The sequence below is a fragment of the Ruegeria sp. CDSB136 genome (assembly GCF_059610965.1).
In genome coordinates this window covers 1-113,086 of record NZ_JBXWOP010000011.1, presented here as the reverse complement: position 1 = coordinate 113,086, position 113,086 = coordinate 1, and the positions used below count along the sequence as shown (strand labels likewise).

104 protein-coding genes and 1 tRNA gene (1 of these 105 cut by a window edge) are annotated in these 113,086 nt (G+C 59.6%); 51 read left to right on the top strand and 54 right to left on the bottom strand.

Annotated elements, in window-relative coordinates; translation table 11 throughout:
- Window positions 1-95, top strand: partial view of a hemin uptake protein HemP gene (gene hemP / locus AC2FIR_RS13370; protein ID WP_170615874.1) — the 3' portion only. Its footprint begins 73 nt before the window's first position; 95 of the gene's 168 nt are visible here — the last part of the coding sequence; its start codon lies beyond the left edge, outside the window; it ends in the stop codon at window positions 93-95.
- On the top strand, window positions 92-568 hold the full coding sequence (locus AC2FIR_RS13365) for a hypothetical protein (protein ID WP_170615876.1): 477 nt from the start codon (window positions 92-94) through the stop codon (window positions 566-568). Before hemP ends, AC2FIR_RS13365 begins: the two co-directional genes overlap by 4 nt.
- A 53-nt stretch (window positions 569-621) precedes the next feature.
- Here the strand turns inward: AC2FIR_RS13365 and AC2FIR_RS13360 are convergent, their stop codons facing one another.
- The 8 genes from AC2FIR_RS13360 to AC2FIR_RS13325 form a co-directional block, all read right to left on the bottom strand.
- Complete coding sequence (locus AC2FIR_RS13360) at window positions 622-3,684, bottom strand: aminotransferase class III-fold pyridoxal phosphate-dependent enzyme (RefSeq protein WP_496746615.1); 3,063 nt, start codon at window positions 3,682-3,684, stop codon at window positions 622-624.
- A 98-nt stretch (window positions 3,685-3,782) separates the two neighbouring features.
- The gene (locus AC2FIR_RS13355; protein ID WP_170615879.1) at window positions 3,783-4,655 is read right to left on the bottom strand and encodes an NAD(P)-dependent oxidoreductase; all 873 of its coding nucleotides are present in this window, start codon (window positions 4,653-4,655) and stop codon (window positions 3,783-3,785) included.
- A gap of 100 nt (window positions 4,656-4,755) precedes the next feature.
- On the bottom strand, window positions 4,756-5,145 hold the full coding sequence (gene cueR / locus AC2FIR_RS13350; protein ID WP_170619721.1) for a Cu(I)-responsive transcriptional regulator: 390 nt from the start codon (window positions 5,143-5,145) through the stop codon (window positions 4,756-4,758).
- On the bottom strand, window positions 5,142-7,622 hold the full coding sequence (locus AC2FIR_RS13345) for a heavy metal translocating P-type ATPase (RefSeq protein ID WP_496762494.1): 2,481 nt from the start codon (window positions 7,620-7,622) through the stop codon (window positions 5,142-5,144). The genes cueR and AC2FIR_RS13345 overlap by 4 nt, the downstream gene beginning before the upstream one ends.
- 88 nt (window positions 7,623-7,710) lie before the next feature.
- Window positions 7,711-8,469, bottom strand: a complete 759-nt coding sequence (locus tag AC2FIR_RS13340; RefSeq protein ID WP_496746619.1) for an SDR family NAD(P)-dependent oxidoreductase — start codon at window positions 8,467-8,469, stop codon at window positions 7,711-7,713.
- Window positions 8,466-9,398, bottom strand: coding sequence for an SDR family oxidoreductase (locus tag AC2FIR_RS13335; RefSeq protein WP_496762492.1), 933 nt, complete (start codon window positions 9,396-9,398; stop codon window positions 8,466-8,468). The genes AC2FIR_RS13340 and AC2FIR_RS13335 overlap by 4 nt, the downstream gene beginning before the upstream one ends.
- Window positions 9,395-10,297 carry a bile acid:sodium symporter family protein gene (locus tag AC2FIR_RS13330; RefSeq protein WP_496746623.1) on the bottom strand — a complete coding sequence of 301 codons (903 nt, stop codon included), beginning with the start codon at window positions 10,295-10,297 and terminating at the stop codon, window positions 9,395-9,397. The genes AC2FIR_RS13335 and AC2FIR_RS13330 overlap by 4 nt, the downstream gene beginning before the upstream one ends.
- A complete protein-coding gene (locus AC2FIR_RS13325; protein WP_496746625.1) occupies window positions 10,294-11,610 on the bottom strand; it encodes a flavin-containing monooxygenase in 1,317 nt (438 codons plus the stop codon). Before AC2FIR_RS13325 ends, AC2FIR_RS13330 begins: the two co-directional genes overlap by 4 nt.
- 64 nt (window positions 11,611-11,674) lie before the next feature.
- Between AC2FIR_RS13325 and AC2FIR_RS13320 the strand changes: the two genes are divergently transcribed.
- Window positions 11,675-12,337: a TetR/AcrR family transcriptional regulator gene (locus AC2FIR_RS13320; protein ID WP_496746627.1), complete on the top strand. Its 663-nt coding sequence runs from the start codon at window positions 11,675-11,677 to the stop codon at window positions 12,335-12,337.
- A 226-nt stretch (window positions 12,338-12,563) separates the two neighbouring features.
- Here AC2FIR_RS13320 and AC2FIR_RS13315 read toward each other — a convergent pair whose 3' ends face one another.
- Together AC2FIR_RS13315 and AC2FIR_RS13310 are read right to left on the bottom strand one after the other, a co-directional pair.
- The gene (locus tag AC2FIR_RS13315) at window positions 12,564-13,184 is read right to left on the bottom strand and encodes a pyridoxamine 5'-phosphate oxidase family protein (protein WP_496746629.1); all 621 of its coding nucleotides are present in this window, start codon (window positions 13,182-13,184) and stop codon (window positions 12,564-12,566) included.
- Window positions 13,185-13,195: 11 nt separating this feature from the next.
- Complete coding sequence (locus tag AC2FIR_RS13310) at window positions 13,196-13,660, bottom strand: nuclear transport factor 2 family protein (RefSeq protein WP_496746631.1); 465 nt, start codon at window positions 13,658-13,660, stop codon at window positions 13,196-13,198.
- 300 nt (window positions 13,661-13,960) lie between these two features.
- On the opposite strand from AC2FIR_RS13310, the gene AC2FIR_RS13305 reads away from it, so the two are divergent.
- Window positions 13,961-14,524, top strand: coding sequence for a TetR/AcrR family transcriptional regulator (locus AC2FIR_RS13305; protein WP_170682180.1), 564 nt, complete (start codon window positions 13,961-13,963; stop codon window positions 14,522-14,524).
- A gap of 139 nt (window positions 14,525-14,663) precedes the next feature.
- Complete coding sequence (locus AC2FIR_RS13300) at window positions 14,664-15,821, top strand: acyl-CoA dehydrogenase family protein (protein ID WP_496762520.1); 1,158 nt, start codon at window positions 14,664-14,666, stop codon at window positions 15,819-15,821.
- Window positions 15,822-15,924: 103 nt separating this feature from the next.
- Here AC2FIR_RS13300 and AC2FIR_RS13295 read toward each other — a convergent pair whose 3' ends face one another.
- Together AC2FIR_RS13295 and AC2FIR_RS13290 are read right to left on the bottom strand one after the other, a co-directional pair.
- Window positions 15,925-16,449 carry a GNAT family N-acetyltransferase gene (locus tag AC2FIR_RS13295; RefSeq protein ID WP_170615903.1) on the bottom strand — a complete coding sequence of 175 codons (525 nt, stop codon included), beginning with the start codon at window positions 16,447-16,449 and terminating at the stop codon, window positions 15,925-15,927.
- Between the two features lie 30 nt (window positions 16,450-16,479).
- On the bottom strand, window positions 16,480-17,376 hold the full coding sequence (locus AC2FIR_RS13290) for a LysR substrate-binding domain-containing protein (protein ID WP_496746633.1): 897 nt from the start codon (window positions 17,374-17,376) through the stop codon (window positions 16,480-16,482).
- Window positions 17,377-17,473: 97 nt separating this feature from the next.
- Between AC2FIR_RS13290 and AC2FIR_RS13285 the strand changes: the two genes are divergently transcribed.
- From AC2FIR_RS13285 to AC2FIR_RS13270, 4 genes are read left to right on the top strand one after another with little or no spacing between them, the layout of a single operon-like run.
- A complete protein-coding gene (locus AC2FIR_RS13285) occupies window positions 17,474-18,640 on the top strand; it encodes a pyridoxal phosphate-dependent aminotransferase (RefSeq protein ID WP_496762490.1) in 1,167 nt (388 codons plus the stop codon).
- Between the two features lie 22 nt (window positions 18,641-18,662).
- A complete protein-coding gene (locus tag AC2FIR_RS13280; RefSeq protein WP_496746636.1) occupies window positions 18,663-20,855 on the top strand; it encodes a dehydrogenase E1 component subunit alpha/beta in 2,193 nt (730 codons plus the stop codon).
- Window positions 20,852-21,886 carry an ACP S-malonyltransferase gene (locus tag AC2FIR_RS13275; RefSeq protein WP_496746638.1) on the top strand — a complete coding sequence of 345 codons (1,035 nt, stop codon included), beginning with the start codon at window positions 20,852-20,854 and terminating at the stop codon, window positions 21,884-21,886. Before AC2FIR_RS13280 ends, AC2FIR_RS13275 begins: the two co-directional genes overlap by 4 nt.
- A gap of 39 nt (window positions 21,887-21,925) precedes the next feature.
- Window positions 21,926-23,197, top strand: coding sequence for an NAD(P)/FAD-dependent oxidoreductase (locus AC2FIR_RS13270; RefSeq protein ID WP_496746640.1), 1,272 nt, complete (start codon window positions 21,926-21,928; stop codon window positions 23,195-23,197).
- Window positions 23,198-23,199: 2 nt separating this feature from the next.
- Here AC2FIR_RS13270 and AC2FIR_RS13265 read toward each other — a convergent pair whose 3' ends face one another.
- The gene (locus AC2FIR_RS13265) at window positions 23,200-23,901 is read right to left on the bottom strand and encodes an SDR family oxidoreductase (protein ID WP_496746642.1); all 702 of its coding nucleotides are present in this window, start codon (window positions 23,899-23,901) and stop codon (window positions 23,200-23,202) included.
- A gap of 105 nt (window positions 23,902-24,006) precedes the next feature.
- Between AC2FIR_RS13265 and AC2FIR_RS13260 the strand changes: the two genes are divergently transcribed.
- Window positions 24,007-24,858, top strand: coding sequence for a LysR substrate-binding domain-containing protein (locus AC2FIR_RS13260; protein ID WP_496746644.1), 852 nt, complete (start codon window positions 24,007-24,009; stop codon window positions 24,856-24,858).
- Here the strand turns inward: AC2FIR_RS13260 and AC2FIR_RS13255 are convergent.
- Window positions 24,849-25,751 (bottom strand): LysR family transcriptional regulator, encoded by a 903-nt coding sequence (locus AC2FIR_RS13255; RefSeq protein ID WP_496746646.1) that lies wholly within the window; start codon window positions 25,749-25,751, stop codon window positions 24,849-24,851. The genes AC2FIR_RS13260 and AC2FIR_RS13255 overlap by 10 nt on opposite strands.
- Before the next feature lie 73 nt (window positions 25,752-25,824).
- On the opposite strand from AC2FIR_RS13255, the gene AC2FIR_RS13250 reads away from it, so the two are divergent.
- From AC2FIR_RS13250 to AC2FIR_RS13230, 5 genes are all read left to right on the top strand, one after another.
- On the top strand, window positions 25,825-29,037 hold the full coding sequence (locus AC2FIR_RS13250) for a reductive dehalogenase (protein ID WP_496746648.1): 3,213 nt from the start codon (window positions 25,825-25,827) through the stop codon (window positions 29,035-29,037).
- 128 nt (window positions 29,038-29,165) lie between these two features.
- Window positions 29,166-30,032 (top strand): FAD binding domain-containing protein, encoded by an 867-nt coding sequence (locus tag AC2FIR_RS13245; protein WP_170806909.1) that lies wholly within the window; start codon window positions 29,166-29,168, stop codon window positions 30,030-30,032.
- Entirely contained in the window at window positions 30,029-30,508 is a 480-nt protein-coding gene (locus tag AC2FIR_RS13240; protein WP_170615926.1) for a (2Fe-2S)-binding protein, read from the top strand. The genes AC2FIR_RS13245 and AC2FIR_RS13240 overlap by 4 nt, the downstream gene beginning before the upstream one ends.
- Window positions 30,508-32,763 carry a xanthine dehydrogenase family protein molybdopterin-binding subunit gene (locus AC2FIR_RS13235; RefSeq protein WP_496746651.1) on the top strand — a complete coding sequence of 752 codons (2,256 nt, stop codon included), beginning with the start codon at window positions 30,508-30,510 and terminating at the stop codon, window positions 32,761-32,763. Before AC2FIR_RS13240 ends, AC2FIR_RS13235 begins: the two co-directional genes overlap by 1 nt.
- Complete coding sequence (locus AC2FIR_RS13230) at window positions 32,756-33,001, top strand: MoaD/ThiS family protein (RefSeq protein WP_480523706.1); 246 nt, start codon at window positions 32,756-32,758, stop codon at window positions 32,999-33,001. Before AC2FIR_RS13235 ends, AC2FIR_RS13230 begins: the two co-directional genes overlap by 8 nt.
- A 27-nt stretch (window positions 33,002-33,028) precedes the next feature.
- On the opposite strand, the gene AC2FIR_RS13225 is transcribed toward AC2FIR_RS13230, so the two are convergent.
- The 4 genes from AC2FIR_RS13225 to AC2FIR_RS13210 form a co-directional block, all read right to left on the bottom strand.
- Window positions 33,029-33,826 carry a hypothetical protein gene (locus AC2FIR_RS13225; protein WP_496746652.1) on the bottom strand — a complete coding sequence of 266 codons (798 nt, stop codon included), beginning with the start codon at window positions 33,824-33,826 and terminating at the stop codon, window positions 33,029-33,031.
- Window positions 33,823-34,014, bottom strand: coding sequence for a hypothetical protein (locus AC2FIR_RS13220; RefSeq protein ID WP_496746654.1), 192 nt, complete (start codon window positions 34,012-34,014; stop codon window positions 33,823-33,825). Before AC2FIR_RS13220 ends, AC2FIR_RS13225 begins: the two co-directional genes overlap by 4 nt.
- A gap of 160 nt (window positions 34,015-34,174) precedes the next feature.
- Window positions 34,175-34,939 carry a hypothetical protein gene (locus AC2FIR_RS13215; RefSeq protein ID WP_170817217.1) on the bottom strand — a complete coding sequence of 255 codons (765 nt, stop codon included), beginning with the start codon at window positions 34,937-34,939 and terminating at the stop codon, window positions 34,175-34,177.
- Window positions 34,940-35,257: 318 nt separating this feature from the next.
- Window positions 35,258-35,956 carry a lysophospholipid acyltransferase family protein gene (locus AC2FIR_RS13210; RefSeq protein WP_170615939.1) on the bottom strand — a complete coding sequence of 233 codons (699 nt, stop codon included), beginning with the start codon at window positions 35,954-35,956 and terminating at the stop codon, window positions 35,258-35,260.
- Window positions 35,957-36,099: 143 nt separating this feature from the next.
- On the opposite strand from AC2FIR_RS13210, the gene AC2FIR_RS13205 reads away from it, so the two are divergent.
- Window positions 36,100-36,175 (top strand) — tRNA-Trp (locus AC2FIR_RS13205).
- 514 nt (window positions 36,176-36,689) lie between these two features.
- Here AC2FIR_RS13205 and AC2FIR_RS13200 read toward each other — a convergent pair.
- Together AC2FIR_RS13200 and AC2FIR_RS13195 are read right to left on the bottom strand one after the other, a co-directional pair.
- Window positions 36,690-36,917 carry a hypothetical protein gene (locus AC2FIR_RS13200; RefSeq protein WP_496746656.1) on the bottom strand — a complete coding sequence of 76 codons (228 nt, stop codon included), beginning with the start codon at window positions 36,915-36,917 and terminating at the stop codon, window positions 36,690-36,692.
- The gene (locus tag AC2FIR_RS13195; protein ID WP_496762487.1) at window positions 36,910-37,497 is read right to left on the bottom strand and encodes a hypothetical protein; all 588 of its coding nucleotides are present in this window, start codon (window positions 37,495-37,497) and stop codon (window positions 36,910-36,912) included. Before AC2FIR_RS13195 ends, AC2FIR_RS13200 begins: the two co-directional genes overlap by 8 nt.
- A 391-nt stretch (window positions 37,498-37,888) precedes the next feature.
- Between AC2FIR_RS13195 and lptF the strand changes: the two genes are divergently transcribed.
- Window positions 37,889-39,031, top strand: coding sequence for an LPS export ABC transporter permease LptF (gene lptF, locus AC2FIR_RS13190; protein WP_170615940.1), 1,143 nt, complete (start codon window positions 37,889-37,891; stop codon window positions 39,029-39,031).
- 2 nt (window positions 39,032-39,033) lie between these two features.
- Here lptF and AC2FIR_RS13185 read toward each other — a convergent pair whose 3' ends face one another.
- Window positions 39,034-39,867 (bottom strand): LysR family transcriptional regulator, encoded by an 834-nt coding sequence (locus tag AC2FIR_RS13185; protein WP_496762485.1) that lies wholly within the window; start codon window positions 39,865-39,867, stop codon window positions 39,034-39,036.
- A 99-nt stretch (window positions 39,868-39,966) separates the two neighbouring features.
- On the opposite strand from AC2FIR_RS13185, the gene AC2FIR_RS13180 reads away from it, so the two are divergent.
- A complete protein-coding gene (locus AC2FIR_RS13180) occupies window positions 39,967-40,569 on the top strand; it encodes an HD domain-containing protein (protein WP_170615944.1) in 603 nt (200 codons plus the stop codon).
- Between the two features lie 40 nt (window positions 40,570-40,609).
- Here the strand turns inward: AC2FIR_RS13180 and speB are convergent, their stop codons facing one another.
- The 10 genes from speB to AC2FIR_RS13130 all read right to left on the bottom strand — a co-directional run bounded on the left by speB (window position 40,610) and on the right by AC2FIR_RS13130 (window position 51,697).
- Complete coding sequence (speB, locus tag AC2FIR_RS13175) at window positions 40,610-41,452, bottom strand: agmatinase (protein WP_170615946.1); 843 nt, start codon at window positions 41,450-41,452, stop codon at window positions 40,610-40,612.
- On the bottom strand, window positions 41,449-42,618 hold the full coding sequence (nspC, locus tag AC2FIR_RS13170) for a carboxynorspermidine decarboxylase (protein ID WP_170615948.1): 1,170 nt from the start codon (window positions 42,616-42,618) through the stop codon (window positions 41,449-41,451). The genes speB and nspC overlap by 4 nt, the downstream gene beginning before the upstream one ends.
- A gap of 81 nt (window positions 42,619-42,699) precedes the next feature.
- Complete coding sequence (locus AC2FIR_RS13165; protein ID WP_170619729.1) at window positions 42,700-43,911, bottom strand: saccharopine dehydrogenase family protein; 1,212 nt, start codon at window positions 43,909-43,911, stop codon at window positions 42,700-42,702.
- A 24-nt stretch (window positions 43,912-43,935) separates the two neighbouring features.
- The gene (gene speA / locus AC2FIR_RS13160; protein ID WP_170615953.1) at window positions 43,936-45,825 is read right to left on the bottom strand and encodes a biosynthetic arginine decarboxylase; all 1,890 of its coding nucleotides are present in this window, start codon (window positions 45,823-45,825) and stop codon (window positions 43,936-43,938) included.
- A gap of 103 nt (window positions 45,826-45,928) precedes the next feature.
- Window positions 45,929-47,014, bottom strand: coding sequence for a DUF1513 domain-containing protein (locus AC2FIR_RS13155; protein ID WP_496746662.1), 1,086 nt, complete (start codon window positions 47,012-47,014; stop codon window positions 45,929-45,931).
- A gap of 5 nt (window positions 47,015-47,019) precedes the next feature.
- The gene (locus AC2FIR_RS13150; protein WP_496762483.1) at window positions 47,020-48,030 is read right to left on the bottom strand and encodes an imelysin family protein; all 1,011 of its coding nucleotides are present in this window, start codon (window positions 48,028-48,030) and stop codon (window positions 47,020-47,022) included.
- 3 nt (window positions 48,031-48,033) lie between these two features.
- Window positions 48,034-49,581 (bottom strand): di-heme oxidoreductase family protein, encoded by a 1,548-nt coding sequence (locus tag AC2FIR_RS13145; RefSeq protein ID WP_496746666.1) that lies wholly within the window; start codon window positions 49,579-49,581, stop codon window positions 48,034-48,036.
- Window positions 49,541-50,026 (bottom strand): bacterioferritin, encoded by a 486-nt coding sequence (gene bfr, locus AC2FIR_RS13140; RefSeq protein ID WP_496746668.1) that lies wholly within the window; start codon window positions 50,024-50,026, stop codon window positions 49,541-49,543. Before bfr ends, AC2FIR_RS13145 begins: the two co-directional genes overlap by 41 nt.
- A complete protein-coding gene (locus AC2FIR_RS13135; RefSeq protein ID WP_170615961.1) occupies window positions 49,974-50,267 on the bottom strand; it encodes a (2Fe-2S)-binding protein in 294 nt (97 codons plus the stop codon). Before AC2FIR_RS13135 ends, bfr begins: the two co-directional genes overlap by 53 nt.
- Window positions 50,268-50,425: 158 nt before the next feature.
- Window positions 50,426-51,697: an imelysin family protein gene (locus AC2FIR_RS13130; protein WP_496746670.1), complete on the bottom strand. Its 1,272-nt coding sequence runs from the start codon at window positions 51,695-51,697 to the stop codon at window positions 50,426-50,428.
- A gap of 255 nt (window positions 51,698-51,952) precedes the next feature.
- Between AC2FIR_RS13130 and AC2FIR_RS13125 the strand changes: the two genes are divergently transcribed.
- A complete protein-coding gene (locus AC2FIR_RS13125; RefSeq protein WP_496746672.1) occupies window positions 51,953-52,477 on the top strand; it encodes a ZrgA family zinc uptake protein in 525 nt (174 codons plus the stop codon).
- 30 nt (window positions 52,478-52,507) lie between these two features.
- Here AC2FIR_RS13125 and AC2FIR_RS13120 read toward each other — a convergent pair whose 3' ends face one another.
- Together AC2FIR_RS13120 and AC2FIR_RS13115 are read right to left on the bottom strand one after the other, a co-directional pair.
- Complete coding sequence (locus AC2FIR_RS13120; RefSeq protein ID WP_496746674.1) at window positions 52,508-54,136, bottom strand: N,N-dimethylformamidase beta subunit family domain-containing protein; 1,629 nt, start codon at window positions 54,134-54,136, stop codon at window positions 52,508-52,510.
- A 120-nt stretch (window positions 54,137-54,256) separates the two neighbouring features.
- A complete protein-coding gene (locus AC2FIR_RS13115; protein WP_496746676.1) occupies window positions 54,257-55,132 on the bottom strand; it encodes a LysR family transcriptional regulator in 876 nt (291 codons plus the stop codon).
- 106 nt (window positions 55,133-55,238) lie between these two features.
- Between AC2FIR_RS13115 and leuB the strand changes: the two genes are divergently transcribed.
- The 5 genes from leuB (at window position 55,239) to AC2FIR_RS13090 (ending at window position 62,416) form a co-directional block, all read left to right on the top strand.
- Window positions 55,239-56,324 (top strand): 3-isopropylmalate dehydrogenase, encoded by a 1,086-nt coding sequence (leuB, locus tag AC2FIR_RS13110; RefSeq protein ID WP_496746678.1) that lies wholly within the window; start codon window positions 55,239-55,241, stop codon window positions 56,322-56,324.
- Window positions 56,321-57,985: a GMC family oxidoreductase gene (locus AC2FIR_RS13105; RefSeq protein WP_496746680.1), complete on the top strand. Its 1,665-nt coding sequence runs from the start codon at window positions 56,321-56,323 to the stop codon at window positions 57,983-57,985. The genes leuB and AC2FIR_RS13105 overlap by 4 nt, the downstream gene beginning before the upstream one ends.
- Window positions 57,982-59,466 carry an aldehyde dehydrogenase gene (locus AC2FIR_RS13100; protein WP_496746682.1) on the top strand — a complete coding sequence of 495 codons (1,485 nt, stop codon included), beginning with the start codon at window positions 57,982-57,984 and terminating at the stop codon, window positions 59,464-59,466. Before AC2FIR_RS13105 ends, AC2FIR_RS13100 begins: the two co-directional genes overlap by 4 nt.
- Before the next feature lie 68 nt (window positions 59,467-59,534).
- Window positions 59,535-60,872, top strand: coding sequence for an MmgE/PrpD family protein (locus AC2FIR_RS13095; RefSeq protein ID WP_496746683.1), 1,338 nt, complete (start codon window positions 59,535-59,537; stop codon window positions 60,870-60,872).
- Entirely contained in the window at window positions 60,869-62,416 is a 1,548-nt protein-coding gene (locus AC2FIR_RS13090) for a trimethylamine methyltransferase family protein (RefSeq protein ID WP_496746685.1), read from the top strand. Before AC2FIR_RS13095 ends, AC2FIR_RS13090 begins: the two co-directional genes overlap by 4 nt.
- Here the strand turns inward: AC2FIR_RS13090 and AC2FIR_RS13085 are convergent, their stop codons facing one another.
- The 5 genes from AC2FIR_RS13085 to AC2FIR_RS13065 form a co-directional block, all read right to left on the bottom strand.
- The gene (locus AC2FIR_RS13085; RefSeq protein ID WP_496746686.1) at window positions 62,417-63,736 is read right to left on the bottom strand and encodes a lanthionine synthetase LanC family protein; all 1,320 of its coding nucleotides are present in this window, start codon (window positions 63,734-63,736) and stop codon (window positions 62,417-62,419) included.
- A complete protein-coding gene (locus tag AC2FIR_RS13080) occupies window positions 63,733-64,659 on the bottom strand; it encodes a T3SS effector HopA1 family protein (RefSeq protein ID WP_496746688.1) in 927 nt (308 codons plus the stop codon). Before AC2FIR_RS13080 ends, AC2FIR_RS13085 begins: the two co-directional genes overlap by 4 nt.
- Window positions 64,660-64,661: 2 nt before the next feature.
- Window positions 64,662-65,741 carry a phosphotransferase family protein gene (locus tag AC2FIR_RS13075; RefSeq protein WP_496746690.1) on the bottom strand — a complete coding sequence of 360 codons (1,080 nt, stop codon included), beginning with the start codon at window positions 65,739-65,741 and terminating at the stop codon, window positions 64,662-64,664.
- Between the two features lie 73 nt (window positions 65,742-65,814).
- Window positions 65,815-67,734 carry a S8 family peptidase gene (locus AC2FIR_RS13070; protein WP_480441741.1) on the bottom strand — a complete coding sequence of 640 codons (1,920 nt, stop codon included), beginning with the start codon at window positions 67,732-67,734 and terminating at the stop codon, window positions 65,815-65,817.
- Window positions 67,735-67,878: 144 nt separating this feature from the next.
- A complete protein-coding gene (locus tag AC2FIR_RS13065) occupies window positions 67,879-68,157 on the bottom strand; it encodes a hypothetical protein (protein WP_170615987.1) in 279 nt (92 codons plus the stop codon).
- Window positions 68,158-69,327: 1,170 nt separating this feature from the next.
- Between AC2FIR_RS13065 and betB the strand changes: the two genes are divergently transcribed.
- The 4 genes from betB to AC2FIR_RS13045 all read left to right on the top strand — a co-directional run bounded on the left by betB (window position 69,328) and on the right by AC2FIR_RS13045 (window position 76,334).
- A complete protein-coding gene (gene betB, locus AC2FIR_RS13060; protein ID WP_496762481.1) occupies window positions 69,328-70,779 on the top strand; it encodes a betaine-aldehyde dehydrogenase in 1,452 nt (483 codons plus the stop codon).
- A gap of 550 nt (window positions 70,780-71,329) precedes the next feature.
- Window positions 71,330-72,997, top strand: a complete 1,668-nt coding sequence (locus tag AC2FIR_RS13055) for a sulfatase-like hydrolase/transferase (RefSeq protein WP_496746696.1) — start codon at window positions 71,330-71,332, stop codon at window positions 72,995-72,997.
- Between the two features lie 32 nt (window positions 72,998-73,029).
- Window positions 73,030-74,274, top strand: coding sequence for a DUF3179 domain-containing (seleno)protein (locus tag AC2FIR_RS13050; RefSeq protein WP_480491396.1), 1,245 nt, complete (start codon window positions 73,030-73,032; stop codon window positions 74,272-74,274).
- Between the two features lie 26 nt (window positions 74,275-74,300).
- Window positions 74,301-76,334 (top strand): cytochrome c3 family protein, encoded by a 2,034-nt coding sequence (locus AC2FIR_RS13045; protein ID WP_496746698.1) that lies wholly within the window; start codon window positions 74,301-74,303, stop codon window positions 76,332-76,334.
- An 11-nt stretch (window positions 76,335-76,345) separates the two neighbouring features.
- On the opposite strand, the gene AC2FIR_RS13040 is transcribed toward AC2FIR_RS13045, so the two are convergent.
- Genes AC2FIR_RS13040 through paaG form a run of 4 tightly spaced genes read right to left on the bottom strand, consistent with a single transcriptional unit; the run spans window position 76,346 to window position 79,493 of the window.
- The gene (locus tag AC2FIR_RS13040) at window positions 76,346-76,942 is read right to left on the bottom strand and encodes a TetR/AcrR family transcriptional regulator (RefSeq protein ID WP_496746700.1); all 597 of its coding nucleotides are present in this window, start codon (window positions 76,940-76,942) and stop codon (window positions 76,346-76,348) included.
- A 3-nt stretch (window positions 76,943-76,945) separates the two neighbouring features.
- A complete protein-coding gene (gene paaK, locus AC2FIR_RS13035; RefSeq protein WP_496746702.1) occupies window positions 76,946-78,256 on the bottom strand; it encodes a phenylacetate--CoA ligase PaaK in 1,311 nt (436 codons plus the stop codon).
- A gap of 23 nt (window positions 78,257-78,279) precedes the next feature.
- Window positions 78,280-78,705: a hydroxyphenylacetyl-CoA thioesterase PaaI gene (gene paaI, locus AC2FIR_RS13030; protein WP_496746704.1), complete on the bottom strand. Its 426-nt coding sequence runs from the start codon at window positions 78,703-78,705 to the stop codon at window positions 78,280-78,282.
- 2 nt (window positions 78,706-78,707) lie between these two features.
- Window positions 78,708-79,493 carry a 2-(1,2-epoxy-1,2-dihydrophenyl)acetyl-CoA isomerase PaaG gene (paaG, locus tag AC2FIR_RS13025; protein WP_496746706.1) on the bottom strand — a complete coding sequence of 262 codons (786 nt, stop codon included), beginning with the start codon at window positions 79,491-79,493 and terminating at the stop codon, window positions 78,708-78,710.
- Window positions 79,494-79,595: 102 nt separating this feature from the next.
- Between paaG and AC2FIR_RS13020 the strand changes: the two genes are divergently transcribed.
- From AC2FIR_RS13020 to AC2FIR_RS12955, 14 genes are all read left to right on the top strand, one after another.
- Window positions 79,596-81,659: a 3-hydroxyacyl-CoA dehydrogenase NAD-binding domain-containing protein gene (locus AC2FIR_RS13020; RefSeq protein ID WP_496762480.1), complete on the top strand. Its 2,064-nt coding sequence runs from the start codon at window positions 79,596-79,598 to the stop codon at window positions 81,657-81,659.
- A 40-nt stretch (window positions 81,660-81,699) separates the two neighbouring features.
- On the top strand, window positions 81,700-82,719 hold the full coding sequence (locus tag AC2FIR_RS13015; RefSeq protein WP_170616005.1) for a TRAP transporter substrate-binding protein: 1,020 nt from the start codon (window positions 81,700-81,702) through the stop codon (window positions 82,717-82,719).
- Between the two features lie 58 nt (window positions 82,720-82,777).
- Window positions 82,778-83,284: a TRAP transporter small permease gene (locus AC2FIR_RS13010; RefSeq protein WP_170616007.1), complete on the top strand. Its 507-nt coding sequence runs from the start codon at window positions 82,778-82,780 to the stop codon at window positions 83,282-83,284.
- Window positions 83,281-84,633 (top strand): TRAP transporter large permease, encoded by a 1,353-nt coding sequence (locus AC2FIR_RS13005; RefSeq protein WP_170616009.1) that lies wholly within the window; start codon window positions 83,281-83,283, stop codon window positions 84,631-84,633. The genes AC2FIR_RS13010 and AC2FIR_RS13005 overlap by 4 nt, the downstream gene beginning before the upstream one ends.
- Window positions 84,633-85,823, top strand: coding sequence for a cytochrome P450 (locus AC2FIR_RS13000; RefSeq protein WP_496746709.1), 1,191 nt, complete (start codon window positions 84,633-84,635; stop codon window positions 85,821-85,823). Before AC2FIR_RS13005 ends, AC2FIR_RS13000 begins: the two co-directional genes overlap by 1 nt.
- Window positions 85,824-85,943: 120 nt before the next feature.
- Entirely contained in the window at window positions 85,944-87,974 is a 2,031-nt protein-coding gene (gene paaZ, locus AC2FIR_RS12995; RefSeq protein ID WP_496746711.1) for a phenylacetic acid degradation bifunctional protein PaaZ, read from the top strand.
- Between the two features lie 45 nt (window positions 87,975-88,019).
- Window positions 88,020-88,835: a PaaX family transcriptional regulator C-terminal domain-containing protein gene (locus tag AC2FIR_RS12990; RefSeq protein ID WP_480913781.1), complete on the top strand. Its 816-nt coding sequence runs from the start codon at window positions 88,020-88,022 to the stop codon at window positions 88,833-88,835.
- Between the two features lie 166 nt (window positions 88,836-89,001).
- Window positions 89,002-90,204, top strand: coding sequence for a 3-oxoadipyl-CoA thiolase (gene pcaF / locus AC2FIR_RS12985; protein ID WP_496746713.1), 1,203 nt, complete (start codon window positions 89,002-89,004; stop codon window positions 90,202-90,204).
- Between the two features lie 15 nt (window positions 90,205-90,219).
- Complete coding sequence (gene paaA / locus AC2FIR_RS12980) at window positions 90,220-91,212, top strand: 1,2-phenylacetyl-CoA epoxidase subunit PaaA (protein ID WP_480913777.1); 993 nt, start codon at window positions 90,220-90,222, stop codon at window positions 91,210-91,212.
- Between the two features lie 15 nt (window positions 91,213-91,227).
- Window positions 91,228-91,512, top strand: coding sequence for a 1,2-phenylacetyl-CoA epoxidase subunit PaaB (gene paaB / locus AC2FIR_RS12975; RefSeq protein WP_170616022.1), 285 nt, complete (start codon window positions 91,228-91,230; stop codon window positions 91,510-91,512).
- A complete protein-coding gene (paaC, locus tag AC2FIR_RS12970; RefSeq protein WP_496746715.1) occupies window positions 91,512-92,279 on the top strand; it encodes a 1,2-phenylacetyl-CoA epoxidase subunit PaaC in 768 nt (255 codons plus the stop codon). Before paaB ends, paaC begins: the two co-directional genes overlap by 1 nt.
- Window positions 92,280-92,284: 5 nt before the next feature.
- Window positions 92,285-92,746: a 1,2-phenylacetyl-CoA epoxidase subunit PaaD gene (gene paaD, locus AC2FIR_RS12965; RefSeq protein WP_170616027.1), complete on the top strand. Its 462-nt coding sequence runs from the start codon at window positions 92,285-92,287 to the stop codon at window positions 92,744-92,746.
- 11 nt (window positions 92,747-92,757) lie between these two features.
- Complete coding sequence (locus tag AC2FIR_RS12960; RefSeq protein WP_496746716.1) at window positions 92,758-93,834, top strand: 2Fe-2S iron-sulfur cluster-binding protein; 1,077 nt, start codon at window positions 92,758-92,760, stop codon at window positions 93,832-93,834.
- Between the two features lie 15 nt (window positions 93,835-93,849).
- Entirely contained in the window at window positions 93,850-94,611 is a 762-nt protein-coding gene (locus tag AC2FIR_RS12955) for a Phenylacetic acid catabolic protein (protein WP_170616031.1), read from the top strand.
- Between the two features lie 53 nt (window positions 94,612-94,664).
- Here AC2FIR_RS12955 and AC2FIR_RS12950 read toward each other — a convergent pair whose 3' ends face one another.
- The 4 genes from AC2FIR_RS12950 to AC2FIR_RS12935 all read right to left on the bottom strand — a co-directional run bounded on the left by AC2FIR_RS12950 (window position 94,665) and on the right by AC2FIR_RS12935 (window position 98,108).
- Window positions 94,665-95,204: a VOC family protein gene (locus AC2FIR_RS12950; RefSeq protein ID WP_170616033.1), complete on the bottom strand. Its 540-nt coding sequence runs from the start codon at window positions 95,202-95,204 to the stop codon at window positions 94,665-94,667.
- A complete protein-coding gene (locus AC2FIR_RS12945; protein ID WP_321248914.1) occupies window positions 95,201-95,407 on the bottom strand; it encodes a DUF2783 domain-containing protein in 207 nt (68 codons plus the stop codon). Before AC2FIR_RS12945 ends, AC2FIR_RS12950 begins: the two co-directional genes overlap by 4 nt.
- A gap of 5 nt (window positions 95,408-95,412) precedes the next feature.
- A complete protein-coding gene (locus tag AC2FIR_RS12940; RefSeq protein ID WP_321248912.1) occupies window positions 95,413-97,023 on the bottom strand; it encodes an FAD-dependent oxidoreductase in 1,611 nt (536 codons plus the stop codon).
- Window positions 97,024-97,157: 134 nt separating this feature from the next.
- A complete protein-coding gene (locus tag AC2FIR_RS12935) occupies window positions 97,158-98,108 on the bottom strand; it encodes an MBL fold metallo-hydrolase (RefSeq protein WP_170682123.1) in 951 nt (316 codons plus the stop codon).
- A gap of 307 nt (window positions 98,109-98,415) precedes the next feature.
- On the opposite strand from AC2FIR_RS12935, the gene AC2FIR_RS12930 reads away from it, so the two are divergent.
- Window positions 98,416-99,216, top strand: coding sequence for an IclR family transcriptional regulator (locus tag AC2FIR_RS12930; RefSeq protein WP_170616041.1), 801 nt, complete (start codon window positions 98,416-98,418; stop codon window positions 99,214-99,216).
- A 99-nt stretch (window positions 99,217-99,315) separates the two neighbouring features.
- Here AC2FIR_RS12930 and AC2FIR_RS12925 read toward each other — a convergent pair whose 3' ends face one another.
- Window positions 99,316-100,278: an L-malyl-CoA/beta-methylmalyl-CoA lyase gene (locus AC2FIR_RS12925; protein ID WP_480913768.1), complete on the bottom strand. Its 963-nt coding sequence runs from the start codon at window positions 100,276-100,278 to the stop codon at window positions 99,316-99,318.
- Window positions 100,279-100,573: 295 nt separating this feature from the next.
- On the opposite strand from AC2FIR_RS12925, the gene dgcN reads away from it, so the two are divergent.
- The 3 genes from dgcN (at window position 100,574) to AC2FIR_RS12910 (ending at window position 103,488) form a co-directional block, all read left to right on the top strand.
- Complete coding sequence (dgcN, locus tag AC2FIR_RS12920) at window positions 100,574-101,575, top strand: N-acetyltransferase DgcN (protein WP_496746719.1); 1,002 nt, start codon at window positions 100,574-100,576, stop codon at window positions 101,573-101,575.
- Window positions 101,576-101,651: 76 nt separating this feature from the next.
- Window positions 101,652-102,617 (top strand): N-acetyl-D-Glu racemase DgcA, encoded by a 966-nt coding sequence (gene dgcA / locus AC2FIR_RS12915; RefSeq protein WP_496762479.1) that lies wholly within the window; start codon window positions 101,652-101,654, stop codon window positions 102,615-102,617.
- A gap of 10 nt (window positions 102,618-102,627) precedes the next feature.
- Complete coding sequence (locus tag AC2FIR_RS12910) at window positions 102,628-103,488, top strand: D-amino-acid transaminase (protein ID WP_496746720.1); 861 nt, start codon at window positions 102,628-102,630, stop codon at window positions 103,486-103,488.
- Window positions 103,489-103,527: 39 nt separating this feature from the next.
- Here AC2FIR_RS12910 and AC2FIR_RS12905 read toward each other — a convergent pair whose 3' ends face one another.
- The 3 genes from AC2FIR_RS12905 to AC2FIR_RS12895 form a co-directional block, all read right to left on the bottom strand.
- Window positions 103,528-103,842: a DUF1244 domain-containing protein gene (locus AC2FIR_RS12905; RefSeq protein WP_496746721.1), complete on the bottom strand. Its 315-nt coding sequence runs from the start codon at window positions 103,840-103,842 to the stop codon at window positions 103,528-103,530.
- 113 nt (window positions 103,843-103,955) lie between these two features.
- Window positions 103,956-104,195, bottom strand: coding sequence for a DUF6868 family protein (locus AC2FIR_RS12900; RefSeq protein WP_170682117.1), 240 nt, complete (start codon window positions 104,193-104,195; stop codon window positions 103,956-103,958).
- A gap of 87 nt (window positions 104,196-104,282) precedes the next feature.
- Window positions 104,283-105,020, bottom strand: coding sequence for an N-formylglutamate amidohydrolase (locus AC2FIR_RS12895; protein ID WP_496746723.1), 738 nt, complete (start codon window positions 105,018-105,020; stop codon window positions 104,283-104,285).
- A 118-nt stretch (window positions 105,021-105,138) separates the two neighbouring features.
- Between AC2FIR_RS12895 and pyk the strand changes: the two genes are divergently transcribed.
- The 4 genes from pyk to AC2FIR_RS12875 all read left to right on the top strand — a co-directional run bounded on the left by pyk (window position 105,139) and on the right by AC2FIR_RS12875 (window position 108,016).
- On the top strand, window positions 105,139-106,584 hold the full coding sequence (gene pyk / locus AC2FIR_RS12890) for a pyruvate kinase (protein ID WP_480523602.1): 1,446 nt from the start codon (window positions 105,139-105,141) through the stop codon (window positions 106,582-106,584).
- A gap of 182 nt (window positions 106,585-106,766) precedes the next feature.
- Window positions 106,767-106,967 (top strand): 50S ribosomal protein L35, encoded by a 201-nt coding sequence (gene rpmI, locus AC2FIR_RS12885; RefSeq protein ID WP_088632295.1) that lies wholly within the window; start codon window positions 106,767-106,769, stop codon window positions 106,965-106,967.
- Between the two features lie 14 nt (window positions 106,968-106,981).
- Window positions 106,982-107,347 (top strand): 50S ribosomal protein L20, encoded by a 366-nt coding sequence (rplT, locus tag AC2FIR_RS12880; RefSeq protein ID WP_152457001.1) that lies wholly within the window; start codon window positions 106,982-106,984, stop codon window positions 107,345-107,347.
- Between the two features lie 153 nt (window positions 107,348-107,500).
- Window positions 107,501-108,016: a GNAT family N-acetyltransferase gene (locus AC2FIR_RS12875; RefSeq protein WP_496762477.1), complete on the top strand. Its 516-nt coding sequence runs from the start codon at window positions 107,501-107,503 to the stop codon at window positions 108,014-108,016.
- 100 nt (window positions 108,017-108,116) lie between these two features.
- Here AC2FIR_RS12875 and AC2FIR_RS12870 read toward each other — a convergent pair whose 3' ends face one another.
- Window positions 108,117-109,508 (bottom strand): aminotransferase family protein, encoded by a 1,392-nt coding sequence (locus tag AC2FIR_RS12870; protein WP_170616061.1) that lies wholly within the window; start codon window positions 109,506-109,508, stop codon window positions 108,117-108,119.
- Window positions 109,509-109,723: 215 nt separating this feature from the next.
- On the opposite strand from AC2FIR_RS12870, the gene AC2FIR_RS12865 reads away from it, so the two are divergent.
- Window positions 109,724-111,352, top strand: a complete 1,629-nt coding sequence (locus tag AC2FIR_RS12865) for an acyl-CoA synthetase (RefSeq protein WP_496746725.1) — start codon at window positions 109,724-109,726, stop codon at window positions 111,350-111,352.
- Here the strand turns inward: AC2FIR_RS12865 and AC2FIR_RS12860 are convergent.
- The 3 genes from AC2FIR_RS12860 to AC2FIR_RS12850 all read right to left on the bottom strand — a co-directional run.
- The gene (locus tag AC2FIR_RS12860; RefSeq protein ID WP_496762476.1) at window positions 111,349-111,690 is read right to left on the bottom strand and encodes a DOPA 4,5-dioxygenase family protein; all 342 of its coding nucleotides are present in this window, start codon (window positions 111,688-111,690) and stop codon (window positions 111,349-111,351) included. The two genes, AC2FIR_RS12865 and AC2FIR_RS12860, sit on opposite strands and share 4 nt — an antisense overlap.
- A 92-nt stretch (window positions 111,691-111,782) precedes the next feature.
- Window positions 111,783-112,421: a maleylacetoacetate isomerase gene (maiA, locus tag AC2FIR_RS12855; protein ID WP_496746727.1), complete on the bottom strand. Its 639-nt coding sequence runs from the start codon at window positions 112,419-112,421 to the stop codon at window positions 111,783-111,785.
- 19 nt (window positions 112,422-112,440) lie between these two features.
- Window positions 112,441-113,086, bottom strand: a 646-nt coding sequence (locus tag AC2FIR_RS12850; protein ID WP_496762475.1) for an NAD-dependent epimerase/dehydratase family protein, incomplete at its 5' end; no start/stop codon positions are given.

Genomic DNA, 113,086 nt, shown 5'->3' with positions numbered 1-113,086 from the left:
TGACCAAGGGTGGAAATCTGGCTCATATCGAGTTGGGGGACCAGCTGTACACGCTGCGTATCACCCGCGCCGGCAAACTGATCCTCACGAAATGAGCGCGCAGTCCTCGCGCGGCGGGGCAACGGTTGGACATTTGGCGGATCTGAGTCCGGTCGAAGCAGGAGCCGTCATGTATCTGCGGTTGTGGGGAAACGGTGCCAACGGCCGCGCTGATGCCGCAAGCGATTTTGAAATCGCTCTGGGTAATGATCACGGTCGCGCCGCAATGCTGACCTTGGACAGGTTGTGCTCGCTGTGCGCCAACCATGGGCGCCGACCTCTGATACGCCACGGCTTGAACTGCGCATGCCTGGGTGCGGACGAAAACTGCTTTGCGCAGATGATTGCTGCCGCATCCGAAGGGGCGCGAGAGGATGCGATGATGATGGCCTCGCTTATCATCAGGCCGGATTTTGCACCGGCGCTTGTCTGTCTGTCCGAAGAATTTGGGCTGGCGCTGCGCCGAATGACCATCTCGGCTCCGTTGCCCAACACGGGGCATCATACCCCGGCAGCTACTTTACATTGAAAGAGACCGAATGATGAGAGAACCCCGCGCTGCGCAGCGGGGTTCTTCTGAATTCAGCAGCAACTGCAACCAACATGGTGGTCGTGATCGCAGACTGGGGTGGGTGCATAATCACCCACTTCGCTCAGAACGCTTCTCAAGGCCCAAAGGATCATGTCCACGTCTTCAGCCTCGATCGTCAGCGGCGGGCGAATCTTCAGGATATTGTCCTTTGGACCCTCGCTTCCGATCAGAATGCGATGATCCCGCATCCGGTTTTTGACGAACTTGCAGATCTCGGTTCCTTCCGATCCGTCAGGGTTGATCAGTTCGACGCCCAGAAACAGACCCATCCCGCGTACATCTCCGACGCAGCCAAAATCAGCCTCAATCCCGCGCAGGCCGTCCATCAGGCGTACACCCATATTCCGGGCATTGTCCTGCAATCCCTCGTCGTCGACGATGTCCAGCACCTCTTTGCCAATCCGGCAGGACAGGGTCGAGCCGCCGAAAGTCGAAAAGAACTCGATGCCATTGTCGAAGCTGTTCGCGATTTCCTTGGTCGTGACCAGAACGCCCAACGGATGGCCATTGCCGATGGGTTTGCCCATGACAACGATGTCGGGCAGTGCCCCCTGATGTTCAAAGCCGAAATAATACTCGCCCAGCCGGCCAAAGCCGGTCTGCACTTCGTCCGCAATACAAACGCCACCTGCGGCCCGAATTTTTTCGTAAACGGCCGGAAGATAGCCCTTGGGTGGAATGATCTGGCCGCCGACCGATGGGAAGGTTTCCGCGATGAAGCCCGCTACCCCATGTCTTTTGGCCTTCAATGCGGCAATCGCGGGGTCCACCAAGTCTGCGAACTTCGCGGCACGGTCGGAATCGTCACGTCGGAATGAACCTCGATAGTCGTCGGCCACTTCGACCAGTTCGACCCAATCCGCCTGCCCCACACCGCCAGGCTTGTTGAACTTGTAGGCCGAGATCGCCACAGCCGCATTGGTATTGCCGTGGTAGCCGTGATCCGGCGTTACAATCCCCTTTGCCCCTGTGTGCGCCCGCGCCAGCCGCAAGGCCAGTTCGTTCGCCTCGGTCCCCGAGTTCACGAAGAAGCAGACCTCGAGGTGATCCGGCAGTTTCGACAGAATCTTGTCGGCAAATGCCGTTTGAGCCGGGTGAAGATAGCGCGTGTTCGAGTTCATCCGCTTCAGTTGGTCCGCTGCGACCGCCTGAATGCGGGGATGTGCATGGCCCACGTGGGGGACGTTGTTATAGGCGTCCAGATAGGGGCGGCCCCACTCGTCGAACAGATGATGCCTCCAGCCACGGACCAGCATGACCGGATCGTCATAGGTCAGCGACAGGTTGCCACCGAAATGGTCCTGGCGCCCGCGCAGGATCGCCTGTTTGTCGGTCGGGCGATAAAACACCTTGTCGTCCGGCAGGTTCAGTATTGCCGCAGGGTTCGGGCAGACTGCGTGCCACAGGTACATCTCGTCCGGGTCGCCGACACCGGGCCAGTCCGCCTCCATCCCGGCGGTGGTCAGGGCCAGCTGGAAATGCACATGAGGGGCCCAGCCTCCATTCTGACTGGCATCCCCGAGGCGGGCAAAGGCCGCGCCCTGTGCGACGGGATCGCCCGGCTTCAGCCGGGCGCAGACCTCGGGGTCCAGGTGACCATATAAGGTATAGAACGGATCGCCTTCGGGGGTTTCATGATGCAGGATCACAACGCCGCCGTAATCCAGATGGGCATCGCGGTTCTCGACCACTTCAACACGTCCGCTCATCGGGGCATACAGCACGGCTCCGGTGGGCGCGAAGACATCAACGGCCAGATGAACAGTCCGCCGGTCCGAGGCCTTCCAAGGTCCCTTACGGAAACCCGGCTCAGCATAGATCAGGCGCGGCTCGTTGTAATACCCCAGCCACAGGCCATCGCCGAACTCGGCGCCCACGCGGGCGGCCTCTTCCAGAGGCATATGGAACGGGTTCTGCGGCCATGTCGAATTTTCAACCGAAAGCGATCCCATCGGCACATCCGCCAGATTCTGCCCGAACATTTGCGCAAACTGGCCGCGGTGGTCGGACAGATAGGCGTGGATACGCTCGGCCCCGTCCGTGACCGGCAGCCCGCAGGCCGCGCGCAGGCGGGCGGGCATCAGACCGCCATTGACGGATGTGTTCTCAAGAAACCGCCAGGCCGGAGCCTGAGAGATGGTGACATAGGGATCATCCGGGTTTTCAGCCGCCATCAGAGTCGAATTCACGACAGACACCGCCAGACGCATCCGCAGCAACGGCCAGATCAGGTCGACTTCGTCGGTGCGCAGCGGGTTGGCGGCGTGATAGCCACGCACCAGCGCCGTCAGGGCGCGTTCAGGCCCGGGATGATCCAGAACAATATAGGCCCCGGCAATTGCGAGGTCACAGATACGCGGCGCCGCACACATGTCGCCCAGATCAATCAGGCCCGAGATCTTCAGGCGTTGCCCAAGCTCACCCTCAACAAGAATGTTGTAATCGTTTGCGTCATTGTGGATGGCCTGCCTGGGCATTGCGGCCAACCTGCCGGATACCTCATGGAACCCATCACAGATTTCGGTCAGCAACGCGCGCCGGTTGGGATCCGAAACAACCTCAAGCCTGCCGGAAATCCACCGGGCCTGTGTCAGATCCCATTTGAAATGCTCCCTGCTCAGCCCTGAATGGTCGAACCTTTCCAGAGCACGGTCCGTCGCTCCAAGAACACGGCCCAGCTTCATGATCAGTTCGTCGGTTTTGGGCGCGGCCTTGGCGTAGCACTGGCCCGGCAGACGCTCCAGCAACCAGGCAAGTCTTGGCTGACCCTGATCGTCAGGGATTTCGGGCAGCAATTCACCGGTCAGGTCCGGGATGACCGCCGGGAACGGCAGGCCGGGGGCCTCGGATGAGATATGGCGCAATGCCTGAACCTGCAGGTCCACAAACTCGGCCTCACACCCGGCCCGCATCACCTTGAGAACGTAGTCCCGTCCGTTGGTTGCTTCGGCCAGGAAATTCAGATCGTATTCGCCGTCCAGCCGGGTCAGCCTCGCTTCGATCCCCCAGGTCGCACGCAGCGCGTCCGCCCAGAATTGCGTCAGATCATTCATGCGCTTTGTGTCCTTTCCCAAAGCCGATCTCTTCTTTTGTGCCCATATATCTCGGGGGTGAACTGCCGCTTACGGCAAACGGGGCAGCCGCCTTGCCTTCAGTCCAGCGCGCGCAAGCGTTTGATCAAGGAAGAGGTGTCCCATCGCCCGCCGCCCAGTTTCTGAACGTCCTTGTAGAACTGATCAACCAATGCCGTCAGTGGCAGCGACGCGCCGTTCCTGTTGGCCTCGTCCAGACAAATACCCAAATCTTTCCGCATCCAGTCCACCGCGAACCCGTAGTCGAAATGATCGTCCAGCATCGTTTCGTGCCGGTTTTCCATCTGCCAGCTTCCGGCAGCACCCTGACTGATCACCTCGATCACGGCGCGGCCGTCCAACCCGGCTTTTTCGGCAAAGTGCAGGGCTTCGCTGAGACCCTGCACAACACCGGCGATGGCGATCTGGTTGCTCATCTTCGTCAACTGGCCAGCGCCGCTGTCGCCGATACGGCGGCATATCTTCGAATAGACCTGCATGACCGGTTCGGCCTTTTCATAGGCAGTTTGCGAACCGCCGCACATGATGGACAGAACGCCGTTCTCGGCGCCCGACTGGCCACCCGAAATGGGCGCGTCCACAAAGGCAAATCCCCTATCATCCGCAACCGATGCAAGCTCTTGCGTCACTTTGGCGGATACCGTGGTGTGATCGACAAAGACGGCACCTTGCGACATGCCGTCAAAAGCGCCGTTCTCGCCGGTGCAGATTGCGCGCAGGTCGTCATCATTGCCCACACAGGCAAAGACCAGTTCCGCGCCTTGCGCAGCCTCCGCCGGGGTTCCCGCCATTGCGCCGCCGTGCTGATCAACCCAGGCCTCGGCCCGTTTCGCCGTGCGGTTGTAAACGGTGACGTCATGCCCTGCTGCCTGCAGGTGGCCAGCCATGGGATAACCCATGACACCCAGACCTAGGAACGCGAGTTTTGCCATCAGATGATCCTCCCAGCTGTCCGGCCCTGCATCCGTCTGGTGGCGGGCCGGAATGTTCAGCAGAGACAAAGCAAAGCTGCGGGCAAAGGGCAACCCCGTGTCAGCTTTTGCGACCCAGATCGCTGAGGATTGGACAGTCGGGCCGATTGTCTCCGGCGCAGGCGTCAATCAGGTGGCTTAGCGTGTCACGCATGGCGTTGAGATCCGCAATCTTGATTTCGATCTGCGCCAGGTGATCGCGCGCGACCTTTTTGACATCAGCACTGGCGCGGGTTTCATCTTCGTAAAGGGCCAGCAGTGTCCTGCAATCGCCGATCGTAAAGCCCAATGCACGGGCGCGACCCAGAAAGATCAGCTTGTGCACGTCCTGTTCGCGAAACCGGCGATAGCCGTTGTCGTCACGCATGGGCCTGATCAGTCCGATATCCTCATAATACCGGATGGTTTTGGCGGGCAGACCGGTCTGGCTGGCAACGTCTCCGATATTCATGGTGTCACCGATTGGGTTGTTGGGATTGCAGAGGGTACGGGCGCGCTGACGCTCACCCGCCGCAAACGCAGTGCGTTGGTCACAACAAAGACGCTGGACAAGGCCATCGCCCCCGCAGCGAGCGCCGGGGACAGCAGTGGCCCGCCAAACGGGAACAAGACGCCTGCGGCGACGGGGATCAGCAGCGTGTTGTAGCCAAAGGCCCAGCCGAGGTTCTGGCGGATGTTGCGCATAGTCCGGCGGCTGATTTCCAAGGCGTTCACGACGCCCCGCAGATCGCCGGACATCAAAACGACGTCTGCCGTCTCGATTGCCACATCCGTTCCCGTACCAATGGCAAGGCCGATATCTGCAGCAGCCAGCGCCGGCGCATCGTTGATCCCGTCGCCAACAAAGGCTAACACGCCAAGACTGTCCTGCAGTTCGGTGACCGCGGCAAGTTTTCCATCGGGCAAAACATCGGCCACGACATGGTCAATGCCCAACTCATCGGCCAGCGCCTGCGCGGTGCGGGCGTTGTCGCCAGTGATCATTGCAAGGTTCAGCCCCATATCGCGAAGCTGCGCCAACGCTTCTTTTGTTCCCGGCTTGACCGGATCGGATACGGCAAGCAAGGCCGCTGCCGCGCCGTCAATGGCAACATACAAGGGCGTGGCCCCCGATGCCGCGCGCCTGTCCGCCTCGGCCCTCAGATCGTCAATGTCTATTCCGTTTTGCATCATCAGCTTCGCTGAACCGATCATGACGTCCTGTCCTTCGACCTCGGCGCGTACGCCAAGCCCGGTCATCGATTCAAACCCGGACAGCTCAGGCAAATCCGATGGACCGGCCCTTGTGATCGCGGTGGCAATTGGATGTTCGGACCGGGCCTCAAGCGCGGCGGCAAGGCGCAGCATTTTTTTCGGGTCAAATCCGTTGGCCGGGATAATGCCGTCAAGCTCGGGCCGGCCCAACGTCAAGGTTCCGGTTTTGTCAAAAGCGATGACCTGCGCCTGTTGCAATTGCTGCAGGGCATCACCTTTGCGGAACAGAACACCCAATTCGGCCGCGCGCCCGGTGCCGACCATGATTGAGGTCGGCGTTGCCAGCCCCATCGCGCAGGGGCAGGCTATGATCAGCACCGAAACGCCCGCAACCAGCGCCAGGGGCAGTGCGGGTTCGGGGCCGAAAACAAGCCACAGCGCGATTGTAAGCATTGCCACCGCAATGACCACAGGAACGAAAAAATAGGTTATGCGGTCGACAAGACCCTGAATTGGCAGTTTAGCGCCCTGCGCCTTTTCAACCATCTGTATGACCTGGGCCAGCACGGTGTCCGCCCCCACGCGTATGGCGCGGACGCGCAGCGCACCGGTGCCGTTGACCGTGCCGCCGACCACTGTGTCTCCGGCGGACTTCCCGACCGGCACCGGTTCGCCGGTGATCATGCTTTCGTCCAGATACGACGTGCCGTCCAGCACTTCGGCGTCCACCGGAACGCGCTCGCCCGGGCGGATTTGCAGGATGTCGTCCACCACAATGTCTGCGACGGGCAGGTCTGCGACCATGCCGTCCCTTTCAACCCGCGCCGTTTTGGGTTGCAAACCAATCAGCCTGCGGATAGCGGCACCTGTTCGACCCTTGGCGCGCGCTTCCAGCAGGCGTCCCAAAAGGATCAGCACGATGATGACGGCGGCTGCTTCGAAATAAACATTCGCCGTTCCTTGCGGCAGTATTCCGGGCGCAAAGGTGGCGATGACTGAATAAAGAAAAGCCGCGCCTGTGCCGAGAGCAACCAGCGCATTCATATCGGGCGCGCCACGCAGCAGGGAAGGAACGCCTTTGGCATAGAAAATACGACCAGGGCCAATCAGCAGAACCGCGGTCAGAAGAAACTGAATCATGTGGCTGGTTTGCGCGCCGATATTTGCCTGCACCCAATGATGGAAGGCAGGGACCATGTGCCCGCCCATCTCAAGCACAAAAACCGGTAACGCCAGAACCGCCGCCAGCAGGGTCGAGCGACGGAGGACGTTCAACTCGTCCGATTTATCGGCGGGCGTGGAACCAGGCGCATTCCCCTGGTCGACATGCGCGGTATACCCGATTCCGTCCGACACCTGCGCCAGTGCCTCGGGGGTCGTCGTCCCTAGGAGGTAGGAAACCAGTGCTGTCTGGGTCGCCAGGTTGACCTGCGCATCAATGACACCGGGGCTGGCCAGTAAGGCCCGTTCAATCCGGGACACGCATGAGGCGCAACTCATCCCCTCGATTCTCAGCGTCGCTTGCTGGGTTGCAGCCGGGTATCCAGCGCTGTCCAACGCCTCAACCAACGATGCCAAGGGGCCTTCAATTGCGACCTGTGCCGTTTCCGTTGCGAAATTGACAGAAGCGTCAGTGACGCCGGAAACACCCCGCAGCGCCGCTTCCACACGTCCGACACAGGAAGCGCATCCCATGCCCGTGATCCTGAGTTGCAGTGTTTTCAGTTCAGCCATCCGACTCGTCCCGACATTAGTTCTTCCCTGCACATGGGGGTTCCAGTCACGGGAAGGTCAAGGGGTTCGACTGGTTTTTTGTCCGAATTCAGGATCCGCGTATGTTCCGTTCCATCAGTCGCTGATACAGGCGCGGCGACAAACTGTTGAGCCACCACGCAAGGCGCGCAACACGCCCGACCGGGATCATGGGCTTGGACCTGTCCAACCCCCGCAGGATGACCTCGGCGGCATTTTCGGGGCTCATGGCGTCCATTTCATCGGATGCCGAGCCGGGACGCGCCATTCCATCTGCCTGCGTTTCGGCATTGCCGGGATTGGTGGAAACAAAGGACGGCGCGGCAATATGCACTCTGACGCCGTGCGGCCCCTCTTCGGATCGAAGCGATTTAAAAAACCCTTCAAGCGCATGTTTCGAGGCAGCATAGGCCGTCCGGTGATAAAGCGGCGCGAAGCCTGCGACCGACGAGATCGCCAGATGCGTGCCCTGCGTTTTGCGAAGCTCCGGAAGAAACGCGCGCGCCATTGCGACGGCTGCGAAATAGTTGATCTCGAACAGTTTGCGATGGCTGGCGTCGTCGGAAACGTCAAACCCGCGAATCTGGGTGACACCTGCGTTGTAGATGACCAGATTGATGCCATCGCTGGATTTGATGGTCTCAAGGACCGCTTCCTGCAACTGCTCGGGTTTCGTCAGGTCGCACCCGATCGGAAGCTGTGTTGGGGTCGCCGTAAGATCTGAAACATTCAGATCCAGCAGGACAACACGCCAGCCCCGCTGCTGAAGCCCCGCCGACAAGGCCCGACCCAGCCCACCTGCGCCGCCGGATATCACCGCCGTTTTCATAGCCCCGCCCATCCTTTCCACAGCGCGAATACCTCGGCGCTGGTCTTTTCCGGGGTGTATCCGAAATCGGTTTTCAGCGCAGTGTTGTCCAGCACCGGGCGGTACTGCAGAAATCGCACCTGTTCCGGTCCGTATCGCGACAGGCCAAGGGGGCGGGCAAGGCTCAGGACTGATCGGATCGCCCACGCAGGCAGGCGCAAAACAGGTTTGTTCAGGAGGTGCGCCAGTTCTGTTATTCCCAGCACTCCGTCGCCGGCCACGTTGAAGACACCGGCCGGTCCATCTGTCGCCGCACGTTTCAGTATACGCGCCAGATCGCGGGTCCAGATGAAGACAAAGGGACTGTCACTGCCGGACACCGCCAGCAGGCGTGGTTTGTGAAACAGCGCCGTAATCTGATTGTCCGTGCCTTCCCCCAGTACAGTGCCCACGCGCAGGACCACCTGCTCAAGCTGCGGCGCACGTTGACGGGCCTCGGCCAGCATCTCCTCGACCTGCCGTTTGTGGTCGGCATAGGGAAATTCGGCATTGCCACGCAGCGGATCCTTTTCGCGTAGCGGGACGCGGTTATCCGGGTGATAGCCGTAGGCAGCGCCCGACGACGTGACGACCAGCCGCCGAACGCCATTGGAAATTGCAGCGTTCAACACGTTTTTTGTGCCTGTGACATCCACATCAAACGCTTTCTGGCGGCCCATTCCGGGCGGTGGTGTCACAATCGAGGCCAGATGAACGATGACTTCCGGCTTCACCTTTGCGATCACACGGGCCGCTTCGTCAGTGGTCACGTCCAGATGCAGAAACGCGATGTCTTCAGGCAGGTCGGACGGTCGGTTCAGGTCTGTGGCAAATACAGCAAGGTCTTTGACTTCGGCCAGAAGGGCGCGCCCGACTGTTCCGGCGGCACCGGTAATCAGGATGCGGGTCATCGCGCTGCCTCGGTCCGAGCCATTGCCGTTGCCAGCGCAATCCCCGAGATCGCATGCCAGATGCCCCAGAAGGCTGCCACAACGGCCATGCCGCCCAATCCGTTGAAGAACGCGAATATCAGGACCAGCCCGAGGCCGGAATTCTGAATACCGGTTTCGATCGTTATGGCACGGCGGTCATAGGGGGACAGCCGGGTCAGAGTGGCCACAACCCAACCGCCCCCCAAAGCCAGCGCGTTGTGAATGATCACAAGCCCGGCGACGGCTCCGGCAAAGCTCAGGAAAAAGTCCCAGTTGGCCGCCAGAGCAAGAATGATGAACGCAACGAAGATGCCCATGGACAGGTACTGCAGCGGTGTCCTCAACCGCGCGGTCAGATCCGGCCGGCGCTGATTCAGCGCCATGCCAAGCACCAGAGGCAGGATCAGCATCAGCCCCACGATGATCGCAATCTGCCAGGGGTCGATTGCCGTTCTTTGCAGGATTTCCCGGGTCGGTGGATAAAGCCCGCCCCAAAACGCAATGTTGAACGGGGTCATTGCGATTGCCCCGATCGTGGCGAATGCAGTCATCGATACGGACAGGGCGGCATTGCCGCCAGCACGATGCGTTATGAAGTTAGAAATATTGCCGCCGGGGCAGGCTGCGACAAGGATCAACCCCAGAGCAATCGAAGGACGCGGGGCCGCCAGCCAGACCAGTACAAACGTCAGCGCAGGCAGCACCACGAATTGTGAGGCCAGCCCCACGATCACAGGCTTGGGCGCCCGGCGCAGGCGGTTGAAATCCTGCGGGGTTAGGTCGATTGCAATCGAAAACATCACGATTGCAAGAATGCCATTCAGCAAAGTCAGAGAGGCAGGGCTGAAGTTCAGGGTAATTTCATCGATGCCGGTCATGGGGCGGCTTTCCTGAACTTGTCGATCCAGCCGGTGACCGCTTTGCGGTAGGTCGCCTTGTCCACGTAATACGCCATGCGGGCGAGGTTGAGGTAGTTCATGCCCCCGGTGGCGCGCTCATAGGATTTTTGTTTTGTGGCTTTCAGTTCGGCCGCCGCGGTGCAGCCGCTCTGAATACCTTTTATATAGCGCGCCACCATCTCGGCTTGCTCGTGGCGTCCCTGCCAGCCTAGACCGGTCGCTTCGATCATGCCCAGAACAAACAGGTCGTCGCGGTCCGGATGCATGGCGTTGAGGTAAAGATGCGGCGCATCGCCCTGCCAGTTCAGTAGGTCGGGGTCAATGAACGGGTAATGCAGTTTGTACCCGGTCGCGGCGAGGATCATATCATAGTCTTCGCTGCCGCCATCTGTGAAATGCACAGTTTTGCCGTCGATCTGCTGAATGTCGGGCCGAACACGCAGATCTCCGTGACCCGCGTGGTACAGCACCAGTGAGTTCACGATAGGATGGCTCTCGTACAGTCTGTAGTCCGGTTTGGGAAAGCCGTATTTCTGCGGATCGCCGACGAACCACCCAAGGATCAGGCTGTCGATCTTGCGCTTCAGCCACATGGGCAGGCGGATCATTCCGCCCATCGTATCAGCTGGCTTCCCAAACACGTACTTCGGAACGAAATAGTACCCGCGCCGCATCGACAGATCGCAGCGCACGGCATGGTGAATGGCGTCCACCGCAATGTCGCAACCCGAGTTTCCTGCGCCCACGATCAGCACGCGTTTGCCATCGAACTGTTTGGGATACCGGTATTGCGAGGCGTGGATCAGTTCGCCTTCAAAAGTGCCTGCGAACTGCGGCATGTTAGGTTCGGACAGGGTGCCGTTGGCGATTAGAACACCGGCAAACTCGGCCTCATGTTCCCCGTCCTGATCCCGCCAGCAAACGCGCCAGCCATCGCCGGGTGCGCCCAACGGCCTGGCTTCTGTTACCTCGGCATTGAATGTGAAGAACTTACGCAGATCGAAGTGATCAGCAAAGGCGCGAAAATAATCCCGCATTGCCCGATGCGACGGATATTCGGCGACCCTATCCTCCATTGGGAAGTCGGTGAATTCCGTCATCCGTTTTGACGAGATCAGGTGGGCAGTCTCATACATGGTTGATCTGGGGGCATCAATGTCCCACAGACCACCGACATCCGAATGCAGCTCGAACCCCTGAAATGGAATACCTTGTTCCTTTAGCACCTTGGCCGCAGCCAACCCCATCGGGCCCGCCCCGATCAGGGCGAATGCCTCGCGCTTTTCTGACATGAACTCTCCCCTGTTCGCACGGCTTAAGTTGAACGAACGTACAAAATAAGGCAAGATGATTTTCATGACCGCCAAAGTGACTGAAATAAAACGACAAAGGGCACCATCGAAACGATCGCTGCAGACCCGGGCGCGCATTCTGGACGCGGCCGAGGCGCTGTTTGCCGATCGCGGATTCGAAGGGGCGTCGATCAGGGACATCGCGGCCAAAGCCGGTGTGCAAGTCGGGTTGGTGCATCACCACGGGGGCGGCAAGGAAGAGTTGTTTCACAAGACCGTTGCGCGTCGCGCGGATGAACTGGCCCAAATCCGGCTGGACGCCCTGAACGCGTTGAAAGAAGTTGGTCAGCCAACACTGCGCGGTGTTCTGGACTGCTTCATTCGGCCTTACATTACGTTAGCCGAAACGGGCGGAGCAGGATGGATGGCCTATGGGCGTCTGGTGGCGCATGTGTCTGTGGACCCGCGCTGGCGCGCCATCGCGGCGGAATGCTTCGACCCAACGGCGCGGCGTTTCATTGCGGAAATCGCTGTGCTGTACCCGAAGGTCGATGCCGCTTTGCTGGCCAGCGGGCAGGTGTATTCGGTGTCCGCAGTTCTGGCGCATCTCAACAGTGCATGGCGGGTGGATGCCTTGTCAGAAGGCGGACAACTTGCCGGGACCGACGAACTGATCGATTTTTGCGCGGCAGGGATCGAAGCGCTTGTTCGATCCGCAAACCCCTAGACGGTTCGGCATTATCTGGTTTCAAACTGTATCAGCAGAAGCGAATTATACGCCGCGGGCGGAGACGTTCGAACCGCTTCGGGCGAGGCAAAGAACCCAAATGAAATCACTGCCAGTAAAAAAACTATGCCAGCTAACAGCGCGCTGGCCAAATTCATTGTTGATCGCATCATTCGGGTAGTTCCTTGTTCTAATTCAAGGGTAAGGAGCGTTGTTGACGTCGTGTTCAGGATCGCCCTGCCAATTGCTGCCTGAGCTTTTCGTTTTCGGCCTGAAGCTGCGCCAGTTGCTGGCCCAGAGAATTCAGGTGAGGCCGAAGCTCGGCCTCGGTGAAACGAGGGGTGATGGGGCGGGGGCAGTTCCAGTCGAAGGCCTCGACCTTGATGACCACTGCGCGCTCGGCGGGGGCTTCGGCGTTGTCAGGGTAAAGACTGGCGGCTGCGGCTTCGCCTTCGGTGAATTCGACCCGTCCCAGAATCTTCAGACGGCGCTGATTGGCATAATCCATCAGGATCAGGGCAATCCGATCGTTGCCGTCCAAATTCCCGCGTGAAATGTACTGTTTGTTGCCTGAAAAATCAGCGTACCCAAGGGTTTGCGGCCCCAGCACCTTCAGGAACCCGACCGGACCGCCGCGGAATTGAACATAGGGCCAACCGGTCTCGGATACAGTGGATTGGTAAAAACTATCGCGGGCCTGAATGAATGCCTTTTCAGCCTCTCCGATCAGGTGTCCTTTTTGCGGACCGCTGTCCAGGAACTTGGCATAACTTCGCGCCGAACCCATCCTCTCCTGATGGGCGCGAACGGCGGGGGTGAAGGTCAGTTCGGAAAACGCGCGTGGCATGGGCTGTCCTTTCAGAGACCCAGATCAGACAGGCCGGGATGGTCGCCGGGGCGCTGTCCTGCGGGCCAGTGGAACATGCGTTGTTCTACCGTGATCGGCAGGTCATTCAGCGACGTGTGGCGCGAGGCCATTCGGCCGTCTTCAGCAAATTCCCAGTTTTCGTTGCCATATGACCGGAACCACTGACCGCTGTCGTCGTGCCATTCATAAGCATACCGTACAGCGATGCGATTGTCGCGATGGGCCCATAATTCCTTGATCAAGCGGTACTCAAGCTCCTTGGCCCATTTTCGTCTCAGAAAGGCGTGAATCTCGGTGTGGCCGCTCAGGAACTCGGCGCGGTTTCTCCAGCGGCTGTCTTCCGTGTAGGCGGGCGTTACGACATCCGGGTCGCGGCTGTTCCAGGCGTTTTCCGCCATGCGCACTTTCCGGGTGGCCGTTTCATGCGTAAAGGGCGGCAAAGGGGGGCGGTTCATATTTCAGGCTTTCAGGTTAAGGCGGCCGTGATCAGCGCCAGAGTCAGAAGAAAGGGAACGTACTGCGGTGAAAATAGGCTGGCACGGCGTCGCATCGGTGAAATCCTTTGGTGTACAGATCGGTAAATCTTGATGATAAGATGTACAGATCGGTTCATGTTTTCAAGCCCATTTTTTCAAAATATTCGACTTCACTCTCCTGGCTTTGGTAATAGTGTTACAAAACAATATTTTACTTGTTGTCATTGAAGCCTCTTTAGAAATTGTATATGTACTGATTAGTACAATCAGGAGCTAGGAATGCGCCCCAACAAACGTGATGAGCTTGTCCGCAAGGCCTTGGAGGTTTTCTACAGGGACGGTTTTCATGCCACCGGAATGGACAAGCTGGTGGTTGAAACAGGCGTATCCAAAACATCGATGTACAAGCATTTCCGCACCAAGGAGGAGTTGATCCTTGCGGCATTGCGCCTGCGAGATGAAAACTTCCGAAACTGGTTCGTCCGAAGGATTGAAGACCTTTCCGAAACGCCCGCCGGTCAGCTGATCGCCAGTTTCGATGTGCTGAAGGAATGGTTCGAGGAAGACAAATACCGCGGCTGCATGTTCATCAAGGCCGGGGCGGAGTATCAGGAAAAAGACCACCCGATCCACGTTCAGGCGGCCGAGCACAAGCGGTTGCTTCTGGACTACATGACCGATCTGTGCCGCAAGGCCGGGGTTCGTGATCCCGAAAGTCTGGGGTGCCAGCTGCTGCTTTTGCAAGAAGGCGCGATTGTGACGGCGGTTCTTCTGAAAAAATGCGACCCTGCGCAGGATGCAAAGGAGGCGGCGCAGGTTCTGCTGGACCACGCGCTGACATGATCGGATTTGATGAGCAGGTCAGACGCCAGACCGCGTAATGGAACGTCGCGTAGCAAGGATTAAGGACGCGGCGTCACGCGGATTGGAAGAATTCGGGGCCGGGGATAGCATCGGACTATCAAAGACCGGAGAATACGATATGTCGCTTTTCACTTCGACCGCCGCATGGGTCACCGACGAACACCGGATGTTTGCCGAAATGGCCGGCCGGTTCATGGATGACGAGCTTGTCCCGAGCATTGATCGCTGGGTCGATCAAGGGATCGTTGATCGCGCGTTCTGGACAAAAGCGGGCGAGACCGGCCTGATGGCGGGCTCGATTGGCGAGGCTTACGGCGGCGTCGGTGGCGGCATGGGGTTCGACTCGGTCACGCTGTACGAACAGGCTTCACGAGGCGATGCCGGATGGGGATTTGGGATTCAGTCCATCGTAACCCATTACATCACCACCTATGGCAGCGAAGATCAGAAACAGAAATGGCTGCCAAAACTGGCCAGCGGCGAGATGGTCGGCGCCATTGCCATGACCGAGCCGGGAACCGGGTCAGACCTGCAGGCGGTGCGAACCACGGCTGATAAGGATGGCAATTCGTACCGGATCAACGGATCCAAGATATTCATCACCAATGGCCAGACAGCCGATCTTGTCCTTGTGGTGGCGAAGACCGACAAATCGCAGGGGTCCAAAGGGGTGTCCCTGATTGCGGTTGAAACCGACGGCGCGGAGGGGTTTCGTCGGGGCCGCAACTTGAAGAAACTGGGTATGAAGGCCAACGACACGGCCGAGCTGTTTTTTGAAGACGTCAAGGTTCCGATGACGAACCTGATCGGCCCGGAAAAGGGGCAGGGCTTTTATCAGTTGATGAAGCAGCTGCCCTGGGAGCGTCTGACCATTGGCATCATGGCACTGGGCGCGATCGACTTCGCCATCGCAGAAACGGTGAAATACACGCAGGAACGAAAAGCCTTTGGCCAGCGCGTGATGGATTTTCAGAACACGCGATTCAAGCTGGCCGAATGCAAGACCAAGGCCGAAGTTCTGCGCAGCTTTGTGAATGACTGTATCGGAAAGCTTGAAGCGAGCGAACTGGATGCGGCCACGGCGTCAATGGTGAAGTACTGGGGCTCCGAGGTTCAGAACGAGGTCATGCATGAATGCCTGCAACTGTTTGGTGGATACGGGTTCATGATGGAGTATCCGATTGCCCGCCTTTATGCGGATGCGCGGGTTCAGATGATCTACGGCGGGACAAATGAGGTGATGAAGGAGCTCATCGCCCGTTCCCTGGACGTCTGAGTCCTGAACGCTCCCGCCAGTCGTCAATGTTCCTTGCGGAACACCTCCTCCTGTTGGGCCGCGCAGCGCGCCGGGGCGCGCTGCGTTCGTGACAGCAGATGGATCAGCCCCACAAAGTAGGGTTCATCCACGGATCTGGCAGGTGTAGAACGCCAGACGCCTTTGTCTGGTTCCGGTTGATGTGCAGGGACTGCCACGCCGGGGCCCATTCCGTTGGAATGGGATAGGGCGTGGATACCCGGTCTTCCGCAAGAAACCCAAAACGGCTGTAATACTGCGGATCACCAAGCACATAGACCTGCTGGTTCCCGAGTGTCTCAAGCTTGCTGATGCCTGCGTTGACCAGCCGTGTGCCGATCCCCTGTCGCTGAAGGTCCGATGAAACGGCAAGCGGCCCCAACAGGGCCCCCGGTGCCGGGTCGTTTTCTGTCCGGCAGGTGGTGAAAAGGACATGGGCCACCAGCCGATCACCGATGAACCCACCCAGTGACAGGATATCCTTTTCCAGCGTCAGAAGTTCCGCGACCAGCGGTGTAAGATCTTCGTCCGGGAACGCTTCAGGGTACAATTCCAGAATCTGTGCCCGATCTGATGCGCCCGTTTCGCGAATGGTGATCTTGTCGTCCAATTCGGCCTCCTTTGACAGCGGTCCAGCCGCTTAATCCGGTGGTGTTGCGACCTGCCCCTCAAGCCAGGTGCGGAAAGAAACAAGCGGTGTTGCGGCAGGTCGGTGCTGCGGCCACACCAGGTAATAGTCACCCAGGCTGACCGGCGGACCCTGCCACGCCAGCGACAGTCTGCCTTTCCTGAGATCCTCGGCAACCAGATAGCTGGGAAGCAGTGCGACACCCAGCCTGTGGATTGTGGCCTGAATCATGGTTGAGAACTGATCGAACATCATTCCGGTCAAGCCTTTGACGGGGTGTCCCTGTATCGCGAACCATTGCTCCCACGCGTCCGGGCGGGTTTCGATGTGCAGCAATGGGGCCGATGTCAGCCATTCAATATCGCCTTGATTCATTGGCAGAAGATCCGGGGCGCAGACAGGCAGAATGTCTTCCCGCATGATGGGCAGGTAATTGACGCCGGGCCAGTCCCGTTGTCCGAAATGGATGGCGGCATCGAAATGCTCGGTCTGGAAGTCAAACGGTCTGAGGCGGGTATTCAGGTTCACGGTCACTTCGGGGTGACGGCGTGCAAAATCCTGAAGCCGGGGGGCCAGCCAATGCATGCCAAACGCGGGCAGAATGGACAGGCTCAGCGATCCGCCCGTCGGGTTTGCCTTGAGCTTGAGAGAGGCCTGCGCAAGCTGGTGCAGTGCGGTTCGGGCAATCTGGACATATTCCTTGGCCGCCGGTGTCAGATGCAGGCGCATCTGGGTGCGCCGGATCAGTTCAACCCCCAGCTGCTCCTCCATGGTTTTGAGCTGACGGCTGATCGCACTTTGCGTCAGCGACAGTTCCTCGGCCGCTGCCGAGGCGCTGCCGAGGCGATCAACCGCTTCCAGCGCCAGCAACGACGGGATCGAAGGCAGAAAACGGCGCGGCGCAATCATATAACGAATCCTCATACCATTCGGATGGAATATCACTGGCATTGCGAAGCTGCTAGCCCGATACAGGGCAGGCTGATGGGTAACAGGAATCTGGCAAATGGGCAGTCTAGAAACAGTGGCCGAGTTTAACCGGGCCGAGCGGCTCGACGGGATAGAGCTTTCGGAAATCGTTCAGATCTCCGAACATGCGGCGCGTCTTCGGGCCGAGGGCGTGGATGTGATCGCGCTCAGCACTGGAGAACCCGACTTTCCCACGCCGCCGCACGTGGTCGAGGCCGCGCATCTTGCTGCTGTTCAGGGTCAGACGCGATACCCGGCCACGGGGGGAACACCGGCCCTGCGCGCGGCGATTGCAGGCCAAGCGGGGGTCGGGCCCGCGAATGTCATCGTGTCGACAGGTGCCAAGCAGGTTTTGTCCGGCGCGCTGATGGCAACCCTGAACCCGGGCGATGAAATTATCACCGCGGCGCCGTTCTGGACCAGCTATGCAGACATGGTCAGGCTGGCGGGCGGTGTGCCTGTGGTGTTGGAGTGCCCGAAACAGCAAGGTTTCAAACTCTTGCCCGCACAGTTGGAGGCGGCGATCACGCCGCGCACGCGCTGGCTGCTGCTCAATACGCCGTCAAACCCGACGGGAGCAGTCTATTCCAAGGCGGAATTGCAGGCTTTGGGCGCGGTGTTGCAACGTCATCCGCAGGTCTGGGTCATTGCCGACGAGATTTATCAGCATTTGTCCTATGTGCCGTTTTCCCCGTTTGTCGAGGCCTTGCCCGAGCTTGCGCACCGGACGCTGACTGTAAACGGCGTGTCCAAAGCCTATTCGATGACCGGTTGGAGGATCGGCTGGGGTATTGGGCCTGAACCCTTGATCAAGGCGATGATCGCGGTGCAGGGGCAGATCACTTCGGGTGCGTGTTCGGTCGCGCAGGCTGCGGCTTTGGCTGCGATTACCGGACCGCAGGATTTGTTGGTGGACCGGCGCACCGAAATGCAGGCGCGCCGTGATCTGGTGGTCCGTGGTCTGAATGCGGCGGGGATGAAATGTGCGGTACCGGACGGGGCTTTTTATGTGTTCCCCGAAACCCCACCTAAAATGCCGGTCGATCACGAGTTTTGCCGTTACCTGCTGGAGGAAGCGGGTGTGGCGCTGGTGCCGGGGCGGGCCTTCGGGATGCCGGGGCATCTGCGGCTTTCTTTTGCTTATGCCACCGAAAGCCTGCAACAAGGGCTAAGCCGCATTGCGGCCGCCGTCGAAAAGATTTGAATTCAAAGACCGGGGATTTGCAATGGACCGCGCCCAGATCGTTCACGACAACTTCCTGACCCGCGTCACCCGCCGTGACTTGCCCGAAGGCGCGCCGCCGCGTCCGGGGCTAAGCGGGCCCGAGGCTGTCTCGCTCTACCGATCGCAGGTTCTCAGCCGAGCGCTGGACCGGACAAGCCGGGCGATGCAGAAGGCCGGCCAAGGGTTTTATACCATTGGTTCTTCAGGGCACGAAGGCATGGCGGCCGTGGCTCACGCGCTTCGGCCGACCGACATTGCCTTTCTGCACTACCGCGATGCCGCGTTTCAGATCGCGCGGGCTGAACAGGTCCCTGGTCAGCAGATCGCCTGGGACATGCTTCTCAGCTTTGCCTGCTCGAAAGAGGATCCGACGTCAGGCGGCCGGCACAAGGTGCTGGGATCCCGGGCGCTGATGATACCGCCGCAGACCTCGACCATTGCCAGTCATTTGCCCAAGGCTGTGGGCGCGGCCTATTCGCTGGGTGCCGCCCGGCGTCATGACCCCGAGCATCGGGACCTGCCCGCAGACGGGATCGCCATGTGTTCCTTCGGTGACGCGTCGGCCAATCACTCGACTGCACAGGGTGCAATCAACACGGCCGGCTGGACCAGCGTGCAGTCAACGCCGCTGCCTTTGTTGTTTGTCTGCGAGGACAACGGCATCGGTATTTCAGTGAAGACGCCAAAGGGCTGGATTCAGGCCTCGATGGAGCATCGGCCGGGCATCAAGTACTTTCAGGCCAACGGGCTGGATATATTCGAAACCTATGCCGTGGCACAGGAAGCCGCCGAATATGTCCGGACGCGCCGCAAGCCCGCTTTCCTGCATCTGAAAACGGTTCGTCTTTATGGCCATGCGGGGGCGGATGTGCCGACAACCTATCTCAGCAAATCCGAGGTCGAGGCGGATGAAGCCAACGATCCCTTGCTGCATACCGTTCGCCTGCTGGATCAGGCCGGGGCCATGACGCCGGACGAGGCATTGAAAATCTATAACCAGACCTGCGCCCGTACTGACCGGATCGCCGCCGAGGCCGCGACCCGCCCGCATCTGGCCAGTGCCGAAGACGTTGTGGCCAGCCTGGTCCCACCAAAACGCGTCTGCAAACCCACAAACGGCCCCAGCGCCGGTGCGCGATCCACGGCGTTTGGCGGTGACCTGCGGGCAATGGATGAACCGCAACCGATGAGTCGCCTGATCAACTGGGCGCTGACCGATCTGATGCTGGAACATCGCGAGATCGTCTGCATGGGCGAAGATGTCGGGCGCAAGGGCGGTGTCTATGGCGTGACACAGAAGCTGCAGCAACGGTTCGGGCCGGATCGGGTCATCGACACCCTTCTGGACGAGCAATCCATCCTGGGGCTGGCGATCGGAATGGGGCACAACGGGTTCATTCCGATCCCGGAAATTCAGTTCCTCGCCTATCTGCACAACGCCGAGGATCAGATCCGGGGCGAGGCGGCGACTCTGCCGTTTTTCTCGAACGGGCAGTTCTCGAACCCGATGGTTCTGCGGATTGCGGGCCTTGGATATCAGAAAGGCTTTGGGGGGCATTTCCACAACGACAACTCGCTGGCAGTGTTGCGGGACATACCGGGTGTGATCATTGCCTGCCCGTCGAACGGAGTGGATGCAGCGAAAATGTTGCGCGAGTGTGCCCGTCTGGCCCGGGAAGAGCAACGGGTGGTGGTGTTCCTGGAACCCATCGCGCTGTATCCGATGCGGGATCTGCATGCACCGCAGGATGGCGGTTGGATGACGACCTATCCTTCGCCCGACCAGAGAATTGCGTTGGGGGATGTGGGCGTGCATGGCGCAGGAACCGATCTTGCGATCGTGACCTATGGCAACGGACATTACCTGTCGCGGCAGGCTTTGCCCGAACTGGAGGCCGCAGGGCTGAGCGTGCGTGTCATCGATATGCGCTGGCTGGCCCCCCTGCCGGAAGACGCGTTGCGGCAGGCTACCAAACCGTGCCGGCATGTGTTGATCGTGGACGAATGCCGCAGGACCGGAAGCCAGTCCGAGGCGCTGATGACGTTCTTTTGCGAAGAAAGTGACGGGATACCAACCGCCCGCATCGTGGCCGAAGATTGTTTCATAGCGACGGGCCCCGCCTATGCCGCGCCGCTGCCGTCCAAAGATGGTATCGTCGCCTCTGCACTGAAGCTGACCGGAGTGCAGCCATGACCCGAACCGCCGTTGTGATCTGCCCCGGACGGGGTACCTATAACAAGCCCGAACTGGGTTATCTGCACCGACACCATTCGGATCGGATGAACATGTTCGCCGGGTTTGATGCCATTCGCGCCGAAGCGGGTCAGGAAGGTGTCACGGCGCTGGATGGCGCTCAGCGCTATATGGTCGGCAAGTACTCCAGAGGCGATGTGGCCTCACCCCTGATTTATGCGGCGTCGCTTGCGGATACTCAGTCGCTTTCGGACGATATCGAAATTGTGGCCGTTACCGGCAATTCGATGGGGTGGTATATCGCACTGGCCGCCGCGCGCGCGTTGAGTACGCGAGATGGGTTCCGGGTGGTTAACACGATGGGAACCCTCATGCAGGAACAGCTGATTGGTGGTCAGCTGGTATATCCGTTTGTGGGTGACGATTGGGTGAACGATCCTGCACGGAAGGCTGAGTTGCTGGCAGATGTGGCGAGAATTGATGCGTTAAACGGACACGCTCTGGCACTCTCCATTGATCTGGGTGGGATGCTTGTGCTGGCGGGTAACGAGGACGGGCTGAAAGCGTTTGAGCAGTCGCAGCCGGTGGTGCAGGAACGGTTTCCTATGCGACTGGCAAATCACGCGGCGTTCCATACCGGGCTTCAGGCACCGGTTGCAGCTAGGGGCCGTGCCCTGCTTGGCCAGGAACTGTTCGCTCAGCCGGATCTGCCGCTGATCGACGGACGCGGCAAGATCTGGTGGCCCGGCGCAACCGACACAGAGGCGCTTTGGGACTACACGCTGGGGCATCAGGTCACGGAAACCTATGACTTTTCACGTGCCGTGCAGACCGCCGCGCGCGAGTTTGCCCCCGATCTGTTCATTGTCACCGGGCCGGGCGCAACGCTTGGTGGCGCGGTCGCGCAATCACTGGTTCTGGCAAATTGGCAGGGCATGGCCGACAAGGCTGCGTTTCAGGGCCGACAGGAGGCAGAGCCCCTTTTGATTGCCATGGGTCGCGACGATCAGAGAATGCTGGTAACCGGCTGATACACCGATGAGGACTGGTGCGAATCCGAGGGCGTCGAGTTGAGCGATCATGAAAAGCCATTGTGGCTGAATACCAGCCGCGAGCATGTGGACAGCACCCGGCTGACTGCCGATCTGACCGTGGATTTGGCGATACTCGGCGGGGGGTACACCGGCTGTTCCGCTGCCCTGACGGCCGCCAAAGCAGGCGCATCGGTCTGTCTGCTCGAGGCGCAGGAGATCGGGCACGGCGGATCGGGGCGCAATGTGGGGCTGGCCAATGCGGGCCTATGGCTGCCTCCGGACGACATCCGCGCGCATCTCGGTAAGGCCGAAGGCGACCGACTGATTGACCTGTTGGCCGGGGCTCCGGACGAAGTCTTTCGCCTGATCGGGCAACACGGAATTGACTGTGCGCCGGTCAGGAACGGGACATTGCATTGCGCACATTCCCCGGCAGGCAATCAGGACCTTGCGAAACGCCATGCGCAGCTCCGCGCATCCGGCGCTCCGGTCGAGCTGTTGACTGCCGAGGAAACCAGCAGACGTACCGGCAGTTCCGCGTTTCACGGTGCGCTTTTTGATCCCCGGGCGGGAACCATCCAGCCGCTGTCTTATGTTCAGGGGCTTGCCCGGGCCGCAATCGCGGCCGGGGCGCGGGTGTTCACGAACAGCCCCGTACGATCCGTGACACAGAACGAGGGCGGATGGTCACTGATCACGGAAGGCGGAGTTGTTCGGGCCAAGGCGCTCATTCAGGCGACAAACGCCTATCACTGCGACCTGCAGGAAACCGCGCCTGCCTATGTGCCGGTCTACTATTTCCAATACGCAACGCAGCCTTTGCCGGATGGTGTGCGCGACACCATCCTTGCGGGTGGCGAAGGGTGCTGGGATACCGGCCTGATCATGACATCCTTCAGACTGGATGCCGATGGGCGCTTTATCATCGGCGCGATGGGGGATCTGGGCCACGCTGGGCGGTGGGCCCATTCTGGGTGGGTACGCCGCAAGATGGCCGAGCTTTATCCGCAACTGGCGGACCAGCCGCTGACAGATGGCTGGCATGGGCGAATTGCAATGACATCGGATCACATCCCGAAAATCACTCGGCTTGGACCGCGCGCCTTGTCCGCACACGGCTTTTCCGGGCGCGGCATCGGGCCGGGAACCGTGTTTGGGCGTCTCATGGCCGAAAGCCTTCTGGTGGATGATCCGTCAGTGCTGCCAGTGCCGCCCGTGGATGCGCATCGTGAAGGCTGGACAGGATTGCGCCGCGCCTTTTTTGAAACAGGCGCGGCGTTGACGCATCTGGTGAAGGCACGGTTCTGAGGTCAGACGGATCGTGTGATGCCACCGTCGACGCGAATGTTCTGACCCGTGATGTATCCGCCCCCTTCGGATGCCAGCAGGGCAACGACAGACGCGATCTCATCATAGCTGCGACCGTACCTTCCCATGGGTATGCGCGCCCGGAATTCCTCTTTCTCGGGCAAGCTGTCGATAAAGCCGGGCAGGACGTTGTTCATGCGGATATTGTCTGCTGCGTATTTGTCCGAAAACAGTTTTGTAAAGGCCGCCAGCCCAGCCCGGAACACGCCTGAGGTCGGAAACACCGGATCCGGTTCGAATGCGGCGAAGGTCGAGATGTTGATGATCGATCCACCGCCCTGCGCCTGCATGATTGGTGTGACCAGCCGTGTCGGGCGGACGGCATTCATGAAATAGACGTCCATTCCGGTGTGCCAGTCCTCGTCCGTCAGTTCCAGAACAGGCGCGCGCGGTCCGTGTCCGGCGGAATTGACCAGCACGTCAATGCGGCCCCATTGCGCCATGGATATATCAACCAGCCTTTGCAGATCGTCATTGGACTGGTTCGATCCGGTAACGCCTACGCCGCCCAACTCATCCGCCAGCGCCTCGCCCTTGCCGGATGAGGACAGGATGCCGACCTTGAAGCCATCCGCCGCCAGCCGCCGGGCCGCATCCGCCCCCATGCCGCTGCCGCCTGCCGTGATCAGAGCCACTTTTGCCATTTCTTCTCTCCGATTGAATGTCTGGATTGAATGTGGAGGTTGCGGCCGGGTTTGACCAATCAGTTCTTCTGCCATAAAACAGTAGAAAATCTACTGGTTTATGCGATGGCCGCTCTACCTCCGTTGAATGCATTGCGGGCTTTTGAAGCTTCGGCACGACACCTGAACTTTCGACGCGCCGCTGACGAACTGGGCGTTACACAAGGCGCGGTCGCGCAGCAGGTGCGCGGGTTGGAGGCGCGGTTGGCGGAAAAACTGTTCGACCGCATGCCACGCGGGTTGCGCCTTACCGAAGCGGGGCGGCGGTTTCACGCACCGCTGCAACGGGCCTTCCAGCTTATCGAAGAGGCCGTCGATGACCTGGCCGGCACAAGACAGATCACCATTTCGGTTACACCCAGTTTCGCGTCGAAATGGCTGGTCCCGCGCCTGAACACATTCACGGACCTGCACCCCGACATCTCGGTTCAGGTAGACGCCCGCGAGCGGTTGGCAGACTTCCGGGCCGACAATGTAGATATCGCCGTCAGGCAGGGTCGCGCACCTTTCGGGCCCGGGCTGATCGTAACACCCCTGTTTTCGACCGAGTTCGTTGCCGTTTGCAGTCCGGACCTGGCAGGGAATGTGCGGGCTGCGCGTGATCTTATGGGCCAGGTCCTGCTGAACGATACCCACGGCCTCTGGCCGCTTTTTCTTGAGCGTGTCGGAGTAACCGGCAAACCCCGGATGATGAGTTTCAGCCAGACCAGCCTTGCCATCGATGCGGCGATGTCGGGGCAGGGGATCGCGCTGGCAAACGCGCCGCTGGTAGAGAGGGAACTGGAATCCGGTCGTCTTATGCAAGCACTGCCGGATGTTCTGATCGGGGATCTGGGGTTTCACGTCGTGGCACCTGCCAATCCACGACAGCCAGAACTGGTCGGGTTGGTTCGCGACTGGCTGTTGTCTCAGACCTGAAGCCTTGCCGCGACCGCTTCGATCCGCTTTCGCAGCCACCGATGCGCGGGGTCGTTGGTCGATCGTTGGTGCCAGACCATGTAGATCGAAACCGGGTCGCAGTTGAACGGAAGCGGCGCGCAATCAAGCGAAGACAACGGCCCCTGTTTCATCAGCGCCGTGTCGGTCGAAATCAGATCGCTGCCTTTCACGAAAGATGGAATAGCGTTGAAATGCGGCAGGGCCACGGTGGGTGGTCTGATCTGCGACTGATCAACGCCGCGCATCACCGCGCGCGAACTGCGCCCATCGGCAAACCGCACTTCGACATGTTCCGCCTGACAATAGCTGGGCCAACTGTCCGGAGGCGTTCGCATCGCGCCGTCATAGAAAATCATCAGCGGGCTGGTGATCAACAGCTTCTGAATGATGTCCGGCCCGTCCGGCGGCAGCGGCGTCAGCATCAGTTGGCACCTGTCTCCGCGCAGCAGTTCGGGGTCGGGAACACCTGACGGAATAAAACCAAGTTCAACGCGAATGCCGTCCGCGCGGCTGGCGCGCAGCAGTTCGGGAAAGATCAGCTCACGCGGCATGTCGTTGGTGGCGATACGGAACGCCATTTCTTCGGACAAGGGATCGAATGGGCGCTCGTGGGTCAGGGCCCGCATATCGTCGAGCAGCGTCTGAACCGGCTCTTTCAGGGACAAGGCGCGCTCGGTCGTGGTCAGGCCCTGACCTGAACGAATGAACAGCGGATCGTTCAACACCAGTCTCAGCTTCGCCAGTGTATGACTGATTGCGGATTGCGTAACGCCAAGCCGGTCGGCCGCCTTCGAGACCGAGCTTTCCTCGAGTATTGTCAGGAAGATGCGCAGCACCTTGCCATCCAAATCAATAAAATCAGTTTTGCTCATACAATCTATGATTATTCATGAATGGATTTACTGTCCACGGCAGGATAGGCAGCTTTCAGATCAGGAGGCGCGAATGGGAATACGCTTTTTCTCGGACAAGAACCGACCCGTCCATATGGGGGCTTACCCAATGGAGCGGTTGGCCCGGCAGGACAACCTTCCGGATCTGTCGCTTGTGCCGCCGATGAAAGAGCTCAGCTTTCACCGCCCCGACCAGCCTGAAAGCATCGTGAACGCGATGGGCGAATTTCAGGCCATGATGGATGCTATCCGTGACGGGTTCGTGAACCCCGCGATTGCGGGAATTCCGGACAGCCCGTTGCAGCGGGCCAATCATCTGAAGGCGTTTGGCTATTTCAATGATGCCTCAATGATCGGATGCGGACCGCTGCCGACTGAGGCGCTGTTGCCCGAACCCCGGAGAAATCGCGACATCGACCGGCTGGCCCACGCCCTGAGAACGCGCCAGACCAAGACGCTGGCCTCGGGCATCGATGTGATCATGGCGGATCTGAAGGAAAGCATGGAGGCGGAGACCGGCTCGATAGACGCTCACCGACATGCGATTGTTTTCCTTTACGATCATCATCGCGACCCGGACGCGGATGAGCCGGGGACAGAGTGGATCAGAGATGCACAGGACCATCGTGCCTGCCTTTTGTCGACCGAAAACGCGGTGGTGATTGCCAACTATATCCGATTGCTCGGGTTTGATGCGCGGGCGCACACGGACATGTCGTCCGAGGTGGATCTGAACAGGTTGGCCGTTGCCGCGGGGCTGGTCACGGCCGAGGACGGCGCGCTTGTCGCCCCCTGGCTTGGCAAACGGTTCGGGTTGGCTGCAATCACCACCGAGATGGAGATCGCCCATGACAGGCCCCTGAAGCCCATGGCGCGGCAACCGTGGTTCAAAACTCAGGGTCCCGCGTGGTGGCTGGGTGCAGGTTTCGCCAAAGGTGCGCTGAACCGTGACCCGTATGCCAAGCGCCGCTATGTAGATGGCGCGCATCCGTTCGAAAAGCTGACGCGTGTCGACGATCCAACCACATACATTGACGAAGAAAACGTGGCCCGCGTGCCGAAACGGGCGGACATGTTTGCCCGCGCGCAATTCGGAGATATGGGCAAGCCCCTGCAGGACGCGGCCAAAGGCGGGCACTATGTCCGCAAATCCGCGCCCAGCTTCGCACAAAGGCGCGCGCTGGGTGCCTTCGTTCTGCTGCAGGATGGCGACAGCGCCGAAGGACGCAATCCAACAGATGCGCAGCGGAACGCGGCGAAGATCAAGGCGGCGTCCTACTATCTTGGGGTCGACGCGGTCGGTCTCAGCCGATGCCCGGACTGGGCCTGGTATTCCCACGACGCAACCGGCGAAGTCATCGAGCCGCCCCATGATCAGGCCGTCAGCATGATCATTGACCAAGGGTATGAGACGATGGAGGGCGCCAGCGGTGACGATTGGATCAGCGTCGCCCAGTCCATGCGTGCGTATCTTAGATTTTCCTTATTGGGCGGAGTGATTGCCCAGCAAATCCGCAATCTGGGCTACAAGGCCAAGGCGCATACGGTGATGGATGGCGAAGTGCTTCAGCCACCTCTGCTGTTGCTGTCGGGGTTGGGCGAAGTCAGCCGCATTGGCGAGGTGATCCTGAACCCCTATCTGGGCCCGCGTCTGAAATCGGGCGTGGTAACGACAGATATGCCGATGAGCCACGACAAGCCCATCGACTTTGGCCTGCAAAGCTTTTGCGAGTCCTGTAACAAATGCGCGCGCGAGTGTCCCTCGGGGGCGATCACTGCCGGACCGAAACTGATGTTCAACGGCTATGAAATCTGGAAATCTGACAGCCAGAAATGCGCCACCTATCGGATCACGACACCGGGCGGGTCCATGTGCGGGCGGTGCATGAAAACCTGCCCTTGGAACCTTGAAGGCCTGTTCAGCGAACGCCCTTTCCGCTGGGCAGCGATGAACATCCCATCCGCCGCACCCGTTTTGGCGCGATTGGACGACGCGGTCGGAAATGGCGGTTTGAACGACACCAAGAAATGGTGGTGGGATATCGAGCTGCAGGCGGACGGGGCCTATCGCCCTTCGACCCATCCCCTGAACCGGCGTGACCTGCAAAAGGATCTGGACCTGAAATACGAGGATCAGACGCTGGCCGTCTACCCGGCTTACCTGGCCCCGCACCCATGGCCCTATCCGTTCGCGATGGACCGCGAGGCCGGGATCGCCGCCTATGACGCTCTGGTTTCGGCAGACGAGTACAAGGCGCGCAAAGCTGCCGGGGATATGAGTGTGGTTCACCGCTATAAGATTGCCGGAGACGCACCGGTGATGCGGGTTGAACTGACCAGGGTCGACAAGATGACTCCGGATGTCACGAAATACGAATTTTCGGCCATGGATGGTACGCTTTTGCCGGACTGGACTGCCGGCGCACACCTGGATGTATTGGTCGCCCCGGAATTTCTGCGTCAGTATTCCATGTCGGGCGATCCTGCTGACCGGACCACGTATCAGATCGGCGTCCTGCGCGAAGATGAAGGGCGCGGCGGTTCGGCGCTGTTGCACCGTATCTTCGGCGAGGGGCGCAAAGTATTCATTTCAAAACCCATCAATCACTTTGAACTGGATGAGACTGCCAGCAAGACGTTCCTGATGGGCGGCGGCATCGGCATCACCCCGATGATTGCATTTGCGCACAGGCTGCACGCGCTGGGCAGAGACTTCGAGTTGCACTATTCCGCCAGTACGCGGGCGGGCGCTGGTTACCTGCAGGACCTTGCCGCAGCGCCCTGGGCCGATCATGTGCACTACCATTTTTCGGACGAAAACACCCGGGCCGATCTGGATGTCATCCTGTCGGATTATCAGGAAGGTTGGCACGTTTATACCTGCGGTCCGGATCGATATATGGACGGCGTGATACAAGCGGCAGAACGACAGGGTTTTCCCGAAGACGCCCGGCATCTGGAGTATTTCTCGGTTCCCGAGCAACCCGAATACGAAAACCATCCGTTCACTCTGAAGCTGGCAAAGTCAGGCAGGGAGCTGACCGTCCCATCGGACAAGGACGCCGCTCAGGTGCTGAATGAGGCGGGAATTCATGTGGATGTGAAATGCGCCGACGGCATTTGCGGGGTCTGCAAATGCGGGGTTATCTCGGGCGAAATTGAGCATCGTGATTTTGTGTTGTCGAACCGGCAGCGCGAAGGAGCTATCATTTTATGCCAAAGCCGCGCCGCGAATGCGGATGGCGTGATCGAGATTGACCTCTGACAATTGTTCAAAAACGACTTTGGGAAACCTAAATTTTGGTCGTTCCGGCCATGGACGCCACCTGGTTGCTGCACTAACGTCCCGTTCAAACCCCAGTTAATCCTGATCCACAGGTGCGAGGTAAACAAATGGACTATCACAGCCCCAACAGTTTCGAAGAAGCTTCGGCGCTGGCAGCGAATGCAACGGGCACGACCCGGTTTCTTGCAGGCGGCACCGACGTACTGGTGCAATTGCGTTCGGAACTGGTGACCCCCGATACACTGATCGACGTGAAAAAAATCAATGGGGTGCGGGACATCACCCGAAACGCCGATGGCAGCTGGACCCTTGGCGTCGCCGCCACCGGTGCCGAAATGAGCGAGCACCCCGAACTTGGCCGCGACTGGCCCGGCGTGGTCGAGGCAATGGATCTGATCGGCTCCACCCAGGTACAGGGACGCGCGACTTTGACGGGCAACCTGTGCAATGGCTCGCCTGCGGCTGATTCCGTGCCGGCCATGGTAGCGGCCGGTGTCACGGTGACCGTGACCGGTCCTGGCGGCACGCGGGAGGTCGCGGTCGAAGATATTCCTGTTGGCCCCGGAAAGACCTCGCTGACCAAGGGCGAGCTGATTTCCGCGGTGCACATTCCGGCGCGGGGAGACAACGGTGGAGACGCATATCTGCGCTTCATTCCACGTACCGAGATGGACATCGCCGTCGTCGGCGTCGGCGTGAACCTGCGCCTGGATGGTGATAAGATCACCGAGGCGCGTGTTTCGTTGGGTGCGGTGGCCCCGACCGTTCTGCTGGTCGAAGACTGCGCCAAGGCCATCATCGGCACCACTCTGGACGACGCCGCGCTTGATGCACTGGCTGCGGCTGCATCCGCCGCCTGTAATCCGATCAACGACAAACGCGGCACAATCGAATTCCGCACCGAAGTTTCGGGTGTTCTGGCAAAGCGCGCCGCAAAAATCGCCTATGCCCGCGCGAAGGGAGAGCAAGCATGAGCAAGTTACACGTATCCACCACCGTGAACGGTGACGCGGTTGAATACCTGTGTGATCCCCGCGAAACCCTGCTGGACTGCCTGCGTGATAAGCTGAACCTGACCGGCGCCAAAGAAGGCTGCGGCACCGGCGATTGCGGCGCGTGCTCGGTCACGGTTGATGGCCGTCTGGTATGCTCGTGCCTGATGCTGGGTGTCGAGGCGGAAGGTAAGCAGATCGAAACCGTCGAAGGTATCGCGGATGGCGATGTTCTGCACCCGCTGCAGAAGAAATTCATCGAATACGCCGCCCTGCAATGTGGCATCTGCACGCCGGGTATTCTGGTTGCGGCGAAGTCCCTGCTGGAAAAGAACCCGAACCCGACCGAGGAGGAGACCCGGTACTGGCTGGCGGGCAACCTGTGCCGCTGCACGGGATATGACAAGATCATTCGTGCCGTGATGGATACGGCAGCTGAGATGCGGGAGGCTTCGTAATGGCACTCGACGATCGGAAATCCGAATTCAATTTCGTGGGTACCCGTCCTGACCGGCCGGATGGTCTGGATAAGGTGACGGGCCGGGCCCGGTTTGGCGCCGATGCTTATGCGCCCGGGATGTTGCACGGCGCGATCCTGCGTTCCCCTCATGCGCATGCCCGGATCGTGAAGATCGACGCATCGAAGGCCGAGGCGCTGAAGGACGTCAAAGCCGTTGTGACCCGGGCCGATTTCGCGGATGTGCCCTTCAAGCCCGGTTTGGAAGGCGAATTCTGGAGCGTGCTGGAAAACGTCATGGCGGGTGAAAAGGCCCTCTATGATGGTCACGCTGTTGCGGCGGTTGCGGCCACGTCGGCTTTGGCTGCGCGCGATGCGCTCAAGCTGATCGAGGTCGAGTACGAAGTGCTGCCCCACGTCACGGATGTGGACAAGGCGATGGCCCCTGATGCGCCGGTAATCCGCGAAGGGGCTGCGGACTATTCCGTGCCCGAAGGGATGCACCCCAACGTCGTGCGCTATCACGAAAGCGGCCATGGCGACGTCGAGGCCGGGTTTGCCGAGGCGGATCTGATCCTGGAAGACAGTTTTGTGACTGAGGCAACGCATCAGGGCTATATCGAACCGCACGCCTGCCTTGGATCTCTGGGCAGTGACGGCAAGGGTGAGCTGTGGTGCTGCACGCAAGGCCATTGGTACGCGCAGAAATACTGCGCCACGCTGCTAGGCATTGAAACGGCGCAGCTGCGGGTGACCGCCTCGGAAATCGGTGGTGGCTTTGGTGGCAAGACCACCGTGTTCATCGAACCGGTTGCATTGGCGCTGAGCCGCAAGGCCAACCGGCCTGTTAAGATCGTAATGAGCCGCTCTGAGGTGTTCCGAGCTACCGGCCCGACCTCGTCCGCGTCGATGGATATCAAAATCGGCATGAAGAAAGACGGCACGATCACGGCGGCCGAAGGTATCTTCCGACTGCAGGGCGGTGCCTTTCCGGGAGCGCCCGGGGATATGACCGCCATGTGCGCTTTTGCGCCCTACAACCTGACCAATGTTCGTCAGGTCGGCTATGACGTTCTGGCCAACCGTCCGAAACAAGCCGCTTATCGCGCGCCCGGCGCGCCCATGGGGGCCTTTGCGGTGGAATCCGTGCTGGATGAGCTGTGCAAAAAGCTGGGGCTGGATCCGGTGGACGTGCGTCTGAAGAACGCGGCGCACGAAGGCACCAAAGCCAGTTATGGCCCGACTTACGAACGTATCGGTCTGGTCGAAACACTTGAGGCGGCCAAGGCCCATCCCCACTATTCGGCACCGCTGAAACCGGGGCAGGGGCGCGGCATTTCGTGCGGGTTCTGGTTCAATCACGGTGGTGAAACCAGCGTCTCGCTTGCGCTGTCCGAGGACGGCTCGGCCCAGGTTATGGTCGGCACACCTGACATCGGTGGCTCGCGTGCGTCGATGGCCCTGATGGCGGCCGAAGTGCTGGGTATCCCATACGAGAACATTCGTGTCACCGTCGCGGATACGGCGACGCTGGGCTACAATGACGTAAGCCACGGCTCGCGCGTGACCTATGCCAGCGGGCTGGCGACCATCAAGGCAGCCAGAAACGCTGTGGAACGTCTGTGTGAACGCGCGGCGGCCAAATGGGGTATCCCGGTCGATGCGGTGAAATGGGAAAACGGCTGTGCCGTGCCTTCGGGTCCGAACGCAGGCGATTTCGATCCAATGCCGCTGGCCGATATCACCGCAGATATGGGTGCGACCGGTGGTCCGATCTCGGGGCATTTCGAAGCCACTCCGGAAGGGGCGGGCGTGTCATTTGGCACCCACATCGTCGATGCCGAGGTCGATCCGGAAACCGGCAAAACCGCGATCACCCGCTATACGGTCATTCAGGATGCCGGTAAGGCCATCCACCCGACTTATGTGGAAGGTCAGTATCAGGGCGGTGCCGCGCAAGGCATCGGCTGGGCGCTGAATGAGGAGTATATCTACGGCGAGGATGGCCGGTTGCAGAACTCGATTTTCCTCGACTATCGCATTCCTGTGGCCAGTGATCTGCCGATGATCGACACGGTGATTGTCGAAGTGCCCAACCCCGGCCACCCGTTCGGTGTGCGCGGCGTGGGCGAGACCGGCATCGTGCCGCCGCTGGCGGCCATCGCCAACGCTGTCTCCAATGCGGCGGGCGTGCGGATGAAGCAACTGCCAATGTCGCCGCCCCGCATTCTGGCGGCGCTCAAGGACAATGGTTGAGGTCCATCTCTGGTCCGGCCTCCGGTCTCTGACCGGGGGCCGGCAGGTGGTCGAGGTGCAGGCCAAAACCACCGGCGAGTTGCTGCGCGAACTTGTTCGCGCGCATCCGCAATTGCAGGCACCGATTGATGCCGGGGTATCAATCGCCATCGACGGCCGCGTCATCGCCTCGGGACTGACCGAACCGATTCCGGAAGGCAGCGAGATTTACCTGATGCAACGCCTGCGTGGCGGCTGAGCGAGGTTGACCCGGAAGGGGCAACGATCAGTTCACTAGACCTTCGGCTATTTGATCCACGGCGGTTTGCAGAGAGTCGCGTCGATATTGTGTGCTGTCGGCGAAGGCGTCGAAACGGGCCGAGGCCCGCAGAATTTGAACGCCGTCCCGTGGGGTGATATCGAAACTGATCGAAGAAATAATGCAGTTTCCCAGCAAGGCGCGGATTTCAGTACAGATTTTGCGTACCTTTTCGAACACCTCTGCGCGGTTGCCCAGAGTGTTGTGAAGATCGCGGCCAGCAATCAGCCGCACCCTGGCCGAGATGAGTTCGCCGTTCTTGACGACTGACGGATCGCCGGTTTCGTAATCCGGGACATATTGCAGGTTTCCGATGATCCTGACGGTTCCATCCCGTGAAAGCGTGGCGTTGGATTTGGAAACATCACATTTTGTTCCCAGGTTGCCCAGTACTTCGAAACAGTATCCCGCCAGAGTTTGCGGCGCGCGTGCATGGGCATAAAGTTCCTGAAAATCCGGCTCTGGCAGGGTTTCTCCGGGCTTCAGCAAAGCCTCAAACGGCATTTCCAGCTTGTATGACACATAGCGGCCTGTGGTCAGGTCCGTGGGGTTGAATGCTGCGTTCAGCTTCTTGTTGTTGCGAAGCCAGGCAACAAGTGGTGGGCCTTCGGCAAGTTCACCCACGGTTTCAAACGCCGCGTCGTCGTCGGACTGCGCCTGTGAAACCGCGCGGCTGATTTGATAGCCCCAGTACATCGTCGGCAGATACCAAACCGCAAGTAGGGCGAGGATCGACAGAGTCAGGGCCGTACCTATCAGTTTCATTGCCGGGAAACCTCCTGCGGCGCGGGATCAAGCAGCGCAAGGTCACCACCGACCGCGGCGGTCAGCAGCATGACATGCGTGTCCTCAAACGTGTCATCTCCGATCAGCGTAAAATCGTTTTCCGAGACATAGACATCACGTCCGGCCATGCTGCGATATTCGATTGGCTGGTCCGGCAGGTCGCCCACCAGGACATGGGCCGCACTGTGGGGGGGCTGTTACATTGGTGTCCGCAGGCACACCCATGACCTGCCGGTACCATGCGTCAAACGCGCGGTAACCGGTGTTGAAGCTGTAAATTTGGTTCGTGTACAGATCATTTCCGTTATCCGCCTTGGTCTGCGCGGGCTAATGCACCTGTGGCCTTCGCCATGGTGCAACCATGCAAGGCCCCGGGTCATCATTCGCGCCAAATTCAAAGTTCGTTACAAAGTCGCTGATCCTGATTGCCTCGAGCGGCATGTCCTGTTCCGGCACCACAAGACCCGAGTTCTCGCCGATCATCGCGACATGCGACAGGGTGACACCCCTGGCCAGTTGCAGGTTCCAGATCACGTTCTGGCGGAAGCTTTGCAGCACCAGATAGACGGGTGCCGACGTGTCCGTGACAAACACGTCCACGGCAAACATCCGTCCCTGCGCCCGGGATCCGGTCTGATAGTGTTTTTCCGAAACCTGCACACCCTTGATTTGGTCGATCAGTGCATTTGCGATGGCCCGGTTCGAGAACACATGGGTCGTTGTCAGCAGCGTGCCGGTCTCCATGCGCACGTTATAGGCAACATCATTCGGCTGCGGTCTTTTGAAGGTGCAATTGGAGTTAACGGCAAAAGGGATCAGCACGTTGGGTGGGGCGTCCTTCACTGAAGATTCAAAGCCCGTCGCCACATCCAACACGGTCAATTGTCCCCGGCCCGCAGTTGCCAGACCCGGGCTGGGAATGCTCCAGCCTTGATCGGTGATCTGGCGAACGTCCTGCACAGGCTTGGGTTGTGGCTGTGGGGCCGGCTGGTTGTCTGGGGCCGCTGCTTGCGACAGTTTCCACTCGTCGAACATCATCAGGCCGTGGAACCCGGCAACCCCGGCCATGGCCGCCAATATGGCCCAGATCATAGCGTTGCGGAGATTATGACCTTTCGGCGCCGGTTCACTGGGCGGAGCTTCTGTTTGGACTTGCGGTGGCGGAGGGGTGCCGTGTTTCTGCTGAATGCGTTGTATTCGTTCTGAAAAATCTTGCTTTTGCTTTGAATCAGTCATGGTGTCGTATCTCGTGATTCGGCACCGACGTTAATTGAAAATTTCAACCGCTGCGAGAATGCAGTACCGGCGAAACCTGCCGTTCGAAATGACTGTTGCAAGAAGACAAATCAACTACACCTTGTTCGAAGCAGTTGAAGTCCGGTTGTTTTGGCTGGAATTGATGCTTGGCTGTTAACCCTGCCAGGGTTCACGCCCGACCATCCGGTCCGCTTCTGCCGTGATATCGTTCATGTGGTGCTCAAGGCTTTGCCTGAGCGTTTCGATCTGTTCTTCACTGGCTTTGCGGGGGACGGTTTCGGTCCATTCCCGACACAGGAAAACGCCCTGATTGCGCCAGGGGCGGGGCAGCAGCATGCGGTCCCACGTTCCGGCCTCGCGCCCGTAGCGGGTAGAAAAGGTAATGCCAAACACCCGTTTGCCCGAGGTGCGGGCCCAAACCAGCGGCACGGTCGACAACACCCGTTCGGGCCCACGCGGACCGTCGGCGGCAATGCCAATCGAAATGCCTTGCTTGATCATCCCCAGCACCTCGCGCGACAAGGCGACGTGGCGTTTCCGGCTGGTCATGGCGATCGAGTCCAATCCGAACAGCTTTTGCACCCGGCCCACCATGCTGCCGGCGCGCGCGGCCGACGTGATGGTACAAACCCGTCCCTTGTCCAATGGAAAGAGGTAGGGCGATAGCGTCAGCCGCTGGTGCCACATCACAACAATCACCGGCTCACCCTGTTCCACCAGTTTGTCCATTTCCTCAAACCCGAGGCGCTGCCAGTTCGTGTTGCGATGAACCATCCGGATGTAGCTGGCGATCCGCCGCGCCGCCCAGTTGAGAACGGCTTCGCTGTCTGCGATTTTCTTGCGGAGGCTCACGTATTGTATCCTTTTGCTGACCAGACCTTGTCTTAAAGAACTGCGCGTTCTGTGCAACTTGTTTGTCCCCGGGGTGATCTGACGATGAATCGCAAAAAGCCTCTTGAGTCCGCCGCGCGGCTGGCATATCTGGGTCGCACCACAGGGGTATAGCTCAGTTGGTAGAGCGACGGTCTCCAAAACCGTAGGTCGCGGGTTCGAACCCTGCTGCCCCTGCCATTTAAAATCAATCACTTACACTAATTTTGCAAAGACTGGATTAGACCAGTTGGGAGCTTAGTTTGCAGTATTTATGCATTTCTTTCTGTTCCAGCTTGCGAATTTCCGATTCTGCAACCTTTGCGTCACAGTAGAGATAGTGGATATCGTGAGGCTGTTCAGAGGCTGGTCACCAAACTAAGCCTGTTCGAACCTAGCCGGGACGGCTGCTTCTGTTTTTCTATCGTTCTTGAGGCCATCGGGCGGCGGTACTCCGAACTGCAGCCGAGTTGTGGGCGCTCAAAAGGCCGCTGGTATCTGCACATTGGATGGAAGTTCAAGCCGCTGGCGCATAACGGTACTGGCGGCAGCACCGGCATGTTCACCGGTGTCTCACCACGCCTTGATGATTAGGACGGGTGACTGGTCAGGGTATAAGGTATGGCTGCTACGCCGGGCGAAGAAGCCATACCAGAATCGCCCAAAGAAAAACCCCGCTGCAGCGGGGTTCTCAAAACCTAATTAGGTGAAGTGATCAAGCTGCACTCACAACTTCATCATCCAGACCGTCAATTTCATTTTCACCATTGCTGCTACCAGCGCAAATGTTCCAATGGTTTGGATCATCTGACAGCCATTCTTCGTCTGGCATGTTGTCAATCAGTTTGGTGTCTGCCGGAATGGACTGAGCGCGCTTGATCGCGGCCCAAAATCCGGCCTGCACATCGTCGCTCACGACAGGCTTCGGGTTCATCTCAGCCATATGTCATATCCTTTCCCAAATAAGATCCACCGAAGCGAACGCCGGGGTGGACAAAAGTTTCATACCCGTATCTTTGATACTTTTCCGGGTCAATAGGGTCTTTGATCAATACTTTCTCGCACCCGAGAAGCCTTGCATACTCTTCGGCGCAAGTCAAAATCGGCCAAAGTGCCCTGCCTGAAAGATGGTTATGCCCGAAAAACCTTTCAACCCATTTAAGGGTCATGTACTTTCTTCGCTTCGATGGGTTTCCCAAGGCTAGCGCCACAAGAACCTGTTCCTCCTCAACTTTTTGCCAGATAGCCAGGTTGAAATGATCAGTATCATTCAGGTTCTTGTGTACTAATTCTGTCCAATTTGTGACGAACCCGTTATGAGTTTCGGGTCCGTAGTATTTTGGCCATTCTTCCTCGGCGAATTTCAGCGCATCCCCCTTGTCTGACAGGATGGAACACAAAGTCAGATTGTCCCATCTTTGAATGCCACCTGTTTTTAGCAGTCTACGGTTCAGGCTCTCTGCTGTTCTTTCTCGGGCAATGTTTAGTAACGCGAAGTAATAGGCGCGGCTCTCATCCGACATAATTCAATTCTCGCAATATTTTGAACAATCCAGCACAACTTTGACGTTTTGGCAACGATGCCTTCAAGGGTGCGTCAATAGGCACCTTTAGTGATGAGGGTGGGGTGCTTCAGTTGGGAATTTTTGTGTAACCCCTTGATTTGTATAGCGAGCAAAATCGGTCGGTTGGAGGGAAAATTGTTTAGTTTCAAGAATCTTTGAAGGCCTCCAAAACCGTAGGTCGCGGGTTCGAACCCTGCTGCCCCTGCCATTTCCTTCCATGTTGTCGACGAAGCCCAGGTTGGGGATACCCTTCCTTGTGCGGGTTCAGTTTCACGGGCAATCGCTGTTCCCTCCGGCGAATGAATGGCCTATTGTCCCGTGCAGACAGAACGCACCGGGATGGGGATACATGTCGCGTTTCGATGGTTACTTCCTGCGGCAGTTGCTGGTGCTGTTCGGATTTTTCACTCTGGTTCTGGTTGGCGTCTTCTGGATTACCCGATCAGTCAGCCTGTTTGACCGGGTAATCAGCGGTGGTCAGTCGGCCATGGTGTTTCTTGAATTCACGGCCCTGACGCTGCCGACGCTGATCCGCACGGTGATGCCAATGGCCGTATTTGCTGCCGCAGTCTACGCCACCAACCGGCTGAGTCGGGAAAGCGAGATGACGGTGATGCTGGCCACCGGGTCAAGCCCGTGGCGGCTGGCGCGCGGAGTATTGGTTTTTGGTGTCATTGCCGGGCTGATGATGGCGGTCATCAGCATCTTCCTGCGCCCAGCATCCGTCGATCAGCTTGAGCAGCGGCAGGCCGAAGTCGCCGGGGACGTTACCGCGCAATTGCTGAACGAGGGTGAATTTCTGCACCCGGCCGCTTCGGTGACGGTCTATATCGGCAGCATTGATCTGGACGGTACTTTGCACGAAGTGTTTGTTTCCGATCGTCGCGACAAACTGAACTCGGCCAGCTATTCCAGCAAGACGGCGTATCTGGTCAACAATGATGCGGGTCTGCATCTTGTGATGCTGGACGGGATTGCGCTGCGCCTGGACCGTGAAGGCCGGACGTTGTCTTCGACCCTGTTTCAGGACGCGTCTTACGACATATCCGGGTTGACCAGTTCGCGCGGCATGAACGACCGCAGCCTCGAAGCGGTTCCGACAATCGAGTTGCTCAATGACCGGGACGCAATCTCGGCAGCGGAAGGATTCAGTCAGGGTGAGATGATCGAGGAGCTGCACCAGCGGTTCTCCTGGATCGCGATCTGTATTGCTGTCGCGATGGCGGGGTATTCCACGCTGATGCTGGGCAGTTTCTCGCGGTTTGGCCTTTGGCCACAGATATTCGGGGCTTTCACCATCCTTATTCTGCTGGAGGGTGTTCGCGGATTTATCTCTCCCATTGTCATCGCCGATCCTGCCATGTGGCCGATGCTGTATCTGCCGGCCTTCGGGGGCATCCTGATTTCCTGCATGTTCCTGTTTGTTGCGGGCCGGCCGCTTGTCGTGATGCGGCGAACCGAAAGCCAGACAATGCCGCAGGCAGGCACCTGAGTTCAGCCGCGAAGATCGGCAAGGCAGCTCAGGATATCGTCGATGCCCGCGCCATCACTGCGGGTCACCAGATAGAGCGGCAGTAACAGGTCACGTGCCCCCTCAATCGGGATCAGTTCCTTCGATCGCAGGTGGTCTTCGATGACGTAGCGCGGGAAATACCCAGTTCCGCCCCGGCGCAACACATAGCGCAGCGCCATCATGCAATTGCCAAGAAAAATCGTCTGCCCCGGCGCCTGTCGGGCCACGGATTTCACGTGGTCCTGATAGACTTCACCCAATTCCAGATTGACAAATACCAGATCCTGGCCGGTGTCGGCCGTGCCCCGGGTTCGGACAAGTATCAGGCGCTCGGTGCCCAAGTCGTGAAACACCACGCGCGGATCGGCCGGTTTTTCATGGGTCAGGGCGGCATCCAGAACATGCGTCGCGACAGCGTCGACCATGTTCAGATCGTGGTCATAGTTCAGCGTCAGCAACAGTTTTCCGGACTGCCGTTCGAACCGCACGGCCAGATCAACCAGCAACGGATCCCAGATGCTCAGCTGTGCGCCAAGCCGCAAGGCGATGCGGTTCTGGGATTGAGACGGCAGGTCGTGTGAAGCAAAGGACCAAAGCGACAGCATCTGTTCAGCGTAAGGGCGAAATTGCCGCCCGAAATCAGTCAGTGTGGTGCCACCCGCGCCCCGATTGAACAGTTGCTTTCCCGTTTCATCTTCAATCGCGCGGATACGCGCACTGACGGCAGTCTGGGTCACGTTCAGCTTGCGGGCCGCGGCGTGAAAGCCTCCGACCTCGGCAACGCACAGAAATGTTTCGAGCGCTTTGATCTGCATGCCGAAAGTATTTTTTGATCGAACCGATAAAATCAATTCATTTTTTTGGCCACAGGGATTGCACTATCATGATGCGCAACTTCAGCCAAAGGACGCGCCATGCTGGACAAAAGCCACAAACCCACCTGGACCAGTTTCGAAAACGCCACCAAGGAAGATTTTCTGGCGGTGATGGAATACGAAGACGCCTATAACGCGGCTCTGCCGGATCGCATTCTGGATGCAATCCGTTCGCTCGATGAAGAGTGGACGCCCTATCCTGTAAACCGTTATCAACACAGCCTGCAGGCCGCGACCCGTGCCTATAACGACGGGGCCGACGAAGAGATCGTCATCGCTGCATTGGTGCATGATACAGGCGATATCCTGTCCCCCTACAACCATGGTGAGCTGTCAGCGGCGATGATGAAGCCCTATGTCAGCGAAAAAACCTACTGGATTCTCAAGCATCACTGCGTGTTTCAGGGGTATTATTACAATCACTTCCTGGGTGGCGACCGCAACGCCCGCGACAAGTATCGTGACAGCCCGTACTGGGAAGACTGCCGGTATTTCTGCCACGAATACGACCAGTGCGCCTTCGACCCCGATTACCCGACCAAACCGCTGGAGTTCTTTGAACCCATGTTGCGCCGGGTTCTGAACAAGGGAGAAGGCCACATGGAATTGAACGAGACGGCGGACGACGGCAAGATTGATTAAGAAAAATGACAGGCGGGCCTGAGCCGCCCGCCTGAACCGATCAGCAGCTTGCCATCAGACGATAGACGATCTGCGCGGCGGTAAAATCCCATGCGGCATCGCCATCGGGGGCCAGTTCGACCACATCGAGTCCGACGCATTTTCGCCCCTTCAACGCGTGTTCCACCAGATGCAGCGCCTGGTAATAGGCCAGCCCACCGGGAACGGGGGTGCCGGTTGCCGGCATGATCGCCGGGTCCAGTCCATCAACATCAAAGCTGACATAAACCAGTTCCGGGAAGTCTTCGGGCAGGTCGATGGCGTGGATGTTGTCGGTCACCAGTTCTTCGGCATCGACGTGAAAAACGTTGTTTTGTACACGGCTCTCGGCCTCTTCTTTGCAGAAGGCACGAACGCCGAACTGGGCCAGTCGGATGCCTTCCTCGGCCAGAAGATGCATGACCGAGGCGTGGGAGTGTTTTTCGCCCTGATAGGCGTTGCGCAGGTCGGCATGCGCGTCCACCTGAACAATACCGATTGGTTGACCCAACGCACGGGCAACACCCATGACTGCACCGTAGCTGAGCGAATGCTCGCCACCCAGCGTCACCGGCACCTTACCCGCGCGCACTGCGGCTTCGGTGCGTTGGGCCAGGCGTTCCATGATTTCCGGCAGCGAGGCATCGCAATCCAATGGCGGCTCGGTGAAGATGCCCTGCAGGCAGGGTTCAGCGCTGCCGACGATCCGCTCCAGCTCATTTGAGGCCTCGATAATTGCTTCGGGCCCTTTGGCCGTGCCCGAGCCATAGGACACCGTGCGCTCCAGCGGCACCGGGATCACGTGGAACCGCGCATCTTCAGTGCGCTCGGAGGCGGTCAGTTCACTGTCGAGGAAAATGCTCATGAGAGTCTGTCCTTAAAGTCTTCATAGCCGAACTTTTTGATGATTTTCAGTTCGTCCGTTTCGCTGTTCCACAGCGCGATGGTCGGCAGCGGCACGCCGTTGAATGTGTTTGTCTTGACCATTGAGTAATGGGCTTGGTCCAGGAAGGCGAAGCGCTGCCCGATCTCCAGCGGCTTGTCCCATGTGTAGTCGCCGATCACGTCGCCCGCCAGACAGGACGGGCCGCCCAGACGGTATGTGTGGCCAGCCTCGGCTTCATCCATCAAAGCCGGACGATAGGGGGCTTCGATCACGTCGGGCATATGGCAGGTGGCCGAGATATCGGTGATCGCAAGGTTCATGCCATTGGTCGGCAGGTCGAGGATTTCGCCAATCAAAACGCCTGCGTCCAGTGCGACGGCTTCGCCGGGTTCAAGATAGACATCGATGCCATATGTTTCGCGGATGCCCTTGATGAAAGCGACCAGCCCGTCGCGGTCATAGTCGTCGCGGGTGATATGGTGCCCGCCGCCGAAGTTCAGCCATTTGAGTTGCCCCATGAACGGCATGAGTTTCGGTTCAACGGCGTCCCACGTGCGCTGCAGCGGCTCGAATCCCTGCTCGCAGAGCGTGTGCATGTGCAGGCCATCAACCCCGGTCAGGGTTTCCGAGGTGAGCTGGCTGACGGGCGTTCCCAGCCGAGAACAGGGGGCGCAGGGATCGTATTTCGGAATTTCACCCTCGGAGTGTTCCGGGTTGATGCGCAAGCCGACCTGAACGCCCGCAGCCTGTGCCTTGGCGAGAAACCGATCCTTTTGCGCCGGAGAGTTGAAGATGATGTGGTCGGACAGTGACAGGATCTCGTCGATATCCGCGTCCTTGTACCCGGCGCAGAATGTGGCGACCTCACCGCCATATTCCTCGCGGCCCAGCCGAGCCTCGTAGATGCCGCTGGCGCAGGTGCCACCGAGATGTTTGCGTACCAGGGGGGCAAGCGAGAACATCGAAAACGCTTTGAGCGCGCTCAGCACATGCGCGCCTGATCCGGATCCGATATCGGCGAGAACGGTCAGGTTCCGCTCGACGGCCTTTTCATCGACCACGAAGCAGGGGGTCGGCACACGGCTCAGGTCAAAATTGCGGAAGGCTCCGGCATCCCCGGCTTGTGTGGTCATCATGTCGGACATAACCGGCGTCTCCTTGGGGTGGAGAGGCCGGGGGCGCTGCCCCCGGACCCCCGGAGTATTTGGAAAAAGATGAAGACCAGATCAGAATTCGACGGGGCCGTCGAGTTCATGGACCTGCCACGGCAGGCCGTGGTTGTTCAGCATGTCCATGAAATCATCCGGGTCGAGCTGTTCCATGTTCCACACGCCCGGCTCGGTCCAGTTGCCCTTCAGAACCTGTGCCGCGCCGATCATGGCAGGGACACCGGTGGTGTAGCTGACCGCTTGGCTGCCGACCTCGGCATAGCATTCCTCGTGGTCGCAGATGTTGTAGATGTAATAAGTCTTCTCGCCCGAGCCATCCTTGGCCTGACCCGTGGCGATGTCGCCGATGCAGGCTTTGCCCTTGGTTTCCGCGCCCAGATCGCCAGGATCGGGCAGCAGGGTTTTCAGGAACTGGATCGGGATGATTTCCTTGCCGTCATGCATCACCGGGTCGATGCGGGTCATGCCGACATTTTCCAGCACTTTGGCGTGGGTGATATAGGCGTCACCGAAGGTCATCCAGAAGCGGGCACGCTCGATCTCGGGGAAGTGGGTCGAGAGCGACTCCAGTTCCTCGTGATACATCAGGTACATGTTTTTGGGGCCGATGGCGGGGAAGTCAAACTCGACCTTATGGGTCATGGCGGGGGAGTGCTTCCACTCGCCACCTTCCCAGTGGCGCACTTCGGCCAATACTTCGCGAAGGTTAATCTCCGGGTTGAAGTTGGTGGCGAATTCCTGATCGTTCGAGCCGCCATTGGCGTCCAGAACGTCGATCTGACGAATGGTGTCCAGCTTGTGTTTCTTGAGCCATTTGGCGAACACACTGGTCACACCCGGATCGAAACCCGAGCCGAGGATGGCGGTCAGGCCAGCCTCCTTGAACCGCTCCTGATAAGCCCACTGCCAGTGATATTCGAACTTGGCCTCATCCTCGGGCTCGTAGTTCGCGGTGTCGAGGTAATGGATACCGGCCTCAAGACATGCATCCATAAGAACCAGATCCTGATAGGGCAGGGCGAGGTTCACGAGGATTTCCGCGCCGGTCTCCTTGATCAGCTTGACCGTGTCTTTGACCTTGTAGGCGTCCAGTTCTGCGGTGGCGATATCAACGCCAACACGTTCTTTCACCGATTTGGCGATGGCGTCGCATTTCGATTTCGTGCGGCTGGCCAGAGTAATCTCGGTGAAGATGTCTGAATTCATTGCCATCTTGTGCACGGCGGCGTGGGATACGCCGCCTGCGCCGACAACCAGTGTTTTGCCCATGGGGTTTTCTCCTCTCACAGGGGGTTATTCGTAATAGGTGTAGCCGTTGATCGAGTCGCGGTAGGCGCTCATCAGGGTTTTGCGGTCCTTGGCTTTCAGAGTACCGGTCGAGATCGCCTCGTCCACCATTTTGCGGAAGGCAGCGACACAATCGCCGGGGTCAAACTCGACATAGGACAGAACTTCGGAGATGGTGTCGCCTTCCTGTTCGTGCAGCAGGTCGAAGCCGCCGTCAGCGCGCAGGTCGATGGTGACGACGTTGGTATCACCAAACAGGTTGTGCAGATCGCCCAGCGTTTCCTGATAGGCGCCGACGAAGAAGACGCCCATGTAGTATTCGTCTTCTTCAGGCAGCGAATGCACCGGCAGGCTGGGAGAGACACCATCGGCCAGGATGAAGCGGTCGATCTTGCCGTCGCTGTCGCAGGTGATGTCGGACAGGACCGCGCGGCGGTCCGGTGTTTCGTTCAAACCCTGCAGCGGGACGATCGGGTGCAACTGGTCGATGGCCCAGACATCGGGCAGGGATTGGAACAGCGAGAAGTTGCAGTGGTAGATATCAGCCACTTTCTCAAGCTGGTCGTCCACATCGGTTTCCAGATCGTCGCTGGCCGCAAGCGCCTTGAGGCGGGTCATCAGCGACAGGTAGATGCGCTCGGCCCGGGCCATCTGGCGCAGGTCGACATAGCCGCGCCGGAACAGGGCACGCAGTTCATTGCGATAGAAGGTGGCGTCGTTCCAGCATTCCTGCAACCGGTCGCTGCTGAGGTAACTGGACACAGCGGCCAGGTCCGATACCATATGGTGGTCATCGGGTTCCACCTCGGGCCCGTTGGGCGCGTCGTAGAGCGTGCTTTCCAGCACGTTGAACAGCAGCATCGACGAGGTTGCCACCACAGCGCGACCGCTTTCGGTGACCAGAGTCGGGTGGGCCACTTCGGCCTCATCCATCGCGTAGGCCACGGTTTCGACGACATTGGCGCAGTATTCCTCGACCGTGTAGTTGATCGAGTTCTCGGCGGCTTTCTTTTCGCCGGTATAGTCCACACCCATGCCGCCGCCGAGGTCCAGATGGGTCAGCGGTACACCTTCGCGCGTCAGCTCGGTGTAATAGCGGCAAGCCTCGCCCACGGCGCGGCGCACGTCGTTGACGTCCTGCACCTGAGATCCGAGATGCGAGTGCTGCAGCTTCAGGCAATGCAGCAGACCGGCCGCTTTCAGTTTGTCGACAGTAGCGACCAGCTGATCGGTGTTCATGCCAAAGGCGGACCGGTCGCCCGAGCTTTCTTCCCACTTGCCGCTGATCTGGTTGGTCAGTTTGACCCGCACACCGATCAAGGGCTCGATGCCCAGATCGTTATAGACCTCGATCACCGTGTCAGCCTCTTTCGGGCTTTCCAGCACGATGACGGTGTTAAAGCCGATCTTGCGGCTGAGGATTGCCAGTTGGATGAACTCCGCATCCTTGACGCCGTTGCACACGATTAGCGCTTCGCTGGCCAGACGATGGGCAAGCGCGATCACCAGTTCGGGTTTCGATCCGGCTTCCAGGCCGTAATTGTACTTCTTCCCGAACTCGACGATCCGGTCCACGACCTGCGCCTGTTGGTTCACCTTGATCGGGAAGACACCGCGATAGTGCCCCTTGTACCCGGTACGGGCAATCGCATCACGGAAGCTTTCATTGATATGAGCGATCTCGTTTTCCAGGTAGGAACTGATACGCAAAAGCATCGGGGCCCTGATGCCGCGTTCCTCAAGGTCGCTCAGGATGCCGGGCAGGCTGATTGCCGCAGCCTCTGGCGCCATGGGATTGCGCAGACCGATCTCGCCCTGCTTCGTCACCTCGATGAGGCCTTTGCCCCATTTTTCAACCCCGTAGATGGAATGCGGTGCGTTGGGCGTGTGTTTCAATCAAGTCAGTCCTTGTAAGTCTGGAGTGCCGGTTTTGCGCCCGCCAATACGGTAGCAGTTTGATTCGTCCAAGTTTAATCTATGCGACGGAAAATGCCGAGGTTCAGCCAAACGCCCGGACAGGGATCAGGTGGTTGTCCCATTGGCAGTCCAGTTGGGCCAAATTGTTGGCGCTGATGCCGCTCAGGCTGCCGATCACTCCGGTGCCGGTGGTAAAGACATACCCCTTAGGCCCTGCGCTTAACCCGCATACATCGTCAAGCTGGTGGATGCTGGCCAGTCGCCCGTCTGCGACATTGAACTGATGCAACGCGTTGCCGCGCGGGCAGGTGATCGCGACGGTTTCGCCATTGGCAGAAAACGCGATACTTCCTGCGTAGCCTTGAAGCGTGGCTTGATCGGTGTCGGGTGCCGCCAAAAGCCTGGGCGCCTGACCACGGTGATGCAGGCCCAATAACGGCGGGTGAGCGGTCGCGTCGCCCTGCCATTGCATGGCAAAGGCAACAAGGCCATCCCGGCGCACTGCCAGATGACGGGTCGAGCTCTTGTGCATCGCGCGCGGCAGTTCCACCGTCTCCAGAATGTCGCCGGACAGGTCAAGATAGGTCAGGTTAGGTTTCATGACCGGCAGGTTCAGCTTGGTGCGGCCCGTGTCGGGATGGGTTTCGATCCCGCCATTGGCGACGACCAAAGAAACGCCATCCGGCATCAGGCGCAAGTCGTGCGGGCCGATACCGCCCGAGGAAATCTCTCCGATCCGGGTGTAATCTTGGCCGTTCCAGATGCCGATGATGCCCGCGCCAGCGTCATAGTCGTTTTCGGTCGTGTAAAGCCTTGTTCCATCTCGCGAATAGGTACCGTGGCCATAGAAATGGCGCCCTTTTGGGGCCTGCAACTCGGCGATTTGCACCCCAGTGGCGCAATCAATCACCGCGGCAAAGGTGCCGGGACGGCGGGCAAAGGCCACCGCCTGCGGCAAGTGTGGATGCGCGGCGGCGGCGTGGCCCCGGGCGGGCAATGGCAGGGAAAACAGGATGGTTCCGTTCACATCCAACCCGGCCAGGCGGTACGTATCATCCGGGAATAACGCCGCAGCCAGATAGTCCGGGCCGCCCACCGACGCCCACCCCTTCATGGGGGCAAGACCGGCGGCGGTCAGACCGACCAGAAAGCGGCGGCGGGTGGTCATGCGGATCAGTCTCCGTCCAGTGAGTTGAACCCGGCGCTGATGCCAAGGGTCGGGCCGAGTTCGGTAGAGGCAATAGCGCGGATGTCGTTGATCGACTGTTGCAGCGCTTCGACCCGGATGCGTCCCTGTGGATCGGCGACACCCGCAAAGGCCGGATCGTCCAGTGATTGTGCCCGGCTTATGGCTCCTGCAAAGGTGGCGTCCAGATCATCGGCAATCCCGGGATGACCAGTCGACAGATGAGTGGCAAGATCGTGCAAGGCGATCAGCGACAATTCTACATGGCGCAGGGATCGTTCGGACCGGCGTGCCTCGGCCCGGTTGGGGCGGGGGCGGTCATGCGTTCCCATGGGGCGGCCAAGGCGGGTGTCGGCGGTAAATTCCAAACCGGTGATCAGGGCTTTGAACAGTTCCTGCATCGCTTCATCATCGGACCGGTAGGGGCCGTCAGGTCCGGGTCGAGCCATTTTGCCGGCATAGGACTGCCAGTCGTTGTCAATAGCCCGCGCATTCCGTTCGATATCTGTCGCGATGGCCCGAACCAGCGCGCAGCGATAGTTATCCGCGCCTGCCACGGACAGATGCGGGTCGAACAGAACCTGCTCCAAAGCAAAGAAACCGCGCCCAGCGATGGATGTTTCCGCGAACCCTTCGGCGGAATAGACCGCATCATCTTCCCGGGCGATCAGCACTGACAGTGCCTTGGGCGTGAAACCTTTACTGTCGGGCCAGAACGCCAGGGCAAAGGCGCGGTCATCGGTTTCCGATGGGCCAAAGCGCAGGTGGCTGGCAGAAATCCATGCGTCGAAGGCATCGTGATAAGCCGCACGCAGATCGGGGGCGTCCGTTGAGCAATCCGCCCGCGACGATGCTTTCAGTGTGCCGGACGCGCCCGCAAGCTGCGCAAAACGCGGCAGGATGTGGGATTGCACCGTGTCCGCGAGTACAGCCTGACGATCCTGAGCCTGGACAGCTATTGGCAGTATGAGGGCAGCCAGTAAGGTGAGAATTCGCATGAATCAGAGACTTTCGAGAAAACGCACAAGGGCATTGCGGTCGGCTTTTGGCATCGAAACAACACTGTCCCGCGCCGCCTGCGCCTCACCCCCATGCCACAGGATGGCTTCAAGCAGCGACCGGGCGCGCCCGTCATGCAAAAACTGGGTATGGCCGGACACCTGTTCGGTGAGGCCAATGCCCCACAGCGGTGCGGTGCGCCATTCCCGGCCATCGGCGCGGGCTTCGGGGCGGTTGTCTGCAAGCCCCTCGCCCATGTCGTGCAGCAGCAGGTCGGAATACGGCCAGATCAACTGAAAGCTGTGTTCAGGCCGGTTGTCCATGCGGTGCGTGACGAAAGCGGGCGTATGGCAGGAAACACAGCCGGAGGTGTAGAACACCTCTTTCCCGCGCAGCACTTGCGGATCATCAACATCGCGTCGGGCCGGAACGCCAAGGTTCTGGCTGTAGAATGCAACCAGGTCCATGCCCTGCTGGTCAATTTCGAATTCCCGAATGTCCTGATCGCCATGGGGGGCCGCAACGCAAGCAGTCTGGCGGTCAGTGCAATCGCCGTGCGGGGCCGGGTAGAGCGGGCTGGAAATGCCGATGTCACCGGCAAAGGCGGCGGCGGATTGTTCCATTATCGTCGGCATTCCGGCCTTATGGCCGAACCGGCCCATCATTGGTTCACCAAATTCGGCTGACCAGACGATATTCGGTCGTCCGGAAATTCCGTCGCCATCCATATCTTCGGGATCGGCGCTGGCCAGCAGATCGTCGACCGGGATGGCTTCAAGCAACCCCAATCCGATCATCTGAGGCGCCACGCGGGGGCTGAGCATCGCGTCCGGGTGCAACGGGCCGTATCCCAGATCTGCCGCGCTGTAGGTCGGGCGGCGCAGGATGGCAGTTTCGCCTTCCGACAGTTCAACGAGGACATCCTCATATGCGATATCCAGCCGGTATTCGGCCGGATGGCCGGGCAAGGCCAGGTCCTGCATCTGGCCGCCGTAATTCGGTTCGGGTCGGGTGGCGATGTAGTCCTCGATCTCGGAGTACCCGTCGTCGGGGCCACCGGGAACAGACACGCGCAGGAACATCGATATCGCGCTGTCGTCCGGGCCGTTGGGCGTATGGCCGCGCCCGTCCTTGATGTGGCATCGCTGACAGGATCGGGCGTTGTAAAGCGGGCCCAGACCGTCCGAGGCCAATGTAGATGCGGGGGACGAGACCCAAATCTTTCTGAACAGCCCGTTGCCGACTCGGAAATCCAGCTCCTGTTCGAAGCTCAGATTGCCCGAGGGTTGTGAAAAGACATCGGCGTTCTGGCGCGCCCGCACGGTGGCCGCCCCGGCGGGCAGGTCCTCGAACCGTTGCGGCGCGCTGAAATCATCGGGCAACGCCGTGACGGCGGAGATCCGGTTGCGCTCTTCCTCGGTTCTGGGCTGGAAGTTCAGGTGAATGTCACGCAGTTCGGCGGACAGGGAGGGGGTGGCCACGCACGTGACCACCGACAAAAGACAGAGTTTAGTCCACTTCGTCCATTTTCGACGCGTTGAGCTGCGCATAATTGGCTTCGCCGATCCTTTCATACAGGTCGAGCTGCGTTTCGAGGAAGTCGATATGGCCTTCTTCATCACTGATCAAATCCTCGAACAATGACATCGACACATAGTCGCCCGCCTCGCGGCAATATTCCCGGGCTTCGACATAAAGCGCGCGGGCATCCTGTTCTGCCGCCAAGTCGCATTCCAGCGTTTCCTTCGGGGTCTGGCCGATCCTCAGAGGATCGAGTTTTTGCAGGTTGGGATGCCCTTCCAGGAAGATGATCCGTTCGATGAGCTTGTCGGCATGGCCCATCTCTTCGATGCTTTCCTCGCGGCTTTTCTTGGCCATATGGTCAAGGCCCCAATCCTCTTGCAGGCGGTAGTGCAGCCAATACTGGCTGACCGCAGTCAGTTCATGCCGCAGGGATTTGTTGAGGTATTCGATGACTTTGGGGTCGCCTTTCATCTGCACTCTCCTGTGTTGCTCCGCTGCGCAGGGCGCGGAGTTGCATGGGGACTTCCAGATTATCGCAGGACCGCATCGAGTCGAGAAAAAGCGGCATGCATCCGCCACAATCCGCTGATTTCCCAAGCGCATGGTAGATTTTTCCGGGCGTGATCACCGTGTGCGGGTCAGACGCGCGCATCCAGTCGATCGCAGCGCGGATGTCGTGGTCCGAGATATGCGTGCAGTGGCAGATGATCATGGTAATGCGCCCATTTTTACGGTCGAGCTTTGATGTCAGTTGGGGGTTCGGATGTGGTTTTTCACATCAATCCCCGGTGATCCGGATATCCGGAAGCACCCGCTTTCAGATGCTTCCGGTTCAGTCAGGCCGGGAGGGGGTGTCCGACCAGACAGGTCTTATTCGAACACCGAACCTGGGTTATCCAGGCTGTCCGAGCCTTCGATGCTGACCTGATCCAGATCCAGCGCAGCCACGACACGCTCAATGGTCTTGGTCTGGTCGATCAGGCCGTTCACACCGCCCATGATCAGGACCTCACCGCCTTCATTGCCGCGTTCCAGCATCTGGTCATAGGCAAAGCCTGCCTCGGCTGTCGATTTCAGACGACCCAGCGCCTGCATTGTATTGGCCAGCTTGGCCTTCATCTCAGCGTCCAGCGACGGGTCGGTGGCCAGAACCAGATCCGACAGCGACGCACCGGAAACCGGTGTGCCGTCGATGCGGGTATAGCTGCCCAGATAGACGTTCTGAATGCCCAGCCCGTCGTAGTAATGGCTGTTGTGAGTGTTGTCCGAGAAGCAATCATGCTCCTCCTCGGGGTCGTTCAGCATCAGGCCAAGGCGCATCCGCTCACCCGCCTGTTCGCCATAGGACAGCGAGCCCATGCCGGTGAGGATGGCGCTGACCCCGGCTTTGTCGTTTTCGGCCAGTGCGGCGCGTGCCGCACCGCCTGCCTGCCACTGGGCGGCCATCCATTCCAAATCGCTGACCAGCAGTTCGGTTGCGGCGCTCAGATACTGTGCGCGGCGATCGCAGTTGCCGCCGGTGCAATCGTCACCCTGCACATAGTCGGTATAAGGACGGTTTCCCGCGCCCGAGCCGTGGCCGTTCAGATCCTGGCCCCAGAGCAGGAATTCAATGGCGTGATAGCCGGTTGCGACGTTGGCCTCGATGCCGTCTGCTTCGTGCAGGGTTTCACTCAGCAATTCGGGCGTGATTTCGGCGGCGTCGATGGTGTTGCCAGACAGATCGAAACTGGGGTTGGCGATGACGTTCAGCGCCGCAAACTCATTCTCGTCGGTCGGTCCGCCGTAGGAGGCGTCGACATAGTCGATCAGCCCCTCATCCAGCGGCCAGGCGTTCACCTTGCCTTCCCAGTCGTCGACGATGGCGTTGCCGAAGCGATAGACTTCGGTCTGCTGATAGGGCACGCGGGCCGCAACCCAAGCAGCGCGTGCGGCGTTCAGCGTGGCGTCGGACGGATCGGCAATCAGTGCGTCGACGGCGGTTTGCAGGGATTTCGCGGCAATCAGGCTGTCTTCAAACGTGGCTTCGGCGATATTGGCGTAGGTGTTCAGAACGTCCGCCCGGGAGGGCGCATCAGCGGCAATTGCTGAAGTTGCGGCAAGTAGTGTCAACGTACCCGCTGTGGCAAAGCGTTTGGTCATGATGATTATCTTTCCTGTCAGAAACAATAGTTCGGGTGTCTTGTGGCAGGCACCGTTCCGCCTATAGCTGATTTAATTAGTCAGGAATGTCAACCTGAGTTTTATTGTCGGAAATAGCAGTATTATGTTCCGACCGCGCCCCCTACCCATATCTGGCGAGGTCTGGTTGGGGTGCTGACATTGCGCGATTGACGGATCGGAATACAATAAAGCCAGTGATTCTTTTTGAACGGTGCACTGGTTATGAAAGCAGCGATGGTCGCATTTTCCCTGATGCCAGTCGTTGTTCTGGCCGAAGAATCCAATATTTCTCAATCACATAGCCACGGTACGGGAACACTGATCGTTACCCACTCCGATACGAGCATACAGCTCTCATTTTCCGCGCCCGGAGCGGACATCGTCGGGTTCGAACATCCGGCGGAAAACAACGACGATCGCGTGCTGGTAGCCCGGGCCGTGTCGGACCTGTCCAAACCGCTGGAGTTGTTTGAACCTCCGGTCGAAGCTGGCTGTTTTAACGCCTCAGCGAATGTAACGCTGACCAGCGTCGCACAGGGGCAGAGCGACAAGGCAGGTGACGAACGGCATATGGAATTTGTTGCCGACTATCGGATCACTTGCCAGAACGCAGAGCAGCTTGATCGAGTAAAGTTCGCGTATTTCGACAGGTTTCCGAACGCCGGGATGCTGCGACTTCAGGTTGTTTGCGGCGATGTTGGTCAGGTAAAGGAAGTTTCCCGCACAGACCCGTTTGCCGGTTTGGCTTGCACCCAATAGCACGCAAAGCAACCGCGGCGTCCGCGACGTTCAGATACCGAACCGGGTCAGTACGTTCCTTGTGATCCGTTCAACCTGCCAGTCCCGCCGGGTCAGCCCCATGACCCATTCACAGGTGGCGGCGTTGAACACCTCACCCTTGCCGCGGTGCCAGTGCACGATCACCCCGTTGCCGCGGGTGCTACGGTCCAGCGTTTCTTCAGTGACCTCTCCAAAGATTGCCTGCGCTTTGAACGTGGCATCATCGTTACCGATGTAGACGGTTTCACCCCAGACGCCGTGGTCGGGTTCGACATTTGTAGCCAGACCCAGCGCAAGGATTTCGACCTCTGGATCGGTGCCGTCATTTCCGGTGGCAAAGGGCAGGCCATCCTCCATCCGGTAGTCGACGCCATCCACCTCGTACCCGAAAATGCGTGAGGTCGCCCCCAGGTGGTCGCCGTAACCCAGTTGGGTGCCTGCAAACGCCCAGTGCCGGGGGCGATAGACGGTGAAACCGCCGCTGCCCTGACCCGCGCAACGTCCGAGACTGGCATACACGCCCCCCAGTCCGTTTGCGCCAAAGGTCTGTGCGCCGGGCCAGTTGGCGGGGGCGACCTCCCATGCGGATGTGACCAGATTATCCTGGTCTGTTCCTACCAGAGGATCCTGATCGGCATTGTACTTGTAGCAGACCTGCTGACGGCCCTGATCCTGGATCCGGGTCTGCCATAGGAAGTTTCCGCCAAACCGCGCCACCTTGCCGCCGTTTTCCGTGAACCGGTCCACGGCGTGGCGCATCGGGGCAGACCAGTATTCGTCGTGACCCACGAAAATCGCACATTTGTAGCGGTTCAGCAGGTCCGGGTCAGCATCAAGATCGTGCTGAGTGGCAAAATCCAGATCAAAACCGTTCGCTTCGGCCCACACAGCAAAATGCCGCTCGTAACTGGCCCATCCTGCCGAGGCGTATTTCTTGGAGTACCCATAGGAATAGGCCCATTCCATGTAGGGGTAACGTACCATTCCACCGGGCACATGCGGGGTTTCGGGAACCGCGCGCGGGGCGCCGTGGGGCAATTTACAAAACCCACGGGTCCAGGGGCGCCGGGTCGAAACCACGGGCGAAAACGCATCGCCGTCTGGGCCCGTGATGCCCTGATAATGGTTCGAACCTCCCCAGCAGTTGTAGGCCAGCCAGGTGCCGGTGGCACAGACCAGAACGTAAGGGGCGGGCGCGCGATCCGCCGCGCGGCGCAGCAGAAACAGGTGATGCTCTTCGACCCGGTCGCCGTCCTGTTCCGCACTGAAGGTGATCAGGTATCCGCCCGGGCGCCAGTCATCGGGGATGGTGAATTCGTAGGCGACTGCCCAGTCGCATCCATTCACCGAACAGTCCGGCGGGGTGGTTTGGTGCATGCTGGGCAGGTTGGTTTCGTGAAGCAGCGGCTCGTAATCCTGCCCGTCGCGGCCAATTTCCAGTGTCCAGTTTTGGGCAGTGGTCGAAACCCGCAACGCAACCCGATCGCCCGGTGTATAGGACATGCGGTCCGTATAGCCCCAAATTTCCAGAACTGAGCCGTCTCCGGCCGGTCCGATATAATAGTTATCCAGAATGTGGCGGGCCTTGGCGCGTGTGCGCGGCGTTGTTGTGGGGCCGGGATTTTCCGATCTGGTCATGGGGCTATCCTGTATCGGGTTGCTGCGATCCGCTGTGCCTGCACGGTGGTTCGATCATGGCGAGAAACCTGCAAGCAGAAAAGTGAAAACGCTGTTGTCGGCGGGGCACTGGACCGCGCATCATGCCGCCTGCGCGATCCAGTTCTGAAACAGGTGGGCGCCGGTTTTTGTTTTCCCCAAAGCCGTGACCGAGCAGAAGTAGCCGCGTTTGCTTTCATGCTCGTGGTCACAGGCTAGCGCAAGGGTTCCGTTGGCCAGAAACTCGTCAATCAAGGGCCTCCAGCCAATGCCGATGCCCAGACCATTCTGAATGGCACGCAGATAGACCATGAAACTGAGGTAGGTGTCATGGTCGGGTGGTGGCGGCACTTTCTTTCCGGTTCCCTGGAAATACCGCCCCCAATCGCCGTTATGGTCACGCTCGGACATATGCAGCAGTTTTTGCCCGGCCAATGCCGCGCGGGAATAGGGTTGCCCGTCGTGCAGCAGGTCGGGGCGGCAAATGGCCACCATGCGCTCGGGGAATATTTGCAGCGATGGGCAACCCGGAATGCCGTGTTCGCCGAAAAGAATAACGACGTCACATTTTGCCGGATCATAGTCTGGGTTCTGATCCCGGGTGACAATCTGGAGCTTGGTGTCGGGGTGATCCGCCTGAAACCCGGCCAGTCTCGGCAACAGGTAAAGGCTGGTGAAACCGATGCTGGCGCTGACCACGATCGTGTCCTCGTGCGCGCGGGTTCGCACCGCGTCAAGCCCGCCTCGGATGGCCCCAAATCCTTGTGACACTGCCTTGGCCAGCAAAACCCCGTCTTCTGTCAGGGTCAGGCGAGGCTTGGTGCGGGCAAAAAGCCGGGTCCCCAATTCCGCCTCAAGCGCCGCGACTTGGCGACTGATCGCGGGTTGCAGCACGTTCAACTCCTCGGCTGCACGGGAAAAGCTAAGGTGGCGCGCGGCGGCGTCGAAGGCGTTGATCTGGTGCAGGGGAATGGACATGCGTCACAATCATTCATTGTAGGAACAATATTCATTCATCATTTCCGTCTTTTTCTTTCGCTGCAAGCGGGCAAATCTGTTTGCGGAACCAAATCAGGGTCGTTCCATGGAAAAGACGATTCTTGCGCTGGGTGGCGATGGCATCGGTCCCGAGATCGTGGGCTATGGACTGCAGGTGGCCGAAGTGCTGGCGCAGCGATACGGTATTGCGCTGTGCGTCAGGCACGGGCTGCTGCACGGCGCTTCGTGGGAGGTGCATGGCACGTTTTGCACGCCCGAGGTTCTGGAACTTGCAAAGGCATCGGATGCTGTTCTGGTGGGCGCGGTCGGCGGACCCGACTGGGATGACATCCGGGTATCCGGCGGCGCGGAATGCCAGGACGGGCTGATGTATCTGCGCCACCATCTGCAGACCTATCTGGGGCTAAGGCCCGCGCGGGCATGGGCAGGATTGATGAACCGGACCCCGTTCCGGGCCGGTGTTGCCGACAGGGCGAACGTGCTGATCCTGCGCGAAATGTGTGGCGGTGCGATGTTTGCCCGCGAACGCGGCCAGCGTCGGGTCGATGGGGTGCGGCAGGGTTATGACCTGACCGCTTATGACGAAAACGAAGTCGCCCGGTTTGCACATGGTGGGTTTCAGTTGGCTCGCGAACGGCGCAGGCGTCTGGTCAGCTGCGACAAATCCAATGTCATGGAAAGCTACAAACTGTGGCGCAACGTCGTGACCGAGGTGGCGCAGGAATACCCGGATGTCGAATTCGAAAACATGTTCGCCGACAATTGCGCCTATCAGTTGATGCAGCGGCCTGCTGATTTTGATGTCGTGTTGTGCTGCAATCAGATGGGAGATGTGCTCAGCGATCTGACGGCTGTGTACGCGGGGTCACTGGGTATGCTGCCCTCGGCCAGTCTGAGCGCCAGTCCCGCCCGTGGTCCGGTGTTTGGCATGTATGAAAGCACCGCCGGGTCTGCGCCGGACATTGCGGGTCAGGGGATCGCCAATCCGGTGGGGACGATCCTGTCGGTCGGGATGATGTTCAAATACAGCTTTGGCCTGCCCGACCCTGAAAACCACCTGCACAGAGCTGTTTCTGCCACATTGCGGGACGGGATCATGACGCCCGATCTGGGCGGCGCAGCAACCGGCGCCGAGATGACCGGCGCCATTCTGGACAGGTTGCCGCAATGAGTGGTTCGTTCGATTATGTCATCGCCGGAGGCGGCTCGGCCGGATGCGTTCTAGCGGCGCGGCTGGCCGAAGATCCGGACATATCGGTCTGTCTGGTCGAGGCGGGCGGAGAGGGGCGCGATCTGTTTATTCGGATGCCTGCGGGGAACGGATTCGTGTTCGGCAACCCAAGGCTGGACTGGGGCTATACATCCGTTGCTCAGCCCGGATTGGGGGGCCGTTGTGTTTACTATCCGCGTGGCAAGGCGCTGGGCGGGTCCTCGATCGTCAATGGCATGATCTACATGCGCGGTGTCGCGGCGGACTATGATCTGTGGCGGCAGAAGGGGCTGGCGGGCTGGTCTTACGCCGAGGTCCTTCCTTATTTCCGCCGGGCCGAAGGTGCCCGTGACAGACGGGATGCCTGGCATGGCGCGGATGGCCCCCTGAAGACGGAACCGGCGCGCAATTTCGGCCTGATGGAGCAGGCGTTTATCGCGGCGGCGGCAGCCGCCGGGCATCGCGAACTGGACGATCTGAACGGTCCGCACAGAACAGGTGTGGCGCGCAATGACAGCACGGTTGCCAAAGGCGTCCGGCAGTCGGCGGCGATTGCCTACCTGAAATCCCGGCCAAAGAACCTGACCGTCCGCACTGGCGTTCATGTTGTGCGGGTTGTCACCGAAGACTGCCGTGCCGTCGGACTGCTGACCTTGACGGGTGAGGTCATCCGGGCAGAGCGCGAAGTGATCCTGTGTCAGGGCGCCATCGGGACGCCGCAGTTGTTGATGTTGTCGGGGATTGGACCGGCAAATCATCTGCGGTTTCATGATATCGAGGTTTTGGCCGACCTGCCCTCGGTTGGCGCGCATCTTTCGGATCACCCGAATGTGTCGATGCAGTTCGGATCGGACCGCGCGGACCTGAGCCACGCCAAACATCAGCGTCTGGACAGGGCAGCTCTGCTGATGGGACGATGGTTGCTGAACGGATCGGGCCCCGGGGGCGGCGCTTTTTTCTCGACAGTGCTGTTTCACGCCTTCGACGACCCCAAATGGCCCGAGCTTCAGGTGCACATGACCCCGATGGTGGTTGAGGAAAACCTGGGTGACGGTGCGCATGAAACTGTGCCGTTGCTGAACCGATTAGGCCGCAAGTTACTGGTGCGTGGGCGAAAGATGGCGCGACCTGGTGTGCAGATCGACATCAATCTGGAACGCCCGATCTCGGAGGGTACGGTTCGATTGTCCGGCCCGGACCCTCTTCTGCACCCGGTCATCGACCCCAAATACTTCGCCGACTCCCGCGACCTGGAGTGTCTGAAGCGTGGCGTTGCCACGATGCGCGAGGTGATGGCACAACCCCAGATCGCGCAATATCTGACGGGTGAAATCGGCCCGTGGCTTGGGGCCAAAACCGATGCGCAGATTACCGATGCCATCCGAAGAACCGCCTATACCGGCCATCACCTGTGCTGCACTGCCCGGATGGGTGATGTGCTGGATTCCCAACTGCGCGTGCACGGGGTTGAGGGGCTGCGGGTTTGCGATGCCTCGGCCATGCCCGCTCAGATCACCGGAAACCTTTATGCAACCGTTGTGATGATGGCCGAGAAAGCCGCCGACATGATCCTTGGCCGGGCACCTCGTCCCGCTGAATATCCAATGGAGACCGCGTCATGAGCAATATCCGGACCTTTCGGTACTTTACCGGCAACCAATGGCACGACCCGGCGGGCGGCGCATATATCAACAGCGAAAACCCCGCCAACGGAGAAGTATGGGCCCGTGTACCGGACTGCCGCGAAACAGATGTGAACCGAGCGGTCGAGGCGGCGCGAAAGGCATTTTACGACGGACCCTGGGGACGAATGCAGCCCGCCGAACGCGGGCGGGTGCTGCGCCGGATCGGGGACGTGATTTCCCGACACGCCGAGCGTCTTGGGGTGATTGAGACACAGGACAACGGCAAGCTGCCTTCCATGATCACGCCGGGCTTGCAACCGGGTCAGTGGCAGGTCGACAGTTGGCATTATTACGCAGGCATGTGCGACAAGTTCGAAGGCCGTGTGATACCGGCCGAGGCACCGGACATCCACAACTACATGACATGGGAGCCGTTCGGCGTGGTGGCACAGGTGCTGCCGTGGAACTCTCCGTTGGGTACGCTAATCTGGAAGCTTGCGCCTTGTCTGGCGGCGGGAAATACCGTTGTGATCAAACCTTCGGAGCATTCCAGTTGTTCGACGCTTGAGCTGATGGACATCTTGCTCGAGGCCGATCTGCCACCCGGGGTTCTGAATGTGGTCACAGGTTATGGGCCGACAACCGCCAAACCGATGATCGAACACCCGGATGTGCGCATGGTCAGTTTTACCGGCGGCACGGCTGGCGGGCGGGCCGCAGCAATCGCGGCTGCGCAACAGGTCAAACCGGTGGTTATGGAACTGGGCGGCAAGTCGCCGCAAATCGTGTTTCCGGATGCGGATCTGGAACTGGCGGTGAATGGCGTGGCTGCCGGGATATTTCCACCCGGTGGGCAAAGCTGCATTTCCGGCTCGCGCCTGCTGGTGCATGCCGAAGTGATCGAAGATTTCACCGACCGCCTGGTGGATGTCGTGAAAAAGGCGCGGGTCGGCGACCCGCTTGATCCCGCAACCCAGATCGGACCGATAGCCAACCGGCCACATTATGAATTTGTTCTGAGCCGGATCGCCGCCGCTGAGGAGGCCGGTCACAACCTGCGACTGGACGGACGCACAGCCTGCCGGGACAAGGGCTACTACATCGGTCCCACCATCTTTTCCGATGTCCCGAATTCTGCCGATCTGGCGCAAAACGAAGTTTTTGGCCCGGTTGTCAGCACCGAAGCCTGGACCGAGGAGCCCGAGGCCATTCGCATCGCCAATGATACGGTTTACGGGCTGGCCGCCGGGATATGGACCCGCGATGTCGCACGCGCGATGCGGGTGGCGGCCCGGATCGAGGCCGGGACCGTCTATATCAACAACTACTTCAACGCAGCCACCCAGTCGCCGGTTGGAGGCATGAAACAATCAGGCTACGGGCGCGAAAACGGCTGGGAAGGGATGCGCTGTTTCATGCAGACCAAATCCGTCTGGCTGTCGACGAACCCGCATCAACCTGATCCTTTCGCGGATTGAGTGGGTGCGAGGATGGGCATTTGGATGACGCTGCTTTCCGGGTCCACTCAGCCGAAAGGGGGTACACCGTGACGGCCATTGAAACACTTGCGCAATTTGCGGTTGCGGCCCGCCCGGACCCGTCTGTACAGGCGCAGACTGCCCCGGCGGTCGTCGATTGTTTCGGGTGCATACTGGCTGGCGCGAACAGTGCGGTGGCGCGTCAAACACGGGCGGCGTTGGCCTTGGTCGCGCGCGGTCCGGTCCGTGTTTACGGTGCGGATCAGACCCTGTCGGCCCCGGTTGCCGCGCTGGTAAACGGGGTCGCGGGCCATGCCTGGGATCTGGATGACTGGGAAGAGCCGGGAAATACCCACCCGACTGTTGTTCTGCTGCCCGCCTTGCTGGCGTCCGCGCATCTGACCCCGGTTTCCGGAAAGGACCTGATGACGGCCTATGCCGCGGGGGCCGAAATCATCATGCAATTGGGTAAAGCGGTGTCATTGGCGCATTATGCACGTGGGTTTCATTCCACGGCCACGCTGGGTGTCATCGGTGTCGCCGGGGCGGTTTCGCGGTTGTTGGGGCTGTCGGCGGACCAGACAGTGCATGCCCTGTCTTTCGCGGTGTCGCAGGCAGCGGGCTACACAAGGCAATTCGGGTCCAACGCCAAGCCCTTGCAGGCCGGTTGGGCCGCCCGCAACGGTGTTGAGGCCGCCTTGCTGGCAGCCCAGGGCCTGACGGGGCAACCGCATGTAATGGACCACGAACGCGGGTTTGCAGGGCTTCTGAGTGACTATGATGCGAAACGGTTCTCAGGCGTCATGTCGCGGTTGGGGCGGGACTGGGCTCTGTCCGATTATGGGCTGATCCTGAAACCCTGGCCCTCGTGCGGATACACGCACCGCCTGATGACTGCGGCGGTGGAAATCCGTTCGCGACTGGCCGGGGGCGTGCATGGGATTACGGCCATCGAGGCATTCATGCCAGATTTCCACTATGAAATCCTGCCATTCGATCGCCCGGCATCGCGTACCGAAGCCCTGTTTTCGGCTCCGGCCTGTGTTGCGCAAGTTCTGGCAAAGGGACAGCTATCGCTGCGCGACAGCGCGGATGCGTTCTGGGCCGACCCCGAAGTTGCCCGGTTGATCGATTTGACCACCGTCAAGGCAGAACAGGCCAAAAACCCGGCGCTGAATTATGACCCGGATCAGCCAGACAGGCTCAGGGTTGAACTGACAAGTGGCGAGATTGTCGAAGCCACCTGCGCCGCCCCTCTGGGTCATCCATCCAACCCAATGACGCCTGACCAGTTGGCGGACAAGTTTTCCGGTCTGACTGGATTGCCTGAGGACAGTTATAAGACTGCACTCAACTGGCCGCAGGCGGACAACGTTGCCAGTTTTTTTGACAGGATCGATCAATGACTGCACGTAAACGCAACGGCGGACGCGCCGCCCGCAGGCACGCAAGGCAGGATGGCGCGGGAATGGGCGTGACCGAGGCGATCTGGCCGGGGATCGAAGGCGGAAAGTTCGCCGCACTTTCGGCCCGGGAACTTTCGCTGATCGATACCACGGCGATGCGTATTCTTGGGGAAATCGGGCTGAAAGGGGCGACCCGGGACTGCATCGACACGGTCTGTGCTGCTGGTGGGTCCCTGACCACGGACAGGCGGCTGTTGTTTCCCGAACCTATGGTGCGGCGGGTCCTGGAAACCGCCGGCCGCGGGTTTCACCTGTTTGGCCAGCGGCCCGAGCATGATTTGGACCCGTCAGGTGCGCGAACGCATTTCGGCACGTCGGGTGCGGCGGTTCATATCATCGACAGCGAAACCGGTCAGATCCGCGACACGACCTTGCGCGATCTTTACGATATGGCACGGCTGGCCGAAGCGCTGCCCAACATCCACATGTTCCAGCGCACCGTGGTGGCTCGGGACATCACGGACCCGCGCGAGATGGATCTGAACACGCTATACGCGTGCCTGAAGGGAACGGCCAAGCCGGTTGGCACCTCATTCGGTTCGGCAGCCGTTCTGGAAGAGGCCGTCGGTATGCTGACGATGATCACCGGCGGTCCCGAGGCGCTGCGGGCACGGCCGCCGCTTTGTATCTCAACCTGTTTTGTGGTGCCGCCGCTGACTTTTGCGGAAGAGGCGCTGGAAGTCACCGCGACTGCCGCGCGCCATGGCATTCCGTTAAAGCTGGTTTCGGCGGGGCAGGCGGGCGCCACCAGCCCCGCACCGCTGGCCGGGGCCGTTGCCCAGCAGACCGCCGAGGTGCTGGCAGGGCTGGTATATGTCAATCTGCTGAATCCCGGTCATCCGGCCACTTTTGGAGCCTTACCCTTTGTCAGCGATCTGCGCACCGGTGCAATGTCGGGCGGCAGTGCGGAACAGGGGCTGCTGATGGCGGCCTGTGCACAGATGGCGCGGTTTTATGACATTCCCTGCGCAGTCAGCGCAGGGATGACCGATAGCAAGATGCCGGATTTTCAGGCCGGATATGAAAAGGGCTGTACCGAGCTATTGTCCGCGCTGTCGGGTGCGAACCTGATCTACGAGGCGGCAGGGATGTATGGTTCGCTTCTGGGCTGTTCGCTGGAAAGCTTTGTTCTCGACAATGACATGATCGGGTCGGTGATGCGCGCAACGCGCGGGTTCGAGGTTTCGGAAGACACGTTGTCCCTTGAAACCATCCGCGATGTCTGTGTCGGAGGGCCGGGACATTTTCTAGCGCATGATCAGACGCTGAACCGGATGGAAAGCGACTATTACTATCCGGCGATGGCGGACCGGCGCACGCCACAGGAATGGGCGGCGGCGACAGATAAGGATCTGCTGGAACGGGCCCGGCAGCGTACCCGCGAATTGCTGGCGGCCCCCGACCCCGGTCATATCCCGGATAGGCTGGACGCGGAAATCCGCGCGCGGTATCCCATTCGCCGGCTGGGACGCGCCAAGGGTTGATCAGGCCGAATCCCCGCGCTCGGGCGCAGGCAATACAAGGCCGGATGGCCGGAACCGGCCTGGGTCGCAGAGGCCCAGATACATGCGCCCGATCCCCGCCAAACCAAGCATCAGGCCTGGTGTTTCACCGCCTTCGACCAGGCCGCATCTCCATTTCTCGTTTGCAGGGGGTCGCATTGCCAGACCAAGTTCGCGGGCCAGGGCTATTGCCTCGGGATCAGGGCGGAGATGAGTTGAGTAGATCAGGGGTTCGACGATACTTCCAAGGCCATGGCAAACGCTTGCGTTTTCTTCGAAACCGGAGCGTTCGGTGGTCAGAGCCTGCCGCGCCCGTCGCTTGCAGGCGAAGATGGCGGCGTTGGCCTCTGCAAGGGCTGTCTTGTCGCCTGTCAATTGCCAGGCCCGAAGCCGCGACAACGCGATGCCGCCCGCCCCGTAGCACCAGTAGGTGGGGTAAACCATCGCTTTGGGGTCACCGGCCTGATCGGCCCTGACATCGCGCAGATCGGGCCAACCGCATTGGTGGCGATCGAACCATTGCCGCTCGTACTCAAAGGCGCGGAAACCGGCTTTGCGATAACGTTCGTCCCGGGTCGCGGCCCAAAGCTCCAGCAGCGCCAGCGCGGCGGAAGAGGCACCGTGTGCGAGGCCGCAATGCGGAAAGGCGTGTGACGTTTCCGCATTTTCCTCTTGCCATGACAGTCCGATGCCAGGTCCGGACTGCGCCCGGTCCAACAGCCATTCGCCATTGAGGTGACAGGCGCGCAAGATATTATCGCCAGGCTCCGAGCCGTGCAGTGTCAGCAAGCCCGCAATCGTTCCCGATGGCCCGGCGATCAGGTCAAAGCTGCCATCCTGGGGTGGTGCCGCTGTCAGAACTTCGTGCAGAAGATTCGTATCGTCTGCCATCTCCGTTTCTGGCAGCATGTCGTACACGGACCGAACGGTGCTCAGAGTGCCGATGAGACCGCTGAACCATCCGTGCGGTGTGACGCTGCGCCGTTCACGTATCAGGTGCATGGCGCCGTTGGCTGCGCTTGATGCGGTGTTGGCGTAGTCTGGATTGCGGGTCTGCCGCCACATCTCCGCAAGAAACAGCGCAACCCCGGCCAGTCCGCCGTAAAGGGATTCGTCGATTGTCTGGTAAACGGACCGCCATTCCCCGTCGACCAATTCCATTTCATACCCAAGCCAGGTGCCGCAATCGCCGTCCCGGATAGCCTCGCGCACCAGTTGATCCGCGATAGCAGTGGCGACCGCAAGAAAGGCCGGGCCCTGGTCGCCGCCGGGAGGCGGGGGTGATGGGTCCAGTTTTCTCACGGCAATGCGTACTCCGGGCTGTCGGCAGCTTCGGCCCATGGCCGATCCGGTGCGATGCCTTCGGACGAGAATACGGCGCGCACGGATTTGACCCAGTCCGTGGGCTGTTCGATACCTCGATCAACGCAGCGCAGGACACCCCGCGCCACCAACGCGCATCGGGACGACCCAAAGCTTTCTCCCCGTGCTGCCGGGTCGTCGGCCACGCTGACCCCGGGGCAAAGCTTTCTGGTCAGGGGTGGAACCGGATCACACAGGTCGTCGCATGCACGCCTGGCGGTAGCGGCGATGGCCTCGGCTGCCTTTGCGAAATCTGGTCGGGGCAGATAAAGGACAAGCGCATCCCGGCGATCATATTCGGCCGGGCGTCTGGGGCACTTGAGGAAATATGGGAATGCGTCGCCCAAAGCCTGACTCAGCGCGTGAACCAGAACAGGCGCACCTATTGGCATTGCGTTCCAGTACACCCGGACAATCGGGTGCCGGTTTGCATGCCAGGGTTTCGAGAAGGTGACGTAATCGCCAGGGTTCATGGTTTCGGAATCCCGGCGGGCCACAACCGAAACGGTGCCGCCGGGGCGAATACGGGCGCCACGGCCATCTTCGGGCAGGCAATCGATCACGTGGAGCACCCGCCTTTCGCGTCCGCGCGTTACGGCAACCTTGCCGCGTCTGGACACTTTCGCGACATGCCACCCTTCCTCCCATCGGTGCGAGGATGCGTGCGCTGTTCTCAGCAACTCGCACAGATCGCGGTCTTCTGCATTCAGGCCCGGTTTTTCACCGACTGCACAATACCAGTCCCGATAGAGCGCATCCGTCAGGGGGGCGGGATCGCCGCTCCTAAGGGGTCCACTGGCCAATACCCGCGAAATGACGTCAAACGCTGCAGGTAAGGCCTCGTCCAGCGCATCAGCACCCATTGCTATACCGATCCTGTTCCAATTCGCGGCCCGTCCCGAAGAAGGGTTTCAAGCCATTTCGGAGTCTGGCACACCCTCAGCGCCATGGCCAAGGCTACCTGACTGCGCGTCCCGTCCGGGCTTTCCATCGATTGCAACTCGAGTGTGGTCTGGACAAGTCGGATACCGGTGTAGAGGCTGCATCTTTTCAGGAAATCCGTATTTGCGGATCCTAAAGTGCCGGTGGCGCGCGTGTAGGCTGAAAACAGATGAACCGCAGCCCGGCAGGCTTCGTTTTCAGGAAGAGAGGCCAGTGGCTTGTTGCCCGGGCTGGCGGGCAGTTGCGCCAGCTGAAGGTACTCCTGCACGGCCGTTGCGACGTCCCAGGCGGGATCGCCGAGACCCGCCAGTTCCCAATCGACCAGCCGGATCTGCACCGTGCCATCCGGGCCGGACTGCAGCAGGCAGTTGTCCCATTTGAGATCGCCATGGATGAGGCAGGTTTCCCGCCATGCTGCCTGAGCACGGCTGATGCAGGCCATGACCGCCGCACGCGCAGCCGGATTGGGCAGGAGGTGATGCAACTGCTCGTGCAGCCCTCCGGAATCCCCGTCCAGCATCCAGGGACGAGCCGAGGGAAGGTGCGTGTCATCTACGTGTCCCTGATGCAGACGGGCCAGCACGTTTGCCAGACCATCAAGAATGGCTGGGTCATCCAAGGGGTTGCGCCCCATGAAGTCGTGCAGGGTTGTGGCCGGGTCCAGAAGTTCGGCGATCAGGATACCTCGATCCGGATCGGAATGCGCCAGATAGGGCGCGATGCCGGGGCTGAGCGATTGTACCGCCTGATAGCAGGTTATCTCACGCCGGTTCCAGTTGCTGGCTGATCGGGTGCCCAATTTGACCAGAAACGTTCCCTGTCCGCCCAGATGAACAGTGGCTGTTGTCGCGCGGTCGCGCCGGGTGGCCATGATGCGCATGCCCTGTTGCACGATCCGCGTTGCGGGGATCAGGTTACGCCTGCGCAGAACAGAAGCGACCCGTTCTTCCGCACGCGGCCTGAGCGATGGTTCTGTGTTCGAACGAATGGCGGCATCGGTCATGTCGTAAGGCCCTCAGGAACACCCCCGGGCGGTTGGCCCGAGGGTGCGTGGTCGTTACATCCGGCAGGATGACTTAGTACTCGTCATCATACCCGTAGTCGTCGTCCCAATAGTCGGCGTCGGACTCGGCGCCGTACTCATCCACCCATTCATCGTCATAGGCGTCTTCGTACATCGCGTAACCGTCGTCCCAGTCGTCGTATCCGTCGTCCCAGCCGCTGTCATAGTAATCTTCGTCACCAGCGCGGAAGCAAGCCAGCGTAGGACGTGGGCAGCCTGCGAGCGTCGGACGCGGACATCCGGCCAGTGTCGGGCGCGGACAGCCTACCAGCGTGACCCGAGGACATCTCGGCCCGCTCAGGGTCGGGCGTGGGCATCCGGCGAAAGTCGGGCGTGGACACCACGGTCCGGTGAAGGTCCGGCGCGGGCAGCGCGGCCCGACGGTTGTCGGACGCGGGCACCACGGCCCGACCAGGGTCCGGCGCGGGCAGCGCGGCCCGACGGTTGTCGGACGCGGACACCACGGCCCGGTCAGGGTCCGGCGCGGGCAAAGGGGTCCAACCACCGTTCTGCGCGGGCATGCGGGTCCGACGATCGTTCTGCGGACAGGCCGGTGCAACCGGTCATACGCGGCCTTGATCTGGACAATGCCGGATCCGGAATGCTGGTCGAAGCCGCTGGCCCCGATATCCTTGGCCGTTGCCTTCAGTATGGATTTCAGCTGTGCCTGCGTTGCGCTGGGTTGGGATTGCTTCAGCAACGCCACCGCACCCGCAAGGATCGGCGTCGCCGCCGAGGTGCCGGAGTCACTTGTGAAATACCCCGTGAAATGGCTGATGGAACAGAAGTCAGGCTTATTCGAATCCAGAGCGGCAGGTCCGCGGCTGCTGTATCCGATGAACTCTTCGTTCTTGTTCACCGCGCCGACGGTCATCACCAGCGGGTGGCCATTTGCACCCCAGATGCTGCGTCCCGGGCCGTTATCGGCGCCGCAACGGTTGTCGGGGCAGGTATCTCCGCAGTTACCAGCGGCGAAGAGCACGAGAATGCCTTCGTTGATCGCCTCGACCACCTTGCGGGTAAACGGGTGGTTGGGGTTGCGGGCATAGGTGGTATCCCATGTTTCCTGGAAAATACCCCAACTGTTTGTCAGAACTTGCGGAGTGCCATTGCTTCGGAACTGGTTGATAGACCAGTTGAACGCCTGCAATGCCCGGCTGATTGTCCCGGGCGAGCCGCCAGATCCGGCAATCCGCAGATCGTAAAGCTGGGCTTCGGGCGCCATGCCAAGAACATCAGTGGCGCACATGTTGCCGTGATTGCCCCATTTGCCGGATTCGGTGCCCCAGTCTGACGGCCATCCGCCGATTACGCGCGGGATGCGACGCGAGGTCTCTCCGTTCTTGACCGGTCGGCCTTGCGCGGTGATGCCGCTGTCCAAAACGCCGACAACAATTCCGTTTCCACGGAACCCCGCCGCCCAGACCTGATCGACGCCCAGATAGGTGGCGACGTCGGCCATGTTGCCCTTTGGCGTGCCGGGGCTGCAGTCGCAGGGCGGGATCGGGCATGCTGCCATGCCGCCGCCTGTCTGCGGCCCGTACGGATTGTCGACGGGGAAGCCGTCGATTGGGACGTCGCGCCAGACACCGGCCACTTCGGGGCGGCTGCGCAAGGCTGCCATTGCGTCTTCACTTGCAACGGTGCCGCGCACCACGAAGGTTTCGTCAGGGGCCTGACCCGAAGCGGCAAATTCGGCGCTTCCGGTGCCGCCCATGCTGACAGGTTCGAATTCATTGTCGACAGCGAAGCCGTCCCCCGAGAAACCTTCGGCCGAGGACATCGCCATGGGACCGGAGCCGCCAGGCGTATAGCGCATTTCGACCAGTATGCTCAGCCGGCCCTTGCCGTCAGTGGGCTGCGGAACCCCGTTTGGGGGCGAGCCGTTGTCGCCGTTGGACTTCCTGCCACGCGTGGTTTTTTTAGCAGCCATCTTTATACCTCCATTGGGTTAAATTTGTTGCACTGGAAACTGGTTGCGCAGGTTGCCGGTCGCGGCGAACGTCGCCACGACAGATTTCGGGATTGGTTGAGTTTGAGCGGTGGAAGAAATCCGGTTCAGCAGGTTGAACGCGGCCTACGGGGCAAAAGGCGCAATTGGCGTATCGCCCCAAATGTTTATGACGTCCGGCCGCTGATTGAGTGCGTCCAGAGCTTCCGCGTCGGCAATGGTTCCGCTGAGTATCACGCTGGTCGGCTGCCGTTGTGCGCCGTGGCCCGTCTCGTTCATCGGAACAGGTTCCAGATCCGGGTCGAGTTCGAACCCCAGCTTTCTCATCTGAGTGGCCAGTGCTTCGGGATCCTGCAAATCGAAATGTGCAGACGCGGTGATCTCGACCATAACGCGCATATTCACGGCCGGACCCTTTGCAAAGGGTGGGTGGTGTCTGACGAATGGTCTCGCGACAGAATATGCCCCCGGTGGATCCAGGCGGTTCGATTCGTTGTGGTCTTCTCAACACCTGTATTGTGAAGGAGTGCCATTTCACAACCTCGGTTCGTACGGGATCCGGCGTAATACACGGAGCCATATCAAATTCTCGTCGAAGATTCGAGCGGGGAGTGCTCATGACCGTTGCTTTCAATACCTGCGCAGATGCGGGCTCGCCCGGGCATCAAAGCATCAGGTCAAAAGAATACGGACTAACTTGTTAATGCCACGGCACGTGTCTGGTGTTTCATCCGAAAGCGGTGGCGTTCCGTCAGAGGCAGAAAAGCCTGCTGTCGAAGGGGCGCTGTATGCTTCGGTCAGGTCCAGCCGCAGTTCAAGCCGCAATCCTTTGGAACAATGGCTCTGAGGCCACCGAGCGGAGAAAAAGTGGTGCCCGCCGTCTACATTCAATAACTCGTATTAACGCGATTATAATAGCGTTTTAGACTGGTTTTTTCAATTCTAAACAGAGTCCGCCGGACGCCGAAAGGGCCGGCTTGCCTGTGCACCAGCCCGGTTCTGCGTCAATGATCCATCGTTTGCAGAAGGAGGTTTTCCGGTCCGGTCACGTGTAAAAGGTTGATAAGTTGCGCACATCCCGAGGTTGTCCGGGCGGTTACAACGCAGCGGGTTTGTTAGTCCGGGTCGCTCGCGCACATTGCGTTGATGGTCAATTTGGCTTGGCTGATTGGGTTGCCGCCGGGGTTGTGCTTGCGAACGCCCCAATTCGGATCCCCGTTTCGGCGCTGGGTCCGGGGCGACCGGTCGGCTATCGATTCCCCCATTTTGCGGCGACAGGAACTGGGGCGGCCCGCGCCAGCCGGTCGGTCAGGGTTCTTCCCCAACTGGGGATTTTACGAACAGGATTCTGGTGTCGGAAACAGTTGCGAACGTGGTCTCTGGCGGTGTGCATGGGATCATCCGGTTAGTTGATTGACTGATCAATAAAAATCCACCATGGTCATCCCCACAGATAAAATGGCCGGCTCGATCCGCGCTGGCCCGTCTGCTCAGAACCATGCGTTCGCAATACAAACCCGCCGGAGAAAAACAGTTCCGGACTACCCATCAGCCATGTTTCGGAGACCTCAGAACATGATCGCGCAACCTCAGGCCAGCCATTACGTGAATGGCGCCTATCTTGAAGATGAAAACGGTCGATCCCTTGATGTGATTTACCCAGCAACCGGAGAGGTGATCGCGCGGTTGCACGAGGCCTCTCCCGAACTCGTCGATCAGACGATCGCGCTGGCCCGGACGGCGCAAAAAGCCTGGGCCGCCATTTCCGGCACCGAACGCGGGCGCATCCTGCGCCGAGCCGCCGACATCATGCGTGAACGCAACCATGAGCTTTCAGTGCTGGAAACCTATGATACCGGCAAGCCGCTGCAGGAAACCCTGGTTGCCGACGCAACATCGGGCGCAGATGCGTTGGAGTATTTTGGCGGTATTGCAGGCAGCCTGACCGGCGAGCACATACAGCTTGGCGAAGACTGGGTCTACACCCGGCGCGAACCGCTGGGACTGTGTGTCGGCATCGGTGCCTGGAACTACCCCACGCAAATTGCCTGCTGGAAGGCCGCGCCAGCACTGGCCTGCGGCAACGCCGTGATTTTCAAGCCTTCTGAAGAAACGCCACTTTGCGCGCTCAAGGTTGCTGAAATCCTGTCCGAGGCAGGCCTGCCGCCGGGTCTGTTCAACGTGCTGGAGGGGCGGGGTGAAACCGGCGCGGCCCTTGTCACAGATCCCCGGGTGGACAAGGTATCGCTGACCGGTTCGGTGCCCACCGGGCGAAAGGTCTATGCCGCTGCGGCTGCGGGCATGAAACATGTCACGATGGAGCTCGGCGGCAAGTCTCCGATGATCGTGTTTGACGATGCCGATCTGGAAGACGCCGTCAGTGGCGCGATCCTTGGCAATTTCTATTCTTCGGGGCAGGTGTGTTCGAACGGGACACGTGTGTTTGTTCAGAAGGGCATCAAGGACGCGTTTCTGAACCGCCTGCAGGAGCGGCTTGCCAACGCGATCATCGGTGACCCGCAGGATGAGGCCACCAATTTTGGCCCGCTGGTCAGCGCGCGTCAGTTGGAGATCGCCCAAAGCTATATCGAGGCAGGGAAATCCGAAGGGGCCCGCTTGGTTTGTGGCGGCGAACGGATTGAACGTCCGGGCAACTGGATGACGCCTGCGGTTTTCGCCGACGTTACCGACGACATGAAGATCGCGGTTGAAGAGATCTTTGGTCCCGTGATGGCCGTGCTGGATTTCGAAACCGAGGAAGAGGTGATCACGCGCGCCAATGCCACCGATTTCGGTTTGGCCGCCGGTGTGTTCACCAGCGATCTGAAACGTGGGCACAGGGTCATCGCGCAACTGGATGCCGGAAGCTGCTTTATCAACTCGTACAATGATGCGCCGGTCGAAGCGCCGTTTGGTGGCGTCAAGCAATCGGGGGTCGGGCGCGAGAACTCCAAGGCTGCGATCGAACATTACAGCCAGCTCAAATCCGTCTATGTCCGCATGACGCCGCTGGAGGCGCCATACTAAAGCACGACAACGGTGCAAAAGGATGCCGGTTCGGCCATTGGCATGATTGCCTTTTGGCCGATCCGGCTTTTGTTTTTTCGTTTCGGCGAGTGGTTTTATGGGGCCAATGCAGTTGGGCCTGTCAATGCACGAGGTCGAAATGCGCCACGGTGACGGCTTGATGGCCGGGCGGTCGCGTGTACGCAAGCCTTGCGGGGCAGCGCCCGAACAAGCGCAGTTGGCTTCTACCCAAGTCTTAACTCCTGAAATTTTTCGAGTACGATTGAGGTGGTTTTGCCGCGGCAATCAAGGTCGCCGACCCGTGAGCATATCATACCACAAGCCATCGGAAATTAGTCGACCCGCTCATCGCCCATTCTGAAGATTGTGCCATTGTGGGCTTTGGGTTGCGGCTCCGAAAACCGGGCCAAGCTAGCTGAGCCCAGGCGATTCCGCCCCTGACGTTTGCCGGGAAGGTTGCGCGGGTAGGAAGTTCACATTTAGTATCGCAATGTATCGATGTGAAACATCCGGCGTTCAGCCGAAAAAATGTCTATCTGGGGGGTAGGGTATGAAACAGTTTTGCTATCGGGTGCTGACGGCAGGTCTTTTCGCGTCGCCTGGATTTGCGCAGGATGCTCCGATCATACACGATGCCGAGTTTTACATTCTTCAGTCCCAGCATGAAGACCAATGGGCACAGGATGACGCTGCGGTCAACGACGCTCTGGCCGCATTTCGGGACGGCAACGGAGGCAACCCACCGAACATCGTCAGTGTGCTGATCGACGATATGGGTTTTGGCGACATGGGAATACCCGAGCTGAACGCCGTGCGGGGATATGAAACGCCGAATATCAACGATTTCTCGGATCAGGCCATGCGAATGGTACGCATGTATACCGAACCCTCCTGTACGCCGACGCGGGTGGCGCAGATGACCGGGCGGTTGCCGGTGCGGATGGGCATGGGCGACACGAAAGTCGATATCGCAGGTTTTGGCCTGCCGGAGAACGAAGTCACGCTGGCCGAGGTCCTAAAACAGGCGGGCTATGCGACCAGTCATGTGGGCAAGTGGCATATGGGCGACATCGCTGAAAGCTGGGCGATGAACCAGGGATTTGATTACGCTCAGCACGCAATCCACCAGCAGGGGCAGCTGACCATTTTCAACGACGACGCGATCAGGGAACAGGTTTCGGTCGCGATCCGGGATTACGACGACAAGTACACGCTGGACGGCTGGTTCCGGCCGGATGCTGCTGCAATGATGACCGTGATCGAAGGTGAAACCGGCGGCCCAATCCGTGAAATCCGCATGGAAACCGGTGAACGCTGGAATGCCGCTAAATATGACGAGATGAACCAGGCGTTCCAGGACAAGACGCTGGAGGAACTGGATCGCCTTGCAGGCGGTGAGCATCCGTTCTTCCTGCAATACTGGCCGATGATCCCGCTGGACAACACCCGTGCCGGACGATCGGGACCGGAAAGCGTGAATGGGGGACTTTATGTCGACAAGATGCAGCTGCTGGATCAGTGGCTGGGCGATCTGTTTGCCCGCTTGGATGAACTTGAGCTGACCGACAACACCGTTGTCGTAGTGATGGGCGATAACGGACACTTCACAAAATACGCTCCACAATCCGGCTTTACGCCGTTGATCTATGCAGGTGGCAAAGGTGACACGACCGAAGGCGGTGTCCGCGTCGATGCCTTCATCCGTTGGCCTGGTATGATCGAGGCTGATGGTCTGCTGAACAGCATCATTCACGTCTCGGATCTTTACACAACGCTCTCCCGGTTCGCCCGGGCCGATCAGCATATCCCACGAGATCGTCTGGTTGACGGGGTGGACCAATCGGCCGCCCTGTTGTTTGCCGATGAAACCAAGGCGCGGCGCGATCATGTCATCATTTATTCGGTCAACAAGCCTGAGGCCGTTGTGAAAGACCAGCTTAAGCTGAAACTGCCGGGGCCCGGGGAAAGTGCGATTCTCGCGAAGTTCTTTGATCTCTACCGGGACACACGCGAAGAATACTCGGTCTCGACCGAGGTTGGCGCCTGGGGCGGTCAGGAGTTCGCGCGGATTCTGGGGCGTCACATGGCAAGAAAAGAGAAATATCCCGATACAACGCCTGCCTACGGTGTGCCCTATGAAGGGATCGAGAACATACGCCCCGAAACGCAACAGGCCGTAGATGCGTTCATGACCAAACGCGCCTCTGCGCAGCAATAACGCAAAAACCGGAACAGGATCACGAGGTGCAGATGGTCGGAAACATACTCTTCGCTCTTGGCCTGATCGCCTCGCTTGGGATCGGATTTGTCTATTTCCGCGATCTTGGCGACATCTCGCAGATGCTGTTGAAGGTGAAGCGCGAAAATATGGTGCGGTTCATCCGAAACGAATACCGCCTCATCGGCATAGGGCTGAGTGGCTTTGCCGTTTCAACGCTGGCGCATTTCCTGTTTGGCGGTGGTCCGTTCTGGCTTTGGTTTGTCGCCGCGCTGCTGGTGATATTCCTGTACGGGTTTCCCTATGTCTGGGTGCATCTGGGTTTGCGGAACCAGCTTAACACGGCGCAGTATTTTCCGATCAGCGAAGCGCGGAAATACGTCGGGTCGACGGCGCCGGTTATCGTGATCGAAAACAATGGGCATGCCCGCGCCCATCCGGATGCGCAGATTATGCGCCCGCATCTGGCGGGCAATGAAAAAGGTCTGGGCGGCGAAGACGTCGTGATGACCTACTGTGCCATGGCCAATCTCGGTCAGGGATATTCGCCGGCCATCGAAGGCAAGCGGCTGAACCTCGAGGTTCTGGCCCAGCACGGCAACAACCTGATCCTGCGTGACAATGATACCGGCGAGCCGATTCAGCATATCTACGGCTTCCGCGAAGCGGATCGCGACCCGAATGCGGACGGACCTGCCTGCCCCCTGCGGCCGGAAGCTCGGATGAAGCCATGGCCCACGTTTCGGATGACGTTTCGCGGGTTTCAGAAGGCCTTTCCCGACGGCGAGGTTTACCTGAACAAACCCTCTTCGAACCCGCTGCTGCGCCTTCTGGACATGGTGACGGAGATCACTTTTGGCTGGGGTATTTCCCGCCAGCATCAGGAAGATGCGCCGGTGATGGACAACATGGACCGCTCGGACAATCGGCTGCCGAACAAGACCTATGTCTGGGGGATCACAATCGGGGATGAGGCGGCCTGCTGGACCGACGATTTCATTGTCGAGAATGACTGGATCGTGAACGCGCGGGTTGGCGGGCGCGACGTCGTTGTCAGTCTGGACCCTCGTTATGAGAGTTTGGGTGTCTGGTACAACGACAGCGGCCAGCCCGTGACCCGATGCGATTTCTGGGGTGTTTCGGATCAGGGCCAGTTGCAGAGGGTCGAGACGCTGCGGGCCGGCGTGTTCTGGCATGTCTGGTCCGAGTTTTTTCCAAACACCGACATCAATCGTGTAGAAGGTGGTGAAGACGTGGTTGGCGAGACCGCCGCGTGATCCGACGGGCCCGGGGAGCATTCCAATTGCGACGGCACACTTGTTTTTGGAAGCCTCGCTGGGCGGTTCCCCGGCGCATTGACCTGCCCGGTTGCTTGGGCAGGATTTCGGATTTCGGTGTTGTACTGATCCTTGCTCTGGCAACTTGGGCGTACCTTGCCGCTGCCGTCAGGGGACAAGAGATACAGTCGGAGAACACGGACCAGCACTATGTCGGATCGGAGCAGTGTACGGGCTGCCATCAGGATGCCACTGACGCCTGGATGGGGTCGCATCACGCGCTTGCCTGGACCAGCCCCGCGCCGGATACCGTCCTGGCCGACTTTGACGGAACCCGGTTCGAGCACGACGGGGTGCAATACGAGTTCTCAGCCGACAACGGAAACTACCGCATTCACCTGACCGAGACCGACGGCACGGTGAAAGACTATTCCGTCCATTCCGTTGTCGGGGTCGCGCCGCTGCAACAGTATCTGATCGAAACCGAGCCGGGCCGATTGCAAAGCTTTGATGTCGTTTGGGATGTCGAAAACGGTCGTTGGTACCACTTGTACCCCGACCAGACATTGCCGCCGGATGACGGGTTGCACTGGACCGGACCATACAAGAACTGGAATGCCCGCTGCGCGGAGTGCCATGCGACCGGTTTCGAAAAGCGCTATGACGAACGCCGTCAGGCCTATGCTTCGGTTCAGGTCGAAACGGGGGTCGGATGCGAAGCCTGCCACGGCCCCGGTTCGGCGCATGTCGACTGGGCGGAATCTGCCGTTGCCTCATCGGTGCCTGTACCGGCGGGATACGGATTTGCGATGGATTTCGCCGGGGCAGGGGCTGAGGCTGCGATACAGCAATGTGCGACCTGCCATTCCCGGCGTGAGCCGTTTGGCGAGGGAAATCCAATGCCCGGAACCAGTTTTCATGAGGCTTACAACCTGTCATTGTTGCGCCCCGGCCTCTACCACGCCGATGGGCAGATTTTGGACGAGGTCTATGTCTACGGGTCGTTTCTTCAATCCAGGATGTACTCAAAGGGCGTGACTTGCCTGAATTGCCACGACGCCCACAGCGCCGAATTGAAGGCAGACGGAAACGGCGTCTGCACGCAATGCCATTCCCCGGCAGGCAATCCCGATTTCACGTCTTTGCCGCTAAAGCCCTACGATGATCCTTCGCATCATTTCCATGAAGCGGGGTCCGAGGGCGCGCAGTGCAAAAACTGCCACATGATCGAGCGTGTCTATATGGGGACAGACGGTCGTAGGGACCACAGTTTTCGTATCCCAAGGCCGGATCTGGCAGACGTGACCGGTGCACCGGATGCGTGCACCGACTGCCACGCGGATCGGTCGGCAGAATGGGCGGCGGCGGAGATAGAAAAACACCATCCGAATGCAGCAGCGCGCCCGCATTACGGCGTCACGCTGGCGGCCGGGCGGTCTGATCCAATGGGTGCCAAGCCGGACCTGAACTCTCTGGCGCTTGATGACAGTCAGGCGGGCCTGGTCCGGGCAACAGCCCTATGGCTCTTGTCTCAGGTCGCGGATGAGACTACCGCCGAGGATATGGCACCTCTGCTGGTGCATGATGATCCGCTGATAAGGGCGACGGCCATCGCAATTCAAAGGGCCGCGCCGCCCCGGCTACAGGCGGACAGGCTGAACGATCTGCTCGACGACCCGGAAAGGATGGTGCGGATCGAGGCTGCGAAGGCCATGCTGGATTTTCCTGCCGCCGGTCTTCCGGAGCAGCAGCAGGACAAGTTGCAGCAGGCGATGTCCGAGTGGCGGGCCTCGCTGCGGGCGCGGTCGGATTTTCCGGAAACCCATCTGGTACTGGGTGGAATGGCATTGACCTTCAGAAACATTCCCGCAGCAAAACGCGCCTTTCGCGAGGTTGTGCGCATGGATCCGCAACGCGAAGAAGCCTGGGTCATGCTGGTCCGGATTGCCGCAGCAGTCGATGGGCGCGAGGCGACGCTGGCCATTCTGGAGGAGGCCCTGAGCAAAGTGCCGGACAGTCAGGCCCTGAACGAGTTGCGCGCCTCGGTCTTGGCCCAATAGACACACGCTTTCTACAGGTTCTGAATTCCGTGAAGGGTCAATGTGCTGACCACGTCCGAGTAGTCTTCGCGCGCTTTTGACCCTGCACCAGTGTTCCACATGTAATACCAGTTCAACATGCCGAAAACGGACATGGTCGCGGCACGCAGCTTGTTCTTGTCTGTTCCAAGAACGCCCGGAGCCAGTTCTTTCAGGATGTCGCTGACGAAATTGACCAGATCCCGCTGATAGCCACGCAGGACCTTTTGCTGCTCGTCGGGCAGTGCGGACATGCCGCTGACCTGAACGCGATGTTCATCGTCCGCGCCCTGATAGGCGAACAGGATTTCTTTTATCGCGGCCCGCAACATCTGTTCAGCCGTCAGGCCATCCGTGTTGATGCCGCAAATCCTGTCGCGCAGATCGCGCAGGTAGGTTTCAAGGATATCATAAAGGATGGCATCCTTGCTGTCGTAGTAGTGGTAGATATTGGCTTTTGATATCCCGCACTCCTTGGCCAGCAAGGACATTGAGGCACGGTCGAACCCTTCATTGGCAAATACCCGTGCCGCCGATTTCAGGATTTGAGCACGTTTCTGATCGTGATCTTTGGCGATGGTACGGGCCAAGGTCTACTCCTTATCACGGTTGTCGACGACCCGTTTGGCTTTGCCTTGCGAGCGTTCAACCTGTCCGGGGTCCTCTACAATAATCTCGGTCGAAACACCAACGATGTCCTTGATCCGCTTGGTCAGCATGCGCGCCGCCGCGGTTTTGGACAACTCATCGGTCGAATCCGGATTGGCCTCGACCAGCACCCGCATCGCGTCCATGCGGCCCGATTTGTAAAGCTCGATCTGGTAATAGGGTGCCAGTCCGCCGGTCGCCATGACCTGTTCTTCGATCTGGCTGGGAAAGACATTTACGCCGCGCAGGATGATCATGTCGTCGCTGCGCCCGGTGATCTTGGCCATCCGGCGCATCGACCGGGCGGTTCCCGGCAAGAGACGCGTCAGGTCGCGGGTGCGGTAGCGGATCATCGGCAGGCCTTCCTTGGTGAGCGTGGTGAAGACCAGTTCGCCCATTTCCCCGTCCGGCAGAACCTCCCCTGATTCCGGGTCGATGATTTCGGGCAGGAAGTGGTCCTCCCAGATCACCGGACCGTCCTTGGTTTCGACGCATTCGTTGGCGACACCCGGCCCCATGATTTCCGACAGGCCGTAGATGTCGACCGCATGCATGTCAAAGGCGGCTTCGACCTCTTTGCGCATGGCGTCGGTCCATGGCTCGGCGCCGAAGATGCCAACCTTGAGTGAGCTTTCGCGCGGATCAAGCCCGGCCTTGTGAAACTGTTCGAGAATGTTGAGCATGTAGGACGGCGTCACCATGATCCCGTCCGGACGGAAATCGGTGATCAGGCCGACCTGCTTTTCCGTCTGTCCGCCCGACATCGGTATGACCGTGCAGCCAAGCCGTTCGGCCCCGTAATGTGCGCCCAGACCGCCGGTGAACAGGCCATACCCATAGGCCACATGCATCATGTCACCCTTGCGTAACCCGCTGGCGCGGATTGAGCGGGCGACCAGATCGGCCCAGTTGTCGATGTCGTTTTGCGTATAGCCAACAACGGTCGGCTTGCCCGTGGTTCCTGAAGACGCATGAATGCGCACGATTTCGCGGCGTGGAACGGCAAAAAGCCCGAATGGGTAGTTATCCCGCAGGTCGTTCTTGTAGGTGAACGGGAACTTTGCCAGATCAGACAGGCTTTGCAGGTCGTCAGGGTGAACGCCGGCCTCATCGAAACGCGACCTGTACATCGGCACGTTTTCATAAGCGTGACGCACCGACCATTTCAGGCGGTCCAGCTGCAGCGCCCTTATCTCGTCAATTGATGCGTTTTCAATCGGGTCCAGGTCAGCTTTGTTGGGGCTAAGATCTTCCATCGCGGTCTCCTCCAAACGCGAAGTTATTCTTTGAACAACTGGCCGTTGATCGCGCGGGACATGCCGCGAAACTCGGCGATCAGTTTGTCGTCCTGATTGGTGACGCGGACGTCGTAGATGCCGCTCCGCCCGGTCAGGGATATTTCGGTCGCCGTGGCGGTCAGGTTGTCGCCTAACTGGCCGGGGGCGAGATAACTCATCACCGTATGCTGCGCCACGGTGACGGTGTTTCTGCTGTTGCAGGCAAACGCAAAGGCGCTGTCGGCAAGGGCGTGGCTGACGCCGCCGTGGCAGATGCCCACACCGTTGCAATGGTGCGCGGCGACGGTCAGGGTCAGCACGGCGCGGCCTTCATCGACCTCAAGGATTTCCATGCCGAACCACTTGCTTGCCTGATCGCTGGCCCACATGGCGGCCGCTGATTTTTCTGCCCGTTCTTTCGCGTTCATGGTCACCTGCCCTGAAAATTCGGTGCGCGCTTTTCCAGAAAGCTGGCGACGCCCTCGGCATAGTCCGCACTCTGACCGCAGGTTTTCATGGCTTGCGCCTCCAGATCCAGCTGATCGGAAAGGGTGTTTTTAGCAGCGGCGTGAATGCATTCTTTTGTCAGCCCGTAACCCAGCGTCGGGCCATTTGCGAACTGTTCAGCCAGCGCGCGAGCCTCGGGCATCAGTTGATCGTCCGGCACCGCTTTCCAGATCAGCCCCCATTCGGCGGCTTGCGCGGCAGGCAGGGGTTGCGCTGTCAGGGCCAGGCCCTTGGCCCGCGCTTCACCCAGCAACCGGGGCAGGTGCCAGCTTCCGCCGGTATCGGGTATCAGCCCCACCTTGGAAAAGCTCTGGATGAACTTCGCGCACTCGCCCGCCAGGACCATGTCACAGGCCAATGCAAGGTTTGCGCCCGCGCCGGCGGCAACACCGTTCACCGCGCAGATGACCGGAAAGTTGAGCGACCGGATCAGCCGTACAAGCGGCGCGTAGAAGGTGCGCACGGTATGCCCAAGATCGGGCGGCCCTTCCATTTTCGAAGGGTCCCGGTCGCCAAGATCCTGCCCTGCACAAAAACCGCGCCCGGCGCCGGTCAGCAAGATGGCCCGCGCTCCGTCGTCGCGCGCTTTTTCCAGCGCGGAACGCAGGGCAAGGTGCATTTCCTCGTTGAAGGAATTCAGTTTGTCAGGGCGATTCAGGATGATTTCGACCCAATTCCCGTGACTTATGGCAAGAATGGTATCGCTCATGGCGACCTCGTGTTTGAAATCCGGCAAGTTCCATATTGCATTAACCGAACGGTTGGTCAATAAATAACCGAGTTGCGAATCTGAACCGAACTGGGAGCCGGCATGACGCAATCCCCGCTGGTCAAAGTGGATCTGGAAGGCGACATCGCCTGGGTCACGGTGAGCAATCCGCCGGTGAATGCGACGTCGTTGCAGGTGCGCCAGGGGCTGGCGGATGCGGTTGATGCGGTCAAGGATGCCCGGGTTGCCGTTCTGCGCTGCGCCGGTTCGACCTTCATTGCCGGTGGCGACATGTCGGAATTCGACAAAGCGCCTGTTGAACCTCACCTGCCTGATGTCGTGCAGATGATCGAAGACAGCCCGGTTCCGTTTGTCGCCCAGTTGCATGGCAACGTGTTGGGCGGTGGCTTCGAGATTGCCATGGGCTGTGCTTGGCGGATCGCTGCGCCGGGCACACGGTTTGGGCTGCCCGAGGTCAATGTAGGGCTGATCCCCGGTGCCGGAGGCACACAACGACTGCCACGCCTTGCCGGGATGGACGTTGCAATTGATATGGCCTGTTCGGGAAAGCTGCTGACAGCCGAAGTCCTGCAAGAGCTTGGGGGTGTCGATTTGGTCGCTGAAAACATCGACCTGGCGGTCAGAGAGTTTGTCGCGGATCTTCCTTCGCGGCCTGTTCCCGTCAGTCAGCGGAAAGTGCAAGACATAGCGCCCGATCTTTTTGAAGTGTCGCGAGAGGTGCTGAAAAAACGTGCCAAAGGTCAGCAATCCCCGCTGGAGAACCTGACGGCGTTGTCATGGGCGCTGAAACCATTTTCGAAAGGCCAGCCGAAAGAGCGGGCGCGTCACCTGGAACTGAGACAAACCCCGGAAAGCCGTGCATTGCGTCATGCTTTTTTTGCGGAGCGGACGGTGACCAAGCCATCGGCAATTCAGGGTGCCTCACCCCGCGCGATTAACAGAATCGCTGTGGTCGGCGGCGGGCTTATGGGGGCCGGGATCGCCACGGCCGCGCTGAACGGTGGTCTTGCTGTAACCCTGATCGAGCGTGATGCCGAGGCGGCGACAGCGGCAGAGGCGCGCGTTTCAGAGCTTTTGAACGGGGCGGTAAAGCGCGGCAGAATGACCGAAGCGCAGATGCAGGATCGGTTGTCGGCCTTCAGCGCCGTGGACGATTATTCTGGCGCCGCAGACGCGGATCTGGCGATCGAGGCGGTATTCGAGGATCTGAGCGTCAAGCGCACGGTTTTTGCAGACCTTTCCGCCCACATGAAGCCGGACGCCATTCTGGCCACCAACACGTCTTATCTTGATCCTGTCGACATATTCGAAGGGGTGCAAAATCCCGCCCGTTGTCTGGGGCTGCATTTCTTCAGCCCGGCGCATGTCATGAAACTGCTTGAGATCGTGAAAACCCCTCACACCAGTGCCGAGGTGATCGCGACAGGTTTTGCTTTGGGCAAGACGTTGCGCAAGGTTCCGGTCCTGTCGGGAATATGTGACGGATTTATCGGAAACCGAATGCTGGCCGCGTACCGGCGCGAGGCGGATTACCTGCTGGCCGATGGTGCCATGCCGTATCAGATTGACGCCGCGATGCGCGCTTTTGGAATGCCGATGGGGCCATATGAATTGCAAGACCTGACCGGGTTGCAGATCGCCTGGGCCAACAGAAAACGCAATGCGGTCACGCGTGATCCGCAAGAGCGGTACGTCACCATCGCCGATCAGCTTTGCGTGTTGGAGCGTTTTGGGCAGCGCAGCGGTAAAGGCTGGTATCGTTACGAAGACTGCAACCGCGCACCGATCCGCGACCCCGAGGTCGAGGCGCTGATCGAAACATATTCTGCCGAGCAGGGCATTACACGCCGGGAGTTTTCGGCTGAGGAAATCACCTCCCGCATTCTGGCCGTTCTCGCCAACGAAGGGGCGCTGATTGTCAGGGAAGGTATCGCCGAAACCACGGATGCCGTCGATATGGTTCAGATCCATGGCTATGGTTTCCCACGCTGGCGCGGCGGCCCGATGCAATACGCGACTGAGGTGGGATGGAAAAAAACGTTGGAAGCCATGCAGTTGGTGGCGTCCGAAAGCCCTGCGTCCTGGAAGTTGGCGGCGGTACCCGAAAGCTCTAAACCCGTTGATGGTTACAAAAAGGACCATTAACGCATTCTTAACTCATGTTTCACTGGGAGGAGACAGATCCATGAAGTTCACTAAGTTGAGTACCCTTCTTGCCTCGGCCGCGCTGGCCGTTTCGGGTACTGTGGCGTTGGCGGCGGATTACACGCTGACCATTTCCAGCTGGGCCCCGCCGACCCATGGCATCAACGCAATGATGTGGCCGAAATTCACCGAAATGGTCGAAGAAGCCACGGATGGTAAAGTCACCGCCGAGCTGAAACTTGGCCTTGCACCACCGCCCGCGCAAATGGACCTGATCATGGATGGCGCAGCAGATGCCTCGATCATTTTCCACGGCTACCAGCCGGGCCGCTTCGTCACTACAAAGATGATCGAACTGCCCGGGTACGAAGGATCGGCCGAGGCCGCATCGGTCGCCTATTGGCGCGCCTATGAGAAGTACCTGAAAGCGGCCGACGAGCATCGCGGGGTCAAGCTGATCGCGCTGCACACGCACGGTCCGGCGCAGCTGCATTCAAGCGCTCCGGTGACATCGCTGGATCAGGTCTCGGGGCTGAAGGTACGTATCCCCGGTGGTGTGGGTGGCGACGTTGGAACGGCGCTGGGCGCAACCGGCATTCAGGTTCCAGCCCCCAAGGTCTATGAAACGCTCGCGTCCAAAGCGGCGGATGGCGTTGTCATGCCGTTTGAATCCCGCAAGGGCTTCAAGCTGACCGAGGTTGCACAGAACGTTTACGAAGTGCCCGGCGGGCTCTATCGCGGCTCGTTTGCGTTCATCATGAACGAAGATACGTTTGCCGACCTGCCCGAAGATCTGCAGAAGGCGCTGGAAGAGAAGGTCTTCGGCGAGCCGTTGAGCCGTGAGATCGGCAAGATCTGGGACCAGATCGACGCCATCGGGCGCGAGGCGACCGAGGCGGCGGATGGCAACAGCATCAACGCCGCGTCCGCAGAAGATCTTGAACAGTTCAATCAGATTGCGGCCGACGTTCGAAGCAAGGTGATTGGCGAAGTCAATGAAACCGGTATCGACGCGCAGGCAACCTATGACCTGATCGTGCAAGAAATGGCGGCTCAGTAAGGCTGTCCGGCTGGTGGGGTTTCCCACCAGCCATTTTTTACCGGCAAGAGACATAATCATGCGAAATCTCGTGATCTGGGCGCGGCGCGCCAGTTTTTTTCCGACGCTGCTGGCCTGTGTGGCCCTGTTCATCCTGATGGTGATGACATTCTGCGATGTCATCCTGCGCTCGGTTTTCAATGCTCCGATCGAGGCTGCGACCGAACTGACCCGGATTTTGATGGCCATCCTCGTGTTTTCGGTCCTGCCCATGATTTCCGCGGGAAAAGGCCAGATCGCGGTCGATCTCACAGACGGTCTGTTTTCCCGTCTTCGCCTTAGCCGGGCCCGTGACGCTGTGGTTTACCTGGCATCAGGCATCATGCTGATCTGGCCAATCAATAGGGTCTGGATACTGTCCGAGCGCGCGCGCGACTACGGGGACGTCACAGAATACCTGTCGATCCCGGTCTTCTATGTCGGCTGGTTCATCACCTTCTTCACCGTTATTGCCGCCATCGCGATGGTGATTACCGGGCTGATGTACATCTTTGCACCCCACGCCCTGTCGGAGCAGACCCAATGACCGCAGCCCTGATCGGTTTCGCACTGGTACTGGTTCTGGTGCTGCTTCGTTTGCCCATTGTCTTTGCGATGGGTTTGGTTGGCACGTTTGGCTTCGCCTACGAACGCGGCGGCGCGATTTTTTCGGAACGGGGGCTCAAGGCCGCCATGTCGATGGTGGGCCGCCAGATCACGGACACCGCGCAGGACTATGGCCTGTCGGTTGTGCCGCTGTTCATCCTGATGGGACTGTTCGTCAACAAAGGTGGATTGGCGCGTGAGCTTTACGCGGTTTCTAACGCCTTCCTGGGGCATTTTCGGGGCGGTATCGCGATGGCGACCGTCGCCGCCTGCGGTGGTTTTTCGGCAATCTGCGGGTCGTCTCTGGCCACGGCTGCTACAATGTCCAAGGTCGCGATGCCCGAAATGCGCCGCTATCGCTATTCGGACGAGTTGTCGACCGCCTCGATTGCGGCAGGCGGGACGCTGGGCATTCTGATCCCGCCTTCGGTCATTCTGGTGATCTATGGCCTGCTGACCGAAACCTCGATCGGGAAGCTGTTTGTCGCCGGGATATTGCCGGGGATGATGGGCATCCTGTTCTACCTGTTCGCGGTGCGCTGGACCGTCTGGCGCAAGCCTGATTCAGGCCCTGCCGGTGAACGCCACGGCTGGGGCGAGCGTCTGACGGCGCTGCGATCCGTCTGGGCCGTGCTTTTGTTGTTCTTCCTGGTTATCGGGGGCCTCTACGGTGCGTTTGATTTTCACCCGCTGAACCTGACCTTCAGCCCGACCGAAGCGGCGGGCATGGGTGCAATGGGCGCGTTCCTGATCGCCCTGTCGCGCGGCGGCCTGACGCTGAGTTCGACATTCGAGGTGCTGAAGGAGACGTCTTATACAGCCGCGGCCTTGTTCTCGGTCCTGATCGGGGCGCAGATCTTTTCGAATTTCATCAACCTGGCTGGTTTGCCCGAAGCGTTGATTGCGCTGGTCACGGCATATGAAGTGTCGCCTTTCGTGGTGATCCTGATGATCCTGGGCATCTACATCATCCTTGGCTGCGTTTTTGAATCGCTTTCGATGCTGCTGCTGACGGTGCCGATCTTTTTCCCGCTGGTCACGTCGCTGGGCTATGACCCGATCTGGTTCGGCATTGTCGTGGTCGTTGTGACCGAGATCAGCTTGATAACTCCGCCCGTCGGTCTGAACGTGTTCATCCTGAAAGGCGTGGTGGGCGATGTGTCGACCGGAACGATCTTCCGGGGCGTGACACCATTCTGGGTTGCCGACATCTTCCGCCTGGCGTTGATCGTTCTGGTGCCTTGGCTGGTGCTGGTCCTGCCCGAGCAGATGGGCGCGATGGGGCACTGATGTTCGCGCTGACCGCACTTCCCGAGGGGTTCCATCAGGACCCGTATCCGACCTACGCCGCTTTGCGCGAGGATGCGCCCGTTTGTCTGCAGCCGGATGGCAGCGTGATCCTGTCCAGATACGAAGATCTGGATCTGGTGTATCGCGATACACGCCGTTTCATTTCGGACAAGAAGGCGGTTTTTGGCCCGAAATACGGGGTCGATAGCGCATTATACGAACACCACACCACCAGTCTGGTGTTCAACGATCCGCCGTTGCACACCCGTGTGCGCAAGGTGATGGTCGGCGCGCTGAACCCCCGCGCGCTGGCGCAAATGGAGCCTGGGCTGGTCGAACTGGTTGATCGCCTGCTGGACGAGATGCAGGCCAAGGGCCAAGTCGAACTGATCGAAGATTTTGCCGGTGCCATTCCCATCGAGATCATCGGAAATCTTCTGGGCATTCCCCGTGACGAGCGTGAGCCTTTGCGGGACTGGTCGCTCGCGATACTTGGGGCGCTTGAGCCCAAGCTGACGCCCGAGCAGGAGGAGCAGGGCAATCGCGCTGTCGCCGATTTCGTCGAATATCTGCGCCGGATCATCGACGACCGCCGCGCCAGTCCGGGCGACCCGGAGACAGATGTCCTGACCCGTCTGATGCAGGGTGATGTGGACGATCGGTTGACCGAGGTTGAGCTGTATCAGAATTGTATCTTCATTCTGAATGCCGGTCACGAAACCACCACAAACCTGATCGGTAACGCGCTTGATCTGTTGCACCGGCACCCTGATAAACGGGCCGAACTCCTGGCCAGACCCGACCTGATCACGACTGCAGTGGACGAGTTCCTGCGGCTGGAAAGCCCGAACCAGTTCGGCAATCGCCTGACCACCGAGGCAGTTGAATTCCATGGTCACATGATCCCGGCGGGCACGGATATTCACCTCTGTATTGGTGCTGCCAACCGTGATCCGCGCCAGTTTGACGACCCCGATGCCGTGAAACTGGATCGCCGTCCCAACAAACATCACGCCTTTGCCGGCGGACCGCATACCTGCGTCGGGCTGACACTGGCGCGAATGGAAGGGCGTGTTGCCGTTGGCCGTTTTCTCGAGCGCTTTCCCGGTTTTGAGTTGCAGGAGGGTGCGCAAAGAGGAAGTCGCATCAGGTTTCGCGGCTTTGCCCGTCTGCCCGCACAGGTGGCATAGATGCGGCATAGATAGGCATTTTTGCTGTTTTATATTTGACCGACCGATCGGTTAATAATAGTTTGATCCGAACGACCCGGCCAAATTCGCCGACCGGATGCCAAGGATGAGGAGGCACATATGACCATCCAACAGATTTCCAGCTTTGCCGCCGGTGAATGGATTGCGCCGGGTGAAGGCGCCCGTTCCATCGCCAGTGCAGTCACCGGAGACGTAATCGCGACCGCGGGTAACAACGCGCTGGACGTGCAGGCAATGCTGGACCACGCGCGGGATGTAGGCGGGCCCGCCCTGCGCAGAATGACGTTCCACGAGCGGGCAAAGATGCTGAAGGCGCTGGCCATGCATCTGGGGCAGCACAAACAGGCACTGTATGATCTGTCTTTCGATACAGGCGCGACTCAATCCGACCACCTGATCGACATCGATGGCGGCATCGGCACGACTTTTGTCTATGCGTCCAAGGGGCGTCGCGAGATGCCTGACGGGCATGTCTTCCTGGACGGCGAGGTTGAGCAATTGTCGCGCAACGGAACGTTCCTGGGCCAGCATGTCTGCACCCCGTTGCAGGGCGTCGCGGTGCATATCAACGCATTCAACTTCCCGGTCTGGGGCATGTTGGAAAAACTGGCGCCAACGTTGTTGGCCGGGGTTCCGGCGATTGTAAAACCTGCCACCAACTCCTGCTACGTGACAGAGTTGTGCGTGCGCATCATGCTGGATTCAGGCATCTTGCCCACGGGTGCCTTGCAGTTGGTGACGGGCGGATTGGGCGATATGCTCGACCGGCTGGGAATGCAGGACGTGGTCAGCTTTACCGGCTCGGCCGAAACGGCACTGAAACTGCGTGCCAATCCGGTGATCCTTGAGAACTCGGTACGGTTTGTGGCCGAACAGGACAGCCTGAATGCCTCGGTTCTGGGACCGGATGCGGAACCCGGAACGCCCGAGTTCGACCTGTTCATCAAGGAAGTTCAGCGCGAAATGACAACAAAGGCGGGGCAGAAATGTACGGCCATCCGCCGGATCATCGCACCGGAAACACATGTTCAGGCTGTGATCGATGCGCTTTCGGACAGATTGGCAAAGACGGTCATCGGCGATCCGAGGCTTGAAACCACCCGCATGGGCGCGCTCGTTTCACAAGGCCAGAGGCGCGATGTTCTGGAAAAAGCCGCGATCATCGGGCAGGAGGCCGAGCGGGTTTTCGGCGATCCTGAAGACTTCGCCATTGACGGTGCGGATGTCGAAAAGGGCGCCTTTGTTCCACCGATGCTGTTCCATTGCGCCAGCCCTGACACGGCCCGGCGGGTGCACGATACCGAGGCCTTCGGCCCGGTCAGCACCATCATGGGATATCGTGATCTGGACCATGCGGTTGAATTGGCGAACAAGGGGCAGGGTTCACTGGTGGCGTCCGTGGTCACCCGCGACCCATCCGTCGCGCGTGAGATTGTCATGGGGGCCGGGGCCTATCACGGGCGTTTGTATTTCAACAACCGGGATTCGATGAAGGAAGCGACGGGCCACGGGTCTCCGTTGCCGCACATGGTCCACGGCGGCCCCGGTCGCGCCGGAGGCGGCGAAGAGATGGGTGGTGTGCGAGGGGTGCAGCATTACATGCAGCGCACGGCAATTCAGGGCTCGCCCGATATCCTGACCGCGATCGGCGACAGGTGGGTTTCCGGTGCGACCGAGATCAAAGGCCCGGCGCATCCTTTTACCCGTCGGTATCACGATCTGGCGATTGGCGAGACCATTCATACGGCACCGCGCACCATCACCATGGACGATGTCGAGCATTTCGCGCATTTCACGGGCGACACTTTCTACGCCCATATGGATCAGGCCGCGGCCGAGCGGAACCCGTTCTTCCCTGGTCGTGTGGCGCATGGTTATTTGTTGCTTTCGTTTGCGGCGGGTCTTTTTGTGGAACCCAACGAAGGTCCGGTTCTGGCCAATACCGGGCTGGACAAACTGCGTTTCATGAAGCCGGTGGAAGCGGGCGATGCGATCAAAGTGCGGCTGACTGTCATGAAGAAGACCGGGCGCAATGATGAATACGGAGAAGTGCGCTGGCACGTGTCGCTGACCAACCAGGATGGTGATCTGGTGGCGGAATATGAATTGCTGACAATGGTAGCCTACTGAAGCGGGCCGGATGGCAATTTCCCTTGGCCGGGCTATACTTAGGCTATGAAGGATCCGCATTCTGACTGGTTCGAAACCTGTATTGCCCAGCTGACGGCGTCCGGCACGCAGCGGGTTTGGTCGGTGCTGGTATCGATTTTCGGCGATCTGGCCCAGAACGAGACCGATCAGATCAGCGGTGCCCTGATCACCCGGCTGACCGGGCTTGCCGGGATAAAGTCTGAAGCGACCCGCGTTGCTTTGCACCGACTGCGCAAGGAGGGCTGGATCGAAAGCACCCGAAGCGGGCGCAACAGCACGCATAGCCTGACGGCGTTCGGGCGCGCTCAAAGCGCCGCAGCGGTGCCGCGCATCTACGCCCGCGAAAGCGTGCGCCCGGAAACCTGGCATGTCCTTATCGCGGACAGTTCGGACGGGTCCCGGCAGGAACTGGCCGATCTGCTGCTGACCGGTGACTACATTCCACTGAGCAGCACGGCAGCGATGGCTCCCGGTGAGGCTCCGGAAGGTATCGAAGACCTGTTTATTGTTCAAAGCGGCGACCTCTCGGTTCCCCGCTGGCTGCGCGAACGTTGCGGACCAGATGCGCTGAACGAAGGATATAAACAGCTTCTGACCCGATTGCGGGCGGTTCAGGAGAGCATTCCGGCCTCGGGTGTCGGCGATCCGTTTCAGGCGGCGGTCTTGCGGGTCCTGATCGTTCACAGCTGGCGCCGCATCGTTTTGCGGCACCCGGACTTGCCGTCAGAGTTTCTGCCCGAGGCGTGGAAGGGTCCGGCCTGCCGAAAGGTTGTTTTCCAGATCCTCGACAGGTTGCCGCGCCCTTCGATCAAGGCGCTTGAATCGGCTTTGACCGGATAGTGGTCCCGGTATTTCCCGGTGGCGACGGTCGGTGTGTGGAACAATAAGTTACATTGATTCAGAAATGGCAAAAAATTCGTAACATATTTCTTGCTTCGAATCATCGCGGCCCGTATTAACCGACCATACGGTTGGTGTTTCTGGCCGTTGCGACAGGAGGCTTTTGATGGACGCATTCATTTGTGACGCGACACGTACCCCGATTGGCCGGTATGGTGGCGCGTTGTCTTCGGTCAGAACAGATGACCTTGCGGCGGTGCCGATCGCCGCGCTGATGGCCCGGAATCCGCAGGTGGACTGGGCCAGTGTGGATGACGTTATCTTTGGCGATGCCAATCAGGCCGGTGAAAGCAACAGGAACGTGGCGCGTATGGCGGCGCTGCTGGCCGGTTTGCCGGTTGATGTTCCGGGAACCACCGTGAACCGGCTTTGCGCCAGCGGGATGGATGCGGTGGGCATGGCCGCGCGTGGGATTCGGGCGGGCGACTTTGATCTGGCAATTGCGGGCGGCGTGGAAAGTATGAGCCGCGCGCCCTTTGTCATGCCCAAGGCCACCAGTGCCTTTAGCCGCGCTAATGCGGTTTATGACACAACGATTGGCTGGCGGTTCATAAACCCGAAGATGAAAGACATGTACGGCGTGGACAGCATGCCGCAAACGGCTGACAACGTGGCCGAAGACTATGGCGTAAGCCGTCAGGATCAGGACGACTTCGCGGCCCGCAGTCAGGCTCGCTGGCAAGCAGCGCATGAGGCGGGGATTTTCCGGGATGAGATCACCCCGGTCTCGGTCCCGCAGCGCAAGGGCGATCCGGTTGTCGTGGATACGGATGAACATCCCCGTCCCGGAACTGATGCCGTGAAGCTGGCCGGATTGAAAGGTGTGAATGGCCCCGACAAAACCGTGACTGCGGGTAATGCCTCGGGTGTGAACGATGGCGCAGCGGCGCTGCTTCTGGCCAGCGAGGCGGCCGCGCACAAGAATAACCTGACACCGATGGCGCGCGTGGTGGGAATGTCCGCTACGGGTGTCGAGCCGCGCGTCATGGGCATCGGCCCGGTATCGGCTAGCCGCAAGGTGCTGGCCCGCGCCGGTCTGAGTATCGATCAGATGGATGTGATAGAATTGAACGAGGCGTTTGCGGCTCAGGGCCTTGCCACGCTGCGCGAGCTTGGTGTTGCCGATGATGCACCGCACGTGAATGCCAATGGCGGTGCCATTGCAATGGGTCATCCGCTGGGCATGTCGGGGGCCCGCATCGTGCTGACCGCGGCTTATCAACTGCAACGCTCGGGCGGGCGCTTTGCGCTTTGCACCATGTGCGTCGGCGTGGGTCAGGGCGTCGCCCTGATCCTTGAACGCGTCTAAGGGAGGAGACCCCAGATGTATGCTCAACTTGTGAAAACGGCCGGAACCGGCGTCAAATCCAAAGACGAGATGACGGATCAGGAGCGTGAGTTCCAGGACAAGATCGACCGCGATATCAAGATCGAACCAAGGGATTGGATGCCGGATGATTACCGCGCGACCCTGATTCGCCAGATCGGACAGCATGCGCATTCAGAAATCGTCGGCCAGCTTCCCGAAGGCAACTGGATCACCCGTGCGCCCACATTGGAACGCAAGGCGATCCTGCTGGCCAAGGTGCAGGATGAGGCCGGGCACGGTCTGTATCTTTACTGTGCGGCGGAAACGCTTGGGGTCAGCCGCGACGAGATCACCGAAATGTTGCTGGACGGGCGCATGAAGTATTCGTCGATCTTCAACTATCCGACCCTGAACTGGGCGGATATCGGTGCCGTCGGCTGGCTGGTGGATGGTGCGGCGATCATGAATCAGGTGCCGTTGCAGCGCACATCGTACGGGCCGTACTCGCGCGCGATGATTCGCATTTGCAAAGAAGAGAGCTTTCATCAACGGCAGGGTTATGACGCCATCCGCAAGATGGCTGAAGGTACGCCCGAGCAGAAGAAAATGGCGCAGGACGCGCTGAACCGGCTGTGGTTCCCGTCTTTGATGATGTTCGGCCCCTCTGACAAGGACTCAGTGCACTCGGCGCAGTCGATGGCGTGGAAAATCAAAATCAACACCAATGACGAGCTGCGCCAGAAGTTCGTGGACCAGACGGTTCCGCAGATCGAATTCCTTGGCCTCGATTTGCCAGATCCCGGCATCAAATGGAACGAGGATCGCGGCCACTACGACTACACCGACCCGGACTGGTCCGAGTTCTTCAACGTCATCAAGGGCAATGGTCCGTGCAACGTGGACAGGCTGGCTGCGCGCAACAAGGCGTGGGACGACGGCGCGTGGGTGCGCGACGGCTTGCTGGAACATGCCCGCAAGAAAGCCGCCCGCAAGCACGCGGCAGAGTAATCAGGAGGTTCCGCTATGAAAAATGAATGGCCCCTTTGGGAAATCTTCATCCGCGGCCAGCATGGGCTGAGCCACCGGCATGTTGGTTCGCTACATGCACCAGATGCCGAAATGGCGATCAAGAACGCGCGCGATGTCTATACGCGCCGCAACGAAGGCGTGTCGATCTGGGTGGTTGAAGCCCGGCACATCGCGGCTACCGCACCCGGCGAGAAGGGCCCCCTGTTCGAGCCGTCCGAGAGCAAGGTCTACCGCCACCCGACCTTTTATGACATCCCGGACGAAGTGGGGCATATGTGATGGCAGAAGTCGACAAACAGACCCTGCTGCAATTTCTGCTGCGGATGGGCGACAACACTTTGGTCCTCGGGCACAGGGTGTCCGAATGGTGCGGTCATGCGCCCGTGCTGGAAGAGGACATCGCGCTTGCCAATACGGCGCTGGACCTGATCGGTCAGACGCAGCTCTGGCTGGGTTATGCGGCCGAAATTGAGGGCGAAGGCAAGTCGGCGGACGATCTGGCCTTTCTTCGCGACGTCTGGGATTTTCGCAACGTTCTGCTGGTCGAGATGCCCAATGGCGATTTCGGTCAGACCCTGATGCGTCAGTTTCTATTCGATGCGTGGCATTCCATCATGCTGGGCCGGCTGATCAGATCGTCGGATCGGACTGTGGCCGAGATCGCTGAAAAGGCCAGCAAAGAAGTGGCGTATCACCTGGAAAGATCTGCCGACACGGTTGTCGGTCTGGGAGACGGAACCGAGGAAAGCCATAACCGGATGCAGGCCGCCCTGAACTACCTGTGGCCCTATGTCGGAGAAATGTTTGAAGGCGACGCGGTCGATCAGGCCGTGGTTTCGGCCGGTATCTCGAGCGACCCCGGCCAGTTGCGTGAAGAATACGACACGCTGGTGGGCCGGGTCCTGTCCGAGGCGACGCTGACCATTCCCGAAGGCCGCTTTGCCCATAAGGGTGGCCGCACCGGCCAGATGCATACCGAACATCTGGGCCATCTGCTGTGCAGGATGCAGTGGCTGCCGCGTGCCTATCCCGGTTGCCGGTGGTGACAGTGATGGCGCGGCCCTCCGTCGGCGAAATCTGGCAGTGGCTGGACCATGTGCCCGATCCGGAAATCCCCGTGATCTCTCTGGTGGATCTGGGGATCATCCGCGACGTCGCGTGGGAAGATGATCTTTTGGTTGTCACGGTCACACCAACCTATTCGGGTTGCCCGGCGACCAGCGTCATCAATCTGGATATCCAGACGGCGCTGCGCGAAAAGGGGATCGACAGGCTTGAACTGCGCCGTCAGCTTTCACCTGCATGGACCACCGACTGGCTGTCGGACAAAGGGCGCGTGCGTCTGGAAGAGTTCGGCATCGCACCGCCGCAACCGGCAGGCGGACCCGAACGCTGCCCGCGTTGTGGTGGCAACCATCTGGAAAAACTCAGCCAGTTCGGCTCGACCCCCTGCAAGGCGCAGTGGCGGTGTTGCGACTGCCTGGAACCGTTCGACTATTTCAAGTGCATCTGAGGGAGGAACCCATGGCGCGCTTTCATGATCTTGAAGTCAAAGACATCCGCAAAACGATCCGCGATGCAGTGGTCGTGACGCTGAAGCCCGAGAATGGTGAGGCTGCCGAGTTCGACTTTACGCAAGGCCAGTACCTGACATTTCGCCGCGACTTTGACGGTGAGGAACTGCGCCGATCCTATTCGATCTGCGCGGGCAAGGATGACGGTGTCCTGCAGGTCGGTATCAAGCGGGTCGATGGCGGCGCGTTTTCGACCTGGGCCAACGAAGACCTGAAGGTGGGGGATACCATTCAGGTGATGCCTCCGATGGGTGGGTTCTTTACTGAACTGAATGCCGGAAACGAGAAGCAGTATCTGGGTTTCGCGGGCGGGTCCGGCATTACCCCGGTGCTGTCGATCCTGAAAACCACCCTGTCACGTGAACCCAATTCCAGCTTCACGCTTGTTTACGCCAACAAGAGCGTGAATTCGATCATGTTCCGCGAGGAGCTTGAGGACCTGAAGAACAGCTTTATGGGACGTTTCAACGTCATCCATGTGCTCGAGACGGATGCACAGGAAATCGATCTGTTCACCGGAATGGTGACGGAAGAGAAATGCGCGCAACTGTTCAAAACCGGTTGGATCGACATCGAAAATGTCGATACCGCATTCATTTGCGGCCCTGAGCCGATGATGCTGGGCATAGCCCGTGCATTGCGCGACCATGGGCTGGATGACGGTCAGATCAAATTCGAACTTTTCGCCAGTGCCCAGCCCGGTCGGTTGAAGCGCAAGGCCAAGGCCAAAGATGCCGCCAGCAGCGCCAATACGGCAAAGGCTTCCATCACGCTGGACGGCGCAACCCAGACCATCGATATGCCCAAGGACACGACGCTGCTGGACGCGGCTTTGCAGAACGCAATGGATGCACCTTATGCCTGCAAGGCCGGGGTCTGTTCGACCTGCCGCTGCAAAGTGATTGAGGGCGAGGTGGAGATGGTGACCAACCATGCGCTGGAGGACTATGAGGTTGAGAAGGGCTATGTTCTGTCCTGTCAGTCCTTTCCACTGACCGACACTGTCGTCGTCGATTATGATCAATAAAGAAGGGGACCTGTCATGCCGGATGATATGAGCATTGAAAGCTACCTTGCGCAGGGTGGGGTGCTGACAAACCCTTCGAACGTGCCTTCGCGGTATCGCGCCGAACTGATGAAGCTGATGGCGACCTTTGTGGACAGCGAGCTGGCCGGTGCCGCCGGGTTTGCCGACGTCATTAACACCGGCCCGGGCATCAAGGAACGTATTGCCGCCGCCAAGATCGTGTTGGAGAAAACCGATAACGCCGATCGTGTCCTGACCATCATGGGTGAGTTCGGTGTCAATACGAAACGCTACGCGACGCACCACCCCTGGGCTGCGCGGCTGGACCGTTCAGCCGATATTGGCGCGACCCGCAACGAACATGATATGCGACTTGCCGTCTTCAATTATCCGCTTGAAGGGTGGACGGACGCAGTGGTCATGAACCTGATCATGGGGTGCGCTGTCGGCGTGCAACTGGCCGAATTCAGCAGTGTCTCGTATCAACCTCTGGCCGAAGCCTTTCGTGCAATCGCACCGGTTGAGGCGCGCCACGCCGAGCTGGCCGAGGAAGGTGTGGCCAGACTGGCAGAGGATGGTGATACGGCCGCGATTCAGGCGTCGGTCGACTACTGGTGGCCACGTGTCGCCGTTTGCTTCGGGGGGGATGACGCGGCGCGGCTGAAAGATCTTCAGGCGCTGGGGCTGCGCCGCACCGGGAATGCCGAACTGCGCGATCGCTGGATTGCCGCGGCCTCGGCCATTCTTGACAAATACGGGCTGGAAGTTCCGAGATAGCTAAGAACAAAGGCCGTCTGTTATTCAAAAAAACAGACGGCCTTTTTGCCACGTTATTTGTTCAGTTCTTTGGCATGCAGCCAGTCGGCGTGTTTCGGGGCCTTCTTGGTCTTTGACCATTCATCCAGCATCAGCCATTTGACCTCGTCCATGCGCTTGAGCATCGCCTCTTCCTCGGGATCGGGGCAGGCCAGTTCGACCCGGTGCCCGTTGGGGTCGAAGAAGTAGATCGAGTGAAAGATGGAGTGGTCGGTGACGCCCAGAACCTCGACACCGTTGGCTTCCAGATGGTCTTTGAACTGCAGCAGCGTCTCGCGGTCTTTCACCTTGAAGGCGATGTGTTGTACCCAGATCGGCGTGTTGGGATCGCGCCCCATCTCGGGCTTGGTCGGCAGCTCAAAAAAGGCCAGAACGTTGCCGTCACCCGCATCCAGAAACAGATGCATATAGGGATCAGGCTCGTGGGTCGATGGTACGTGATCCTCGGCAATGGCCAGGATGAAATCCATGTTCAGCATCTTGCCGTACCATTCGACGGTTTCCTTGGCGTCCTTGCAGCGATAGGCGACGTGGTGGATTTTCTCGATTTTCACGTGTTGTCCTCCTGTTGAAACGACGCGGCGCGCAGGGCTTGTCGCAGCACGTCGTTGTCCCCGATATGGTTGGCCAGGACCAGCACCAGGCGAGCGTTCAGCGCGTCCCCCTGTGCCTTGTCCAGCCCTTCATGTGAATCCAGCAGATCGGCGTAGAACCCATCGGTATTGTCGAAATTTGGCGTGAGGATCAGATCGGCCATGGCGATTACTCCTTACCTGTGGCGCGGCGGACCGCATGCCGGAATGCGTTTTCTTCGTAGGTGTCGCGTCGCGCCGCCACATGCTGATCCGGTCGGATCAGATAGACCCCCTGCGGCGCATCACCCAGATAGCGGCGTTTCAGGGCCATTGTCCGGTCGTCCTTGATCGACAGGGCCAGACGCGAAACCGTGATGCCGTCCACCTCGATCTCATCCGGGGCATCGGCATCAATGGTCATCAGGGTGAACTTCCCGGCCAGTTTCGGCAGCAGGAAGCCGTCCCCCAATGGCGCATCTGGGCAGGGCGAGCCCGGACGGGTCGAAGCCGGCCCGTTCAGCGCATCCGCCGAATTCAGGGGCGAGCCATCGTAGGTGCAGGGAACGCTCAACCGACCGGAGTTCACCATCGGACGGGCGAATTCATAATGTTCGCTCAGATCCAGCACCGCGTCGCGCATGATGCGGGACATCTGGGATTTCGGTGTGATGAAGTCCGTGGACCTGGTCGAGTTCAGGATATTCTCATCCGCCCCGTGGATACGTTCGATATCATAGCTGTCCAGAAGCGTTTCCGGGGCCAGACCGTCGATCACCAGCTTCAGTTTCCAGCACAGGTTGTCCGTGTCCTGCAGGCCCGAGTTGGCACCGCGCGCGCCAAACGGGCTGACCTGATGCGCGCTGTCGCCGGCAAAGATCACCCGGTCATGGCGGAACTGTTCCATCCTGCGGCACTGGAAGGTGTAGATGCTGACCCACTCCAACTCGAACTCGACATCATCGCCCAACATAGCCTTGAGACGCGGGATAACGTTTTCGGGGCGCTTCTCGCGCTCTTTGTCGATGTCCCAGCCCAGTTGCAGGTCGATGCGCCAGACGCCGTCCGGTTGTTTGTGCAGCAACGCGGATTGCCCCTTGTTGAAGGGCGGATCGAACCAGAACCAGCGCTCGGACGGGAAGTCGGCCTCCATGATTACGTCGGCAATCAGGAAGTTGTCCTCGAACACACGGCCAACAAAGTCCTTGCCCAACATGGCCCGCATTGGCGATCCGGCCCCGTCGCAGGCGATCACCCAATCCGCTTCGATGGTGTACGAGCCTTCGGGCGTTTCCACCTCGAGCCTGACGTGATCGGGATGGGTGCCGACCGCCTCGACCTTGTTGCGGCCCCGGATCTGGATCGGTGCGCCCTGCGCCTGCATTTCGCGAACCCGCTCGACCAGAAACTGCTCGAAGTAATATTGCTGAAGATTGATGAAAGCCGGGCGCTGATGCCCGTCCTCGGGCAGCAGATCGAAGTTGTAGACCTGCCGGTCATCGAAGAACACCTTGCCCTTGTTCCAGACGACGCCCTTGTCGACCATCGCCTGACCGCATCCCAGCCGGTCGAGGATTTCCAGCGGACGCTTGGCGAAACAGATGGCCCGACTGCCAAAGCTGACCTTGTCATTGTCATCCAGCACCACAACCTCGACCCCTTGCTGTGCAAGATCGATGGCAGCGGCCAACCCGACCGGGCCCGCGCCGACAACAATGACCTTGTGACGCACCGGTGTCGGCGCGGTCTGATCCGGGCTGGGCTCGTATGCATAAAGAGGGTCTTCGAAAATCTTGTTCACAGGCTCTCTCCCCAGGTGTTGCGCAACAGGGCGCAGAAATTCGAACCCTGGCGCGCAGGCGCCAGAGCGTCAGGTCAATAGTTTCACCGTCTGATTCGGGTCGCCACGATCTGAATCAAACCGGCCCCAATTCGTCAGCCTTGCAGGGCTTCCCACATTTCAAGATCGCGCTGGGCGGTCCAGATGCGGGGATGGGCGATACCGCGGGCTTCGTCATAGGCGCGGGCGACGTTGAAGGGCAGGCAGTGTTCATAGATCGCGTAATCGGCAAATTTCGGGTCGCATTCGGCGCGCACGGCATCCCATGCCTCTTTCAGCGATCCGCCGCGGGCAGCAATCCTGCGAACAGGCCGGTAGGTGCTGTCTACAAAGTCGCGGGTGTTTTCGATGGCCTTTTCCACCATCTCCTTTCCAACCAGCGCATCGCCGCGCCCCGGTGCGATGGCGTCCACGTCATAGGCCTTGATGTTGTCCAGGGTCTGACCCCAGTCGGCGAAATGCCCGTCGCCGCAATAGCAGGCCGAGTGATATTCGACGATATCGCCGGTAAACATCACGTTCTGATCCGGCACGTGAATGATGGCGTCGCCTGCCGTGTGGGCGCGACCGATCTGTTTGATGTCGACGCGGCGTTTGCCAAGGAACACGGTCATGCTGTCCGAGAAGGTCGTTGTCGGGAAGGTCAGGCCCGGAATGCTCTCATGTCCTTCGAACAGGCGCGGAAAGCGTTGAAATTCACTGTCCCAATCTTCCTGCCCGCGTTCCAGAACCATGTTGTAGGCTGCGTTCGACATGATCACCTGCCCGGCGTCAAAGGCGCTGGCACCCAGAACGCGCACGGCGTGATAATGCGTCAGCACCACGTGGCTGATCGGCTTGTCAGTAATGGATCGGACACATTCGATCACCTTGTTTGCCAGACGCGGTGTGGCCTGTGCCTCGACGATCATCACGCTGTCATCGCCGACGATGACGCCGGAATTCGGGTCCCCTTCGGCGGTAAAAGCGTACAGTCCGTCGCCGATTTCATCGAAGGTGATTTTCTTTTCGCTCAGATCGCCCTGCGAGGCGAATGCCTTGGCCATTTCCTGTTCCTTTGACGTTCTGTCATCCGCACAGCAATAACCGCAGCGCGGCGGGTAGGTCCCATAAGTTTCGATCCGGGCGGTCAGCCTGTGCTGCCTTCGCCCTGACATGCGAATACGCCAACGACGGGTTCTGCCGCCTTGATCTGAGACAGACCGACACGTCCGCTGACGTCTATTTGCTTCTTCTTGCGCTGCGCGTCAATTCAAATATTGAGCCGATGGATCAAATATTGCTTTGACCTTCTGCTCTGTCAAGCTATCCATGCATGGGGTAAGGATCATCAGGTCTGGTTTGCGAGGTGACATGGCGGAAGGCCCATCAACAGTACATAAGGCGCTGTCCCTGCTGGAGTTTTTTGATGAAAGACGCCACCGTATCGGCCTGAGTGAGCTTTCGAAATTGTCCGGTTACAACAAGGCGACGACGATGCGGTTTTTAGCCGCGCTGGAATCCAAGGGCTTTGTCGAACAGGACGAGGAAACACGTTTGTTCAATCTGGGCCCCGCGTTTCTGCGGTTTTCCCAATTGCGCGAGGCCAGTTTTCCGCTTGTCGATGCGGTAAAGATCGTGTTGCGGGATCTGAATGCGATCACGGGCGAAACGGCGCATGCGTCGCGCATCGCGGGCCAAACGCTGGCCAATATTGCCACGATCGAAAGCAAAAGCATGAACCGGGTTATCATAGGATCAGGCGAGTCGCTGCCGTTGCACGCGACGGCCTCGGGGCTGGCCTATCTGGCTTTCGCGGCCCCTGCCTTTGTCGAGCCGTTTATTGAAGGGGGCGCCTTGCAGTCGCATACGACGCAAACCCAAACCGATGCGGCTGTAATCCGGCAGCAACTGGATCAGATCCGTCAGACAGGCCTTTCGATTTCAAGCGGCACGTTTGAGGAAGGTGTGATCGGGATAGCGGCCCCGTATTTTGGCCCCAGCAACAAGGTGTGCGGGGCCGTGGCCGTGGCTCTGCCCGCCGTTCGGGCGACCGAGGCGCATCAGAGCATCATCGAGGAAAATGTCAGGAAGGCCGCCAAGCGCCTGACATTGTTGCGCGGCGGCCGGTATCCCGAGGCGATAGACAACGGAGCGGTATCCGACAACGGGTAGGCGGGCGCGTGGTCCGAAGGCTTGGCGAGGACACAAAAAATGCACCTCCTTTGATGGGAGGCGCATTATCAAAAGACTACATCGAAAAAGAGGTGACGTTCAGCCGTTCGCGGCGATCAGTTCGGACTGTGCGACGATGACCTCGGCCTGTTTGATTGAGGCGATGTCGACCAGGCGGCCCTTGTAGACCGTTGCACCTTCGCCATTGGCTTTGGCCTGTTCCATCGCCTCCAGAATCTCACGCGCTTCGGACACTGCTTCGTCTGACGGGGTGAACACCTGGTTGGCCAGAGCGATCTGCTTGGGGTGGATTGCCCATTTGCCGACCATGCCCAATGTGGCCGAACGTTTCGCCTGCGCTATATAGCCTTCGTCATCTGAGAAATCGCCGAACGGCCCGTCCACCGGCAGAATCCCATGGGTCCGGCAGGCGGCGACGATGGCGGCTTGTGCCCAGTGCCACGGGTCGGACCAGTGCTTTTCGCCCTCGCGCAGCATGTAGTAGTTTTCCTGCGTTCCGCCGATGCCGGTTGTCTGCATGCCCATCGAGGCTGCAAAATCAGCGGCACCAAGACTCATCGCCTGCAAACGAGGAGAGGACGCGGCAATGGCCTCGACATGCGCGATACCGGCAGCGGATTCGATGATGACTTCGAAACTGATCGGCTTGGTGCGCCCTTTGGCCCGTTCGATGGCGGTGACAAGGGCATCCACGGCATAGACGTCCTCGGCGCAGCCCACTTTGGGGATCATGATCTGGTCCAGGCGGTCCCCGGCCTGTTCCAGCACGTCCACGACATCACGATACCAATAGGGTGTATCCAGCCCGTTGATCCGCACGGACATGTATTTGGAACCCCATTCGACGGTGTTCAGCGCCTCGATCACGTTGGCACGGGCTGCATCCTTGTCGGACGGGGCAACCGAGTCCTCAAGATCCAGATTGATGACATCCGCAGACGAAGCGGCCATTTTCGGGAACAGCTTGGTGTTCGATCCCGGCCCGAACAATTGGCAGCGGTTCGGGCGTGCAGGGGCGGCGGGTTGGATGCGAAAGCTCATCGGGACCTCGTGCGAGAAAGGAAATTGCGGTATTCTTGCTCAATGAGGTATTAAATTGCGCGGTCAGGCGCAAGCGCCTTTGTGCAGCTGCGGCAATGCTGTTGCAGCATTCGCCGAAAATCGGTGCGTTGACGGTGACTAAAGTTTAATCAGTTTGAAAACTTGCAAGATTGTCCCGAAATTCTGCGGGTTAATGCAAGATAATCCTATTGCGTGGGGTGCGTCCGGGCGAAAATGCGAAACGCTCGTTTGCTGCGTTCTTTAGCCTGCGCCGGAATCAAAGGAGTGCATGGCGATGATCGAAACACCGTATCTGCTGTTTTTGGGCGATGCGCCCGACCAATTGGCGGCCAAAGTGGCTGTTGGCATCAAGGACTGGCGACCGGAGAATGCCGTGGGCCAGTATCGGATGGAAGGCTGCAAGGCCGATCTGGGTCTGACCGACATGTCGCTGGTCGAAGCGCGTGAGGCTGGTGCCAAGACACTTGTGATCGGGGTCGCAAACCGTGGCGGTGTGATCAGCCAGGAATGGAAAAAAGTTCTGGTCATGGCGTTGGAGGAAGGGTTTGACCTGGCTTCGGGTCTGCACAACCTGTTGCGGGATGAGCCCGATCTGGTTGCCGTGGCAGAAGCCACCGGGCGCACGCTGCATGATGTCCGGGTGCCCGAGGTGGACTACCCGATTGCCAACGGCATCAAGCGCAAGGGCAAGCGCTGTTTGGCCGTGGGTACGGATTGTTCGGTGGGCAAAATGTACACGGCGATGGCGATGGATGCCGAAATGCGCAAGCGCGGTATGAAATCCACCTTCCGCGCAACCGGTCAGACAGGGATCCTCATCACTGGTGACGGTGTGCCGCTGGACGCAGTCATTGCGGATTTCATGGCGGGCTCTGTCGAATGGCTGACACCTGATAATGACGAGGATCACTGGGACCTGATCGAAGGGCAGGGATCCCTGTTCCACGTGTCCTATTCGGGCGTGACCATGGCCTTGATCCACGGCGGCCAGCCTGACGCGCTGATCCTGAGCCATGAACCGACGCGCGAGCATATGCGCGGCTTGCCGACTTACCAGCTGCCGAGTCTGGAAGACCTGCGCGACACGGCGCTGGCACTTGCGAAAGTGGCGAACCCGGACTGTCAGGTTGTAGGCGTATCGGTCAACACTCAGCACATGTCCGAGGAAGATGCGACCGCTTATCTGTCCAGAATCGAAGCCGACATGGGCCTGCCGGCAACGGACCCGTTCCGATTTGGGTCGGGCAAGCTGGTGGACGCGCTGGCTGCGTTGTGATCTGAACGTTTCGCCGGCGGCAGCCGCTGTTCTGCCTCCGGCGGGAGTATTTGGAAAAAGATGAAGGAGCGTGTTCGTGCAGATTGAAGTTTCTCGCGATGTGTTTCGGCTGGCGCAGGTCTTCACCATCTCGCGCGGGTCGCGAACCGAGGCGAGGGTGCTGACGGTTCGGATTTCAGACGGGACGCATCAGGGGTGGGGCGAATGCGTGCCATATGCCCGGTATGGCGAAACGCTGGATTCGGTTGAGGCCGAGATCGCGGGTTTGCCTGCGAATATTTCCCGGGAGGCGCTGACTGGTTTGCTGCCCGCTGGTGCCGCGCGGAATGCGGTTGATTGCGCGCTTTGGGATCTGGAGGCAAAACGCGCGGGCAAGCGTGTGTGGGAAATGGCCGGTTTGCCGATTCCGGGACCTGAAATCACGGCATACACGCTGTCGCTGGACACGCCTGAGGCGATGCGAAAGCAGGCGGCCGAAAACGCGAACCGGCCGCTGTTGAAGATCAAGCTGGGAACTCCGGACGACATGCCGCGGCTTGAAGCCGTTCGCGCTGGCGCGCCTGACGCAAAAATCATCGTGGACGCCAACGAAGGGTGGTCTGCAGAGGTATATGCTGATCTTGCCCCGCATCTGGTGCGTCTGGGTGTGGCGCTGGTCGAACAGCCGTTGCCTGCAAGTGATGATGAGGCGCTGATCGGGATGGGCCGCCCGGTGCCTGTGTGCGCGGATGAATCCTGTCATGACCGGGCCAGTCTGTCTGCGCTGAAGGGCAAATATGACGTGGTCAACATCAAGCTCGACAAAACCGGAGGTCTGACAGAGGCGCTGGCGTTGCGCGAACACGCACTGGCCGAAGGTTATCGCGTTATGGTTGGCTGCATGGTCGGCAGTTCGCTGGCGATGGCGCCTGCGACATTGCTGGCGCAGGGTGCGATGGTAACAGACCTTGACGGTCCGCTTCTGTTGGCTGAAGACCGCGACAACCCGCTGATTTTTGATGACGCCGGAGTGCACCCGCCCGTGGCGGCACTTTGGGGCTGAGGAGACATACATGACCCGTACCGTTTACGTGAATGGCGAGTACCTGCCGGAGACCGAGGCCAAGGTATCCATTTTTGACCGAGGCTTTCTGTTTGCAGACGCCGTTTACGAAGTCACCAGCGTTCTGGACGGCAAGCTGATTGATTTTGAAGGTCATGCCGTGCGCCTCAAACGTTCGTTGGACGAGTTGGAGATGGCCGAGCCATGCACCAAGGAGGAACTGCTTGATATCCACCGAAAGCTGGTGGAGCTGAATGGCATTGATGAGGGTCTGATTTACCTTCAGGTGAGCCGCGGATCAGACGGCGACCGGGACTTTGTGTTCCCGTCTGCGGATACAAAACCCAGCCTTGTTCTGTTCACTCAGAACAAGCCGGGTCTGGCCGACAGCCCGGCCGCAAAAGAGGGTGCCAAGATCATTTCGATCGAGGATATCCGCTGGGGCCGCCGCGACATCAAGACCGTGCAGTTGCTGTATCCGTCGATGGGCAAGATGATGGCCAAGAAAGCGGGCTGTGACGATGCGTGGCTGGTCGAGGACGGCTATGTGACCGAAGGCACCAGCAACAACGCCTATTTCGTCAGGAACGGCAAGATCGTCACCCGTCCGCTGTCCAACGACATTTTGCACGGCATCACCCGCAAGGCCGTGCTGCGCATGGCGGCAGAAGCGCAGATGGAAATCGAAGAGCGGCTGTTCACCATCGACGAAGCCAAAGAGGCGGATGAAGCCTTCACGACTTCGGCCAGTGCATTTGTCATGCCCGTCGTCGAGATTGACGGTGTGGCGTTGGGCGACGGAACGCCGGGTCCGATTGCCAAGCGTTTGCGCGAGATCTATCTGGACGAAAGCCGCAAGGCCGCGATCTAAAGAAAAGGCCCGCTGCATCGGCGGGCCTTTTTTCAGGCGTCAGCCTTTCCTGGTGACATTTTCTTCAAAGGCGACCTTGAAGGCGGCTTGTTTCTCGGGGCTGGCTTCGGTCTGGTAGTTGGCTTTCCACTCATCCATGGTCATGCCGTAAAAAACTTCGCGGGCTTCTTCCTTGCCCATCTCGATGCCCTTTTCATTGGCCGCTTCCTGATACCAGCGCGACAGGCAGTTGCGGCAGAATCCGGCAAGGTTCATCATGTCGATGTTCTGCACATCGGTGCGGTCTTCCATCAGGTGCTTCTGCAACCGGCGGAAGGCCGCAGCCTGAAGTTCGATTTCGGTTTGCTTGTCCATGAGATGGCTCCGAGTGACTGTCTTGTGTTCTGAGCCTGACCTAACAATCCGGCGGCTTTGTTACAACAAACAGGAAGGGCCTAACGGACCCCTCCCAGCCTTTGAAATCGAATTCATGCCAGTTTCAGTGCCAGCCAGGGCATCAGGCAGAATACGATTGTCAGGATCTTGTAGTTGGCGAGATACCTGAAATATGCCCTTTTCACGTCGGCGCGTTCCATCTGGAACATCCGGCCGTGAATCCCCGCGATCCAGTCCTGAAGGACTATGATCATCAATGTGGTAAAGCCCAAAAGGGCGATGTTCAGGACCGTCATCCAGCCGAAGACGGTCGTCAGGATTTCCTGAGTCATGGTCGTCTCCTTTCCCGTAATATATGGGGTTCGCGAGGTGTGCTCACAATGACATGAGGTCGGGAAACGGCCCGAGGTGACCCAACGTCACAGGTCGCTGTCCTCCAAGGCGCTTTGCAAGATCGGGGCCAGACGTTCGGCCCATTCACGCTGTCCGGCATGGTCTGCGATCAGGTCATTGCGCAGTTCGATCAGCGCGTTCGGGCGACCGAAGCTGGTGCAGTGCTTATCGATCGCATCGCCGGGAAGAACCCCGGTATAGGGTTCGTTAACGCCAACACACAAATCGCCCTCTGCCTCGAGCCGGTTGATCAGCGGACGTGAGAAACGTTCATCCGGCGTGTGCAGGATTCCGATATGCCAGGGGCGCGGTTCGCGGCCCCGCAACTGACGGGTAAACGAATGCATCGACACGATCACCGCGTGCGGCAGGGCCGCCAACTGCGCCAGCGCCTCGTGATAGGGGCGGTAGCACATGTTCAGGCGGCGTTCCTTTTCGGCCGCGTCCGCTTGGCGGTTGCCGGGGATGATCGAACCGTCATAGAGCTTCATCAGTAGCGTCGGGTCGTCCTCGCCACGGTTCGGGTCGATCACCAGACGCGAGAAATTGGCGGCGATCACCGGAGCGTTGAGAATTTCGCCCAGATGTTTCGACACCTCGTAGGCGCCTACGTCATAGGCGATGTGACGCTCCATATCCTCGCGTGGCAGGCCAAGGTCTCCGCCGTTGATTTCGGGTGGTACGGTGTTGGTTGCATGGTCGCAGGTGATCAGCCAGCGGGACGGGCGATCCTCGCCGTGAATGAAAAACGGAGTGTACGTCATGAGCCTGTCATCAAGTTTGCCGCAGGTGTAGGGCAGTTGCTTCGGAAAGGGAATTGCGCAATAAGCACATCGAAGCACTGTTTGCGGTAACATTGAGTCATCGAGGAGAGCAAGACCGATGCGACGCCTGAGAAATGTGAAAATCGTGGCGACGCTGGGGCCGGCGTCCAACGACTATGACACCATTCGCGCCCTGCACGAAGCCGGAGCGGATGTCTTCCGCCTGAATATGAGCCACGGCAGCCATGATGAAATCCGCGAACGGCACCGGATCATCCGGCAGGTGGAAAAGGACCTGGAAAGCCCGATCGCGATTCTGGCCGACCTTCAGGGCCCGAAGCTGCGGGTCGGTGTGTTCGGCAATGGCGAAGAGGAATTGCAGGAAGGGGCCGCGTTCCGGTTGGACCTGGATCCGGCGCCGGGTGATGCTGACCGTGTCTGCCTGCCGCATCCCGAGATTTTCGCCGCACTGGAACCGGGTGCGCGCCTATTGGTCAACGATGGCAAAATTCGCCTGATCGTTGCCGATTGCGGTCAGGATTTCGCCAATTGCACGGTCGAGGTCGGCGGTACGATCTCGAACCGCAAGGGGGTGAACGTGCCGGACGTGGTGCTTCCACTGGCGGCCCTTTCGGCCAAGGACCGTGACGATCTGGAATTTGTCTGCCAACTGGGCGTGGACTGGCTGGCGCTCAGCTTCGTGCAGCGGGCACGGGACGTCTATGAAGCCCGCACGCTGGCCGATGGCCGGGCCGCGATCCTGTCCAAGATCGAAAAGCCCGCCGCTGTCGAGGCATTCGAGGACATTCTTGATGCGTCTGATGGGATCATGGTCGCACGCGGCGATCTGGGCGTTGAATTGCCGGTGTCGGCTGTGCCCCCGATCCAGAAACGACTGGTACGCAGATGCCGGGCCGCGGCCAAGCCGGTGATTGTGGCCACGCAGATGCTGGAAAGCATGATCGAAAGCCCGATGCCGACGCGCGCCGAAGTTTCGGACGTGGCCACGGCGATCTATGAGGGTACCGATGCCATCATGCTCAGCGCGGAATCCGCTGCCGGTGATTACCCTGTCGAGGCGGTTCAGACCATGAACAAGGTTGCCATCGAGGTCGAGGCCGACCCGACCTACACGCAGATCATCGCGGCCTCGCGTTCGGCCAAGGGGACGACGATCGCCGATGGTATCGTCGCCGCCGCCCGCGAGATTGCTGAAAAGACGGATATCAAGGCCATCTGCTGCTTTACCCAAAGTGGCACAACAGCCTTGCTGACCGCCCGTGAGCGCCCCGGTGTTCCGATCATCGCCATGACGCCGGCCCGAGGCACCGCACGGCGCCTGTGCCTGAGCTGGGGCTGCCATTGTGTCATGACGCCCGAGCTTGAGCGGTTCAAAGGTGCTGTGGTCAACGCAGCCCGTGCTGCCCGCGCCGGTGGGTTTGCGTCCGAGTCCGATCAGATCGTGGTTACCGCAGGGGTGCCGTTCAACGTGCCGGGCACCACCAATATTCTGCGCATTGCCCCCTGTGACGAACGGTTGATCTACAACACCGACCCCGGTTGAAGAGATAACGGTGCCCCGCCATGTCGCAGGGGTGCCTGAGCAGGGGTGGAAAAGCCAAGATTTTGCTCGAAACCCCCTTGCCAGTATGGCCGAACTTGCGTAAACGGCGCTTCTGATCGCGTGACCGGCCGAGATGGCATGCCGAGTCGCGTTTGAAACCGAACCCGGAAAAGGAGACGGAAATGCCTAAGATGAAGACAAAAGCGAGCGCCAAGAAGCGCTTCAAGGTGACTGCGACCGGTAAGGTCCTTGCTGGCCAGGCCGGCAAACGGCACGGCATGATCAAGCGGACCAAGAAATTCATCCGCGACGCCCGTGGCAACACCACCCTGTCCGCCCCCGACGCCAAGATCGTCAAGGGCTACATGCCCTACGACCGCTAAGAGGAGATTAAGAGATGTCCCGCGTTAAAGGTGGAACCGTAACTCACGCCCGTCACAAGAAGGTTATCAAGGCCGCCAAAGGTTACTATGGCCGCCGCAAGAGCACCTTCAAGGTTGCCCGTCAGGCCGTCGACAAGGCCAACCAGTACGCAACCCGCGACCGTAAGAACCGCAAGCGCAACTTCCGCGCGCTGTGGATCCAGCGTATCAACGCTGCTGTCCGTTCGCATGACGAAGCACTGACATATTCCCGCTTCATCAACGGCCTGAACCTGGCCGGTATCGAAGTGGACCGCAAAGTTCTGGCCGACCTGGCCGTGCACGAACCGGAAGCGTTCGGCGCGATCGTAGCCAAAGCTCAGGCTGCTCTGACTGCCTGATCCTCTGAAAAGAGACAGTGAATAAAGGGCCGTCCCATTGGGGCGGCTTTTTTTCTCGTTGCAGTGCATTTTCGGCATCTCCAGAAAGTAACTCCTTCTGACAGGGAAATTCTTGTCTTATGCTGGGCTGAAGCTGGGGCTCTGGAGGGAGCGATGCTGGAAACTCAGGCTGTCAGAACCCAAACACAAGCAGATGCCGTTTATTCGTTGGCATACGAGTTCACGGACTGGCTGCGCGAACGCTATCCGGAAATGGCGGCAGATATTGATGTTTACCTCAAACACCAGAAGTTTGATGAGCAGATCCGAGATGTGCTGATCCATTTCAGCCCGCCAAAAGGGGAATGCCTGCTTGCCGTCAATAATGGGCAAGCGATCGGAATTCTGATGTTGAAGGATCTCGGAGAGGGGACTTGCGAAATGAACAGGATGTTCGTTCGCGAAACCGCGCGGGGGCTGGGGGTAGGCCGGGCTCTGGTCCAGGAACTCAAACGGCGGGCACGGGAAATGGGCTTCAGAACCATGACGCTGAGCGCCCTGCCGCGCCACCACGAAGCTCTGGCCCTTTATCGGGCGAGCGGGTTCCAGTTAGATGATCGCGCAAGGGATGCTGGAAACTCGGCAAACGCTGTTCTCATGAAAATCAATCTGGATGCGCTTTCCGAATAATGGCTGGCCCTGCGGTTTTTGCTGACAAGAAACCAGATAGTGGTCAAAAAAAACCGGCGCTAAAAGCGCCGGCTCAATTTGCGTATCACCTCAGGTCTGTTTACCCGAACACACGCCCCAGCGCGCCGTCAACGGCGTCGGTGATCTGGTCAATGTCATCTGCCGTTGCGATCAGCGCGGGTGAGAAGCACAACGTGTTGTTGCGGCTGGGGATCGAGCGGTTGGTGGCCCCGATGATGACGCCCTGCGCCATACAGTCGGCCACGACCGCCTGAACTCTTTTCTCGTCCATCGGGTCCTTGGTGGCGCGGTCGGTTACCAGTTCGGCACCCAGGAACAGGCCCTTGCCGCGCACGTCGCCGATAACCTTGTGCTTTTCCATCAGCGCCTGCAGGTTGCCCATCATGCGGTTGCCCATATCGGTGCAGTTGCCCAGCAGGTTCTCGTCTTCGATGATGCGCATGTTCTCGATCGCGGCCGCCGGACCTGCGGTGCAGCCGCCAAAGGTCGAGATGTCGCGGAAGTAGTTCAGCGGATCGGATGCGTCGTCCTTGAACAGGTCAAAGACTTCCTCGGTGGTGACCATCACGGCAATCGCCGCATAGCCCGAGGCAACGCCTTTGGCCATGGTCACGAAGTCCGGCTTGATTCCGTATTGCTGATAGCCGAACCATGTGCCGGTCCGGCCGACGCCGCAGACGACTTCGTCGATATGCAGCAGCACGTCGTACTTCTTGCAGATCTCCTGCACCCGCTGCCAGTAGCCTTCCGGCGCTTCGATCACGCCACCACCGGCGGTCACGGGCTCAAGGCACAGCGCGCCAACGGTGTCGGGACCTTCGCGCAGGATCACTTCTTCGATCTGGTTTGCGGCCCATTCACCGAAGTTTTCCTCGGGCGCGCCGTCCAGCTCGTGCTTGCGGTATTCCATGCAGTGCGGAACGCGTACGAAATCAGGCGCAAACGGACCATACTGCGCGGTGCGCTCGTCCTGGCCACCTGCCGACATGGTCGCCAGCGTCGAGCCGTGATAGTCGCGGTCGCGATACAGGATTTTGGTCTTCTTGCCGCCATAGCGCTTATGCGCGATCTGCCGGACCATCTTGAACGCTTTCTCGTTCGCTTCCGAGCCCGAGTTGGTGTAGTAAACGCGGCTCATTCCTGGCATCTTTTCGATCAGATTTTCAGCAAAGATCGAACCGGGAATCGAACCTGCGGTATTGGCGAAATAGCACAGCTTCATCAGCTGGTCGTACACAGCCTTGCAGATCGATTCGCGGCCATAGCCCACGTTGACCGTCCAGACCCCACCGGATACGGCATCCAGATGCTCTTTGCCTTTCTGATCCCAGACGCGCATGCCCTTGCCTTCGACAATGATGCGCGGGTCACTGGTTTCAAAAGGTTTATGCTGCAGCAGATGGTGCCAGATATGGGCGCGGTCGGCTTCGACTACGCGCGAAAGATCGTTTTCGTTGAACGTGCCGTCCATGACATGTCCTTTCCAAAATGCAGTGCCCGGCGGCGAAATCAGCCCTGTCCCGGGAAGTGTTTCCGATGGCCCAGATCACCTTGAAAGGTGCTTTGTAGATAGGGCCAGATCGCATCATCCCGTATCTCCAGAGCATACGCCAGAGTATTTTTACGGATTTGCACAGCCCTGTCTTTGTGGTGAAGTCTACCGGCACGAATTGGGAGGACCAGCGGATGTCAGGCACCAACATCTATACCCGCCATCTGGATAAAAGCGGCGCGAACTACACACCGTTGTCTCCGCTGAGCTTTATCGAAAGGACGGCGCAGGTTTATCCGGATTATCCGTCCGTGGTTTACGGTGATCGCAGGTATACGTGGGAGGAAACCTACTCGCGTTGCCGCCAGCTTGCCGGGGCGCTTGCGGCGCACGGAATCGGGCAGGGGGATACGGTGTCGATCATAGCGGCCAATCTGCCTGAAATGTACGAGGCGCATTTTGGCGTGCCAATGGCAGGGGCAGTGCTGAACGCGATCAACACCCGGCTGGATGCTCCGATCGTTGCGTTCATCCTGAACCATGCCGAAGCCAAGGTTCTGCTGGTGGATCCCGAGTTTTCAGGCGTGGTCAACGAGGCGTTGAAACAGGTCGATCACGAGGTTTTGGTCATCGACATAGAAGACCCAAGTTTTGCCGGCGACAAAAAGATCGGATCAGTCACCTATGGTGATTTTCTGGCCACGGGTGATCCGCACTACAACTGGTCGTTGCCTGCAGATGAATGGGACGCCATCACGCTGAACTATACCTCCGGTACGACCGGAAACCCGAAGGGCGTCGTCTACCACCACAGGGGTGCCGCCTTGAACGCGCAATCGGATATTCTGGACTGGGACATGCCGAAACACTCGGTGTATCTGTGGACCCTGCCGATGTTTCACTGCAACGGGTGGTGTTTCCCATGGGCCATGGCGGCCAATGCCGGGGTTTCGGTCTGCCTGCGTGCAGTGCGGGATGAGCCGATCTATGCCGCTTTCCGAGAGGAGAAAGTAACCCATTTCTGCGGTGCCCCCATTGTTCTGAACATGCTGGCAAATGCCCCGGACCACCTCAAGGTTTTTGATCATCCCATCAAGGTGATGACCGCCGGTGCGCCGCCGCCCGCCGCCGTCATCGAAAAGATGGAGGCCATGGGCGTTGAAGTGACCCATGTTTACGGGCTGACCGAGACATATGGCCCTTCGGTTGTCTGTGCGTGGAAAGAGAAATGGAATGAGAGGGGCGCGGATGAACGCGCTGCGCTGAAGGTGCGGCAGGGTGTGAAATACACGGCGCTGTCCGGCCTGATGGTCGCGGATCCGGAAACACTGGAACCTGTTCCGGCCGATGGCGAAACCATGGGTGAGATTTTCATGCAGGGCAACGTCGTGATGAAAGGGTACCTGAAAAACCCGGATGCCACGGACAAGGCGTTCCGGGGTGGTTGGTTCGCTTCGGGCGATCTTGGGGTGATGCACCCCGACGGCTATGTCGCGCTGAAGGACCGATCCAAGGACATCATCATTTCGGGGGGCGAAAACATCTCATCCGTCGAGGTTGAGGGGATTCTTTACAAGCATCCCGCCGTGATGGAGGCGGCAGTGGTCGCGCGCCCGGATGACAAGTGGGGCGAAACACCCTGTGCATTTGTCGAACTGAAGCCGGGCAGGGAAGCAACTGAGGCTGAAATTATCACTTTCTGCCGGGACAACATGGCCCATTTCAAAACGCCCAAAACGGTAGTTTTCGGCGCATTGCCCAAGACTTCGACCGGCAAGATACAGAAATTCAAGCTGCGTGATCAGGCGCGAGGGCTTTCTTAGGTCCTGGCGTCATCGAATATTGACAGATCGAGAGGCAGCATCTCTCCCATCCAGATCGCGCGGTCACGGTGATCGCTCAGATGGTCGCCGGTCTCGGGGTGGGTAAATACGGTCAAACCCCTGCGGTTTATCATAAGCCAGGGAATGACCCGGTCGAATGCCTCCGGCCCAAAGCCCAACTGGCAACTCCACCGGGGGTGGGGGCCGACATTGCGCGCATGCATTCGGCCCACCTGAACGGGAAACAGGCGCGCGGCTTCTTCACAGACACGCCGGGCGGTTTCCTGTGTATCTGCGTCAAAATAGACATGGGCGTGATAGCCGGTAATTTCAGTCATATAGGGCCTCGATCATCATTCATCGGCCAAAGTGTACCGGCTGCACGGCTTCCTAGCCATCCTTGCCAAACACACAGAGACTGTGCGCTGAATCAGGTTGGGGCGTGCGCGTCAGGATGTGCCGCTGCAAACGCCGGGTGTTTGGTGCACGCGGCCTCAACTTGCAGGATTCGGGGCATTCCGCTCAGGTCGACCTGCCAGCGGCGCGCATTGTACATCTGCGGCATCAGGCACAGATCGGCCAGACCGGGCGCGTCTCCGGTGCAATACGAGGATTGATCGAACCCGCCCAGCAGGTCTTCAAACGCCAGCAGGCCGGGGCGAATGAAGTGACGCATCCAATCCCCGGGCATGTCACCGGCCCCGCCGCTCAGCGTGGTGGCATGGCGCGCGACGGAAAGGTTGCAGACGGGATGCAGGTCGACGGCAATGGAATGCGCCAGGGCCTGAACTTTGGCACGTTTGCCTGCGTCAGCTGGCAGCAGCCCCAGATTTCGCGTTTGATCCAGATACTCAAGGATTGCCAGAGACTGGGTCAGCCGCAGGCCGTCAATCTCCAGAACAGGAACGAAACCCTGTGGATTCCGGGCCAGGTGGGCTTTGGATTTATGTTCGCCCGCAACCAGATCGACGACTTCCGACCGATAGGGGATGCCAGCCAGATTAAGGGCGATCCGAACCCGGTAGCTGGCCGATGACCGCCAATAGTCATAAAGAACGACGTCACTCATCCTCGTCTCCGCTGCCAAATCACCCCTGCTCCTTTTTTGCCCATATGCTGAAATGGTTGAGGCCGTCCCTGACGGAGACCTGTGGGGACCAGTTCAGCAGGCGGCGTGCCTTCGAGATATCGGCCAGAGCATAGCGAATGTCGCCGGCGCGGAAATCGCCGGTGACTTGGACGCCGTTGCGCGCGTCCCCGACAAGGTCGATCAGTTGCCGGGCCACGTCGATGATGGTCGCCGCCTCGCCCGCGCCGATATCCACGATCTGATCCGAGAAACTGTCCAGCGCGACGGTGCTGGCAAAGGCGCGCACAACGTCGTCGACATAGACAAAATCGCGGGTGATGTCGCCGTCCTCGAAGATGTTGAGCGTCTTGCCCTGCATGATCTGGTCGGCAAAGATCGAGATCACGCCGGTATAGGGGTTCGACATGGACTGCCCCGGGCCATAGACGTTCTGCAGACGCAGAATGCCGACCTCGGTCGGGGTGCCCCAGAAGGCCTGGGTCAGCAGGTATTCCTGCATCAGCTTGGTCGAGGCATAGATCGAGGCGGGTGCCACCGGGCAGGTATCGGCATTGGTCGGCACCGGCCTCAGGGTTTCGCCGCTGGCCGATTTCGGCAGGAAGTCTCCGTTCGACATGTCCTGGCTGGTGCGGGCGACCGCAGGC

What these genes read in the sequence shown, in the direction of transcription:
- paaI (WP_496746704.1), bottom strand. Translation starts at nt 78,705, where the DNA reads ATGAACGCGAAAGAACGGGCAGAAAAATCAGCGGCCGCCATGTGGGCC.
- AC2FIR_RS13240 (WP_170615926.1), top strand. Translation starts at nt 30,029, where the DNA reads ATGAGCAAGTTACACGTATCCACCACCGTGAACGGTGACGCGGTTGAA.
- paaG (WP_496746706.1), bottom strand. Translation starts at nt 79,493, where the DNA reads ATGAGCGATACCATTCTTGCCATAAGTCACGGGAATTGGGTCGAAATC.
- AC2FIR_RS13165 (WP_170619729.1), bottom strand. Translation starts at nt 43,911, where the DNA reads ATGGGCAAAACACTGGTTGTCGGCGCAGGCGGCGTATCCCACGCCGCC.
- AC2FIR_RS12865 (WP_496746725.1), top strand. Translation starts at nt 109,724, where the DNA reads ATGTCAGGCACCAACATCTATACCCGCCATCTGGATAAAAGCGGCGCG.
- AC2FIR_RS13310 (WP_496746631.1), bottom strand. Translation starts at nt 13,660, where the DNA reads ATGAACCGCCCCCCTTTGCCGCCCTTTACGCATGAAACGGCCACCCGG.
- AC2FIR_RS13280 (WP_496746636.1), top strand. Translation starts at nt 18,663, where the DNA reads ATGGACCGCGCCCAGATCGTTCACGACAACTTCCTGACCCGCGTCACC.
- AC2FIR_RS13330 (WP_496746623.1), bottom strand. Translation starts at nt 10,297, where the DNA reads ATGACCGGCATCGATGAAATTACCCTGAACTTCAGCCCTGCCTCTCTG.
- AC2FIR_RS12895 (WP_496746723.1), bottom strand. Translation starts at nt 105,020, where the DNA reads ATGACGTACACTCCGTTTTTCATTCACGGCGAGGATCGCCCGTCCCGC.
- pyk (WP_480523602.1), top strand. Translation starts at nt 105,139, where the DNA reads ATGCGACGCCTGAGAAATGTGAAAATCGTGGCGACGCTGGGGCCGGCG.
- AC2FIR_RS13250 (WP_496746648.1), top strand. Translation starts at nt 25,825, where the DNA reads ATGGGAATACGCTTTTTCTCGGACAAGAACCGACCCGTCCATATGGGG.
- AC2FIR_RS13365 (WP_170615876.1), top strand. Translation starts at nt 92, where the DNA reads ATGAGCGCGCAGTCCTCGCGCGGCGGGGCAACGGTTGGACATTTGGCG.
- AC2FIR_RS13340 (WP_496746619.1), bottom strand. Translation starts at nt 8,469, where the DNA reads ATGAAAACGGCGGTGATATCCGGCGGCGCAGGTGGGCTGGGTCGGGCC.
- AC2FIR_RS13300 (WP_496762520.1), top strand. Translation starts at nt 14,664, where the DNA reads ATGTCGCTTTTCACTTCGACCGCCGCATGGGTCACCGACGAACACCGG.
- AC2FIR_RS13265 (WP_496746642.1), bottom strand. Translation starts at nt 23,901, where the DNA reads ATGGCAAAAGTGGCTCTGATCACGGCAGGCGGCAGCGGCATGGGGGCG.
- AC2FIR_RS12905 (WP_496746721.1), bottom strand. Translation starts at nt 103,842, where the DNA reads ATGGACAAGCAAACCGAAATCGAACTTCAGGCTGCGGCCTTCCGCCGG.
- rpmI (WP_088632295.1), top strand. Translation starts at nt 106,767, where the DNA reads ATGCCTAAGATGAAGACAAAAGCGAGCGCCAAGAAGCGCTTCAAGGTG.
- AC2FIR_RS13070 (WP_480441741.1), bottom strand. Translation starts at nt 67,734, where the DNA reads ATGGCTGCTAAAAAAACCACGCGTGGCAGGAAGTCCAACGGCGACAAC.
- AC2FIR_RS12910 (WP_496746720.1), top strand. Translation starts at nt 102,628, where the DNA reads ATGACCCGTACCGTTTACGTGAATGGCGAGTACCTGCCGGAGACCGAG.
- paaC (WP_496746715.1), top strand. Translation starts at nt 91,512, where the DNA reads ATGGCAGAAGTCGACAAACAGACCCTGCTGCAATTTCTGCTGCGGATG.
- nspC (WP_170615948.1), bottom strand. Translation starts at nt 42,618, where the DNA reads ATGTCCGACATGATGACCACACAAGCCGGGGATGCCGGAGCCTTCCGC.
- AC2FIR_RS13075 (WP_496746690.1), bottom strand. Translation starts at nt 65,741, where the DNA reads ATGACCGATGCCGCCATTCGTTCGAACACAGAACCATCGCTCAGGCCG.
- paaA (WP_480913777.1), top strand. Translation starts at nt 90,220, where the DNA reads ATGTATGCTCAACTTGTGAAAACGGCCGGAACCGGCGTCAAATCCAAA.
- AC2FIR_RS13355 (WP_170615879.1), bottom strand. Translation starts at nt 4,655, where the DNA reads ATGGCAAAACTCGCGTTCCTAGGTCTGGGTGTCATGGGTTATCCCATG.
- paaZ (WP_496746711.1), top strand. Translation starts at nt 85,944, where the DNA reads ATGACCATCCAACAGATTTCCAGCTTTGCCGCCGGTGAATGGATTGCG.
- AC2FIR_RS13080 (WP_496746688.1), bottom strand. Translation starts at nt 64,659, where the DNA reads ATGGGTGCTGATGCGCTGGACGAGGCCTTACCTGCAGCGTTTGACGTC.
- AC2FIR_RS13125 (WP_496746672.1), top strand. Translation starts at nt 51,953, where the DNA reads ATGGTCGCATTTTCCCTGATGCCAGTCGTTGTTCTGGCCGAAGAATCC.
- AC2FIR_RS13195 (WP_496762487.1), bottom strand. Translation starts at nt 37,497, where the DNA reads ATGTCGGATGAGAGCCGCGCCTATTACTTCGCGTTACTAAACATTGCC.
- AC2FIR_RS13345 (WP_496762494.1), bottom strand. Translation starts at nt 7,622, where the DNA reads ATGGCTGAACTGAAAACACTGCAACTCAGGATCACGGGCATGGGATGC.
- AC2FIR_RS13275 (WP_496746638.1), top strand. Translation starts at nt 20,852, where the DNA reads ATGACCCGAACCGCCGTTGTGATCTGCCCCGGACGGGGTACCTATAAC.
- cueR (WP_170619721.1), bottom strand. Translation starts at nt 5,145, where the DNA reads ATGAATATCGGAGACGTTGCCAGCCAGACCGGTCTGCCCGCCAAAACC.
- AC2FIR_RS13000 (WP_496746709.1), top strand. Translation starts at nt 84,633, where the DNA reads ATGTTCGCGCTGACCGCACTTCCCGAGGGGTTCCATCAGGACCCGTAT.
- AC2FIR_RS13335 (WP_496762492.1), bottom strand. Translation starts at nt 9,398, where the DNA reads ATGACCCGCATCCTGATTACCGGTGCCGCCGGAACAGTCGGGCGCGCC.
- AC2FIR_RS13150 (WP_496762483.1), bottom strand. Translation starts at nt 48,030, where the DNA reads ATGCGAATTCTCACCTTACTGGCTGCCCTCATACTGCCAATAGCTGTC.
- AC2FIR_RS13090 (WP_496746685.1), top strand. Translation starts at nt 60,869, where the DNA reads ATGACTGCACGTAAACGCAACGGCGGACGCGCCGCCCGCAGGCACGCA.
- rplT (WP_152457001.1), top strand. Translation starts at nt 106,982, where the DNA reads ATGTCCCGCGTTAAAGGTGGAACCGTAACTCACGCCCGTCACAAGAAG.
- AC2FIR_RS13010 (WP_170616007.1), top strand. Translation starts at nt 82,778, where the DNA reads ATGCGAAATCTCGTGATCTGGGCGCGGCGCGCCAGTTTTTTTCCGACG.
- AC2FIR_RS13015 (WP_170616005.1), top strand. Translation starts at nt 81,700, where the DNA reads ATGAAGTTCACTAAGTTGAGTACCCTTCTTGCCTCGGCCGCGCTGGCC.
- pcaF (WP_496746713.1), top strand. Translation starts at nt 89,002, where the DNA reads ATGGACGCATTCATTTGTGACGCGACACGTACCCCGATTGGCCGGTAT.
- AC2FIR_RS12900 (WP_170682117.1), bottom strand. Translation starts at nt 104,195, where the DNA reads ATGACTCAGGAAATCCTGACGACCGTCTTCGGCTGGATGACGGTCCTG.
- dgcN (WP_496746719.1), top strand. Translation starts at nt 100,574, where the DNA reads ATGATCGAAACACCGTATCTGCTGTTTTTGGGCGATGCGCCCGACCAA.
- AC2FIR_RS13255 (WP_496746646.1), bottom strand. Translation starts at nt 25,751, where the DNA reads ATGAGCAAAACTGATTTTATTGATTTGGATGGCAAGGTGCTGCGCATC.
- betB (WP_496762481.1), top strand. Translation starts at nt 69,328, where the DNA reads ATGATCGCGCAACCTCAGGCCAGCCATTACGTGAATGGCGCCTATCTT.
- AC2FIR_RS13115 (WP_496746676.1), bottom strand. Translation starts at nt 55,132, where the DNA reads ATGTCCATTCCCCTGCACCAGATCAACGCCTTCGACGCCGCCGCGCGC.
- AC2FIR_RS12870 (WP_170616061.1), bottom strand. Translation starts at nt 109,508, where the DNA reads ATGGACGGCACGTTCAACGAAAACGATCTTTCGCGCGTAGTCGAAGCC.
- AC2FIR_RS13020 (WP_496762480.1), top strand. Translation starts at nt 79,596, where the DNA reads ATGACGCAATCCCCGCTGGTCAAAGTGGATCTGGAAGGCGACATCGCC.
- AC2FIR_RS13305 (WP_170682180.1), top strand. Translation starts at nt 13,961, where the DNA reads ATGCGCCCCAACAAACGTGATGAGCTTGTCCGCAAGGCCTTGGAGGTT.
- AC2FIR_RS13145 (WP_496746666.1), bottom strand. Translation starts at nt 49,581, where the DNA reads ATGCGCAGCTCAACGCGTCGAAAATGGACGAAGTGGACTAAACTCTGT.
- AC2FIR_RS13130 (WP_496746670.1), bottom strand. Translation starts at nt 51,697, where the DNA reads ATGACCAAACGCTTTGCCACAGCGGGTACGTTGACACTACTTGCCGCA.
- AC2FIR_RS13055 (WP_496746696.1), top strand. Translation starts at nt 71,330, where the DNA reads ATGAAACAGTTTTGCTATCGGGTGCTGACGGCAGGTCTTTTCGCGTCG.
- AC2FIR_RS13320 (WP_496746627.1), top strand. Translation starts at nt 11,675, where the DNA reads ATGACCGCCAAAGTGACTGAAATAAAACGACAAAGGGCACCATCGAAA.
- AC2FIR_RS13360 (WP_496746615.1), bottom strand. Translation starts at nt 3,684, where the DNA reads ATGAATGATCTGACGCAATTCTGGGCGGACGCGCTGCGTGCGACCTGG.
- paaD (WP_170616027.1), top strand. Translation starts at nt 92,285, where the DNA reads ATGGCGCGGCCCTCCGTCGGCGAAATCTGGCAGTGGCTGGACCATGTG.
- AC2FIR_RS13050 (WP_480491396.1), top strand. Translation starts at nt 73,030, where the DNA reads ATGGTCGGAAACATACTCTTCGCTCTTGGCCTGATCGCCTCGCTTGGG.
- AC2FIR_RS12945 (WP_321248914.1), bottom strand. Translation starts at nt 95,407, where the DNA reads ATGGCCGATCTGATCCTCACGCCAAATTTCGACAATACCGATGGGTTC.
- AC2FIR_RS12875 (WP_496762477.1), top strand. Translation starts at nt 107,501, where the DNA reads ATGCTGGAAACTCAGGCTGTCAGAACCCAAACACAAGCAGATGCCGTT.
- AC2FIR_RS13285 (WP_496762490.1), top strand. Translation starts at nt 17,474, where the DNA reads ATGGGCAGTCTAGAAACAGTGGCCGAGTTTAACCGGGCCGAGCGGCTC.
- AC2FIR_RS13180 (WP_170615944.1), top strand. Translation starts at nt 39,967, where the DNA reads ATGCTGGACAAAAGCCACAAACCCACCTGGACCAGTTTCGAAAACGCC.
- AC2FIR_RS13135 (WP_170615961.1), bottom strand. Translation starts at nt 50,267, where the DNA reads ATGATCATCTGCCACTGCACGCATATCTCGGACCACGACATCCGCGCT.
- AC2FIR_RS13215 (WP_170817217.1), bottom strand. Translation starts at nt 34,939, where the DNA reads ATGATCTGGGCCATATTGGCGGCCATGGCCGGGGTTGCCGGGTTCCAC.
- AC2FIR_RS12860 (WP_496762476.1), bottom strand. Translation starts at nt 111,690, where the DNA reads ATGACTGAAATTACCGGCTATCACGCCCATGTCTATTTTGACGCAGAT.
- paaB (WP_170616022.1), top strand. Translation starts at nt 91,228, where the DNA reads ATGAAAAATGAATGGCCCCTTTGGGAAATCTTCATCCGCGGCCAGCAT.
- AC2FIR_RS12930 (WP_170616041.1), top strand. Translation starts at nt 98,416, where the DNA reads ATGGCGGAAGGCCCATCAACAGTACATAAGGCGCTGTCCCTGCTGGAG.
- paaK (WP_496746702.1), bottom strand. Translation starts at nt 78,256, where the DNA reads ATGGAAGATCTTAGCCCCAACAAAGCTGACCTGGACCCGATTGAAAAC.
- AC2FIR_RS13260 (WP_496746644.1), top strand. Translation starts at nt 24,007, where the DNA reads ATGGCCGCTCTACCTCCGTTGAATGCATTGCGGGCTTTTGAAGCTTCG.
- AC2FIR_RS13200 (WP_496746656.1), bottom strand. Translation starts at nt 36,917, where the DNA reads ATGGCTGAGATGAACCCGAAGCCTGTCGTGAGCGACGATGTGCAGGCC.
- AC2FIR_RS13185 (WP_496762485.1), bottom strand. Translation starts at nt 39,867, where the DNA reads ATGCAGATCAAAGCGCTCGAAACATTTCTGTGCGTTGCCGAGGTCGGA.
- lptF (WP_170615940.1), top strand. Translation starts at nt 37,889, where the DNA reads ATGTCGCGTTTCGATGGTTACTTCCTGCGGCAGTTGCTGGTGCTGTTC.
- AC2FIR_RS13100 (WP_496746682.1), top strand. Translation starts at nt 57,982, where the DNA reads ATGAGCAATATCCGGACCTTTCGGTACTTTACCGGCAACCAATGGCAC.
- AC2FIR_RS13120 (WP_496746674.1), bottom strand. Translation starts at nt 54,136, where the DNA reads ATGACCAGATCGGAAAATCCCGGCCCCACAACAACGCCGCGCACACGC.
- AC2FIR_RS13325 (WP_496746625.1), bottom strand. Translation starts at nt 11,610, where the DNA reads ATGTCAGAAAAGCGCGAGGCATTCGCCCTGATCGGGGCGGGCCCGATG.
- AC2FIR_RS12935 (WP_170682123.1), bottom strand. Translation starts at nt 98,108, where the DNA reads ATGGCCAAGGCATTCGCCTCGCAGGGCGATCTGAGCGAAAAGAAAATC.
- AC2FIR_RS13230 (WP_480523706.1), top strand. Translation starts at nt 32,756, where the DNA reads ATGGTTGAGGTCCATCTCTGGTCCGGCCTCCGGTCTCTGACCGGGGGC.
- AC2FIR_RS13155 (WP_496746662.1), bottom strand. Translation starts at nt 47,014, where the DNA reads ATGACCACCCGCCGCCGCTTTCTGGTCGGTCTGACCGCCGCCGGTCTT.
- AC2FIR_RS13245 (WP_170806909.1), top strand. Translation starts at nt 29,166, where the DNA reads ATGGACTATCACAGCCCCAACAGTTTCGAAGAAGCTTCGGCGCTGGCA.
- AC2FIR_RS13235 (WP_496746651.1), top strand. Translation starts at nt 30,508, where the DNA reads ATGGCACTCGACGATCGGAAATCCGAATTCAATTTCGTGGGTACCCGT.
- speB (WP_170615946.1), bottom strand. Translation starts at nt 41,452, where the DNA reads ATGAGCATTTTCCTCGACAGTGAACTGACCGCCTCCGAGCGCACTGAA.
- AC2FIR_RS12990 (WP_480913781.1), top strand. Translation starts at nt 88,020, where the DNA reads ATGAAGGATCCGCATTCTGACTGGTTCGAAACCTGTATTGCCCAGCTG.
- AC2FIR_RS13225 (WP_496746652.1), bottom strand. Translation starts at nt 33,826, where the DNA reads ATGAAACTGATAGGTACGGCCCTGACTCTGTCGATCCTCGCCCTACTT.
- AC2FIR_RS12955 (WP_170616031.1), top strand. Translation starts at nt 93,850, where the DNA reads ATGCCGGATGATATGAGCATTGAAAGCTACCTTGCGCAGGGTGGGGTG.
- AC2FIR_RS12925 (WP_480913768.1), bottom strand. Translation starts at nt 100,278, where the DNA reads ATGAGCTTTCGCATCCAACCCGCCGCCCCTGCACGCCCGAACCGCTGC.
- bfr (WP_496746668.1), bottom strand. Translation starts at nt 50,026, where the DNA reads ATGAAAGGCGACCCCAAAGTCATCGAATACCTCAACAAATCCCTGCGG.
- AC2FIR_RS12960 (WP_496746716.1), top strand. Translation starts at nt 92,758, where the DNA reads ATGGCGCGCTTTCATGATCTTGAAGTCAAAGACATCCGCAAAACGATC.
- AC2FIR_RS13315 (WP_496746629.1), bottom strand. Translation starts at nt 13,184, where the DNA reads ATGCCACGCGCGTTTTCCGAACTGACCTTCACCCCCGCCGTTCGCGCC.
- leuB (WP_496746678.1), top strand. Translation starts at nt 55,239, where the DNA reads ATGGAAAAGACGATTCTTGCGCTGGGTGGCGATGGCATCGGTCCCGAG.
- AC2FIR_RS13005 (WP_170616009.1), top strand. Translation starts at nt 83,281, where the DNA reads ATGACCGCAGCCCTGATCGGTTTCGCACTGGTACTGGTTCTGGTGCTG.
- AC2FIR_RS13105 (WP_496746680.1), top strand. Translation starts at nt 56,321, where the DNA reads ATGAGTGGTTCGTTCGATTATGTCATCGCCGGAGGCGGCTCGGCCGGA.
- maiA (WP_496746727.1), bottom strand. Translation starts at nt 112,421, where the DNA reads ATGAGTGACGTCGTTCTTTATGACTATTGGCGGTCATCGGCCAGCTAC.
- AC2FIR_RS13290 (WP_496746633.1), bottom strand. Translation starts at nt 17,376, where the DNA reads ATGATTGCGCCGCGCCGTTTTCTGCCTTCGATCCCGTCGTTGCTGGCG.